The following is a 114425-nucleotide window of genomic DNA, read 5'->3' as shown; positions in this document are numbered from 1 at the left end:
TGCGCACCTGGCTGCGGCGCACGTCGGAGGCTTCCTGCTCGGCAGCTTCCTGGGCGGCGGCCAGCAGCCGCGACCGCAGGATGCGCATGGCCTGCTCCTTGTTCTGGAGCTGGCTCTTCTCGTTCTGGCAGGAGGCGACGACGCCGGTCGGCAGGTGCGTGATGCGCACGGCGGAGTCCGTGGTGTTGACGGACTGGCCACCGGGGCCCGAGGAGCGGTAGACGTCGATGCGCAGGTCGTTGGCGTGGATCTCGACGTCGACCTCCTCCGCCTCGGGCGTGACCAGCACACCGGCGGCCGAGGTGTGGATGCGGCCCTGCGACTCGGTGGAGGGCACGCGTTGCACGCGGTGCACACCGCCCTCGTACTTCATCCGCGCCCAGACGCCCTGGCCGGGCTCGGTGGCTCCGTTGCCGCCCTTGGTCTTCACGGCGACCTGGACGTCCTTGTAGCCGCCGAGCTCGGACTCGGTGGAGTCGATGATCTCCGTCTTCCAGCCGATGCGTTCGGCGTAGCGCAGGTACATGCGGAGCAGGTCGCCGGCGAACAGGGCGGACTCGTCGCCGCCCGCGCCCGCCTTGATCTCCAGGAGCACGTCCTTGTCGTCGCTGGGGTCGCGCGGGACCAGGAGGAGGCGGAGCCTCTCGGTGATCTCTTCGCGCTGCTTCTCCAGGACCTTGACCTCGGCGACGAAGTCCGGGTCGTCGGCGGCGAATTCGCGGGCCGTCTCGATGTCGTCGCCGGTCTGCTTCCAGGCCCGGTAGGTGGAGACGATCGGGGTCAGCTCGGCGTAGCGCTTGTTGAGCTTGCGCGCGTTCGCCTGGTCGGCGTGGACCGACGGGTCGGCGAGCTTCTTCTCGAGATCGGCCTGCTCGCCGATCAGTTCCTCGACCGCCTCGAACATCTTCGGGCTCCTGGTTTCTGCGTCATACGTCTGCGGGCCTGCTGGACGGTGTGCTGCCGACGCGCCGCACACGGGCGCGACCGGCCGCACAGCCGGAAAAAACGCCGGTCCCGGCGCCCCGCTGAGGGCGTCGGGAACCGGCGCAGTGGCTCGCTACTTGCTGGCGGAGCCGGCAGCCTTGCCGAAGCGGGCCTCGAAGCGGGCCACGCGGCCGCCGGTGTCGAGGATCTTCTGCTTGCCCGTGTAGAACGGGTGGCACTCGGAGCAGACGTCGGCGCGGATGGCGCCGCCCTCAAGGGTGCTCCGGGTGGTGAACGACGCACCGCAGGTGCAGCTGACCTGCGTCTCGACGTACTCGGGGTGGATGTCGCGCTTCAAGGTGTCTCCTAGATTCGGGAGGGTTCCGGGTCGTTCGCGCGGATTGCGCGTCCGTGAACCGGGACCGACGTACCAGTCTGCCAGGACCGGCCGTATCTCCCAAAACGAGGACTCCGCCGTGGGTATTCCCCCACCCGTACGGGGACGTTCCGCGACCGGGAGGTGACAGGGGGTGGGATCACCGCACGACGTCCCCGGCCCCGCCCTTGTCGCCGGCCGACTCCGCCGTGGCGGACGCCGGTACGGGCCTGTCCCGCTTGAGCGCGGCCCACACCTGCTGTCCGGCCTTCTCCTGGGGCAGCACGCGGTTCGGGTCCTCGGGGTCGTACTCCACGGGCAGCGTGACCATGTCGACGTTCTTCGAGCCGAGGCCCTTGAGCCCGTTCGCGAAGCCGGTGAGCTTCTTGACGGATGCCAGCCGGGAGTCGGTGGTGACGGCCTTGGTGGCCGTGTCGGCGAGGCCGAAGAGCGTCTTCGGGTCGGAGAAGACCCCGACGCTCTTCGCCTGGTCCATCAGCGCCTTGACGAACGCCTGCTGGAGCTGGATCCGGCCCAGGTCGCTGCCGTCGCCGACGGCGTGGCGGGTGCGGACGAGACCGAGCGACTGCTCGCCGGTCAGGGTGTGGGTGCCGGGCCTCAGCGCGAGGTGGCTGTCGGGGTCGTCGATCGCCTGCGAGGTGGTGATCCTCACGCCGCCGAGCTCGTCGATGAGCTCGGTGAAGCCGGTGAAGTCGACCTCGACGTAGTGGTCCATGCGGATGCCCGACATCGACTCCACCGTCTTCACGGCGCAGGCGGGACCGCCGACCTCGTAGGCGGAGTTGAACATCGCCTCGTGCGCGGCGCCGACCTGCTCGCCGGTCGTGTCGCTCGTGCAGGCGGGGCGGTCGACGAGGGTGTCCCTCGGGACCGAGACCACGCTCGCCGACGTGTGGCCCTCGTTGACGTGGACGATCATCGCGGTGTCCGCGCGCGCGGAGCCCTCGTCGGCGCCGTACTCGGAGTTGGCGCCGGAGCGGGAGTCGGATCCCAGCACCAGGATGTCCTGCGACCCGTTGTCCACGTCGTCCGGGCGCCCGGCTCCCAGCGCGGCGTCGATGTCGACGCCCTTCAGATTGCCGTCGAGCGTGAAGTAGGCGTATCCGAGCCCGGATCCCCCGACGACCACCAGGGCGGCGGCGCCCCAGAGGGCGGCCCGCTTCACCCGGCGGGCACGGGACGGCTTTCTCCGGCGGGTGCCGGTGCCGCGTATGCGGCCCGCACTCCTGCTCTGCTCGCTCATGCGGCTCCCTCCGTCGGCGGTGCTCCCTGGTCCCCTGCCAGGGATTCGGTACTGGCTGGCCGGCGCTGCGCCGGAGCCGAAGCAGGGAAAAGACTGGCACAGCGGCCGACGGGGCCGACGGAGGCGGCGGGAGCCGGGACCGACTCGCGCGCGCCCGTCCCTGCTCTGCCGATCGGGGCTCCCACCTGCACGTTCGCCGTTCTCCCCGGAGTCCGTGGACGCGGGTGCGCGGGACCGGCCGCTGTGGGCAAGGTCTCGCTCCGCCCCGTCCGCACACGCACAGCGGACCGGCTCCGGACCCCTTGGCGGGGTCCGGAGCCGGTCCGGTCGAGCGGGTGCGCGTCAGCCGAGCAGGCTGTACGACCCCCAGCCCACACCGAGCTTGATCCTCGCCGCGGTGGCGAAGGGCACCGTCTCGGAGCCCGTGCTCTTGTACGCCCACAGCGCGCCCGCGGTGTCGCGGACGATGAAGTCGGCGCGGCCGTCGCCCGTCACGTCACCGGTGGTGGCGTACGCGGTGAAGTTCCAGCCGCTGCCCACCTTGACCCGGCCGGAGAACGGCGCGGAGGCCGACCCGGTGCCCTTGTACATCCAGAGCACCGCGCTCCCGTCACGGGCGATCAGGTCCGGCTTGCCGTCCCCGCTGTAGTCACCCTTGCCGTACACCTGGTACGTGCTCCAGCCGACGCCGATCTGCGCCTTGGCCGCGAACGTGCCGTTGCCCCGGCCCGTCCACATCCACAGCTTCCCCGCCGAGTCGTTCGCCGTCAGGTCCACCAGGCCGTCACCCGTCACGTCACCGGTGAGGGTGATGTTGCGCAGGCTGCCCCACCCGGGCCCGATCCTGTGGTCCATGTACGTCTCGGCGGCGCTGTCGTAGCCCCACCAGTACAGCTCGCCGGCCGCGTTGCGGTAGACGTAGTCCTGGTAGTCGTCGCGGTTGACGTCGGCCTGGCGGACCAGGTCGATGCCCGACCAGTCGCCCACCGACTCGCGGTCGCCGAGCGAGGTGCCCCGCGAGTAGTAGTTGAAGCCCTCGCCCGTCGACGCGCGGGCGAAGAGGTCCGCCTTGTCGTCGAAGTTGAGGTTGGCGTCGTCGATGCGCGGGTTCACCGCACCCGCGAACGCGGCAATCTTGGCGTACACCCCGTACGCGCCCGACTCCACGCAGTCGGTGACACCCCAGGAGACGACACCGGCGATACGGCCGTTGACCACGAGGGGCCCGCCCGAGTCGCCGTTGCAGGGCGAGACCGTACCGGCGTCCTGCCCGCTGGCCGGCTGTCCGGCGCAGACCATCTGGCCCGGGACGAACTCGTCGCCGAAGTATCCCGAGCAGGACGAGTCGGCTCCTACCGGAACCGACGCCTTGAGCAGGACCGGCGAGATGTCGTCGCTGGTGGAGCTGGTGCGCCCCCAGCCGTAGACGGTCGCCGGCGTGCCGGTCTTGTAACGCGCCGTGTCACCGGACGCGGCGGGCTGCAGCGTCGCGTACGGGAGCGCCGAGCCGAGTGTCAGGACGGCGACGTCGTGGTCGAAGCCCGCGGCGTCGTAGTCGGGGTGGACCCACTGCCGCCAGACACCCGTCGCCGTGCCCCCGTGGAGGTCACCGGCCTCCGGGAGCTGGGTGGTGCCGCCGAGGACGGCTCCGTTCGTCTCCCAGTCGAGCCCGTCCACGCAGTGCGCGGCGGTCAGGACCTTCGCGGGGGCCACGAGCGTGCCGCCGCAGAAGTAACCCTCGTCGTCGTTCTCGTCGGCGGTGCCCTGGTCGTCGTAGTAGTGCAGCTGCACCATCCACGGGGCTTCCCCGAGCGTGGCCGCGGTGCCGCCGATGATCTTCGGGTCGACGGAGGGCCTGGCCGCGTCCGGTGCGGGCTCGGTGCCCGCTCCGGCGTCCGTGCCGGTGTCCGGCCGCTCGCCGGGTGCCGCGGCGTCACCGCTCAGCAGCTCGGCGGTGGAGCGCTGGACGGTGTCGAGGAGCTCGGCCTGCGAGGCCGTGGAACGCTGCTGAACGCTCTGCTTACCCGTCGGCTGAGGCGTGTCGGCCTGAGCGGGTACGACGGAGAGGGCCGCGGCCCCCAGAGCGAACGCGGCAACTGCCGCGGAGAAAGGGATGGAGCCCTTCCGTCTGCCGGATGTCACGCAAGAAATCCCTTCGATCGACACGGCGCAACACGAGTACGGCGCCGGGTAGTTGTAGTCGAAGGGAGAGAAACTCCCACTGGAATCGCAACACAGTGGGCGTATAGAAAATACGTTCCCCCCCACATACAGCCTGCTGATAGTACAACGCGAAACTGCCCTCGTCACGGGTGTGACGAGGGCAGTTCGTGTGACTCCTGATGCGACGTCAGTCGTTGCCGTTACCGTTGCCCGGCGTCGTCTTCTGGATCTGGAGCAGGAACTCCGCGTTGGACTGCGTCTTCTTCATGCGGTCCAGCAGCAGCTCGATGGCCTGCTGCTGGTCGAGGGCGTGGAGCACCCGGCGCAGCTTCCAGACGACGGCCAGTTCATCGGTGCCGAGGAGGATCTCTTCCTTGCGGGTGCTGGACGCGTCCACGTCCACCGCCGGGAAGATGCGCTTGTCCGAGAGCTTCCGGTCGAGCTTGAGCTCCATGTTGCCGGTGCCCTTGAACTCCTCGAAGATCACCTCGTCCATGCGCGAGCCGGTCTCCACGAGCGCGGTGGCCAGGATGGTCAGCGAGCCGCCGTCCTCGATGTTGCGCGCGGCACCGAAGAAGCGCTTCGGCGGGTAGAGCGCGGTCGAGTCGACACCACCGGACAGGATGCGGCCGGAAGCCGGCGCCGCCAGGTTGTAGGCGCGGCCCAGACGGGTGATCGAGTCCAGCAGGACCACCACGTCGTGGCCCAGCTCCACGAGGCGCTTCGCACGCTCGATGGCGAGCTCGGCGACCGTGGTGTGGTCCTCGGCGGGACGGTCGAAGGTCGAGGAGATGACCTCGCCCTTCACCGACCGCTGCATGTCGGTGACCTCTTCCGGACGCTCGTCGACCAGGACGACCATCAGGTGGCACTCGGGGCTGTTGACCGTGATCGCGTTGGCGATGGCCTGGAGGATCATGGTCTTACCGGTCTTCGGCGGGGCTACGATCAGGCCTCGCTGGCCCTTGCCGATCGGTGCGACCAGGTCGATGATCCGGGTGGTCAGGATGTTGGAGTCGGTCTCCAGACGGAGCCTGTCCTGCGGGTACAGCGGGGTCAGCTTCTGGAACTCGGGACGGCCGCGGCCGCTCTCCGGCGCCATGCCGTTGACCGAGTCGAGACGGACCAGCGCGTTGAACTTCTCGCGGCGCTCGCCGTCCTTGGGCTGGCGCACCGCACCCGTGACGTGGTCGCCCTTGCGCAGGCCGTTCTTGCGGACCTGGGCGAGCGAGACGTACACGTCGTTCGGGCCCGGCAGGTAGCCGGAGGTCCGGATGAACGCGTAGTTGTCGAGGATGTCGAGGATGCCCGCGACGGGGATCAGGACGTCGTCGTCGGCCACCTGGACGTCGGTCGCGAACTCGTCGCGTCCACGACGGCCACGGCGGTCGCGGTAGCGTCCACGACGGCCGCGCCGGCCGCCCTCGTCGTCGTAGCCGTCGTCCTGCTGGCCGCCGCCCTGCTGGCCCTGGCCCTGGCCCTGGCTCTGGCCCTGACCCCCGCCCTGCTGGCCCTGACGGCGTCCGCCGCCCTGCTGGCCCTGGTCGTCGCCCTTGCCGCGGCGGTCGCGCTGGCGGTCCCGGCGGTCGCCGCGATCGCCCCGGTCACGGTCCTGGCGGTCACCGCGGCGACCGTCCTGGCGGTCACCGCGACGGCCCTCGGCGGTGTCCGTGGCGGCCTCCGCCTTCGCGTCGGTCTTCGCCTCACCGCGCTCCTCGGCGCGGTCCTGGCGGCTTTCGGCCTTCGGCTCCGTCTTCGGCTCGGCGTCCGCCTTGGACTCGGTCTTCGGCTCGGCCTTGGTGTCGGGGCTGCCCGCCTGGGCGGTCGCCCGGCGACGACGGCGCTCGCCCGTGGGCTGGTCGTCGCTGGCGGGCTGTCCCGGGATGTCGATCTGCTGCTGGGCGGCGGCCTTGTCGGCGGCCGGCGCGGCAGCGGTCTCGTCACCGGTGCGCGTCTTGGAGGTGGCACGCCGCTTGGGCTTGCTTCCGGTGTCCGTACCGGCGGATGCGGCGGCCTTGGGGGCGGACGCGGAGGATGCTCCGGCCTGCGCCTCCTTGATGACCTCGATCAGCTGGCTCTTGCGCATCCGCGCAGTTCCCCTGATGCCGAGGCCGGACGCGACCTGCTGCAGCTCGGCCAGGACCATGCCCTCGAGGCCGGTGCCGGAGCGGCGGCGCCGTGCGGTGGTGCCAGTGGCAGCACCTTCGGCGGGCACGGAGCTGTCGACGCTCTTGTCGGCAGTCACGCCCATCAGATCGGTGGTGTCGCTCACGAAGGGTCCTTCCCTGGAGCGGACGTCGGCCTTCTGGCTCGGCGACCGGTTGTGCTGTCCGACTGCGGTCTTTTGATCGTGTCGATCGCGGACCTTGCCGGGGCGGTGGTCCGCCGGGTACGGCGGAGAGATGAATGTGCGGGGTTCCGGCGCGAGATCCCCCTGCTCGGCCCACTCCTGGACGAGCAAGAGGGTGTCGTGCCGGTTCCGGAGCGTGCTCGAAAGCTCAGGCAGGCTGCTCAGGCAGTCGGGGAGGCTCCCGGAAGAGTGGTGGTCCCGGAGGGGGACACGAAGCAACGCGCCACGAAGACGTCGATTGCTGACTTGAGGTTAACACTACCGGCTCCAACAAACATTCCCCCTCTCATGCACCGGCAATCACGTGGGACTACGCGGCCAGCGGCAGGACGGTCGCACCCGTGGCGTCCAGAGCGAGCCGGTTCGCGGCCCAGCCCTCACCCGCCAGCCGGGCGACCTTGTCGGCCGCCCCCTCCTCCGTCAGCGCGAGCACGGTGGGGCCGGCACCGGAGATGACGGCGGGGACGCCGTCGGCGCGCAGCCTGTGCACCAGTTCCACGCTCTGCGGCATCGCGGGCCCCCGGTACTCCTGGTGGATCCGGTCCTCCGTGGCGGCGAGGAGCAGCTCGGGGCGCCGCGCCAGGGCCTCGACGAGCAGGGCCGCACGGCCGGCGTTGGCCGCGGCGTCCACATGGGGGACGGTGCGCGGCAGCAGGCCGCGGGCGGTCTCGGTGAGCACCGGGGTGGCCGGGACGAAGACAACCGGGACCACGGAGGCCGCGGGATCCATCCGGATCGCCCTGGCGGAGCCGCCGTCCATCCACGCGAGGGTGAATCCGCCGAGGAGGCACGCGGCGACGTTGTCGGGGTGCCCCTCGATCTCGGTCGCCAGCTCCAGCAGCGCGGCGTCGTCGAGGCGGGCCTCGCCGCCCGTCGTCACGGCGCGGGCGGTGACGATCCCGGCGCAGATGGCGGCGGACGAGGAACCGAGGCCACGGCCGTGCGGGATGCGGTTGGCGCAGACGATCTCCAGGCCGCGGGGCTGTCCGCCGAGCAGGTCGAAGGCCGTGCGCAGGGAGCGGACGAGCAGGTGGTTCTCGTCACGGGGCAACGTCTCGGCGCCCTCACCCGCGATGTCGATGTGCAGGCCGGAATCGGCCACCCTGACGACGACGTCGTCGTAGAGCCCCAGCGAGAGACCGAGGGCGTCGAAGCCCGGGCCCAGGTTGGCACTGGTTGCGGGGACGCGCACCCGGACGGCGGCGGCTCGGAACGCGGGACCGGCCATCGGTTGGACGACTCTTCCTGTACGGCGGCGGGGATGGTGTGCAGAGTACTTCGACCTGCGCGGGGTGCCGTTGTGCGGGGGGACGAAGGGCCCGGCAGTCACGACGGCTGCTGCACCGCGGCGGATGCGGCGGGCGGGTCGGGTACAGCTTATCGAAGGAAGGTTCTGTGGCGACATAGGGCGCACGGGAGGCGCACGATGCGTGTCGCACACCTCCCATGCGCTCTCCGCCCGGGAAGGGCGGCTGAGCTGCGGCCGGGGCCGCTACGCGAGGCCCAGCTTCTCGGCCGCGGCCACCGCGTCGACCGGCACGGTGACCGGCTGCGGGGCGCCCGCGACGGCCCAGTCGGGATCCTTCAGCCCGTTGCCGGTGACGGTGCAGACGATCTTCTGGCCGGGGTCGACCTTGCCCTCGTCGGCAGCCTTGAGCAGACCGGCCACGGAGGCAGCCGACGCGGGCTCGACGAAGACGCCCTCCTGGGAGGCCAGCAGGCGGTAGGCGGACAGGATCTGACGGTCCGTCACATCGTCGATGAACCCGCCCGACTCGTCCCGCGCGTCCAGGGCGAACTGCCAGGACGCCGGGTTCCCGATGCGGATCGCGGTGGCGATGGTCGCGGGGTCCTTGACGATCTCGCCGCGCACGATGGGCGCGGAACCGGACGCCTGGAAGCCCCACATGCGCGGGGCGTGCGAGGAGACGCCGTCCGCCGCGTACTCCCTGTAGCCCCTCCAGTAAGCCGTGATGTTGCCCGCGTTGCCGACCGGCAGTACGTGGATGTCGGGGGCGTCACCGAGCGCGTCGACGATCTCGAACGCGGCGGTCTTCTGCCCCTCGATACGGACGGGGTTGACCGAATTGACCAGCGCCACCGGGTAGTTGTCCGAGAGGCTGCGGGCCAGGGTCAGGCAGTCGTCGAAGTTCCCGTCGACCTGGAGGATCTTCGCGCCGTGGACGAGCGCCTGCCCCATCTTGCCGAGCGCGATCTTGCCCTGCGGCACGAGGACGGCGCAGACCATCCCCGCGCGTACGGCGTACGCGGCGGCCGAGGCGGAGGTGTTGCCGGTGGAGGCGCAGATGACGGCCTGCGCGCCCTCCTCCTTCGCCCGGGTGATCGCCATGGTCATGCCGCGGTCCTTGAACGAACCGGTGGGGTTGGCGCCCTCGACCTTGAGGTGCACCTCGCAGCCCGTGCGCTCGGAGAGGACCTGCGCCGGGACGAGCGGCGTACCGCCCTCACGGAGTGTGACGACCGGCGTCGTGCTCGTGACCGGAAGCCGGTCCCGGTACTCCTCGATGATGCCGCGCCACTGGTGGGTGCCCTTGCTGGTCATGGGTCCTTACTCCCCTTCAACACGCATGATGCTGGCGACACCGCGTACGGTGTCCAGCTTGCGCAGCGCTTCGACGGTCCCCGAGAGGGCGGCGTCGGGCGCGCGGTGGGTGACGACGACGAGGGATGCCTCGCCGTCTCCGCCCGCCCGTCGCCCGCCGCCACCCTGCTCGACGGCAGCTCCGTCGCCGCTGCCCGATGGTCGGCTCTGCTGTCGGACCGTATCGATGGATACGCCCTGTTCGGCGAAGACCGTCGCGACCTGGGCGAGTACGCCAGGCTTGTCGGCCACGTCGAGACTGATGTGGTAGCGCGTGACGACGTCGCCCATGGGGCTGACCGGCAGACGCGTGTACGCGGACTCGCCGGGTCCGGTGGTCGCTCCGACGATGTTGCGGCACACGGCGACCAGGTCGCCGAGCACCGCGGACGCGGTCGGGGCACCGCCGGCGCCGGGCCCGTAGAACATCAGCTGTCCCGCCGCCTCCGCCTCGACGAAGACCGCGTTGTACGCCTCACGGACGGAGGCCAGCGGGTGGCTGAGCGGAATCATCGCGGGATGCACGCGGGCGGTGACGGACCTGCCGTCGGCGGCACGCTCGCAGATGGCGAGGAGCTTGACGGTGCAGCCCATGCGCCGGGCGGAGGCGATGTCGGCGGCGGTGACCTCGGTGATGCCCTCGCGGTGCACCTCGCCGATCCTCACCCGGGTGTGGAAGGCGATGCCGGCGAGGATGGCGGCCTTCGCGGCGGCGTCGAAGCCCTCCACGTCGGCGGTCGGGTCGGCCTCGGCGTACCCGAGGGCCGTGGCCTCGTCGAGCGCCTCGGAGTAGCCGGCGCCGCTCGTGTCCATCCGGTCGAGGATGAAGTTGGTCGTGCCGTTGACGATGCCGAGCACCCGGTTGACCTTGTCCCCGGCGAGGGACTCGCGCAGCGGCCGTACCAGCGGGATGGCGCCGGCCACGGCGGCCTCGTAGTAGAGGTCCCGGCCGTGTTTCTCGGCGGTGGCGTGGAGCGCGGAGCCGTCCTCGGCGAGCAGCGCCTTGTTCGCCGAGACGACGCCCGCTCCGTGCTCGAAGGCGGTCGTGATGAGCGTGCGGGCGGGCTCGATGCCGCCGATGACCTCGATGACGACGTCGATGTCGCCCCGTTCGACCAGGGCGGTCGCGTCGGTGGTGATCAGTGCGGGATCGATGCCCTCCCGCACCTTGGAGGGCCGGCGGACGGCGACACCGGCGAGCTCGACCGGGGCGCCGATGCGCGCGGCGAGGTCGTCGGCGTGCGTCGTCATGATGCGCGCCACCTCTGAGCCGACCACTCCACAGCCCAGCAGCGCCACCTTCAGCGGACGCGTACGCATCATCCGACCTCGTTTCTCATACTTCAGATGTGTTGACCAGTCTCACTCACCGGACGGGGGTTTCTGCCACCCGTCCGGATTTTGAGATGTGAATTTCATCAGCCGACATCGAGACGCAGAAGATCTTCCTCCGTCTCGCGCCGGACGATGACCCGCGCCTGTCCGTCGCGCACGGCGACGACGGGCGGGCGCAGGGCGTGGTTGTAGTTGCTCGCCATGGAGCGGCAGTACGCGCCGGTGGCGGGTACGGCGATCAGGTCGCCCGGGGCCAGGTCGGCGGGCAGGAACGCGTCCTTGACCACGATGTCACCGCTCTCGCAGTGCTTGCCGACCACGCGTACGAGCATCGGCTCCGCCTCGGAGGTGCGCGAGACGAGCGCGACGCTGTACTCGGCGTCGTACAGCGCGGTGCGGATGTTGTCCGACATGCCGCCGTCGACGCTCACGTACGTCCGCAGGCCTTCGAGGGGCTTGATCGTGCCCACCTCGTACAGCGTGAAGGCGGTGGGTCCGACGATCGCACGGCCCGGCTCGACCGAGATGCGCGGGGTCCGCAGGCCGGCCGACTCGCACTCCCGCGTCACGATGTCGGACAGCGCCTTGGCGATCTCGTGCGGCTCGCGGGGGTCGTCCTCGGAGGTGTACGCGATCCCGAGGCCGCCGCCGAGGTCGATCTCGGGGAGCTCGACACCGTGCTCGTCGCGGATCTCGGCGAGCAGCTGCACGACGCGCCGCGCGGAGACCTCGAAGCCGGCCATGTCGAAGATCTGCGACCCGATGTGGGAGTGGATCCCGACGAGCTCGAGACCGTCCAGGGTGAGGGCCCTGCGGACCGCCTCGGCCGCCTGGCCGTCCGCCAGGGCGATGCCGAACTTCTGGTCCTCGTGCGCGGTGGCGATGAACTCGTGGGTGTGGGCCTCGACACCGACCGTGACGCGGATCTGCACGCGCTGGCGTGTGCCGAGCCGCTGGGCGATGTGCGAGACCCGGGCGATCTCCTGGAAGGAGTCGAGGACGATCCGCCCGACACCCGTCTCGACGGCCCGCTCGATCTCGGCGACGGTCTTGTTGTTGCCGTGGAAGGCGATGCGCTCGGCGGGCATCCCGGCGTCCAGCGCGGTGGCCAGCTCGCCGCCGGAGCACACGTCCAGGTTCAGCCCTTCCTCCTGGAGCCAGCGCACCACGGCGCGCGACAGGAAGGCCTTCCCGGCGTAGAACACGTCGGCGTCCGCCCCGAAGGCGTCCGCCCAGGCACGGCAGCGCGCCCGGAAGTCGGACTCGTCCAGGAAGTACGCCGGCGTGCCGAACTCCTCGGCCAGGCGGGCGACTTCGATCCCGCCGACGGTCAGCGCACCGTCCGCGTCACGGGTGACGGTGCGGGACCAGACCTTCGGATCCAGCTCGTTGAGGTCGGTGGCCGGGGCGGTGTAGTGGCCCTCGGGGTAGACGTCTGCGTGACGGGGCCCGGCGGGGTGTGCGGATCGGCTCATCGTTCTGCTCTGCTCTCTTACGGTCTCAGAGGTGTTCGGGCGCGCTGATGCCGAGCAGGGACAGGCCGCCTGCGAGCACCGTCCCGGCGGCTTCGGCAAGGGCCAGCCGGGAACGGTGGGCGGCCGAGGGTTTCTCGTCGCCGACGGGGAGCGGCGGGCAGGCGTCGTGGAGGTCGAAGAAAGCGTGCGCCACCGTTTCGAGGTGCCGGGCGAGCCGGTCCGGTGCCTGGTGGCGGGCGGCGGAGGCGAGGACGCCGGGGTGATCGGCGAGTGCGGTGTGCAGCGCGGGCGCGTCGACGTCCTGCTCGTACGCGCCGGTGAAGCCGAGCCGCCCCGCCTCGCGGGTGAGGGCGCGGGTGCGGGCGTGGGCGTAGCGGACCAGGAACAGCGGGTTGGCCTCGCTCTGCACGAGGAGGTCGGCCCCGAGGTGGGCGCGGTCATGGCCGGCGGGCCTCAGCAGGCCCCAGCGGGTGGCGTCGGCACCCAGCCGCTCCAGCAGCTCGTCCGCCGTGGCCCCCGCGGGAACGGGCCGGGTCCACGCCGGCGGGACGGGAGGCCGGCCGTTCGCGTCGACGGTGACGCCGAGGCGCGCCCAGTCGGGGTCGGGCGCCTCGTCGCACGTGACACGCCCCAGGGCGCCCTGCGCGCGCAGCATCCTCATGACAGCGCCCGCCACGACCGCCGCCCGGACCTCGCGCCGGTGGTGGAGCTGATGGACCTGCCCGGCGCACCCGGTCCCCCACCCGTACCGGAGTCCCTGCTCCAGCACCTGGCGTACGCGTGCGGAACGCGCGGCGCCGTCGGAGTCCGCGTCGAGCGTGAAGTTCAGGAAGCCGGGGCCGGTGATCTCGACCCGCCCGATCCCGGGCGCGCCGGCGACCCGGTCCCGCAGCAGCGCGGCGACCTCCCGCGCCGGGAGCGCGGCGGGTCCGGCCAGCTGGAGGGCGACGGCGCAGGCGTAGTCGCCGCTGCCGCCGGGGCGTGTCCGCTCCACCCTCACGCGCGCGGGCACCGGCGCGCGCAGGGCGTCCTCGTCGACCGCGCGGCGCACAGCGTGCAGCACGGTCCGGGAGAGATCTGCGGGGGTCACGGGTCAAGCGTATGGGAGGAAGGGGGGCGCTTCGCCAACCGGTTTCGCCATGCGGGCAGTGACCCGGGCGACGGCACCCTCGGTCATGCGGTCAGCCTGCCGTGCTCCCGGCCGTCCCCGCACCACGCCGGCCCTGGAACGGCGCGGAATCCCCCCGGTGTGCAAGCCGTCGCACCATGCGTACCAGCTCACTCGGCTCGAAGGGCTTCGCCAGGAACGCGTCGACCCCGGCGGCCGCCCCGGAGCCCGCCTCGGGAGGTGTGCAGGCACTGATGACGGCGACCGGCAGATGCCCGGTCCGCGGGTCGGCGCGCAGCCGGGCCGCGGTCTGTATTCCGTCGAGCCTCGGCATCATCACGTCGAGAGTGATCACATCCGGGCAGACCTCGTGCACCAGGTCAAGACACTCGACGCCATCGGCCGCGGTCACGACCTCGAAGCCCTCCAGCTCGAGATTGACCCTGATCAGCTGCCGGATGACCTTGTTGTCGTCGACAACAAGCACGCGGCCGTACGCCCCTGACACCCTTCGAGGGTAGGTCGAGCGGAGTAGCTGCGTCCGGGTTTTGCCCACTTCCGCCCCCGGAGGGGTGGCGGCCGCCTCGCTCGCGCGGGTGCCACCGGCGCGCACATACCTGTTCCCGGACACCCCGTCGGAGCTGGTAGGGTTTCACTCGTCGCCGCCGAGAGCAGCGACATCGCCCCCGTAGCTCAGGGGATAGAGCATCGGCCTCCGGAGCCGGGTGCGCAGGTTCGAATCCTGCCGGGGGCACTTTCCGGAAAGACCTTCTGATCAGTGGAGACGCTGAACAGAGGGTCTTTTTCATGTTCCCTCCTGCGAGCAAGACCCGTAGATCCCTGGATTCCTGAGGAACGGGTCACGACTGCCGACGGTGACCGGTAGGTGAGCGTCGCCCACCGGCACCGGCCGTCCCCGGACTGCTTGCCGTAGCCGGTACCGGCCTCGCGGCAGGGGCGTGGGACTGCGGGGGCGGGCGAGGCGGAGCCAGTCTGCTGATGAACGGCACAGCTCGAATCCCGGAGCCCGACGCCCGCCCCCCGGAACCCGAAGCTCAAGCGTCGGTCCGGGGCCCCTCCCCTGGCACCCGGACGAGTGAGGGAGGGCACCGCGACGCTCGAACCCCGGGATTCGAGACCCGAGCGCCGGAACGGCGACCGCACCACCACGACGGCATGGCGGTGAAACCGACGAGTCCCGGCCACCCGTGCGCAGGGAACGAGCCGCGGCCTATCGACGCTTCAGGACGCGCCAGTCACGGCCCGGCTGCGGGATCTTCGCCTCGTCCGCGGTCGAAGGGTCCCCGTCCTGGATGACCTCACCGGGGATGACCTGACCCCCGACCGGCTTGGCGAGTTCCAGTCCGGCGAGATGCGTCTTGAGCCTTCTGGACATCGGGCGGAAGGTCGCGAAGGTGAGCCCGCCCGACACGGCGGCGCCGACGAGGGGAATGGCCTTCGAGACGGACTTGGCGAAGGTCTGCTTCGTCATCTCGACACCGAGATACCCGGCGACCTTCTTGACGACGGGGTAGACGACACCCTGGGTCAGTGCCTTCTGGGGCAGCTTCTTGGCGACCTGCTGGGCCATCGCCTCCGCCACCTTACCGACGGCAGCGTTCGCGGACTGCGTCCCGAACATCACTCCGAAGAAGAGCGTGAGCACTCCCTTGGTGGCGTCATCGAGGTCGTCGTTGTCGACGGAGAACAGATCGGGCCAGCTGTAGAGGTAGGCGAGCTTCTGTGCGACACGCAGCATGTGGCCGACGTACTGGGCCAGGTCGGCCGGCACCGTGGCCGGCATGGCGATGAATCCAGGTATGCCGGCGGCCGCGGAGAGCGCGCTCACCTTGGCGGTCTCATAGCGAATGGACTCGTTGGCCACCCTGTCCAGAACAGCGAGAGGGATACCCGCCGCCGCGGGGGTCTCCTCTGTCGCTCTGCGCACCTCGTCTTCCGAGCAATGACGGGCCAGCGCTGTCCGGAGGTACGCCTCCCTGTCGACTCGCACACCCGGCAGCCTTGCCGCGCCCGACAGAAGAGCCGAGAAGCGCGACTCCGGGTTCTCGCTCACATGTCCCGTGACCATGCCAGGAACGTACAGCAGACGGGTGGCCCCGAACCCTGGAATCGGTAAGTGGCGGACGTGACGGAGCCCGGGAGTCGTATCCAGCTCCCGGGCCCCTGGGGTTGCCACCCAATTGCGCTTGCCAGCGCCGTTTAAGAGTGCGGATCAGTCGTCATACCGTCGCGTTCTGCCTTTGAACTACCGCGCCGCGTGAGAGGCGCAGGCCGGATTCGAACCAGCATTCAACGGTGTTCGTCCGTACTCGGTCGGTCTGGCAATCGGCGGCGATACTGAAGCTGGAGCGAGAGTCTGAGATTGATCGCGGCTGCCTCTGCCATGTTGGGCCACCCCGGCGTGTGGTGCCGGGGGGAGGACTCGAACCTCCACCGTTACCGCGTCTTCAGGCTGAACGTCAGTTTCAGCTTGCGCTCGTCACACGGGGCGGACCTCAATTCCGCCTCGTGCAGGGTGCGCACCCCCACGACATGGCGCGGGGGCGTTCTGGGGGTGCCGCCTCACCCGTCCGGCACTAGCCGAACAGGTAGCCGAACACCGCGTCCCCGACCCGCTGGTCGGTGACCTCGGCGCTGTTGGCTTCCTCGCGGGCGAACTTCACCGCGTGCTGCAGCTTCTCGACCCGCTCCAGCAGCTCGTTCACCCTCCGCGCCGGCAGCGCTCCGGAGAACTTCACGGTCGTCCAGTAACCGATGGGCACGTCCTCGTAGTACACGTCGACCTGCGCCGGGTGCTTGTCGGTCGCCTCGGCCTTGACGTGGTTGCGCGGGACCTTCTTCGTCCGGATCGTGCGGACCGGGTCCGTCTTCCACCAGTCCGTCGAGGGGTCGAGCGACCAGGACTCGGAAGCGTCGAGGACCGGGAGCTTCTTCACGAAGGTGTGCAGGTCGGTGAGCTGCTTCTCCAGGAAGAGCAGGTAACTGACCGGGACTTCGCGGACGACCGTGCGCCCGTCGACGGTCACGTCCGCCCGGGCGGAGCAGTTCGCCCAGTCCTTCGTGGCGGTCACGTCGAACAGCCGGGTCAGCGACGCGGCCATCTCACGCAGCGTCTCCTCGGCCTTGACCTGCACCCGCGTGGACTCGGGGGGAAGCTGTTCGCCCTCTTCGTCCTTCGGCTGGTACGTGCGCGAGATGCCGGCCAGCAGTACCGGTTTCTGCACCTTGTGGTGCGCCGCGGTGATGTCCTGGAGCGACTTGCCCTTGACACCCTTCTCCACGGCGATGATCTGGTTGAGCTTGGTCACTTCGCCCCCTTCGAGTGACAGGAACGTACCGCACGGGACACCGATCACCCATACGGGTTTTTCGCGGGGCCGGCTACGGCGCCGGGTAGGTCACCCGGCCGTGCCCGTCGACCCGTGGCTCCGCGCCCCAGGCGCCCGGTTCGTGCACCCGTGGCTCGCCGGCACCCATGATGTGGCGGACCGTCCATCCGCGTGCGGCGAGGGTGTTCGCGATCAGCAGGCGGTGGCATCGCCAGGGCATCGGCTCACCGCACATGATGGCGGCGCGGGAGCGCTCCGCGAGGGCGGTCAGGCGGGTGATGCCCTCCTCGTACGCCGGGAGCAGCGTGTAGTCGGCGTAGTTCCTGAAGCTCGGGTTGTGCCAGCCCGCGTTGACTGCGGGGTCCACGTCCTGCTTGCGCCGCCTGCCGCCGAGCTGGTCCAGGTACACGTAGCCGATCCCCGCCCGCTCCAGCCACCCGCGCATCGTCTCCGCCGAGAACTGCGGGCTCCGGCGTGAGCCGGGCTGGGCCCGGACGTCGGCCAGCACGTCGATGCGCTGGGCCTCCAGGAAGCCGGTGAACGTCTCCTGCGGGCAGGTCCAGTGCCCGATCGTCCAGATCTCACCCACCCGGACATCCTGCACCGGCGGCGACCGGTGGCCCGGAGCGACATGCGGCGGGCGTCAGCCCACGTCGCGGGCCAGCCGGAGTCCGAGGTCGTCGATCGCGAACGTGGGGTGGCTGCGGCGGCGTACCGTGGCGCCGCAACCCCGCTCCGACTCGGCCCAGCCGCCGCCGCGGAACGTGCGGTAGGCGCCGTAGACCTCCTCGTCGTAGAGGTCCCAGCACCACTCCCAGACGTTGCCCAGCATGTCGTACAGTCCCCAGGCGTTCGGGGACCTGCCGCCGACGTCGTGGGCGCGGCCGCCGGAGTTGCCGTCGTACCAGGCGATGCGGTCGAGTTCGCCGTAGCGGTAGCCGGTGGTGCCCGCCTTGCAGGCGTACTGCCACTCCGCCTCGGTGGGCAGGCGGTAGCCGTCGGCGGCCGGGTCACGGACCACCTCGCCGGTCCGTGCGTCATGCGAGTAGGCCGGTGCCAGTCCGACGCGGGCGGAGAAGCGGTTGCACAGGTCGACGGCGTCGAGCCAGCTGACGTTCGTCACGGGCAGGGCATGGGACACGGCGGGATCGGGAGTCGCGCCCGTGAGGGCCCAGTACTGCCCGAGGGTGACGGGGAGCCTGGCGAGCAGGAACGGCTCCACGGCCTCCTGCCACTGTGCTTGACGGCGGTCGTCGCGGAGGTCGACGGTGCCGCCGGGAATCGGGATCATGCCGGCGGCCGTCTCGTCGTCGAGCGTGCTCACTCGGTGGGCCTCCCCTGTACCGGTGGGCCGAAGTGCCCCCGCGCCCAGCCTACTTCGGTGCGAGCGTGGCCGCCGGTGAACCGGACCGTGCGAGGGAGCGGGGATGCGGCACCACCTCAGCCCAGCCGCCGGACGGGTGCTCCGTCGAGGTACGCGCGGATGTCCTCCACCGCGTCGCCGTAGTACGCCGCGTAGTTGGCCTGTGACACGTAGCCCAGGTGCGGTGTGGCCAGGAGGCGCGGCGCGCTGCGCATCGCGTGGTCCGCCGGCAGCGGCTCGACGTCGAACACGTCGACACCGGCGCCCGCGATGGCTCCCCGGCGCAGGACGTCGAGCAACGCGTCCTGGTCGACGATCGCCGCCCGGGAGGTGTTGACCAGGTAACTGGTGGGGCGCATGAGTCCGAGTTCCCTTGCGCCCAGCAGCCCACGGGTGCGCTCGCTCAGCACCAGGTGCACCGAGACGAAGTCGCTGGTCTCCAGGAGCTCGTCCTTGGACACGGCGAGGGCCGCACCCGCCTCCTCGGCACGCTCCGGGGTCAGGTTCTCGCTCCAGGCCAGCACGTCCATGCCGAAGGCGCGACCGACCGCGGCGACCCTGGCGCCGATCTTCCCCAGCCCGAGGACGCCCAGCCTCCGCCCGTGCAGATCGGCTCCGACGGTGGACTGCCAGGGGCCGCCGTTCCGCAGGGCGTTGGCCTCGGTCACGATTCCGCGGGCCAGGCCGAGCAGCAGCGCCCAGGTGAGTTCCACGGGCGGGGTGGCCGAGCTGCGGGTGCCGCAGACGGTGACTCCGTGCCGTTCGGCGGCGGCGTGGTCGATGGACGTGTTGCGCATGCCGGAGGCGACGATCAGGCGGAGCCGGGGCAGCCGCCCGATCAGGCCGGCGGGAAACGGCACACGCTCCCGCAGAGTCACGACGATGTCGAACTCGGCCAGTCGTGCGGCGAGTTCGTCCTCGGTGGCGCAGTGCCCGGCGAAGCTGACCACGTCGACGTCGTCGGCGACGGGCGACCAGTCGGCGGCGGTGGCCGCGACGGACTGGTAGTCGTCGAGCACGGCGCAGCGGAGTCTCATGGTCTCTCCCGTTCGGTGGCACGGCAATGGCGCTGCAACGCACTTCGGCAGCGCCATGCAACCTACCGGCCGCGCCCCTGGCTCACGCGTCCAGCCAGGCCGCCCCGTTCCGCGCGACGTCGTAGACCCGCTCCACCTGGGTGGCGGTGAGCACTCCCGTCGTCGGCGCGAGGGCGGACACCTGGCGCTCCCGGTAGACGCGGACACCCGCCGGGGCGGTCACCACCTCCAGCTCGGTGACGCCGGTGAACACCAGCACGGTCTGCACGGGCACGTCGAAGGCGCAGTACGCCTCCAGGGCCGCCCGGGCGCACCGGGCGGCGCGCCCCCCGCCGAGGTCGTAGGGCTGCGGGGCGCCGTCGCCGATCCGCAGCGTGCCGTCCTCGATGCGTACCGCTGCCCCGGGCCGGTGATCGGTGCTCACGGTGAACACCCCGCCGGGGCCGATGAGCAGGTGACCGATCTCCGTGCCGTCGGGCAGGGGCACGGAGTGCAGGACCCTCCAGCCGTGCCGGGTCAGCCGCTTGAGCTCGGCCCCGACCCGCCGCTCCCCCGCGAGGGCGCCGCGGCGCGGGTCGACGTCCTTGTGCCGCCGCAGCGCCCCGGTGGCCGCCCGTACGAGCGCCCCGGCCCCGGTCTCGCCCAGTTGCTCCCGGAGTCCGGCCCCCGGGCGCCGTGACGCCAGGTCGTCGGCGGGTGTCAGCGCGGGCAGGACGGCCGGCCTCCGGCGCCCTCGCGCCCCGGGCTCCTCCGTCCGCGCCCCGGCCGGCTCCTCCTCGGGCACGGCCCGCCGGGAAGCGGCCCGCTCCGCACCGGCCTGCGCGGGACCGGCCGCCGGGCCGGGCGCCGTCACGGAGTCCGGCGCGGCGGCCGGCTGCTCCACGGTTGGGGCTGCCACCGGCTCGGACGGCTCGACCACGGGGGCCGGCACGGCGGCGGGCGCCATCGCGGGTGCCTGCTCCGGAGCGGACCCCGTCGCCTTCGGGGCACTCCGCTTCCGCATCCCCCTCATCGGCGGGATGCGGGGGACCGGCGGCGGGACGCGCGGTGCGGGCGGCCCGTTCGGAGCGTCCTCGCCGACGAGGGCCGGCAGGTCCGGGACCTGGCGGGCGAGCGCGTCGGTCACGGCGTCGCGGTAGCGCGGGTGCAGGACCGTGATCGTGCCGCTGCCCCGGTCCGCCCATCCGATCGCCGTCCCGTCCGGCAGATTCACGTAGAGCCGGTCGTGTCCGAAGAGCTGCCATGACGTGACCTTGAGATCCTGCATCGTGCCCCCTCTGTTCACCCCTCCGGCCATCCCCGTCCCCCCAGCCTGTACGGCGGTCCGGCCCCCGCACAGGGCGCAGAGCGGGCGCGCGGGATCGGGACCGCGGCGTTCCGGAGCAGTGCGGGCCCTCTGTGCCCCGCGCTGCTCCGGCGCCCCGGTCAGACCAGGGGGAGGCCCGGCGCCGGGTAGGCGTCCATCATGGTCCTCACTTCGTCCCTGACCTTGGAAACGGTCGTTTTGTCACCTGTACGAGCGGCGTCGACCACGAGGTCGATCCACTGCGCGACCGCCCCCATCTGGGAGGCGGGGATGCCCCGGGACGTCAGAGCGGGGGTGCCGACGCGGATGCCGGACGGATCGAAGACGAGCGTCTCCACCTGGTCGATGACCTGCTGGCCCTCGTAGTACCGCTTGCCGGGGTACCCCTCGGAGTACTTGTTCTGCAGGACGGTGCCGGGCGCCTCCAGCACGGCGGCGGAGACGTAGTTCTCGCTGGGGATCAGGCGCAGGGCGTCCGCCTGGAGCCGCTCCTCGGCGTTCACCAAGGCGGCGAACTCCGGATCGGCCGCTGCGAGGGCGGGACGGCGGATATCGGACGGCTGTACGGCCACGGGGTCCTCCCGGGTCGGTCGCACGTGGGCGACATGGACCCGGATGGCCCAGGCGGACGGCCCTCCGGCGATGACGCCCCGGAGCGTGCCCGAGGTGTGCCGCTCCCTCGTGGTCGGTTCCGCGGAAGCGCCCTGCCGGGCACGCGCCAGTCGCGGCACTCGGCACCCTACTGCGGGGAGGCACGTCGCGACAGCGTGCCGGAGGCCCCCGAAGCCCTCCTCCGGTGGCGCCCGGAAGCGCAGCCGTCCGGAGCACCGGCCCGGGTCCGGCGCGTCTCCCTGGGCGAAGGCCTCAGGGCGCCTCCTCCAGCCGGAGCGCGGGGTCCGTCACGAGGACGACCTGGGTGACCCGGAACCCGTCCCGGGTCCGCGCCTCCACCCGGTGCAGCCCGGGCGTGGCGACGGTCACCCGGACACCGACACCTCCATCCATCCACCCGGGCGGCAGTTCACGGGCGGTGCTCGGATCCCCTACTTCCTGGATGCGGCAGGTGAGGCCGGCCAACGAATCGACCCCGCTCAGGGACAGGGTCCACGTGCTGCCCGCCTCCGCCATGTCCGGGGCTGTGAGGCCGCAACCGAACTGCCCCTGCGGCGGACCCAGATGCGTGTCCTCGGAGAGGATCTCCTCGACCGCGTCGAGCGCCGTGTCCTCGACGGCGAGCGAGCCGTGCTGCACGGGCAGGGTCGTCGCGGCGGTGGTGATCTCCGCTGATTCCTTGTAGACGGTGCCGTCCCCCTGCACGGTGAAGTACCGCAACCTGTCGTACCGGTCCCGGATGAAGGTGCCGTCACTGTTCTGCCGGACGCCGTCGGGGAAGGCTTCGACCCGGCCGTCCCGGATGGTGAGGCTCTGCGAGGTGGGCTGGTTGATCCCGACCACGGACCGGTGGTCGGGCAGTTCCACCCGGCGCTGGTCCGCGTAAAAGTCAAGCGCCTGAGCGGCCAGTTCGGCGCTGCCTCCGATGTCGGCCACGTCCCCGGGCGTCAGGTGACGGACGTCGTCGTCCTCGCGGACGCTCCTGTACCGGGGCAGCAGGTCGTGCAGGCCTGGCATCGTGGCGCACAGCGAACGCAGCTTGCGCCGGGGTAGCGGCACGGGTGCCCCGCGCCCCGTGTTGAGGATGACTGCGGCCTCGACCGCGCCGCTGAAGGGCGTACCGAGAGTGATGACTCCCCGGGTATCGGCCGTCAGGTCGCTGTCGTGGCCGCCGTCCAGTGCGGCCCGGGTCACCAGTCCGCCCATGGAGTGGGCGACGAAGACCAGACGGCCGGGGCGCTCGTCCACACGGTGCCGGCGCGCGCGGTCGTGCGCCTCGTGGTCCCGCCAGGCGCTCAGGTGCCGGCGGGCCGCTTCGGCGAGGAACCGTGCGTTGGTTGCCACGGGCAGCCGCCAGTCGTAGGCGAAGGGCAGGATCGCCGCCTCGTGCGCCACGCACTTCCTGACGCGCTCGATCAAGGCGGTGTAGGGCTCGTGACCGCGGAGATAGGGCGTCCACGCCGTCGCGGCGAGCAGTCCGGTCGCCCTGATCCGGCCGGTCCTCCCTTCGAGCTCGTCCTCGGTCATGTGCAGATCCTGGAGCCCTCTGGGATGGGTCCACGCCTTGAGGTACCAGGAAGCCCCGCCCAGACCCCATAGGTGACGCCCCGTCACCGAGTCGATGAGCGTGCTGCCCATGATGCCCGGTACGACCACCACGGCGTCCTGAGTGACCCGCTCGGGAAGCGGCCGCTCGTACGCGGACTGCGGAATCGAGGTTCGGTGCTGCGGACGGTCCATGGTTGTGCAGAATAGGGACGATGCGGGGGGAGCGGGTGGAGATCGAGTTAACCGGCCGGCCTCGACAGTCGGCAGCCGCGCGGGGACAGGGATCGGCCCCGGCCGGCCTCCTGACCATGCTGGCCGTCAGGGACGGTACGCAGGCGTTCGACGCCGCGATCGACGAGCAGCTGCGGGCCGTGCGCGCCTGGTGGCAGGCCGGTCAGCCCCCCGGGGCGCGCTTCGACGTCGTGGAGACGCGCGAGCCGCAGCGGCGACACGACGTCGAACTCTTCCTCGAGGGCGCCGAGTTGCGCGACACGGAGCCGGACGTGCCGTTGGTCCTCTTCGTCACGGGGCACGGCCTGGCCGGTGCGGGATCACGGCACTATCTGCTCCTGCCGGAGACGGACCGCGGGCGTCTGCTGGCGACGGCCCTGCCCACGTGCGACATCGTCGTCGCCGCCCTGGACTCCTGCGCCCAGGACGTCCTGGTCATCGTCAACCTGTGCGAGGCGGCCGGCATCGGCAGCGAACTGCTTGCCTCCATGCGCGACCTGGCACCGGGCCGCGAGCAGAGGAACCGGCTCAACGTACTCGCCACCACCGGTGACCGTACGGCGGTGCTGGGCCTGGAGTTCGCCACGATCCTCCGGGAGGCCCACGCATGGTCGCGGAGGGCGGGCGGGATCACCCGCCCCCATCTGTCCATGGCCGAGTTCATGGAGGCGCTGAGGGCGGCCACCGACACCGTCAACATGAGGGACCACCGGAGGATCGAAGGCCCCCGTCCTCTCCTGACGGCGTGCCTCGACTCCCCGACCCCCGCGATCCCCAATCCCGCCTACCAGGTTCTGGCGTCGCCGCTGGAGGGCAGCGGGGAAGCGGGATGCCCAGGGCCCGGGGAGCCGGAACCCGGCCACTGGCTGGAGAAGGCCAGCGGCCGCCCCAGTCCGGAGGACACCGGCTGGTACTTCTCGGGCAGAGAGGACCTGAACCGGGAGGTCGCCGGGTTCCTCCAGGGGCCACCCGGCGTCCTGATCGTCACCGGCACCGCAGCGAGCGGAAAGTCGGCGGTGCTCGGCCGGGCGGTGACCCTGAGCGCGCCAGGCTTCCGGTTCTCGGAGAGCTACAGCGCGGCAGTACGTGATTCTCCGGCAGCGGCCGTGCCTCCCCCTGGTGCGATCACCGCAGCGGTCAGCGCACGGAACCGCAGCTCGTTCGACCTCCTGGAAGCCCTCTGCGCCGCCCTCGGGGCGCGGGAGCGACGCCTGGAGCAGGGCGACGTCCGCCAGGGGCAGGCGAATCTGCGCGCGCTCGTCATGGACTCCGCCGCCGTGGTCACCATCGTGGTGGACTCCGTCGACGAGGCACTGAGCCCGGCCCGTTGCGTGAGCGACGTTCTGGCCCCGTTGGCCGCCCTGATCGCACCGGAGCCGCCCCCGGCCCTCGTACCGGAACAGACCGGCCCGACGGTGCGGGGATCCGGTCGGCGCGGGGTGCGGCTCTTGCTCGGGGTGCGCAGTTCGAGTCCCGGCCCCCTCGCCCCTGCAGGGCTCCGGGGGACGAGTCTCACGTCGGCGCTGCATGCCGCCTTCCCCGCCGCCCGGGAGCTCCGGACCGACGGCGAGGGCACGGCTAACGACATTGAGCGGTACACGCGCGCTCTGCTGGCGAACGCGGAGGGCTGGAGCGAGCCGGAGCGTGCCGAGGCGGCGGGTCTCGTGGCCCGGCAGGTCCAGCCCTCGTTCTTGGACGCCCAGCGTGCCGCGGAGCAACTCCGCGTGGGTGGGCCGTCCTTGCTGCGCGACCGGCAATGGCTGGCCCAGCTGGCCGGTGGCACGGCCGGCCTCCTGCTGGCCGACCTACGCGCGGCCGCGGCCGACCTGCCCCCCTCGGAGGCGCTCGCGCTCCTGCGTGCGACGGCGTTCGCGCGGGGCCGGGGCCTGGCCTGGGGGGAGGTCTGGCCAGCCGCTGCCGGAGCGATTCTCGGCCACCCGCTGACCGGGGCCGACGGCAAGATCGACAGGCTTCTGCACAGCTCGCTGTCGGGATACCTGAGCCATGACGCCGAGGACGAGCGCATCGTGTACCGCCCCGCTCACGCGCGCCTGGCCGACGTCCTGCGACGGATGCCGCCGTGGACCTACGGGACCGACGGTGGCGACGACGGGGTGCGAGGCGAGCCGCACGCCGAGGCGCAGACGTCCGGCGCGGCGGACGAGCGGGCCATCCACGCCGCGATCAGCACCGCCCTGGCACGCACCTCGGAGCGGACACAGGGGGATCCGCCTCCCCCGTACATCCGGCGCCACCTCGCGGAGCACGCCCGGCTGGGCGGAGTCCTGGACGACGCACACGTGCCGGTGTGCGTACTGCCCTGGGAGACGAGTGGAAGCATTCGCGGGCTGCTCAGCTCCTCCACGGGCGGCGGACCACGCGGCTGGCTGGAGGCGTACGCCGTCATCGAGCCGTACGCGACGCGGGCGGACGCGACGTCACGGCTCGCCGGCCTGCACCTGGCGCACACCGCGCTGAACCACCCCGGCGTTCCCCGCTCCCGGCTGCCCGGAAGTTCGGCGCCACCGGGATCCTGCCTGGAGGTCGTATGGTCCCGGTGGACGCCGCCCGGCAACGTCCTCGCCGCTGTCGGGCACCGCGTGCAGGCCCTCGCACCCGTCGTCGACGCGGACGGCGAGACGCTCTTGGCCGCCGGGGACGACCGCGGTGGGATCGAGTTCATCGATCCCACCACCGGGGGTCGCGTCGGTGACCGGCTGCTCGCACATGACGGCGCGGTGCGCTCCCTGACGAGCGTCCGGCACCCCTCCGGCAGCATCCTCGTCTCGGGGAGCGGGGACGGGACCGTACGGATCCGAGAGATGCTCACCGGCACCCTCGTCAGACAGGTCGGCGCCCCGGGGACCGACTGGGCCGATGACGTGACGGGGTACTTGGACGGCGACGGGCTTCCCGTGGTGGTGTCCGGTAAAGGGGACGGCACCTTCACCCGCTGGAGCGAGGCGGACGGTGTCCGTACCCTCGCATCGGCCGGCCGGTCGAACAGAGCCTGCGTCACCACCGTCCGCCGCGAGGACGGCAGTCTGCTCCTGGTGACCGCCGGCGAGTCACTGACCGCGCGGGCGCCCTCCACGGGCGAGGTCCTCCACAGGTGGCCCCTACCCGAGTCTGCCGGCGAGGCGCTGCGGGTCCTCGCAGTCACCCGGCGCCCGGGTCAGGTCGCGACCGGGCACGCCGACGGCACCGTCATGGTGTGGGACGTCACCACGGGCGGGCGGACGGTCCTCGGCGGCACCGGCTGGCCCGTGACCGCTCTGTGCGCGCTGGGAGTCGGCGAGCGACATGTACTCGCGGTGGCCAACGGAGGCGTGATCGACCTGTGGGAGACCGGCGGCACCCGGCCGGCCGGCCGCCTGGCGGGGCACTCGGGCCCGGTCACGGCGCTGGCCGTCCTCCAGGTGTCGGGGGAGGACGTCCTGTCCTCGGCAGCCGAGGACAGGACGGTGCGGTTGTGGGACCAGGCTGCGCTGTCCCGTTCCCTGAACGGCGGCGGAACCGGCGCCCAGCCCCCCGCGGTCGCCGCTCTCAGCGCCGGCGGGGGAGGCACTCCCCTGCTCGCCGTGGCCACCGCGGAGTCGGTCACCGTGTGGGACCCGGACACGGGGGAGACAGAAGGCGGATTCACGACCGGGGGCGGAAGGGAACTGCCCGCCCTCACCTGGGCGGGACGCCCTTCGGCCCGGACCCTGCTCTGGGCGGCGCCCGACCACAGCGTCCGCCTGTGGGACGCGGTCGCGCGCAGGAGCCCTGCCGTGAGACTCAAGGGGCACACACAGCGAGTCACCTGTCTCGCGTCCTGCACCACCGCCGAGGGCCGTGAGGTCGTGCTCAGCGGTGGACGCGACCACCGGGTCGCCCTGTGGGATCTCGACGGACCGGCGCTGAGACGCATGTGGAATGCTCACGGGCTGCCCGTCCTGGCGGTGGCGGCGGCTTCCGGACCGAACAACGACTGGTTCGCCTCCGGCAGTTCGGACGGCACCGTGCGTCTCTGGAGCGTCGACGACAATGCTCCGACAGCCGTGATCGCCTGTGACCAGGGAATGGTCGAGTCCCTGGCGGTCAACGCGCACCCGCAGGCAGGTTTGCCGCCCTATGTGGTGAGCGGGGGAAGCGACGGATCGGTCAGGCTCTGGGACCTGCTGACGGCACAGCCGCTCTCTCCCCCTCTGCTGGGTCACACCGCTTCCGTAGACGCCTTGGCCACATGGTCCACCGAGGGCGCGGGTCCGTTCGTCGCCGGCGCGTCACAGGACGGGACGCTGCGGATCTGGGACGCGGCAACCGGCCGTGCCCTCCTGCGGCTCGCCATGACCGTGCCCGTTCGCACGATCGCGGCACACCCTTCCGAAGTGGAATCGGGGCACGTCACCCTCGCTGTGGCCGGACACGCCGGGGCTGTCGTCATGGACCTGGATGTCAGGGAGCTCAGACCTTGACCTGGTACCCGGGTGTGCGCCCCCCGGAAGCTTGTGTGCGCCCCTGTTCCTTCCCTCGCGTAGGCGACGGAGGAGCGAAGCGGGCATAAAAATGATCGTCCCGCGTATGAGCCTGTCGCTTTACGCGGAGCCGGCCCGACCGGCAGTTCCGCTCCTGGGACGATCCGTCGCCCGAGCCGGCCAGCAGCATGAAGTCCCGACGCCCCCGCGCGCCGTCCACCCGAGTGAGGAGCCGTTCATGACCGCACGAGGAGACCAGCCCGATGTCAGGCTGATCCCCGCACCCGAGCGGGGCGTATGGCGGCTCGGAAAGGTCCGTGAACCGCTCAGGTACGAGCAGATCAGCCGCGACGACGCGGACAGCTCCGCCGGGAACCAATGGAGCCTGGTGGGGTACGGGACTCTCTACTGCGCCTCCGAACAGGACGGCTGCCTGGCCGAAGCCCTCGCGCCGTTCCGCGTGCATCCCGACTGGCGCGACCTAGCGGCCGCAGACTGGGAGGACGCACCCGACCTGGTTCCCCCCGACTGGCCGACTCGACACACGCTGGAGCGCTTAGCACTGTCCAAGGACGCCAGGTTCTTGGACGTCGACGACGAGCGCACTCTGACGACCTTGTCCGACGAACTCAGGGACACGCTGACGCTCAACGGGGTGGACAAACTGGCCCGCAACCACATCGAGGGCTTCAACCGGAAAATCACCCGCGCCATCTCCGCATGGGCCATCAGCCAACGGGAACCCGAACAGGGCGGCCGCCTCATCCACGGGATCGCCTACCGGTCCCGGCTCGGCATGCACCAGTGCTGGGCGGTCTACAACGACGTGGCGTTCACCCGGATCGAGTCGAACCTGATCTTCCCGGAGGACCCGGCGCTGCGCAGAGTGGTGCGGGAGTACGACCTGCGCCTGCGATGACGTCCCGTTCCGATGGGCTCAGGTCGGAAAACCACCGGAAACCCACAGAGAAAGCACTAGGGAAGCGCCGGATGGCAAGTCACGCCCTAGCCCCAAAGAGGTGAACATCTCTGCGCGCCCATCTTGCCCGGACCATTCACCACAGGGCGGAATCAGCAGGTCATCGCTCCAACACACCGCGCCGGGGGTCAACTTGACACCGCTTTACGTGTCTGAAACAACAGTCAAACCGGTGGAGTTGAACAGACTTGATGGGTAGTCTAAATGCATCTTCTTCAGATGGGGGTTCGATCATGAGTGAGCAGAGGACCGGCTTAGGCGCGTCCCCAAGGCCGCCTTTCTGTGCGTTGCGGCCGCACCGAAGCGCAGGCCGTCGCATCGTCACGGCCGCGTGCCAGCCTCCATGCACCGGATCTCCGACGACCGGCAGGCATCGAGACTGAAGAGCTGGCGCACACCAGCTCATCCCACCCGTCGCGGTCACGCTTCCCCGCGGGTGCGTACCAAGAAGCGTTCCCCGTACCTGGCTCAGGTTCCCGCGTCCCCACCGGCATTCGGCACGCGGCGCCTGACGGTGCCTTCACACCGCCCATGCCCATCACCCGTCGTCCGGCACGCGACCGCCCTCCAAGGCGTGCAGCCATGACAACGAGGGAGACCCCTATGACCACCACCATGACGCAGACCGTCACGCATACGCCCAGGAGCACCGACCTCGCCGAGATCGCGCACGGCACGACCACGCGTATGCGCATCGCGGAGATCGCGCGTTTCCTGCAGGAGAATCTCGGGCCGCGCATCACCGCGCGCATCACCCGGGTCAGTGATCCTCGGCAAGTGAGCAAGTGGGCCGCCGGCGACACGCGGCCCCGCGATGAGGCCGAAGAGCGGCTCCGCGCGGCCCTCCAGACCTTTCACGTCATCCAGAGCGCCGAGGACAACCACACCGCTCGCGCCTGGATGATCGGCATGAACCCACAGCTCGAGGACGAGACGCCCGCCCAGTGCATCGCGGACGGCCGCTTCAAGGACGTCATGGTCGCCGCCCGGGCGTACGTCGACGGCTGCTGATCCCGCCGCAGGCCGCGGCACACTGTCCGCGGCCTGCGGCGGTCGAAGCGCCCGCGCCGCTCCCCAGCACACCCCGACGGATCACCCTCAGCCGCACCATCTCGCACCATTAGCACGCGGACATCCCAAGGGCGCGTGAACGCGCACGTACACGGGCAGAGTCCCGGGACCTGACGAGGTTCGGAGGCGGGGGGCCGTGATGGAATCACGCGATCAGTCGGAGACACCGGAGCCCAGACCAGGCACCGGGTGGGAGACCGTGCCGGAGCACTCCTGGGGTGCCGCTCAGCCGCCGCCCGCCCCGGCCCGGCCTCCGGCAGCGGGACCGCCGCCACCGGGGGCGATACCGCGGGCAGTCGCCGCCGGGCTGCTGAGCCTCTCCGGCCTGGGTCTCGGCCACGTCCTGGTGCGCCGCCGGGGCCGCGCCGCGGTGAGCTGGGCGGCCACCGCCCTTCTCCTGCTCGTCGCGCTGCCCGCCGATCCGGACGGGGTGCCCGCCGCCCTGGTGGCCGCCTATCTCCTGCTACTCGTCCTCGCGGGAGCCGACGCGGCCCGCATCGCCCTGCGCTCGGATGCCGGCCGGTGGCCCCGGCCGGTCCTGGCGGCGGTGCTCGGACTGCTCCTGCTGGCCGTCCCGGTGGGCGGCACGGTCGCCTACGGCTCCGCGCGGGACGAAGCCGTGGAGCAGGAGCTGCTCGGCCGGCTGGAGGAGGCCGACGACCTGGTGGCGAAGGCGGCGAAGAGCTCGTTCCTCCTGTCCGGGCCCGACTACCGGTACGCCCTGACCCTCTACCGGGAACTGGCGGTGGACCACCCCGGATCGCGTGCAGCGACCCTCGTGCCGGAGCGCCTGGAGGCCTTCTACGCCGCCGTCGCCACGCCGTACCGCGCGGAGAAGCACTGCGAGGCGGTCGAGCCCCTGACCTATCTGCGGACGGTACCCGGCACGGTGGACCGGAAGCTGCTCGGCGACCTCGCCGGCTGGCCCGACACCCCGCTGGCGGAGGCCCTGTACGACTGCGGTGTCTCCCGGCTAGGCGGCACGACGACGGACTCCGGCGGCAAGGAGCTGGGCACGCTCCTGCGTACGTTCCCCGAGTCCGCGCAGGCCGGGCAGGTGGGTCCGGCCGTCAGCGGGGAGATCCGGCGGCAGGCGGCGGGGCTGAAGGGCGCGGAGCCCTGCACGGTGGCCGATCAGCTGCGCCGGACGAGCACACTGGTCGCGGAACTGCCCGTGACCTCGCTGCCCTCGCTGGGGCGGCAGGCCCGTGACGCCGTGCGGGACGGCGTCTTCGCCTGCGGTGTGGACGAGTTCAAGGACAAGCGGTTCACCGAAGCCCGGCAGACCCTGACGGACTTCGCGGACACCTACAAGGAGGACGGGCGCGAGAAGCACGCCCGGGACATCGCCACAGCGGCGGAGATAGCCGAGGACCGTCCCTCCGCCGGCAAGCGGCTGCCCGGGAGCGGCAGGCCCGGTGGCGCCCGGATGGAACTCGTCATCAGCAACGGCGCCCCCAACGACGTCGAGGTGCTGTACACGGGGCCGGTCACCGGCACGGTGAAGCTGAAGCCCTGCGACGGCTGCGAGCGGTTCAGCAGCGAGGCCGCCGGTTCGGCCGGGGCCTGCCGGGCGAGCGGCACGTCGTTTCCGAAGGCGCGGCTGCGCCTCCCGGCGGGCGAGTACCACTTCCTGTACAAGCACGGCACAGGGGCGACGGCGGCCGTGGACAGCTACTCCTCCGGCTCCCGCGTCCAGTCCGGTTACACCTACACGAGTTGCACGTACGTCGTGGAGAGAGACAGGTACGGACTGGACCTGCCCACCGTGCCCGACCTGTCCGACCTGCTGAAACCGGCCTCCGCGCGCTGAGGGGCGAGCCTCGGCCTACGCGGGCGGTCCCGCGTCAGGCCGAGGTGCGCCTCCGGCCGCCCGGGGCCGTCTTCCTCCCCGTGGTCTTCTCCCCCGTGGTCTTCTTCCCCGTGGTCTTCCTGGCGGCCGTCTTCCCGTCGGGCTTCTCCTTCGCCGCCCCGTTCTTCGCGGGGGCCTTCTTCGCGGGGGCCTTCTTCGCGGGGGCCTTCGCAGCCGCCGCCTTCTTCGCGGGAGCCTTCTTCGGAGCGGTCTCCCGCGCGGCCTGCTTGCCCGCGCCCGTGCGCGCCGTCCTCTTCGGGGCGCCGCTCCGGCCTCCACCGGACCTGGGCCTGCGGCCTCCGATCTGATGGACGTCGGCGTCCTCGCCGTCGCCCTCGTCCCCCTTGTCCCCCTTCGACTCCTTCGCCGCCCGCACGCTGCTCTCCAGCGCCGCCATCAGGTCGATCACCTTGCCCTCGGGCTTCCCGGGTTCCTCCTCCGCGACGGGTTCACCGGCCGCCTTGGCCGCGACGAGCTCCTCCACGGCTTCGCGGTAGTCGTCGTGGAGGGTGTCCATGTCCGCGTCGCCCAGCGTGTTCATCAGCGCGTCCGCCAGGTCGAGCTCCGCGTCACGGACCTTGACGCCGGATTCCGGGGCGACGCCTTCCGGGGCGCGGATCTCGTCCGGCCACAGCAGGCCGTGCATCGCGATCACCTCGTCGACCACCCTCAGCATCCCGAGCCGCTCCCGCCCCCGCAGGGCGTACTTGGCGACGGCCACCTTGCCGCTGCGCCTCAGCGCCTCACGCAGCAGGGCGTACGGCTTGGCGGCCGGTACGCCGTTGGCCGAGAGGTAGTACGCGGAGTCCAGCTGGAGGGGGTCGATCGCCGAGGCCGGCACGAACCCCTCGATCTCGATCGTCTTGGCGGTGGGGAGCGGGAGTGAGGCGAGGTCCTCGTCGGTCACGGGAATGACCGTGCCGTCGGCGTCCTCGTACGCCTTGACGGTGTCGGACGCGGGCACCTCCTCCTCGTCCAGCTCGCAGACCTTGCGGTAGCGGATCCGGCCACCGTCGGATAGGTGGATCTGCCGGAAGGAGATCGCGTGGTTCTCCGTGGCGTTCATGAGCTTGACCGGGATGCTGACCAGACCGAACGAGATGGAGCCGTTCCAGATGGACCTCACCGTGCACCCCTTACGCCCGACACATCCTCATCAGCACGATTTCATGTGATTCTTATCGTATGACGCCGATCACAGAGGTGGAGGGGCGGCGCCTGGTCCTCAGCAATCTCGACAAGGTGCTGTACCCGGCCACCGGCACGACCAAGGGCGAGGTGCTGCACTACTACGCGGCCACGGCCGCGGAGGTGATGCTGCCGCACCTGCGCGACCGGCCGCTGTCCTTCCTGCGGTACCCGGACGGTCCGGAGGGGCTGCGCTTCTTCACCAAGAATCCGCCCCCCGGTACGCCCGACTGGGTGCGCACGGCCCCGGTCCCCCGCAGCGACGACCCTGACGCGCGGCAGGTGCTCGCCCAGGACCTGCCGTCCCTGATGTGGGCGGCGAACCTGGTGGTGGAGTTCCACACGCACCAGTGGCGGCAGGACTCCCCCGCCGTGGCCGACCGGATGGTGTTCGACCTGGACCCCGGGCCGCCCGCGAGCGTCGTCGAGTGCTGCGCGGTCGCCCTGTGGCTGAGGGAGCGGCTGGCGGAGGACGGGCTGCCCTCGTACGGGAAGACCTCGGGCTCCAAGGGGCTGCATCTGCTCGTCCCCCTGGAACCCACTCCTTCCGAGGAGGTGACGGCCTACGCGAAGAAGCTGGCGGTGGAGGCCCAGGGGGCGCTGCCCGATCTCGCCGTGCACCGGATGACGCGCGCGCTGCGACCGGGGAAGGTGTTCGTCGACTTCAGCCAGAACGCCGCGGCGAAGACCACCGCGGCTCCGTACACGCTGCGGGCGAAAGGCAGTCCGGCCGTCTCCGCGCCCGTCACCTGGGACGAGATCGAGGCCTGCGGAGCTCCGGGCGACCTCGGCTTCCTCGCCGGCGACATGGCCGCGCGGCTGGAGCGGCACGGGGACCTGCTCGGCCCGCTGACCGATCCCGCGCAGGCCAGACCCCTGCCCGGTGGCTGAGACGAGCGGGGCGACCGGGGCGCGCACAGCACCTTCACAGCGTCCCGCGCCGGTGCGGTGAGGAAAGGCCGCAAGTGGAGGGTGGAGCATCACGGCCGTGGTGCACACTCTGCGCAGACGCTGCTTCGCGGGCACGGTTCTCCGCCCCGTCCGTGACGCAGGGGGCAGACACGGGGAGGGTGTGGCGTGTTCACGGGGATCGACGAGGTCGACTGGGCCTCGATGGAGCATGCCTACGGACCGGCCGACGACGTGCCGGGGCTCCTGTACGGACTCGCCTCCGCCGATCCGGCGGAGCGGGAGAGCGCGCTCGACGGGATGTACGGCGCCGTGCACCACCAGGGTGACGTGTACGCGTGCACGCTCGCGTGCATCCCGTTCCTCTTCGAGCTGGCCGTGGATCCGGGCATACGGGACCGGGGCGGCATCGTGGAGCTGCTGACCAGCATCGGCGGCATCGATCTGGACGAGGACGACGAGGACGAGCTGGACGAGGACGAGATCGAGGGCGTGGCGAACTACGCGATGGCGGCGTCCGCCGTGTCCGCCGGTTCCGCGGTGTTCTTCGAGCTGGTCGCCGACGAGGACCCGGGAGTGCGGCTCGCCGCGCCGCTGGCCCTCGCCACGCTCCACGGCCGGCCGGGCAGGGTGCTCGCGCTGCTGCGGGAGCGGCTGCCGGTGGAGGCGGACGAAGAGGTGCGGCTCGCACTCGTGGAGGCCGCCGGCCGGATCGCCCTGCGCCACCGGTCGCTGGCGGGGCGGACGGCCGACTGGCTGAGCGGGCTGGCCGCGGGGGCCTGGCCGCCGGGGCTGCGGCTCGCCGCCCTCGCCCAGCTCGCCAGGTGCGCCCCGGACGCGCTGCCCGCCGACGTCGTGCGAGTGGTGTCGGGGCTGCTGCGGGAGCTGCGCTCCCGGCCGGGCCAGGAGGACGCGCTCACCGCGAACGGGCCGGGCGGCGACGGGCCCGCCGCTGACCTGGCCACGGCGCCGGTGCGGGCGGGGCAGCTGCGGGAGCTGTCCGCCGAGGAGTCCGCCGGGCGCAGGACCCCGTGGGCGGCCGACCTGCTGCGGACCCTGCACAGCGGCCTGGACGACCGCGTGGCGGACCGCACGGCGCTGCTGATGGATCAGTTGTGCAGCCCGGACCCCTGGCAGCGCGTCGACGCCGTACGGATGAGCGGCGGGCTGATCAGGGCCTGGCGCGGTTCGTACGAGGGACTGGTGCGGCTGGTCGGCGAGCAGCTGACTGATCCGGAGCCACGGCTCGCCGACGCCGCCTCCCATGTGCTGGAGGAACTGTTCGGCCTGGCCGCTCCGGCGGCCGGGGCCCTGGCGGCGCGGGTGGCGGCGGACCCGGGGGCGTGGGTGAGGAAGTGGGCGAGCGGGCCACCGGGCCTGGGCTCGGCGGTGAAGGCCCTGGCCCGGCTGGGCGACGCCCGGGTCCTGCCGGCGCTGGCGACGGCCCTGGAACGGCCGGTGGTCCCGCACGACGTGGGTTTCGCGATCCGGTGCCTCGGCCAGGCCGCCGCCCCGCTCGCCGGGGCGCTGCGCCGCAGGCTCGGTGAGGTCCGTCTGGACGAGGGCGCCTACGACCGGGCGAGTCCGCTGCTCGCCGGGCTGACGGCGCTGCGCGCGGGTGAGGCCGCCCCGGAGGTGCTGCGGGTGCTGCGGGGGGCGCCCGAGTACCGGGGCGAGTGGCTGCGTACGGCGGCCGTGCGGGCCCTGGGATCGTTCGGCCCTGCCGCGGACTGCGCCGTCCCGGAGCTGCGGCGGCTGCTCCGGACGCCCGGGACGGCGGCGGCGACGGAGGCCGCGCAGGCGTTGTGGGCGGTGACGGGTGACGCGGGCACGGTGCTTCCGGTGCTGGCCGAGGGCCTGCGGGCGGAACAGGTCCACGACTGCCGGGCGGCGGCGAGCGCGCTGGGCGGGCTGGGACGGCGGGCCGAGGCGGTGGCGCCGAGGCTGCGGGCCCTGCTGGCACACGAGGAGCCGTGGCTCCGGGTCGACGCCGCGACCGCCCTCTGGGAGGTCACCGGACGGACCGGTGAGGCCGTGCCGGTGCTCCTCTCCGCGTGGGAGAGGAACCGTCACGTCAGAGTCGGGGTCGCGGATTGTCTGGCGCGGATGGGTCTCGCTACGGCAGGGTCGGACGCGGCACGTGTGCTGCGTGCCGAGCTCCTTTCCGTACGCCGCCACAACGCGTTGGACGGCGGCTACGGCAGTCACGACACTTATGAGGACGAGAAGCTGCTGGCGCTCTGCCGGCGGGCACTTCTGGAAGAGACGGGGAAAGGAACCACATCATGATCATTTTCGGTACGCGAGGCTACCTGTACCAACTGGCGGTCCTGACGATGGTGTGCGGCTGGTGCGGCAATCCGGCGGCGCACACGCTGCGCAAGCGGGTCACCAAGTTCACGCTCTTCTTCGTTCCGCTGTTCCCGTTCTCCACGAAGTACGCGACGCAGTGCACCTTCTGCGGTGGCGAGCGGCAGATACCGAAGGAGCAGGCCGACCAGCTGCTGGCGCAGGCCCAGGGCGGACAGGACGGCAGTCCCCACGGCGCCGCCCAGCAGCAGCCGGGTTACGCCCCTCCGGGCGGGCAGAACCCCTACCAGCGCTGAGCCGCTCCGGGGAGCACCCGCCGGGGAATGTCACGAAGCTGACGTAAGGGAAATAACACCCGCCTCTTGCTACGTTGCGGGACATGACCGCAACGACGGCGGACGCGCGCCCGCCCGAGCTACGCCTGCCCAAGCGGCGCGGGGTCGAGCTCTCGCTCCTGATCGGGGCCGTGCTCATCTCCGTCTACGGCTACGCCGCCGTCGGCCTCGCCCGGAACGACGCCGTACCCCCCGACGTCGCCGGGTACGGCGCCGGTCTCGGTCTCCTCGCCCTGCTCGCGCACCTGGCTGTGCGCTTCTGCGCCCCGTTCGCCGATCCGCTGCTGCTCCCCATCGCCGTACTGCTCAACGGTTTGGGCCTGGTACTGATCTACCGGCTCGACCTGGAGACCCCGGGCGACCGGGCGGCGACGACGCAGCTGATCTGGTCCACGCTCGGGGTGGCCTTCTTCATCGCGGTCGTCGTCATGCTGCGCGATCACCGGGTGCTCCAGCGTTACGCGTACCTGTCGGTCGCCGCGGCGCTGGTGCTGATGATCGTGCCGATCTTCTTCCCCGCGGTGAACGGGGCCAAGATCTGGATCCGGGTCGGCGGGCTCTCCTTCCAGCCGGGCGAGTTCGCCAAGATCCTGCTCGCGGTCTTCTTCGCCGCCTACCTCGCCGCGAACCGCAACGCGCTCGCGTACACGGGCCGCAGGATCTGGAGGTTCCAGTTCCCCACCGGGAGGGTGCTGGGTCCCATCGTGGCGATCTGGCTGCTCAGCGTCGGTGTCCTCGTCCTCGAACGGGATCTCGGCACGTCGCTGCTCTTCTTCGGCCTCTTCGTGATCCTGCTGTACGTCGCCACCGGCAGGACCGGCTGGATCGCGGTCGGGCTGCTCCTCGCCGGCGCGGGCGCCTTCGTCGTCGGCTCGTTCGAACCCCATGTGCACAGCAGGGTCGAGGACTGGCTGGACCCGTACGCCACGATCAGGGCGGGCCAGGGGCCCGGCCAGCTCGCCCAGTCCCTCTTCGCGTTCGCGGCGGGCGGCATGCTCGGCACCGGGCTCGGGCTCGGTCACTCCGTCCTGATCGGCTTCGCCGCCAAGTCCGACTTCATCCTGGCCACCGCGGGCGAGGAGCTCGGCCTGGCCGGGCTCACCGCGGTCTTCCTGCTGTACGCCCTGCTGGTGGCACGCGGCTTCCGCGCGGGGCTGGCCCTGCGCGACCCGTTCGGGCGGCTGCTGTCGATCGGCCTCGCCTCGATCCTGGCACTCCAGGTCTTCGTGATCGCGGGCGGTGTGATGGGGCTCATCCCCCTGACCGGGATGGCGATGCCCTTCCTGGCCCAGGGCGGTTCGTCCGTGGTCACCAACTGGATCATCGTGGCGCTCCTCATCCGGGTCAGCGACGTGGCGCGCACCCCCGCGCCCGTCCCCGACACCGTGACCGCGCCGGCCGGGGAGGAGCAGTGACCCGCTACATCCGGCGCGCCGCCGGGTTCTGCCTGCTCCTGCTCCTCGCCCTGCTCGCGAACGCCGCCCGGGTCCAGCTCTTCGAGGCCGACGGGCTCAGCACCAACCCCGCCAACCGCCGCACCACCATCGACCGTTACGGCCAGCCACGCGGCGACATCCTGGTCGGGGACGAACCCGTCACGGGTTCGAAGGACACCGGCCAGCAGCTCGCCTACGAGCGCACCTACCGTCACGGCCCGCTCTACGCGCCGGTGACCGGCTACGCCTCGCAGACGTACGGCACCACGATGCTGGAGAACGCCGAGGACGCGATCCTCTCCGGCACCGACCCGCTCCTGGCCCCGCTGCCGCTGTGGGGTGACATCACGCGCGGCCGGCAGCCCGGCGGTGACGTCGTCACCACTCTTCGGGCCCCGGTGCAGCGCGCCGCCTACGAGGGCCTGGACGGCCGGAGGGGCGCGGTCGCCGCCCTCGACCCGGGAACGGGAAGGATCCTGGCGCTGGTCTCCTCACCGTCGTACGACCCCGGGCTCCTCTCCGGGACGGGCTCAGCGGTCACCGACGCGTGGGAGCGGCTGAACCGCGCGCGGAGCCGTCCGATGCTCAACCGGGCCATCCGGCAGACGTACCCGCCCGGTTCCGCCTTCAAGATCGTGACCGCGGCGGCGGCGCTGGACGCCGGCGTGGTCACCGATCCGGACGCGGCGACGGACACCCCGTCCCCGTACGTCCTGCCGGGCACCTCCACCACACTCCCCGACGAGGCCCGCGGCTGCGAGAAGGCGTCCCTGGCGGAGGCGATCCGGGTCTCCTGCAACACGGTGATGGCCCACCTCGGCGTCGAGGTGGGCCTGGAGGGGATGCTGGACGCCGTGGGCAGGTTCGGCTTCAACGACAACGACCTCAAGATTCCCTCCCGGGTGGCCCGCAGCAACTTCGACGCGGACATGAGTGACGACCAGCTGGCTCAGTCCTCGATCGGCCAGTTCGACACGACGGCGACCCCCCTGCAGATGGCGATGGTGGCCTCGGCGGTGGCGAACGACGGGGAGCTGAGGCACCCCCACCTGGTCGACCGGGTGACCACCGACGACGGCGCCCCGGTCCGGGAGCAGGACGCGGACTCGTACCGCGAGGTGATGGAGCCGGCCACGGCACGGCAGCTCCGGCGCATGATGACCGACGTCGTGGAGAGCGGCACGGGCGGGAACGCCGCGATCGACGGGGTGACGGTCGGCGGCAAGACGGGTACCGCCCAGCACGGTGTCGACAACTCCGGCACTCCGTACGCCTGGTTCATCGCCTGGGCGCAGGCACCGGACACCGGCCGGCCCGCGGTCGCCGTCGCGGTGGTCGTGGAGGACGCGTCGGCCGACCGGGCGGACGTCAGCGGGGGCGGCGACGCGGCCCCGATCGCCCGGGCGGTGATGGAGGCGGCCCTGGGGCGCTGACGCCGGCCGGGGCGACGGGCAGGGGGACGGCGGGCGGGGGGGCGAAGGGCAGCGGGCGGGGAGACTGGTGCGATGACAGCTGCTCTCGAAGCGACTCTCGCCAGGATCGGCCGGCTCGACCGGGAGCTGTGCGCGTTCACGGAGGTCTGGCCCGATGAGGCGCGGGCGCGCGCCGGTGCGGCGTCGCGTCTGCCGCTCGCCGGGCTGCCGTTCGCCGTGAAGGGCCGGACGGGCATCCGCTCGTACACCGCCCGCCGCCTGATCGCCGCGGGTGGCGTGCCGGTCGGAGCGACCGCCGTCCCGGGGCCCGGGACACCGTGGCAGACCTGGGGCCAGGGGGCGCACGGCCGTACGGTCAACCCCTGGCGTCCCGACCGGACTCCGGGCGGCTCGTCGGCGGGCTCGGCCGTGGCGGTCGCTGCGGGCATGGTGGATCTGGCGACGGGCAGCGACGGGGCGGGGTCCGTGCGGATCCCGGCGGCATGGTGCGGAGTGTTCGGTCTGAGGACGACGGCCGGCCTGCTCCCCTCCCCCGACCGCACGGGCCTCGCGTCCCCCGGCGTGCTGGCGCGTTCGGCGGCGCTGGCCGAGACCTGTCTGGGCCACGTACTCGACGGGTACGTGCCGCGGCCCGCACGGCTTCCCGTCCCCGCCGTCTACAGCCCTGACCTGGGGTACGCCTCGGTCGACCCGGAGATCGCGGACGTGACGCGGCGGGCGGTCGGGCGGCTGGTGGAGACGGGCACGGTGCGCCTCGTCCCCGCCTCCTGCGAGCTGCTCGACCCGGCGGACGCGTGGTCCGCCGTGCGTGCGGGAAGCCCGTCACCGGCCACGGAGCGTCTGCGTACCGCCAACGACGGCGTGCTCGACGCCCTCTTCGCCCGCGCGCCCCTGCTGCTCACCCCGGTGACACCCGGCCCGCCGCACGGGCACGAGGGCCCGGGCGACACCTACTCCACCGCCCTCACGTGGGCGTTCAACCTCAGCGGACACCCGGCGGCGAGCCTGCCGGCCGGCTTCACACCCGACGGCTGCCCGGCCGGCCTCCAGCTGGTGACGCGCCGGGGGGCGGACGCGGAGCTGCTCGGCATGGCGTGCGCGATGGAACGCGCCCTGCCGCCGGGCCGGCCGGGCTGACCGCCGGCCCACCTCGCAACGCCCGGGGCGGGCACGGCACTCACGCGTCGGCGCGGCCCTCGGCTATCGCCTCCTCCACCTCCGCGACCCTCTCCCGCTCCTCCACCGCGAATCGGTCCCTGTCCAGCTGCTCGGCGATCTCCTCGTCCTGGGCCATCAGCAGATCCAGGTTCGAGTCGCCCAGTTCGAACACGCCCATGTCGACGTAGGCCTTCTGGAGCCGCTCGCCCCAGAGGCCGATGTCCTTGACACAGGGGACGATGCGGCTGAACAGCAGTGTGCGGAAGAGCTGCAGGTACTCCGAATGCTCGGAGAGGTCCTTGGCCTCCTGTTTCCCTATGCCGAAGTTCTCCAGGACCTCGACGCCGCTGAGCCGGTCGCGCATCAGGTAGCAGCCCTCGATGACGAACTCCTCGCGCTCGCGCAGTTCGGCGTCGCTCAGCTGCTTGTAGTAGTCACGCAGCGCCATCCGTCCGAAGGCGACGTGCCGGGCCTCGTCCTGCATGACGTAGGCGAGGATCTGTTTGGGCAGTGGCTTCGTCGTCGTGTCCCGGATCATGCCGAACGCGGCCAGTGCCAGGCCTTCGATCAGGACCTGCATACCGAGGTAGGGCATGTCCCAGCGGGAGTCGCGCAGGGTGTCGCCCAGCAGCCCCTGGAGGCTGTCGTTGACCGGGTACAGCATCCCGATCTTCTCGTGCAGGAAGCGGCCGTAGATCTCCGCGTGCCGCGCCTCGTCCATGGTCTGGGTCGCGGAGTAGAACTTCGCGTCCAGGTCGGGGACGGACTCCACGATCCGGGCCGCGCAGACCATGGCGCCCTGCTCACCGTGCAGGAACTGGCTGAACTGCCACGAGGTGTAGTGCTTGCGCAGTTCGCCGCGGTCCCGCTCGGTCATCTTCGCCCAGTGCGGGGTGCCGTGAAGCGTGAGGGCCTCGTCAGGGGTGCCCAGCGGGTCGGCGGGGTCGACCTCCAGGCTCCAGTCGATGCGTTTGTTGCCGTCCCACTGCTTGTCCTTGCCCTTCTGGTAGAGGGCGAGGAGGCGTTCGCGGCCGTCGTCGTAGTCCCAGCTGAACCGGGCCGCGCCGCTGGCGGGTACCTGCCATGTCGGCGCGGGGGGTGCGGTGATGTAGAGGTCGTGTGTCGACACGGACAGCTCCTTCGCCCGGCGAGGATGGTGCATTCCGTGGTGCTGACGTCAGTTGGCAGGTTCACACGTTGGTAGACGTGCGGTCAACAAGTCGCGCACAGGGGATTGACTGCCTTGCTGACAGGCAGTCTCATAATCCGTGAGCGCAAACCGACCGCCGGTAACCCCTCTGCGAGGTGCCTTCAGCCATGACGACAGTGACCGACGAGAACATCCAGGCGCTGCGCGACGCGCTCGGCCCGCTCAAGGACCGCGAACAGGTCGCGGCGCGCCTGCTCGAAGCCTCGGCCAAGCACTCCTTCGACCCGGACACCGAGCTGGACTGGGATTCCGCCGTCGAGGACGGCAAGTGGTTCTGGCCGCCGGAGCTGGTCTCCCTCTACGACACACCGATGTGGCGGAGGATGTCCGAGGAGCAGCGCATGGACCTGGCGCGCCACGAGGCGGCGTCCCTGGCCTCGCTCGGCATCTGGTTCGAGATCATCCTGATGCAGCTGCTCGTCCGGCACATCTACGACAAGTCCGTGACGAGCAAGCACGTGCGCTACGCCCTCACCGAGATAGCGGACGAGTGCCGGCACTCCATGATGTTCGCCCGCATGATCGAGTGGGGCGGAGCGCCCAGTTACCCGGTCCCCCGGCGGTACCACAACCTGGCGCGGGTGCTGAAGACCATCTCCACCACCCCCGGCTCGTTCGCCGCGACCCTGCTCGGCGAGGAGATCCTGGACTGGATGCAGCGGCTCACCTTTCCCGACGAGCGCGTGCAGACGCTGGTGCGCGGAGTGACCCGCATCCACGTCGTGGAGGAGGCCCGGCACGTGCGCTACGCACGCGAGGAACTGCGCCGGCAGATGGTGACCGCGCCCCCGTGGGAACGCCGGCTGACCCGGCTCAACTGCGGGGAGGCGGCGCGGGTCTTCTCCGTCTGCTTCGTCAACCCGCAGGTGTACGAGAACGTCGGCCTGGACCGCCACGAAGCCGTCGCGCAGGTGAGGGCGAGCGGCCACCGGGCGGAGGTCATGCAGACGGGAGCGAAGCGCCTCACGGACTTCTTCGACGACATCGGCGTGCTCAACGGAGTGGGACGCAGGCTGTGGAAGAGCTCGGGCCTGCTGGCCTGAGGCCGGCCCCCCTGCCGGGGGCAGCGCTTAGGCTTCACCGTATGACCTCCGCCCCCGCAGCACCGCCGGCCCGCGCATACCGACGGCTCGGTGTCGAGGAACGCCGCGCCCAGCTCCTGGGCGCGGCGCTCACGCTCTTCGCCCACCGGGCGCCGGACGACGTGTCGATCGACGAGGTGGCGGCCGAGGCCGGTGTCTCCCGTCCGCTGGTCTACCGCTACTTCCCCGGCGGCAGGCAGCAGTTGTACGAGGCCGCCCTCGGGTCCGCCGCCGAGCAGTTGACGCTCTGCTTCGCGGAACCCGCCGTCGGCCCGCCCACCGAGCGGGTCGGCCGGGTCCTGGACCGCTACCTCGGCTTCGTCGACCAGCACGACGCCGGCTTCAGCGCGTTGCTGCGCGGCGGCAGTGTGGCCGAGACCTCGCGTACGTCCACGATCGTGGACGGTGTGCGCCGGTCGGCGGCCGAGCAGATCCTGCACCACCTGGGACGGGGCGACGGCCCGGGACAGAAGCCCGCCGGGCCACGCCTGCGGATGATGGTGCGCACCTGGATCGCGGCCGTCGAAGCGGCGTCCCTGATCTGGCTCGACGAGGGGAAGCAGCCGCCGGCGCCCGAGCTGCGAGGCTGGCTGGTCGACCACCTGATCGGTCTGATGGCGGTGTCGGCGGCCACGGACGAGGAGACCGCGGCGCTGGTGGCGGACCTCCTGGGCCAGGAGACCGCCGACGGCCCGGTCGGACGGCTGGCGGCACTGGTGGTTCCGGCCGGCGAGGCGGCGACGCACCTGCTGGCCCCCGGAGTCACGGCTTCCGGAGAGGGGCCGCAGGACCGCTCCCCCGGCGGCTCACCGCACACCGGCGGTCGCTGACCGTCTCGAGCACGAGCGTTGCCGACACGGGCCAGGTGGCCGGCCGCGCGGGCCGGGGAGCCGCCTGCGGGCCCCTGGGTCAGACTGTCAACGTGAAAAGCGAGAACACCCACTTCACCGGCGGCCCCCTGGACGGCCGGGTGCTGCCCGTCCTGCTGGGGCCGACCGGCCACCCTCCCAAGTGGTACGAGGTCCCCGTGCCGGACGCCGGAGGCGGTCCCGTCACCGTGTACGCGTACAGGCGCGCTCCGGCGGGCCATTCGAAGCGGCTGGGGCTGCAACGCGGCTGGGTGTACGAGTACGCGCCCGGGGGCCGCGAGCGCTTCACCCCCAAGTGGCCCTGGGGCAGGCCCCGCAGCGGGTCCTGAGCGTCGTCCCCGACCACGCCCGTAAGATCGGCGGTCAGGTGCCGAGGGCACGGTCACAAGGGGGGTGCGCCATGGAGGCGCTGCGTCAGGACGATCAACGCCGCTTCGGCCCGTACACCGCGCTGGCGCGCTTCCGTGAGAGCGCGAGCGCCGTGCACTACGTCGCCCGTGGCGTGGACGGCGACGAGCTCGCCGTCGTGTCGGCGGCCCGGCCGTCGCTCGCCGACGTGCCCGCCTTCCGGCGTCGCTTCCGGGCCGAGGCCCGCACCGCCGAGCGGCTGGCCGGCGGCTGGGTGCAGCCGCCGCTCGCCGCACCGGAGGACGACGGCCTCTGGACGGCCACGGCCTACGTGCCCGCGGTGACGCTCGCCGAGGCGATCGGTCTGGCCGGTCCGCTGCCCGAGCGGGCCGTGCGGATACTGGGCGCCGGGCTGGCCGAGACGCTTTCCCGGGTGCACGCCACGGGGGCCGTGCTCCAGGGGCTGGCACCGGAGACGGTGCTGCTGGCCGAGGACGGCCCGCGGCTGACCGCGTTCGGGCCTCTGGGGGCGGCGGCCTCCGCCGAGGCCCGGGAGGGCGGGCAGTTGTCCGTCCGGCTCGGCTACCTCACGCCCGAGCAGGTCGAGGGCAGGGAGGTGGGCCCCGCGTCCGACCTGTTCGTCCTGGGCCTCCTGCTGGCGTACGCGGCGACCGGGACGACTCCGCTGGCCGACGGGCCCGTGGAGGAGGCGGCGGAGCGCATCGCGCACGGGTCCGCCGAACTCGGTGGCGTACCGGACGAGTTGCGGACTCTGATCGCGAGCTGCCTGGCGAAGGACCCGGACGACCGGCCCGGGGCGGGAGCGGTCGCCGCGGAGCTGGCGCTGGAAGGCGCGGCCGGCCTCGCCAGGGGCGGCTGGCTTCCCGCGCCGCTGTCGGCCGCCGTGACGGAACAGGCGGCGCGGGTACGGGAGCTGGTGGCACCGGCGGAGCCGGGCAGGGACGAGGCGGCCACCGACGAGGTGGCCACGGGCAGCGGCGCACCCGCCGACCGGGTGCCCGGGGACACCGGGGACACCGGGGACACCGGGGACACCGGGGACATCGGCGAGGACAGCCGGACCACGCGCTTCCTGAACACCGGGGCGCGCGCCCCGCGGTCCGACCGGGTGACGACCCAGCTGGCGGTGCCTCGTGAGGTGACGGGCGCCCCGCCGCACGCCCCGGCAGCCGCCCTGCCGCCCGCGCCCGCACCCGCACCCGCACCCGCACAGCCGTATCCGTACGCGTACCAGCCCCCCGCCGCCCCTCCCGGCGTGCCGGCCGTGCCCGCCACGCTGCCCGTTCCCGCTCCGGCCACGGCTCCCGGGGCCGCGTCCGGTGCCTCGACCACGTCTGTCGCCGGCCGGCGGACGCTGCTCACCGCCGTCGCCGCCGGTGCGGCCGGCCTGCTCCTGGGCGGGGGCGCGGTGGCCGCCCTCGGGACCGACGGGTCCGACCCGGCCACCGACGGCAAGCCGGCCCCGGCTCCCCGCCCCGCCGCACCCGGCCGGGCGCCCGCCCCCCTGTGGATGTACTCCCACCCGGCCGCCGCACCGGCCCCGCTCACCGCCGGCCTCTGGCAGGACGAGCTGGTGGTGCTCACGGACACCGCGGGGGCCACCGCGGTCGACCTCCGTACGGGGCGGAAGGTCTGGGAGCAGGCCGACGCCGCCGGTGCCCAGACGGTCCTGGCGGCCGGTGACGGCCATTGCCTCCTGGCGAGCCCGACCGAGTTCCTCTGGCTGTCGCCGAAGGACGGACGGGTCGAGCACCGGGTGCGTTTCGTGGACCAGTTCGACGGTGTGCCGAACATGAAGGTGGCTCCGGTCACGGGTCTCTCCGGGACGGTCCTCTGGTTCACCGGCTCCCACACCGTCACCGTGAAGGCGCCGGCGCCGAAGAAGGGCAGGAAACCCGGCAAGGACACCCAGGTCGTCAAGGCCTACTTCTTCGCGTACGACGTCGTGCGGCGCCGGGAGCTCTGGCGCGTCGCCGTCCCCCCGGGCCGGGCACCCGGTACCCCGGCCTACCTGCTGACAGCCGTCAGGAAGGCCGACCTCGTCGTGCGCCAGGACGCCGGCACGCTCACCCCCGCCGATGTCGCGGCCGGCAAGGGCAAGGCGGTGTTCCGCTGCTTCGACCGCACCACGGGCAGGCTGCTGTGGACCAGGCAGTTCGGCGCGGTGGCCCCGGCCGGCGCGGCGGCCGGGGACGAGGAGGGGCGGCTGTACGCCGCGGTGGGCGACGACCTCCAGGCCTTCGAGACGAGCACGGCGAAGCCGGCCTGGACGCTGAACGGCACCGCGTCCTCCGTCTTCGGCACGCCTCTCCCCGCCGGGCCGCTGCTCCACACGACGAACCGCAACCAGGAGGTCGGCGCTGTCGAGCGGGCGACGGGAAAACCGCTCTGGCGGCGGTCGACCGAGGTCCCCCTCGGTGGCGACGCCCCCGCGCTCACGCTGAGCGGTGGCGGGGGGACCCTGCTCGCCGCGGACGCCTCGCAGGTGACCGCGTTCGCCGCGCGGGACGGGCGCCGGCTCTGGAAGTTCCAGGACATCGGCGTCCAGGACCCGAAGGGCGCCACGGTGAGCGCGCCCTACCGGGTGCTGGCCGCCGGTAGGACAGCGGTCGTACGCCGGGAACGGGCCTTCTACGCGTTCCCGGTGGAGTGACGCCCCGGGCGGCGCAGGCCCTCACCGTCCGCCGTTCGGGGCACGCCCCGGGCGGCACGCCGGGCGGTCCTTGCGCGATCCGGGACCGAGTGACCGGAATGAATCACATCCGTTCATTTGTGGGGTAGTCCGATTAATCGGAGTCACCCCCTGGCACCGGAGGTGATGTCGTGTCGGGCAGAGTCGCACGCGCCCTCTGCACGGCGGCGCTGGCCACCGTCCTCGCCGGCTCCCCCGCCGTGGCCGACCCGTCCGGACCTGACCCCGCCCCGGCGGCCGGACAGGATTCCGGGCCGGCGGCCGGAGCTGCGCCGCAGAGCGTGGCCGGGCTGCTGAGGCAGTTGCAGACGCTCTACCGGAAGGCCGAGGAGGCCGGCGAGCTCCACAACGGCACCGAGGAGGAACTGAGGAAGCGGACCGCCGAGGCCAGGAGACTCCGCGCCGAACTCGCCAGGGCCCGGAAGGCCCTGGACACCGGACGCCGTGACGCGGGACGTCTCGCGCGTGACCAGTACCAGGGTCGCACCGACTTCTCCGTGTACCTGCGCCTGCTGCTGGCCGAGGACCCGGCCCGCGCCCTGGAACAGAGCCATGTCATCGAGCGCGCCCAGGCCGGCCGGTCGGCCGTGGTCGACCGGCTGAGCGGCGCGGAGAAGCGCGCCGAGGCACTGGCGGCCAGGTCCCGGGCGGCACAGGACCGGCAGCGGGCGCTGGCCGCGCAGCGGAGGAAGCAGCACGACGCCGTGCGGTCGCGGCTGAGGAGCATCGAGGCGATGCTGGCCTCGCTGTCGGCCGAGCAGCTCGCCGCCCTCTCGGCGCTCGAGGAGAAGAACATCGACGAGGCCCAGGACGCGCTGGCCGCCTCGGGAGCGCTCAGCTCGGTGCGTCCGCCCACCGAGGAGGGCGGAGAAGCCGTCCGCTTCGCCGTCGAGCAGATCGGCAAGCCCTACGTGTGGGGCGCGGAGGGTCCGGAGTCGTACGACTGCTCGGGGCTGACGTCACAGGCGTGGTCGGCTGCGGGCCGGACCATCCCGCGTACCTCCCAGGAGCAGTGGCGCCAGCTGCCGAAGGTGCCGCTCGGCTCGCTGCGCCCGGGCGACATGGTGGTCTACTTCCCGGAGGCCACGCACGTCGCGCTCTACATCGGCGACGGGCTCGTGGTGCACGCGCCCAGGCCCGGCACCACGGTGAAGGTCTCGCCGCTGGCCTCGAACCCGCTGCTGGGGGCCGTCCGCCCCGACCCGGGCGGTCAGCCGCTGAGCGCGTACGCGCCGCCGGAGCTGCCCGAGGACGCCACCTCGGGAGCGGATACCGGGTACGACGCCCCGGAGGCCTGAGAACCGGGCCGCCGCATCCGTCCCCGCCGGACGGAGCGTGGCGGCCCGGCCCCCGTGAGCGCGGGTCTCAGCCCTGCGCGCCCGAGATCTCGGCGAGGTACGCGTTCGTCTTCTCCGGCTCGAAGAAGAAGTTGTCGAAGTCGGCCGGGTCGTTGAACCCGTTGGCGAACCGGTCCGCCGCCGGCTGGAGCTGACCGGCCGCGCCGATCAGGTTCAGCACGTGCTCCGGCGGCGGCGCGAGCATCGCGTTCGTCCACTTCACGACGTGCCGCGTGTTCTCCCAGTGCCGCTCGAACGTGGCGTTCATCCACTCCTCGTCGAACGGCCGGTCGCCGTGCTCGAGGATCGAGTGCAGGTAGGAGTGGGCGCACTTGGACGCGGTGTTGGAACCCTGGCCGGTGATCGGGTCGTTGGCGACGACCACGTCCCCGACACCGAGGACCAGGCCGCCGCCGGGCAGACGGCCGACGGGCTTGCGCACGGTCGGGGCGTAACGGCCCGCCAGCGTCGCGTTGGCGTCCGTCAGTTCGACCTTGGTGGCGCGTGCGTATTCCCACGGGGTGTACGTCTCCATGAGCTCCAGCGTCCTGGTCAGGTGCTCCGAGGGGTCCTTGAGGCCCTGGAAGGCGTCGAGCGGACCGCCGGGGATGCCTTCCCAGAACAGGATGTCCGCGCGGCCCGACGTCGTCAGGGTCGGCATGATGAAGAGCTCACCGACGCCCGGGACCAGGTTGCACCGCACCGCGTCGAACTCCGGGTGCTCCGGACGCGGGCCCATACCGTGGACGTAGGCGACCGCCAGGGCGCGCTGCGGGGCGTCGTACGGCGAACGGGAGGCGTCACGGCCGAACATGGAGACGAGCTCGCCCTTGCCGGCCGAGACCATCACCAGGTCGTACGTGCGGGAGAAGTAGTCCAGGTCGGAGACCGCGGCACCGTGGATGACGAGCTGTCCGCCCCGCTGGGCGAAGGTCTCCATCCAGCCGGCCATCTTCACGCGCTGGTCGACGGACTGGGCGATACCGTCCAGCTTGCCCACCCAGTCGATGACACGCGAGGAGTCGGGCCCGGCGACCGAGACCCCGAGACCCTCGATCCTCGGGGCCTGCGACTCCCAGAAGTTGAGCTGGAGGTCACGCTCGTGCTGGAGAGCCGTGTGGAACATGCACTGCGTCGACATGACCCGGCCCGAGCGGATCTCGTCGGCGGTGCGGTTGGACATCAGGGTGACTTCGTACCCGTTGGACTGGAGTCCGAGGGCCAGCTGGAGACCGGACTGGCCGGCTCCGACTATGAGTATCTTCCGCATCGCGGTTCTCCGTTACGTGTACTGGGTGCGTCTGTCGTTACTCGGGGGCGGCGTCGAGTGCGTGGCCCACCAGGGCGAGCAGCGACTCGACGACGCTGATCCTCTTACGCGCATCCATGATCACAACAGGCACGTGCGGAGGTACGGTCAGGGCCTCCCTGACATCGCTCTCCTCGTAACCGGGCGTTCCCTCGAAGTGGTTGACGGCGACGATGTACGGCAGCCCGCAGCTCTCGAAGTAGTCGAGGGCAGCGAAGCAGTCGGCGAGGCGGCGCGTGTCCGCCAGGACGACCGCGCCGATCGCGCCGCGCACCAGGTCGTCCCACATGAACCAGAAGCGCTGCTGGCCGGGGGTCCCGAAGACGTACAGGACGAGGTCGTCGTCCAGGGTGAGGCGCCCGAAGTCCATCGCGACGGTCGTGGTGACCTTGTCGGGTGTGGCCGAGAGGTCGTCGGTCTCCTCGCTGGCCTGCGTCATCAGCGCTTCGGTCTGCAGCGGGGTTATCTCGGACACCGAGCCGACGAAGGTCGTCTTGCCCACGCCGAACCCGCCGGCCACCACGATCTTGGTGGCTGTCGGCGCGCGGGTGTGGTCGAGCTGCCAGGACTGTACGGGCTCCTCGGGCCGGTCCTGCGGCCCCCGCTGACGCGGAGTGAAGAGCGGAGCCTCAGAGACGGCGGAGTCCATTGAGCACCCTTTCGAGCAGTGCGCGGTCGGGCTGTCCGGTGCCGTGACCGGTTCCGTAGACGCGGATCTTTCCCTGGTCGGCCAAGTCGCTGAGCAGCACCCGGACCACCCCGAGCGGCATCTTCAGCAGGGCCGAGATCTCAGCGACCGTACGCATGCGGCGGCAGAGCTCGACGATGGCGTGGAGCTCCGGCACCACCCGCGAGGCGAGGTTGCCGTTCGTGAGCTCGCGGCGCTCCTCGGGAGCGTCCAGCGCGGCGACGAACGTCTCCACGAGCAGGACGTGGCCGAAGCGGGTACGTCCGCCGGTGAGGGAGTACGGGCGGACCCGTGCGGCCTTGCGGTCGGATCCCCGGACGGGGAGTTTTCGTACGGGTTCAGCAGCTGACGTCACTGGGTGCTCTCCATCGATTTGCGCAGCTCGCTGCGGAGTTCGGGGGTGAGTACATGTCCGGCACGGCCGACGAAGAGCGCCATGTGGTAGGCGACGACACTCATGTCGCAGTCAGGGGTGGCGTGCACACCGAGCAGGGAGCCGTCGCTGATCGACATGACGAAGACGCTGCCCTCGTCCATGGCGACCATCGTCTGCTTGACGCCACCGCCGTCCATCAGCTTGGCGGCGCCGATCGTGAGGGACCCGATGCCGGAGACGATGGTGGCGAGGTCGGCGCTGGAACCCCTGGGGCCCGTCCGCCGTCCTGTCGCCTTGGCTGTCGCGAGACCGGGGTCCGAGGAGAGCAGCATCAGCCCGTCGGACGAGACGACGGTGACCGAGTGGACCCCTGGCACCTCCTCCACGAGATTGCTCAGCAACCAGTGAAGGTTCCGGGCCTCGGTGCTCAGCCCGAATGTGCTGGGCGCAGTCAACTGCGTGCCTCCTCGACTGTGTCCCCCGTCTCATCGGTCCGACCGTCGGTACGGTCACGGTCGGTCTGTGTACCGCCCTCGCCGATCTCCGCCTCGACGTCGCGGCGGCCGTCCTTCGCGCCCTGGTGGAAGCCGCCCAGCCGGCGGCGCAGCGCTTCCTTGTCCAGGCTGCCCTTGCGCTCGGTGGCCGGGGCCGCCGGCGGAGCGGTGATCCTCGGGGTGCGCTTGGGCAGTCCCTTGTCCGTGAGGCGCTCGGGCGAGGGCGCCGGGTCGGGCACCTCCTCACCCAGTCCGGTCAGCGGCTGCCTGGGGCCCGGAAGCGCGTCGGCGGCCGGAGCGGGAGCCGGAGCCGGCGCCGTCGCGGGGCTCGTGTCGGCGGCATGCTCGTGGCGGTCGGGCCCGACGGTGTACGGGCCGGGTGCGTCCTGCTGCGGGGGCAGCCGGACCTGCATCGTGGTCTCCGCACCGGTCTCCGCCTCCTCGCCGCCCCGGTGCTCCTCCGGGACTCCGGGCCCGGGGGCGGGGGCGGCGGCGGGCTCCGGGACGGGCCCGGCGGGGTCGGGCGCCGCGGTGTCCGGCGCCGGGGGGCCGGACACCGTCGGCTGCGGGTTCTCCGCCTGGAGGGTGCGCTCGGCGGCAGCGATCAGCGGGTCGCCCACCGGAAGCGCCGAGCGGGGCGGCAGCGCGTTGGAGTTGGCCTCGGCGACCGAGCCCGGCAGGTTCAGCGCGGGCGCGTCCCCGGGACGCGGCAGGGAGGGCGGGGAGGCCGCCGGCGGCGCCTTGGGCAGCAGGGCCTGCGGAAGGACGACGACCGCGGTCACCCCGCTCCCCTTCTGCTCGCGCAGCTGCACCCGTACACCGTGGCGGGCCGCCAGCAGCGAGGTCACCTGAAGACCCAGTCCGGCTCCGTCCGCGGCCTGTTCGCCCGCTTCGAAGGACGCCGGGTCGGCCAGCCTGGCATTGAGTTCGCTCATACGGACCGCCGACATGCCGATGCCCTCGTCCTGCACGGAGAGCATCACCTCCCCGGTCTCCAGCAGCCAGCCGGAGAGCTCGACATGGGAGTCGGGCGGGGAGAAGGCGGTCGCGTTCTCCAGGAGTTCGGCGACGAGGTGGCTCAGGTCGTCGGCGGCGAAGCCCGCGACCTGGGCGTGCGGCGGGAGGGACTGGATGGTGACCCGCTCGTACCGCTCGATCTCGCTGACCGCGGCGCGCAGCACGTCGACGAGGGCGATCGGGCCCGCGTGCCCGTGGTTGTGGTCGGTGCCCGCGAGCACCAGCATGTTCTCGCTGTGGCGCCTCATCACGGTGGCCATGTGGTCCAGCTTGAAGAGGGTCGCGAGGCGCTCCGGGTCCTGCTCCCGCTCCTCCAGCCCCTCGATGACGCCGAGCTGACGCTCGACGAGGCCCAGCGTGCGCAGTGAGAGGTTGACGAAGGTGTGGTGGACCGTGTTCCGCAGCCGCTCGAGCTGTCCGGTGAGTTCCGCCACCCGGACCTGGAGTTCCGCGCGCTGGAGCGTGAGGGCCTCACGGCCCGCGATCAGCTCACCGCGCTCGGTCTGCATGCTCTCGAGCCTGCCGGTCACCTCGTGGTGCAGCCCGTGCAGCTTGCCGTGCAGGGCGTTGATGGACCGTACGACCTGGGCGAACTCGTCGTTGCGCCCCGTGTAGCGGACCGGTTCGGCGGTCTCGGGCTCGGCGGCGATGCGCCCGGCCCCGATCCGCAGGACCGCGAGCGGCTGGGTGAGGGTGCGCGCGACCGCGGTGGAGACCCCGATGGCGACGAGCAGGCAGCCGCCGAGCAGGGCGAGGCGGAGCTCCAGGGCGGTGACGTCGTCGTCGCGCAGCCCTTCGAGCCGCTTGACCTGCGCCGTGCCCAGGGCGGACTCGACTCCGCGCATGCGGTCGATCCGGGCGGACAGCGCCGCCCCGACCTTCTTCGCGTCGGCTTCCCGGTCGGTGTCCGACAGCTCGGGTCGGTCGGTGAACCGGGTGAGGTACTTCTCCGCGCTGGTGACCTCGGGGCCGGTCACCGTGGACGCGAGCCTGTCCCTCGCGGAGGGCCCGGCGGCCTGGTCGAACTCGGCGAGGGAGGCGAGTTCACGCACCCTCGACTGCTGGGCGGCGGCGCTCAGCTCGTCGCGGTTCCGGTCGTTCTCCCTGTCGCCCCCGTCCTGGTCCTGGACGGGCAGACCCGTGAACGGGTCGGTCTGCTGCCGGGGCTTCGTGCCGGGCACGGCGAGGGCGGCCAGGAGGAGCCCCCGGGTGGCGGAGGCCTGCTCCACGGCGCTGCCGAGGGCGAGCGGCGCGCGGGTGGCGTCGGCGGCACGCGGCGGGGTCTTCTCGGCCAGCTCGTCGGCGAGGTCGTGCAGTTTGGCGATGACCTCGGAGTAGGCCTGGTGGGCCTCCATCGCGGAGCCCTTGCCGGCGAGGGCGGTCCGCCGCAGCGAGGGGATCTCGGCGAGGTCCCTGCGCAGTGCGGCCGGGGCCGCCTCCCGGATCTCGTCCACCTGCTGGTCGACGCGGGCGGCGGGAGTCGTGGTGCCTTTGCCTTCCCCGCCGTCCTCTTCCGCACGGCCGCCCGCGATGTGGGTGGTGACCTCGTCCCGCTCGTCCGCCAGGGAGTGCGCGAGGGTGATCGCCTGCTGGTTCAGCTCGGCGAGCGTGACCAGCCGCTGGGACTCGTTGAGATCCGAGGACGCGCCGAGAGCCGCCGGGGCACCGGCAGCGATCACGGTGATCCCCACGACGGCGACGCCGGCGACGAGCCGGCTGCGTACCCGCACGGTCCGCTTGGACGCACCCGCCGCCTGGGGCATCGCCCCGGACTCCTCGCGCGTGCTGTCCTTGCTCCGAGGCCGCTTCTTCTGCACCGGTGCTCGCAATCTTGACTCGTCCGCCCATGAAGCAGAGGTGACGCACGGTCACGTGTACCGGGCTCCCCGCCCTGATGTGCGCCGTACGGCTTCCGACCATTCCAGCGCTTTTGAGAGGGGGCCGCGCATCAACCGCTCCGCCACACGAACGAGTGAACATCACTCCGGAGTTGGCGAACAAGTCTCCCCACGGGCGCCGCAGGGCATGCACGGGCCACCGGGTGGAACTTCGGGCCGGGCTTTGGCAGTATGCCCGCCCGCATATGCGCGGAGCACCTGATCGCACCGCCGAGTCCTGTCTGACCTGCTGCTACGGCCCAACCACGCGCTCGTGCAGGCGTCGTGAAGACATCGTGCAGACTGGCCGGATGCGCATCGAACTCGCCACCGGGCCCGGCAGCCCCGAACGCCCCAACGAGGACTGGGTGTCGGCCGCCGCCCCCGCAGCCGGCCAGGGCGGTGTCGTCGTCCTGCTCGACGGCGTGACGCCTCCCGGGGACGGCGGGGGCTGTGTGCACGCGGTTCCGTGGTTCACCGCGCGGCTCGGCGGCGCCCTGGCCGAACTGTCCGCTTCGCGGCGTGATCTGACGCTGTCCGACATCCTCGCGATGTCCATCCGGCGCACCGCCGACACGCACCGTTCCCTGTGTGACCTTTCTCACCCTCGCACGCCTCAGGCGACGGTCGTCCTGGCGCGTTGGGACGACGAGCGAATCGAGCACCTCGTGCTCTCCGACTCGGTCCTCCTCCTCGAGGCACCCGACGGCACGGTCCGGCCGCTGCTGGACGACCGGCTCGACCGGCTGCCTCCCGGCTCACTCGCGTCGGTGCTCGTCACGGACACGCGCTTCCGGAACAAGGAGGGCGGCTTCTTCACCGCCGCCGCGGATCCTTCGGTCTCGTCCCGTGCGGTGACGGGCGAGACCCCCCGGACGGAGGTCCGGGCGCTGGCGGCGCTGACCGACGGGGCGAGCCGCTGGACGGAGAAGTTCCGGGAAGGCGACTGGACGGACACCCTGGGTGTGCTGCGCAAGGAGGGGCCGCAGGGGCTGATCGACCGGGTCAGGGCGCTGGAACTGGCCGACACCGGGCGGGTGTACCTGCGCCGCGGCAAGACGCACGACGACGCGACCGCTGTACTCGTCGAACTGTGACGGCGGCCAGGGCCCGCGCGGGCGACCGGCTCCGGGGCCGCCTCGCCGCCCCGTAGGGCGCGCCCCCTCGGGCCCGCGCCTCCGGCCCGGCGGTCCGCCCGCGCGCAGGATCGCGCGAGCCCCGCCCTGGGCGGTCTCAGCCCTCCGCGCGTTCGTTCAAGTGGTGGAGCAGCCGCGCCAGTTCCGCGACCTCGGCCCTGTCCCAGCCCGCGAGTTTGCTGGCGTAGCGTCCGCGACGGGCGTCCCGCACACTGCGGAACCGCGCGAGGCCCTCGTCGGTGAGGTGGACGAGTGAGGCGCGGCCGTCCGCCGGGTCGGTCTCCCGTGCCACCAGGCCGAGGCCCTCCAGCGCGCGCAGCTGACGGCTCATGGTCGCCTTGCCCACGCCGAAGTACGCGGCGAGGTCCGTGGCGCGCTGGCGCCCGGCGGACTCCAGCCGCACGAGAAGCCCGTAGGCCGCCGCCTCCAGGTCCGGGTGGACCTCGCGCGCCATCTCACCCGAGTTGGCCCGAGCCCGGCGCAGGAAGACCGCCAACTCGCGTTCCAGGGCGAGGAACTCGTGGTCCACGCCATTGCCGGCCATCGCGCCGGGTTCACCGCCGCTTCCGCTCCCGTGCACGTCAGCACCCCTCATACGCATTCCCGCCGATGAAGTCGTCTTCCGACTCCGGCCATCTCCGCAGCTGGGCCAGTATTTCGCAGGCGTGGACCTCCGGCAGCGGCCGGACCCCCTACCAGGGCGCGGATTCGGGTGCGGGCTCTCCGCGTGCCGTGGGCGGCAGGCCCGCACCAGGAGCGCGTATCGCCGAGCGTCCGCGCCCGGGTCTGTGCCACCGCCTGCGCGAACCCGGTCGAACGACCCGTGCCACCGGGGCTCGGCACTGCCGTCGGCCCACTATCCACTCAGCGTATACACGCTATGTATAGTCGGTTCGTGCCGCGCCGCCGACGTGCGGCCGAGCCAGGGGGAAGTGACCTGCTGTGTCTGTTGTGCCCGGAAAGATGACGCCGTTCGGTTCGGGGTTGGCCGCCGTGCTGGTGACGGTCCTCACACTGACGCTCGGTGGATGCTCGATGCGGACCACGGCTCCCGGGTCCGCCCGCGCGGACGCCGCCTCGGACGCCAAGGGCGCGTTCGGCCCGGTGGACTGCCGCAAGGCGAAGTGCATCGCGCTGACGTTCGACGCGGGGCCGGGGGAGGACACCCCGCACCTCCTCGACGTCCTCAAGGAGAAGAAGGTGTCCGCGACGTTCTTCCTGCTCGGCAGGAACCACGTCCTGAAGCATCCGGAGACGGTGCGGCGCATCGGGGCGGAGGGGCACGAGGTCGCCAACCACACCTGGACCCACGAGATCCTGACGGGGAAGGACCCCGACGAGATACGGGACGAGCTGGAGAGGACCCAGCTCGCCATCGAGGACATCACGGGGAAGAGACCCCGGCTGATGCGCCCCCCGCAGGGCCGCACCGACGACACCGTCGCGGCCGTCTGCGAGGAACTCGGGCTCTCGCAGGTCCTGTGGAGCGCGACCGCGAAGGACTACTCCACGAACGACTCCGCCCTGATCAGGAAGCGGATACTCGACCAGGCCGGCAAGGACGGGATCATCCTGCTGCACGACATCTACGAGGGCACGGTCCCCGCGGTGCCGGGCATCATCGACACCTTGAAGGACAGGGGCTACACCTTCGTGACCGTCCCTCAGCTGATGGCGCCCGCCGAGCCTCGGCCCGGCACGGTCTACCGTCCCTGAGAACCCGCGCCGCACACGGAGCGGCCCGCCCTCCCGCAGGAGGACGGGCCGTCCGTACCGGCCGTCGGCGTGATGCCACGCCCGTCACGACATGGCGCCTACGCGGCAGCCGGGATCCTTTCCCGCGCCCCGGCCGAGGCCGGGGTGAGCGCGATCTCCAGCACCTGGCGGACATCGGTCACCGGGTGGACCTCCAGCGTGTCGAGGACCTCGGCCGGGACGTCGTCCAGGTCGGCCTCGTTGCGCTTGGGGATCACCACGGTGGTGATGCCGGCCCGGTGAGCGGCCAGCAGCTTCTGCTTCAGGCCTCCGATCGGGAGCACCCGTCCGGTCAGCGACACCTCACCGGTCATCGCCACGTCCGTCCGCACGAGCCGCCCCGAGAGCAGGGAGGCCAGCGCCGTGGTCATGGTGATACCGGCACTCGGGCCGTCCTTCGGGACCGCGCCCGCCGGGAAGTGGATGTGTGCGCCCCGGTCCTTGAGGTCCGCGACCGGAAGCTCCAGCTCCGCCCCGTGCGAGCGCAGGAAGCTCAGGGCGATCTGCGCGGACTCCTTCATCACGTCGCCCAGCTGACCGGTCAGTGTGAGGCCGGACGCCCCCGTCTCCGGATCGGCGAGCGACGCCTCCACGAACAGGACGTCGCCTCCCGCTCCGGTCACCGCGAGGCCGGTGGCCACGCCCGGTACCGCGGTGCGGCGCTCGGCCGGGTCCTGGGCGGACTCCGGCACGTGGTGCGGCCGGCCGATCAGGCCCCGCAGGTCCTGGTCGGACACCGTGAACGGCAGGTCGCGTTCGCCCAGTTCGTGCTGGGCCGCGACCTTGCGGAGCAACCGCGCGACGGCCCGCTCCAGGTTCCGCACCCCGGCCTCCCGGGTGTACTCGCCGGCCAGCTTGCGCAGCGCCGACTCGTCGAGGCCGACCTCCCCCTTCTCCAGTCCGGCGCGTTCCAGCTGGCGCGGGAGCAGGTGGTCGCGGGCGATGACGACCTTCTCGTCCTCGGTGTAGCCGTCCAGCGTGACCAGCTCCATGCGGTCGAGCAGGGCCTCCGGGATGGCTTCGAGCACGTTGGCCGTCGCCAGGAACACGACGTCGCTGAGGTCGAGCTCGACCTCCAGGTAGTGGTCGCGGAAGGTGTGGTTCTGCGCCGGGTCGAGCACTTCGAGCAGGGCCGCCGCCGGATCACCGCGGAAGTCCGAACCGACCTTGTCGATCTCGTCGAGCAGGACGACCGGGTTCATCGAACCGGCCTCCTTGATCGCCCGTACGATCCGGCCGGGGAGCGCGCCGACGTACGTGCGGCGGTGACCCCGGATCTCCGCCTCGTCCCGGACACCGCCGAGCGCGACCCGGACGAACTTGCGCCCCATGGCGTGCGCGACGGATTCCCCGAGTGACGTCTTCCCCACGCCGGGCGGGCCGACCAGCGCCAGCACGGCGCCGCCGCGCCGGCCGCCGACCACGCCGAGGCCCCGGTCGGCGCGCCTCTTGCGCACCGCGAGGTACTCGGTGATGCGCTCCTTCACGTCCTGCAGGCCCGCGTGTTCGGCGTCGAGGACCTCCTGCGCGCCGCGGATGTCGTACGCGTCCTCGGTCCGCTCCGTCCACGGGAGCTCCAGGACGGTGTCCAGCCAGGTCCGGATCCAGGACCCCTCGGGGCTCTGGTCGGAGGCGCGCTCCAGCTTCTCGACCTCCTTGAGGGCGGCTTCGCGGACGTGACCGGGGAGGTCGGCGGCCTCGACGCGCGCCCGGTAGTCGTCGGACTCGTCCTCCGGGTCACCGTTGAGCTCGGAGAGTTCCTTTCGTACGGCGTCGAGCTGGCGCCTCAGCAGGAACTCGCGCTGCTGCTTGTCCACGCCCTCCTGCACGTCCTTGGCGATCGCCTCGGCGACGTCCTGTTCGGCGAGGTGCTCGCCGAGCCACTGGACGGCCAGCTTCAGCCGGGCGACCGCGTCGGCGGTCTCCAGCAGCTGCACCTTCTGGGCGGTGGTGAGGAAGGGCGAGTAACCGGAGTTGTCGGCGAGTGCGGAGATGTCCTCGATCTGCTGGACCCGGTCCACCACCTGCCAGGCACCGCGCTTCTTGAGCCAGCTGGTGGCCAGGGCCTTGTACTCCTTGGCCAGCTCGGCTGCCGCGCCGGGGACGGGATCGGGCAGGGATACGTCGATCCGCGTGCCCTCCACCCACAGGGCGTTGCCGGGCCCGCTGGTCCCCGCGCCGATCCGGATCCGGTCCCGGGCGCGGATGAGGGCGCCGGGATCGCCGTCCGACAGCCGTCCGACCTGCTCCACGGTGCCCAGGACGCCGGTCCCTGTGTAGTTCCCGTCGATGCGCGGCACCAGCAGCACCTCGGGCTTGCCGCCACCGGTCCGCGCGACGGACTGGGCGGCCTCCACGGCGGCGCGCACCTCCGCGTCCGACAGGTCGAGCGGTACCACCATGCCGGGCAGCACGACCTCGTCGTCGAGCGGCAGCACAGGCAGGTCGACCGGCGTGAACGCCTGGGACGCCTTGGACTCAGCAGTCATGATCTCCCCTTCGGCAGGCAAGTTGAGTTATGTGGACTCAATGCTTGTGAGCCGCAGAATGTTCCCCGGCCCGTGTTCGCTCTGAGCGATCAAGGCGGGGCGGGCACCCGCCTGCGAGACTCCGCCCATGCGCGAGGACACCGGCACGGAGGACAGAGGGCTCGCGGCGGACGGGACCATCCGGCGCGAGGGTGCGGCCCGTGACGTACAGGCGGCTTTCGCGCCGGTCGTCGCGGCGGCCCGCGCGCGCGTCGCCGCGTCGTTCGGCCCCGGGCGGCTGCACAGCGCCTACCTCTACGGCAGCGTCCCGAGGGGCACGGCCATTCCCGGCCGGTCCGATCTGGATCTGCTGGTGGTCCTGCACGACCGGCCCACCGACGCGGACAGGGCGGCGGCCGAGGAGACCCGCACGGCCCTGGACGCCGCGTTCACCGTGATCGACGGAGTGGGCCTGCTCCTCTTCTCCTCAGCGACGTGCTCAGCGAGGCCGAGCTCCATGATTCCGGCTTCTTCGTCGCCTGCCTCTGCACCCCCTTGCTGGGTGAGGATCTCGCCACGCTCCTGCCGCGCTACCGCCCCACCTCGCTGCTCGCCCGCGAGACGAACGGAGACCTGGCGGCCGTGCTCCCCCGGTGGCGCGCGCAGGCCGCCGCGGCCGCCGGTGACGAGGCGCGGGTGCGGCTGAACCGGCGCGTGGCGCGCCGCCTGGTCCGGACGGCCTTCACGCTGGTGATGCCGCGCTGGGGCGGCTGGACGAGCGACCTGCACCGGTCCGCCGAACTCTTCGCACTCCACTACCCGGACCACCCGGAACGCGCCGCGCAGATCCGGGCGGCCGCGAGGACGGCACGGACGCCGTCCCCGGATCGGGCCGTGACCGCCGCGCTCATCGATGACCTGGGGCCCTGGCTGGCCGCCGAGTACGCGGCGGCCCACGGGACGAAGGAACCCCGCGCAGGAGGGTGAGAACGCGGGAAACCACTGGCAGCGGGCCGGGTGGCGAGGAAAAATGAGCGGCTCCTGGAGAGAGCCGCCCCGCCGCGGGAGAACGGAGACCGCACCCATGCCCGTCACGGACGCCCACCGCCCCGTCGTCCTCGACCGGCGCGAGGGCCCGTTCGGCGAGGTCGTCCTGCGCGAGCGCGGTGACGACCTCGAGATCATCGCCAACGGCTGCTTCCTGATGGACACCTCCGACGGGCGTTCCGAGCGGTTGCTGGTCGACGCCGCACTCGCCGCCCTGCCCGTCGGGCGCCCGGGGCCCTCGGTGCTGATCGGGGGGCTGGGCGTCGGCTTCTCGCTGGTACGGGCCGCCGCCGAGCCGCGATGGGGCCGCATCGTGGTCGTCGAGCGCGAGCAGGCCGTCATCGACTGGCACCTCGGCGGACCGCTCGCCCGGGTCTCCGGTACCGCGCTCACCGACGCGCGGACCGAGATCCTCCCCGCCGACCTCGTCGCCCACCTCCGAACGACTACCGAGTGTTACGACGCGCTGTGCCTCGACATCGACAACGGGCCCGAGTGGACCGTCACCGAGGACAACGGAAGCCTCTATTCGCCCGCCGGTCTGGCCACCTGCCGAGACCGGCTGACCCCCGGCGGCGTCCTCGCCGTCTGGTCCGCGCAGCCGTCCGCGGCCTTCGCGCGGGCGTTGCGGAATGCCGGATTCCGCGCAGTAAGAACCGAAGAAGTAGCGGTTGCCCGAGGTGTGCCGGACGTGGTCCATCTCGCACTCCGGGGCCACTGAACCCCCACCCCGTATGCACATCCCTGCCCCACCATGGAACAGGTGACACAAGTCCGCCGGTCCGTCTCCTTCCCGCGGGTAACACCTTCACGACGGACAACACCCTGCGTAGCCGAGAGGCGTCCTCTGCCTTTACGCTGCTGACCGGCACTAGGGATCACCGACGACATTCACAAGCGATAACCGTGCCTCCGGGGGAATGGCCTCCGCGAGAACGGGCAGGGGCGGGGCGATGGAACAGACACACACCACCCACAACGGCGTCGCGGCCACCCCCGGGGCTCAGCGCCGGGTGCTGGTGGTCGAGGACGACGCGACGATCGTCGACGCCATTTCCGCCCGGCTGCGGGCGGAGGGCTTCCTGGTGCAGACCGCACTGGACGGGCCCGCGGCCGTGGACGCGGCCGAGGCCTGGCAGCCCGACCTGATGGTGCTCGACATCATGCTCCCCGGCTTCGACGGCCTGGAGGTCTGCCGCCGGGTGCAGGCCCAGCGCCCCGTGCCGGTGCTGATGCTCACCGCACGCGACGACGAGACCGACATGCTGGTCGGGCTCGGGGTCGGTGCCGACGACTACATGACCAAGCCGTTCTCCATGCGGGAGCTGGCAGCACGGGTGCACGTCCTGCTGCGCCGGGTCGAGCGGGCCGCCCTGGCCGCGGTGACGCCGCGCAGCGGCATCCTGCGCCTCGGCGAGCTGGAGATCGACCACGCGCAGCGCCGCGTCCGGGTGCGCGCCGACGACGTCCACCTCACCCCGACCGAGTTCGACCTGCTGGTGTGCCTGGCCAACACCCCGCGCGCGGTGCTCTCCCGCGAGCAGCTGCTGGCCGAGGTCTGGGACTGGGCGGACGCCTCCGGCACCCGCACGGTCGACAGCCACATCAAGGCCCTGCGCCGGAAGATCGGCGCCGAGCGGATCCGTACGGTGCACGGTGTCGGCTACGCCCTGGAGACACCCGCGCCATGACGCGGCCCGGCTCCGGACTGCGGCCCTTCTCCATCAAGGCCAAGCTGGGCGCACTCGTGGTGATCTCCGTCTTCATCACGACGGGACTGCTGATCGTCGCCCTCAGGACGAGGACCGAGTTCCGGTTCATCACGGTCTTCTCGGTGATCGCCACGCTGCTGATCACCCAGTTCGTGGCGCACGGTCTGACCGCCCCGCTCGACGAGATGCGCGCCGTCGCGCGGTCCATCTCGCACGGCGACTACACGAGGCGGGTGAGCGGCGCCGGGCGCCGGGACGAGCTCGGCGACCTGGCTCAGACGATCAACCGCATGGCGGACGACCTGGAGGCCGAGGACCGGCACCGCAAGGAGCTGGTGGCCAACGTCTCCCACGAGCTGCGCACGCCGATCGCGGCGCTCAGAGCAGTCCTGGAGAACGTGGTCGACGGGGTGTCCGCCGCGGATCCCGAGACGATGCGTACGGCGCTGAAGCAGACCGAACGCCTGGGCCGGCTGGTGGAGACCCTGCTGGACCTCTCCCGGCTGGACAACGGCGTGGTGGCGATCAAGGCGCGCCGCTTCGAGGTCTGGCCGTACCTCTCGGGGGTGCTGAAGGAAGCGAACCTCGCCGCCTCGCAGCGCCGGCTCTCCTCCGGTTCGGGCAACCACTCCCGCACCGACGTCCATCTGCACCTCGACGTGTCGCCACCCGAGCTGACGGCGCACGCGGACGCGGAACGCCTGCACCAGGTGGTCGCCAACCTGATCGACAACGCCGTCAAGCACAGCCCGCCGCACGGCCGGGTCACGGTGCTGGCGCGGCGCGGGGAGTACCCCGAGTCGCTGGAGCTGGAAGTCATCGACGAGGGACCCGGCATCCCGGAGGCCGAGCGCCACCGGGTCTTCGAGCGCTTCAACCGCGGCCAGGCGCCGTCCCCGCACGGTCCGGGCAGCGACGGCGGCACGGGGCTCGGCCTCGCGATCGCCCGCTGGGCCGTGGATCTGCACGGCGGCCGCATCGGCGTGGCCGAATCCGCCCGCGGATGCCGAATCCAGGTCACCCTTCCGGGGATCGCGCCGACGCACGGTTGACCCTCTGTTCGAAGCGGAGGGCCCCGTTCTCCCTCACGCCCGGGAAAGAGATACGGTCGAAGGGGCTGCAGCACTGGCCTCGCGTACCCGAAGGGCAGTGGAACTCTGCTTGTTTCCCGCCATTTCATGCGCCGAAACCCGGCTTCCGATGTGATGTGCACGACGAAGACCGGCCCGGCCTGCACGTAACGGCTGGGGAGGCGTAGCCTTGATTTCCGCTGTCCATCACCTTGTGAAGCGGAAGAGGGCGGTTGCCGCCGTGTCGTCTCAGTCCCCCAGTAACTCGAGCATCTCGACCGATCAAGAAGCGGGCTCCGGGTCCAACCCGGCCGCCGCTTTCGGCCCCAATGAGTGGCTCGTCGACGAGATCTACCAGCAGTACCTCCAGGATCCCAATTCGGTCGACCGTGCCTGGTGGGACTTCTTCGCCGACTACAAGCCGGGCACGTCCGGCACGGCGGACAAGCCCGTCCCCGCACCCGCGGGAGCGGTGACCCCGGCTCCGGCCGCCGCCGCGAACAACACCGCTCCGGCGCAGGCTCCGGCCTCGCCCCCCGCGGCCCCGGCGAAGCCGGCTGCCGCCGCCCCGGCGGCACCGGCCGCACCCGCGAAGGCCGCCCCCGCCAAGGCCGCGCCCGCGAAGGCCGAGGCTCCGGCACCCGCGAAGGCCGAGGCTCCGGCCGAGGCCCCCGGTGGCCCCGAGTTCGTGACGCTGCGCGGCCCGTCGGCCGCCGTCGCGAAGAACATGAACGCCTCGCTGGAGCTGCCGACGGCCACGTCGGTCCGCGCCGTGCCGGTGAAGCTGCTCTTCGACAACCGCATCGTCATCAACAACCACCTCAAGCGCGCCCGCGGCGGGAAGATCTCCTTCACGCACCTCATCGGGTACGCGATGGTGCAGGCCCTCAAGGCCATGCCGTCGATGAACTACTCCTTCGCGGTGAAGGACGGCAAGCCGACCCTGGTCAAGCCGGAGCACGTCAACCTCGGCCTGGCCATCGACCTGGTGAAGCCGAACGGCGACCGCCAGCTCGTCGTCGCGGCCATCAAGAAGGCCGAGACGCTCAACTTCTTCGAGTTCTGGCAGGCCTACGAGGACATCGTCCGCCGTGCCCGCGTCGGCAAGCTCGGTATGGACGACTTCTCCGGTGTCACCGCCTCGCTGACCAACCCCGGCGGTATCGGCACCGTCCACTCGGTGCCCCGCCTGATGCCCGGACAGGGCCTCATCATGGGCGTCGGCGCGATGGACTACCCGGCCGAGTTCCAGGGCACCTCGCAGGACACCCTGAACAAGCTGGGCATCTCGAAGGTCATGACCCTGACCTCGACCTACGACCACCGGGTCATCCAGGGTGCCGCCTCCGGCGAGTTCCTGCGCGTCCTGTCCCAGCTGCTGCTCGGCGAGAACGACTTCTACGACGAGATCTTCAAGGCGCTGCGCATCCCCTACGAGCCGGTCCGCTGGCTCAAGGACATCGACGCCTCGCACGACGACGACGTCACCAAGGCCGCGCGGGTCTTCGAACTCATCCACTCCTACCGGGTCCGCGGCCACGTGATGGCCGACACCGACCCGCTGGAGTACCGCCAGCGCAAGCACCCCGACCTGGACATCACCGAGCACGGGCTCACCCTGTGGGACCTGGAGCGGGACTTCGCGGTCGGCGGCTTCGCCGGCAAGACGATGATGAAGCTCCGCGACATCCTCGGCGTCCTGCGTGAGTCGTACTGCCGCACCACCGGCATCGAGTTCATGCACATCCAGGAGCCGAAGGAGCGCAAGTGGCTCCAGGACCGGGTGGAGCGTCCGCGCCCGGCTCCGGAGCGCGAGGAGCAGCTGCGGATCCTGCGCCGCCTCAACGCCGCCGAGGCCTTCGAGACGTTCCTGCAGACCAAGTACGTCGGTCAGAAGCGCTTCTCGCTGGAGGGCGGCGAGTCCGTCATCCCGCTGCTCGACGCGGTCATCGACTCCGCCGCCGAGGCCCGTCTCGACGAGGTCGTCATCGGCATGGCCCACCGTGGCCGGCTGAACGTCCTGGCGAACATCGTCGGCAAGTCGTACGCCCAGATCTTCCGGGAGTTCGAGGGCAACCTCGACCCGCGGTCGATGCACGGCTCCGGTGACGTCAAGTACCACCTGGGCGCCGAGGGCACCTTCACCGGGCTGGACGGCGAGCAGATCAAGGTCTCGCTGGCCGCCAACCCCTCGCACCTGGAGGCGGTCGACCCGGTGCTGGAGGGCATCGCCCGCGCCAAGCAGGACATCATCAACAAGGGCGGCACGGACTTCACGGTCCTGCCCGTCGCGCTCCACGGCGACGCGGCCTTCGCCGGCCAGGGCGTCGTCGCCGAGACGCTCAACATGTCGCAGCTGCGCGGATACCGCACCGGCGGCACCGTGCACGTGGTGATCAACAACCAGGTCGGCTTCACCGCCGCCCCGGAGTCCTCGCGCTCCTCGATGTACGCCACCGACGTGGCGCGCATGATCGAGGCGCCGATCATCCACGTCAACGGCGACGACCCGGAGGCCGTGGTCCGCGTCGCGCGGCTCGCCTTCGAGTACCGGCAGACGTTCAACAAGGACGTCGTGATCGACCTCATCTGCTACCGCCGCCGCGGTCACAACGAGGGCGACAACCCGGAGTTCACCAACCCGCAGATGTACACCCTGATCGACAAGAAGCGCTCGGTGCGCAAGCTCTACACCGAGTCCCTCATCGGTCGTGGCGACATCACGCTGGAGGAGGCCGAGCAGGCCCTCCAGGACTTCCAGGGGCAACTGGAGAAGGTGTTCGCGGAGGTCCGCGAGGCCACCTCGGCACCGTCCCAGCCGCATGTCCCGGACGTGCAGGCCGAGTTCCCGGTCGCCGTGACCACCGCGGTCTCCTCCGAGGTCGTGAAGCTGGTCGCCGAGTCGCAGGTGAACATCCCCGACGGGATCACCGTCCACCCGCGCCTCCTGCCGCAGATGCAGCGCCGTGCCGCCTCCGTGGAGAACGGCACGATCGACTGGGGCATGGGCGAGACCCTGGCCATCGGCTCCCTGCTCATGGAGGGCACCCCGGTCCGGCTCGCCGGACAGGACACCCGCCGCGGCACGTTCGGACAGCGGCACGCCGTTCTCGTCGACCAGAAGACCGGCGAGGACTACACCCCGCTGCTCTACCTCTCCGAGGACCAGGCCCGTTACAACGTCTACGACTCGCTGCTCAGCGAGTACGCGGCGATGGGCTTCGAGTACGGCTACTCCCTGGCCCGCCCGGAGTCCCTGGTCATCTGGGAGGCCCAGTTCGGCGACTTCGTCAACGGCGCCCAGACCGTCGTGGACGAGTTCATCTCCTCGGCCGAGCAGAAGTGGGGCCAGACGTCCGGCGTCACCCTGCTCCTCCCGCACGGTTACGAGGGCCAGGGTCCTGACCACTCGTCCGCCCGTCCGGAGCGTTTCCTGCAGATGTGCGCGCAGGACAACATGACGGTCGCGATGCCGACCCTCCCGTCGAACTACTTCCACCTCCTGCGGTGGCAGGTGCACAACCCGCACCACAAGCCGCTGATCGTCTTCACCCCGAAGTCGATGCTCCGCCTCAAGGCGGCCGCGTCGAAGGTCGAGGAGTTCACCACCGGCGGCTTCCGCCCGGTGATCGGCGACGAGACGGTCAAGGCCGACGCGGTCCGCAAGGTCGTCTTCGTGTCCGGCAAGCTCTACTACGACCTGGACGCCGAGCGCGAGAAGCGTGGCGACACGGAGACGGCGATCATCCGTCTGGAGCGTCTGTACCCGCTGCCGGGTGCGGAGATCCAGGCGGAGATCGCCAAGTACCCGAACGCCGAGAAGTACCTCTGGGCCCAGGAGGAGCCGGCGAACCAGGGTGCGTGGCCGTTCATCGCGCTCAACCTGATCGACCACCTGGACCTGGCCGTCGGCGCCGACGTCCCGCACGGTGAGCGCCTGCGCCGCATCTCGCGTCCGCACGGCTCGTCCCCCGCGGTCGGCTCGGCCAAGCGTCACCAGGCCGAGCAGGCCCAGCTGGTCGCCGAGGTCTTCGAGGCCTGATCAGCGGCTGTACGTCACCGGGAGGGCCCGGCCCCACGAGCGTCTCGTGGGGCCGGGCCCTCCCGCTTTCCGCCGTCGTTATTCTGGTCGTATGTACTTCACGGACCGTGGCATCGAGGAACTGGAGAAGCGGCGCGGCGAGGAGGAGGTCACCTTCGAGTGGCTGGCCGAGCAGCTCCGTACGTTCGTCGACCTCAACCCCGACTTCGAGGTCCCCGTCGAGCGTCTCGCGACCTGGCTCGCCCGGCTCGACGACGAGGACGAAGACGAGTAGTCGGGGTGGTCACCGTCCGGCGCTCGCCCTCCCCGTGTCCCTGAAGCGGTTGTACGCGAGCCCCAGCAGTCCCTGCGCCAGGAGCAGCAGGCCGGCGGTGAACCATCCGCCGCTGCGCCGTCGTGCACCCCACAGGGCCAGTGGCAGGCCTGCGGTGACCTGCGCCGCGGCCACCGCCCGGGCCCTGGGCCCGAGCACCCAGGGGCCGAGTCGGCCGCTCTCGACGGCGTCCAGTTCGGCCCGTACGGCATCACGCAGGCCCGCCCATTCGATCTGTTCGGCCTCCGGATGGATCCCGGCGGCCGAGCGGAGCCTGTCGGCGGGCTCGCCGGGCGAGAGACCGGGCGGCAGGCGCACCCCGGCCCGGGTGAGCACGGCCAGCAGTCCGCGCAGCCGCGCGTCGGCGTCCGCGCCGGGATCGGCGCGGGTGAGGGCCTCCAGCGCCTGTACGTCCAGGACCGGATCGAGGCCCAGCCGGACGGCTGACGTCCGGATGGCCTCCTCCTCCGCCGCCGGAGTGCCGTCGGCCAGCCAGATGTAGCCGACCGGGCGGCGGAAGCCCGAAGCGAGGGTGTAACCGGACCGGTCGCCGTCCCACCACAGGGCGAGCACCGGCCAGGCGGAGCCCACCGCGAGGGCGGTGGCCCAGCCGCCGACGACGCGGTCGACGGGCTCGGGACCCCGGTCGCCCGACGCGCCGCCGTGGCCCCCGTGGCCGTCCTTACGCCAGGGCTTCCCCTCGGGGACGAGCACGCTCCAGCCGTCCCCCGCGGGCACCAGCAGCATGCGCTCCCGGAGCAGACGGGCCACGGGCCGTACGGTCTCGGGGCCTGCCCGGCAGAGGAGCAGAGCACCCACAGATGTCGCGGTCATGCCTCACACGCTAGGGCAAATCGCTCAGGAGTGAATGAATGGGACTGATCGCTCCACCCTTTCGCGTACACCCGCTCGTGGGCGCCCGCCCGCGAGCACCCTTTCGATTCCTCCTTGACTTCCCCCATCCGCGATATATCGTGTTCTCAAGAAGACGCGATATGTTGCGTCGCTCCACCCAGTGGGAGGTCAACTCCATGCCTGAGTCGACGTGGACCGTCACCGAGCCCGAGAAGCTCACCTTCGACGGCCCTGTGACAGCACTCAACGTGCGCATCGTCGACGGCGCGGTCAACGTCGTCGGCACCGACGAGCCGGCCGCCCGACTGGAGGTGTCCGCCCTGGAGGGTCCACCGCTGATCGTGACCCTGGAGGACGGCACCCTCACCGTCGCCTACGAGGATCTGCCCTGGCAGGGCCTTCTCACCTGGCTCGACCGCCGGAGTCCTCGCCGGAGCGCCGCGGTCTCCCTCGCCGTACCGGCCGGCGCGACGGTGGAAGTCGGCGTGATCGGCGCCGAGGCGGTCGTCTCCGGGATCCGTGGACGCACGGAGCTGCGGGGCATCTCCGGCGACAGCACCCTGGTGGGGCTGTCCGGCGTCGTCCGTGCCGAGACCGTGTCCGGCAGTCTGGAGGCCCAGACCGTCACCGGAGACCTCCGCTTCCAGTCCGTGTCGGGTGATCTGACGGTCGTCGAGGGCGCCGGCACCTCGGTCCGCGCGGAGTCCGTGACGGGCCACATGGTGCTGGACCTCGACACCTCGCCGAAGCCGACGGACATCAGGCTGGCCTCGGTGTCCGGCGAGATCGCCATCCGGCTGCCCCACCCGGCGGACGCGAAGGTCGAGGCGAACACCGCGAGCGGTACCGTCTCCAACGCCTTCGAGGACCTGCGTGTGGGCGGTCAGTGGGGCGCGAAGAAGATCACCGGCACGCTGGGCGCGGGCACGGGGAAGCTGAGGGCCACCACCGTCTCGGGTTCGATCGCCCTGTTGCGCCGCCCACCCGCCCAGGACACCACGCATGCCGCCGAGCCGACCGGAAAGGTGCTCTGACATGGCTCCCGTATTCGCCCACGGCCGTCTGCGCCTGTATCTCCTCAAGCTGCTGGATGAAGCTCCCCGCCATGGGTACGAGGTGATCCGGCTCCTGGAGGAACGCTTCCAGGGCCTGTACGCCCCCTCGGCGGGCACCGTGTATCCGCGGCTCGCCAAGCTGGAGGCCGAGGGCCTGGTCACCCATGCCACCGACGGCGGCCGCAAGGTCTACTCCCTCACCGAAGCAGGGCGGGCCGAGCTGGCGGACCGTGGTGGCGAGCTGGCCGACCTGGAGCTGGAGATCCGCGACTCCGTCTCCGAGCTGGCAGCCGAGATCCGCGAGGACGTGCGGGGCGCGGCAGGTCAGCTCCGCAGCGAGATGCGCGCGGCGGCATCCGAGTCCCGGCACACCTCCGGCGGCAGCCGGAACGGATGGGATCCGGGATTCGGGGACAAGGAGGCCTGGCGCACGGCGAAGGAGGAGCTGCGCAAGGCACAGCAACAGTGGAAGGAACAGGCCCGCAGGGCGAAGGACGAGTCCCGCAAGGCCCGCGAGGACGCGGAACAGGCCCGCCGCCAGGCGCAGGAGGCGCACGAGAAGGCGCGCGAGCAGATGCAGAACGCGGCGCGCCAGGTCCAGGAGCACTTCGCGAGGGGGGACTGGCCGGCAGGTGTGCGGGACGGGCTGGCCGAGATCACCGGCCAGCTCGGCAGCTTCGCGAGGACCGGCACCTGGCCCTCGTACAGCCGTCCGGAGCCCGCGGAGCCGGACATCGAGTGGGCCCCCGATGCCACCACCACGGGCGATCCGGCCCGCGACCTGGACCGGCTGCTGGACCGCTTCCGCGACGACATCCGTGACACGGCCCGCGACCACGGCGTCACCGAGGCGCAGCTCTCGCAGGCCCGCCGTCACCTCGCCACTGCTGCGATAGGCATCGACTCGGCCCTGCGCGGCACGGCGGACGACGCGAGGGGCGGCTCCGGCGGCTCCTGACGAAGGCCATGGCCCGGCCGGTCATCCCGGCCGGGCGGTGACCGGTCAGCTCGCCTGTGCCCGTCCCTGCCCTCCGTCGCCGTACAGCGCCCGTTCCACGGCCGTGTAGGTGGCGCCGTGCTCGGCGAGGACGTCGGCCACGACGCCGGGGCCCGCGGTCAGGGCGAGCAGCAGGTGTTCCTCGCCGATGAAGCGGTCCCGTCTGCCGAGGGCGACACGCAGGGACTTCTCGAGGATGCCCTTGGCACCGGCCGTGAAGGGACGCTGCGCGGACCACCACCGGCGGTTCGTGCGGTCGCCCGCGAGCACGCCTTCGCCATGGGCCCCCTCGACCCGGGCCACGATCTCGGTGACGTCGATGCCCAGACCGGCGAGTGCCTCGGTGTCGGCCTTGGTGAGCCCACCGCGGCGGCGGGCCTCACCGAGCGCCGCCTCCACCGATGCGCGGCGGTCGGTGAGCCCCAGGGCGGTGACGGCGAAGGAGGCCCGGCTGCCCTCCTGGTCCAGCAGGGACAGCAGCAGGTGCTCCTCGGTGACCGAGTCCGCTCCGGCCCGCTCGGCGTGGGTCACCGCGCCGGTCACGGTGGCCCGGGCCCCCTTGGTGAATCGCTCGAACATCAATGCCTCCCGTACTTCTTGTGCACGGCCTGCCTGCTGACACCCAGCTCGGCGGCGATCTCCTGCCACGACCATCCCTGGACGCGTGCGCTCCTCACCTGGACGGCTTCGAGCTGCTCGAGCAGCCGCCGCAGCGCGGCCACGGCACGCAGCCCGACGCGCGGGTCATGGTCACCGGCGCGTGCGGCGAGATCCGTTGCTTCGGTCATGGTGTCAACTTACGTTGACATCAGGGGCGCTGTCAATCGTGGTTGACACCGGCGCCGTCGGCAGCCACGCCGGCGACATCGGCACCGTTGGCACCGTTGGCACCGTTGGCACCGGCACCATTGGCATCGGCACCGTCGGCATCGTCATCGGTGGCGAGGCGAGCGTGGCGCTCCACGTCGTACCGGGCGCTCCCGTAGCGGAGCTTCTGACGCTCGATGCCTTCTGCGGCGAAGCCGGCCCGCAGCGCCACGGCGCAGGAGGCGGGATTGTTCGTCCTGTGTCCGAGCTCCAGGCGGTGGAGCCCCAGACCATCGAAGGCCCAGCGCGCCAGGGCCCGCACACCGGCGGCGGCGATGCCGGTGCCGCGTGCCGTTTCGGTGGTCCAGTAGGAGACCCAGCCGGTGTCGTGGACACGGTTCACCGCTGTCACGGCCACGGATCCGAGCGCCGCGCCTTCGCGGACGACGGCCCAGGTGTATCCCATGCCGGCAGCCCGTTCGTCCTGCCGGCCCGCTATCCACGCCAGCGCCTCAGCGGTGGTCGTGACCGGCCGGCCCGCCTGCCGCGCCATCTCCGGCGGCGCGAAGGCGCGGAGCACCGCCGGGGCGTCGTCGGGCCGCCAGGGCCGCAACAGCAGCCCTTCGGGGGTCAGCAGCTCCGTGGCGGCGGCTCCCCGCCGCGCGTGCACGGTCACGAGGCGGTGAGCACGATCTTCCCGAACAGGTCTCCCGCGGCGAGCCGCTCGAAGCCCTCGCGGGCCCGGTCCAGCGGGAGCGTCCCGTCGATGACGGGCCGTACGCCGGTGGCCGCGCAGAACGACAACAGGTCTTCCAGTTCGTCCTTGGAGCCCATCGTGGAACCGACGATCTTCAGCTCGAGGAAGAAGACCCGGGTCAGCTCGGCGTGCGAGGGCCGGTCACCGCTGGTGGCGCCCGAGATGACCAGGGTGCCGCCGGGGCGCAGCGACTTGACCGAGTGGGACCAGGTCGCCGCCCCGACGGTCTCGATGACGGCGTCGACCCGCCTGGGCAGCCGGGCGCCGGGCTCGTAGGCCTCGACGGCTCCCAGTTCGACGGCCCGCTTGCGCTTGGCCTCGTCGCGGCTGGTGGCGAACATCCGGAGCCCGGCGGCCTTCCCGAGCACGATCGCGGCAGTGGCCACGCCGCCGCCCGCTCCCTGGACGAGGACGGAGTCGCCGGGCCGCACGCCCGCGTTGGTGAACAGCATCCGGTAGGCCGTCAGCCAGGCGGTCGGCAGGCAGGCGGCCTGCTCGAAGGTGAGTTCCTTCGGCTTGGGCAGCACGTTCCAGCTCGGGACGGTGACCTGCTCGGCGAAGGTGCCCTGATAGCGCTCCGTGAGGATGGAACGCGGCTCGTCCGGGCCCACGCCGTGTCCGGTCTGGCCGATGACGGAGTGCAGGACGACTTCGTTGCCGTCCTGGTCGACCCCCGCGGCGTCACAGCCGAGGATCATGGGCAGCTTGTCCTCGGCCAGACCCACACCGCGCAGGGACCAGAGGTCGTGGTGGTTGAGCGATGCGGCCCGGACCTGGACGGTGGTCCACCCGGGTCGCGCCTCGGGCGCCGGGCGTTCGCCCAGCTCCAGTCCGTCGAGGGGCCGGTCACGGTCGATACGGGCTGCGTAGGCGGCGAACATGGCCACGACGATAGGCCGTGACGCGCCGTGACGTAACTGTTCGATGGTGTGACACGCACCCCACAGCCCATGCTCCCGGGAAGCGGCGGGCACGGCGCCCGGCGCGGGGCCTTCCCGGCACGGGGCCTTCCCGGCACGGGGCCTTTCCCCGCGGAAGGGGGCGGACGCGGTGCAGGGAACGCAAAAGGGGCGGCCGGGGCCCGGGTCCCGTTCGACCCCGGCACCGCCCGCCCCTGCCCGGCGTCAGCGTCGCGCGACGCCCTCCGCGCGGGCGGCCGCCGCCACCGCGGCGGTGACGGCGGGAGCGACCCGCTCGTCGAACGGCGACGGGATCACGTAGTCCGCGGCCAGTTCGTCACCGACGACGTCCGCCAGCGCGTTCGCGGCGGCGATCTTCATGCCTTCGGTGATCCGCGAGGCCCTCACCTGCAGCGCGCCCGCGAAGATGCCGGGGAAGGCGAGCACGTTGTTGATCTGGTTCGGGTAGTCCGACCGCCCGGTCGCCACCACGGCCGCGTACTTGTGCGCGACGTCGGGGTGCACCTCGGGGTTCGGGTTGGCCATGGCGAACACGAAGGCACCGGGCGCCATGGAGGCCACCGCCGGCTCGGGGACCGTACCGCCGGAGACCCCGATGAAGACGTCGGCGCCGGCCAGCGCCGTCTCCAGCGAGCCGGTGATGCCCGCCCGGTTCGTGAGTTCCGCCAGCTCGCGCTTCACGTCCGTGAGGTCCGTGCGGTCGCCGCTGACGATGCCCTTGCGGTCGGCCACGGCGACGTCGCCGATGCCCGCCTCCAGCAGGAACTTCGCGATGGCCACACCCGCGGCACCCGCGCCGGAGATGACGGCGCGGAGGTCACCGAGTGTCCGGCCGGAGAGCTTCGCCGCGTTGCGCAGCGCCGCGAGCGTCACCACGGCGGTGCCGTGCTGGTCGTCGTGGAAGACGGGGATGTCGAGGCGTTCCTGGAGCTTGCGCTCGATCTCGAAGCACCGGGGCGCCGAGATGTCCTCGAGGTTCACCCCGCCGAAGGACGGCGCGAGGCGCACGACGGTGTCGATGATCTCGTCCGTGTCGGTCGTGGCGAGCGCGATCGGCACCGCGTCGACACCGCCGAACTGCTTGAAGAGAATGGCCTTGCCCTCCATCACGGGGAGGGAGGCCTCAGGGCCGATGTCCCCGAGGCCGAGGACGGCGGTGCCGTCCGTCACGACGGCCACGACCTGCGACTTCCAGGTGTAGTCGTGGACGAGCTCGGGATTCTCGGCGATGGCGCTGCACACCTTTGCCACGCCGGGCGTGTACGCGAGGGACAGGTCGTCCTTGTCGCGGATCGGGACGGTGGCCTGCACGGCCATCTTCCCGCCGCGGTGGAGCGCGAAGGCCGGGTCGAAGGGCTCGTCCGCACTGCTGAGTCCCGCCGCATCGGCCGTGCCGTGCGTATTGCTGTCGCTGCGAGGATTGACGATCTCCGCTGCCATTGTGTTGACCCCTTAAGTCTTCATCAGTTGAGGGTGGCCACTCCTGGTTGAGGAGGGGTGGGCGGGCACCGCGTACGTTCCCGGCGCTGAGCGGTTGGACCACTCCGGCTGGGGAGGCACATACGCGCGGGCGCGCCGCACACGCGCCCTGGGCCCCGGATGAGGGGTGTAAAGGTCTTTCTTACCGGACGGACCGGGCCTCTTACGAGTCGGTATCGACTCGGTGACATGACTCATAGCCGAATATCTGGACAAGTCCACTAAGGGCTACAAAGGCCGTCCGTAGGTCGAGACGCACCGGAGATTCTCCGGGGCAGCACGCACTTTCCAACAGATGGTCCGGCCCTGCGGTACCGGCCCGTTGAGGTTCGGGGGTCGCCCGTTACCCGATTTTGACATGACGGGCCCCCTGTTTGGGTGAGTCCGAATGGCAAGATGCCCTAATCACACAAGGTGGCGACACTCGAAGGTGCGTGCGTGCCCACCTGACCAGCACTCCCTCACCGCCGGAGGATTCCGATCATGACCGCAAGCACCCTCTGTCGTACGACCGCGAAGTCCCGGATTGCCGCGGTCTGCGCAGTCGCGGTCGCCGGCACGCTGCTGCTGACCGCCTGTGGCGACCAGACCGAGAGCGGCTCGACGAAGCCCGGTGACGGCACGTCCGAGAACAGTGCCCCGCTCTTCGACAAGCTTCCGGAGAAGTACCAGAAGTCCGGTGTCATCAAGGTCGGCACGAATGCCGAGTACGCCCCGATGGAGTCCGTCGAGAACGGGAAGATCGTCGGCGTCGACCCGGATCTCGCCGAGGCCCTCGGCAAGCAGCTGGGCGTGAAGTTCGAATTCACCTCGGGCTCCTTCGACGGTCTGATCACCGCTCTCAACACGGGCCGCCACGACATCGCCATGTCGTCGATCACGGACAACAAGCAGCGCCAGGAGGGCCTGGACGACAGCGGCAAGAAGCTCGGCAAGGGTGTCGACTTCGTCGACTACTTCCTGGCCGGCACCGCCGTCTACACGAAGAAGGGCAACCCCGAGGGCATCAAGTCCATCGAGGACCTGTGCGGCAAGGTCGCGGCTGTCCAGCGCGGCACCACGTACGAGGAAGCCCTGAAGAAGCAGTCCAAGGCCTGCACGGACGCCGGTGAGAAGGCCGTCAAGATCGAGTCCTTCGAGAACGACACCGAGGCCCAGACCCGCGTGAAGTCGGGCGGCGCCGTCGCCGGTGTCAACGACTACCCAGTCGCGGTCGACCTGGCCCGCAAGGCCGGCGGCGGCAAGGACTTCGAGGTCGTCGGTGAGCAGGTCGACGCCGGCCCGTTCGGCATCGCCGTGAACAAGGACAACACCGAGCTGCGCGACGTGCTCAAGGAGGCCGTGGACGCGATCATCGCCGACGGCTCCTACAAGAAGGTGCTCGACAAGTGGGGTGCCGGTACCGGCGCGATCGACAAGGCCGCCATCAACGGCGGCAAGTGACCGGCGCACCACCGAAGGGCAGTCACCGTGACTGACAAGTTCGACAAGGTGCCCGGCGGCCCATCCGTCGCCGCCGCACCCGTCTCCAAGGCCACCACCGTCGCACCGGAGACCATCAAGGCCATTCCCGTCCGGCACTACGGCCGCTGGATCAGCGGCGTGGTCGTCCTCGCTCTGCTCGCCGCCCTGGCGTACGCCTTCTCGCAGGGCGACATCCAGTGGCAGGCGGTCCAGGACAAGCTGTTCGACGACACCGTCCTGGCCGGGGCCGGCCGCACGCTGATGATCAGCGTGCTCGCCATGGTCCTCGGCGTGGTCCTGGGTGTGGTGCTCGCCGTCATGCGGCTCTCCAGGAACCCGGTGACCAGCTGGGTGGCGTGGCTGTACATCTGGTTCTTCCGCGGCACCCCCGTCTACGTACAGCTGCTGCTCTGGTTCAACCTGGCCCTGATCTTCCCGGTCCTCAACATCCCGTTCGTCTACAAGGACGAGATGACCGACGTGATGACGCCGTTCATGTGCGCACTGCTGGGGCTCGCCCTCAACGAGGCCGCGTACATGGCGGAGATCGTCCGGGCCGGTATCCAGTCGGTGGACGAGGGCCAGACCGAGGCCTCGCACGCGCTCGGCATGACCCAGGCGAAGACCATGCGCCGCGTCGTCCTTCCGCAGGCCCTGCGCGTGATCATCCCGCCGACCGGCAACGAGTTCATCAACATGCTGAAGACCTCGTCGCTGGTGTACGCGGTCACCTACAACGAGCTGCTGCGCTCCACCTCGCAGATCGGCTCGACCAGTTACGCGGTGATGGAGATGCTCTTCGTCGCCTCCATCTGGTACATCGTGATGACCAGCGTGTTCAGCGTGGGCCAGTACTACCTGGAGCGCCGTTACGCCCGGGGCAGCCTGCGCAGCCTGCCGCTCACACCGTTCCAGCGGGCCAAGGTCGCCCTCACCTCCTTCAGCAACCGCCCCTCCGGAGGTGTTTCCGCATGACCGCCATGGTGAAGGCCGAGGGCGTACACAAGTCCTTCGGACCCGCGCACATCCTCAAGGGCATCGACCTGGAGGTCGCCCCGCGTGAGGTCTTCTGCCTGATCGGCCCGTCGGGCTCCGGCAAGTCGACGTTCCTGCGGTGCATCAACCACCTGGAGCAGATCAACGCCGGGCGTCTGTACGTCGACGGCGACCTGGTCGGCTACCGGCAGAAGGGCGACCGGCTCCACGAGCTCAAGGACAGCGAGGTCGCGCTGCAGCGCCGGGACATCGGCATGGTCTTCCAGCGTTTCAACCTGTTCCCTCACATGACGGCTCTCGAGAACGTCATGGAGGCGCCGATCCAGGTCAAGGGCGAGGCCAAGGCCGTCGCCCGGGCACGGGCGGAGCGCCTCCTGGACCGGGTCGGCCTGTCCGACAAGGCGAAGAACTACCCGTCCCAGCTCTCCGGCGGGCAGCAGCAGCGCGTGGCCATCGCACGTGCCCTGGCCATGGAGCCGAAGCTGATGCTCTTCGACGAGCCGACGTCGGCGCTCGACCCGGAGCTGGTCGGCGACGTCCTCGACGTCATGCGCGGCCTGGCCGAGGAGGGCATGACGATGATCGTCGTCACGCACGAGATGGGCTTCGCCCGCGAGGTGGGTGACGCTCTCGTCTTCATGGACGACGGCGTCGTGGTCGAGTCCGGCCACCCGCGCGACGTCCTGACGAACCCGCAGCACGACCGGACGAAGTCCTTCCTGTCGAAGGTGCTGTAGCGGCGGCCGGGAGTACCGCGGCAGCGTCGCGGAAACGAGGAGGGCGGTACGGATCCGGTCCGTACCGCCCTCCTCGTTTCCGCCGCCCGCTTCGTCAGCAGCCGCGGCGGGCCCGGTCCGCCCCTACTTCACCGCGAGCACCAGGCTGTCCGACGGCGAGGCCCAGACCGCGCGCGCCTCGCCGAAGCCGGCCTCGCGGAGGGTGTGCGCGTGCCAGTGGACGGACGGCATGTCGCCGTCCGCGTGCTCGCCGTAGATCGCGAAACGCTCGGCGGTGGGCGCCGCGAGCACGGGGTCCTTCGCGGCGAGGGCCCACCACTCGGCCCAGTTCAGGGCCCCCTCGGCCCGCGCCCGGTCCATGGCCGCGTGCCGGTGGGCCCGTTCGGCGGCGTTGATGCGCGGGGTGTCCCCGTCGATCATGTGGTCCGCGTTCATGAAGACCCCGCCGTCCCTGACCAGCCCGCCGATCTGCCCGTACAGGGCGGCGAGCGGCTCGCGGTGCAGCCAGTGCAGGGCCGTGGCGGTGAGGACGGCGTCGTACGACCGATGCGGGAGGCGTTCCGTCCAGGTGGCGTCCTTCAGGTCGGCGGTCACGAGGGTGACGCGACCGTCCCCCTCGAAGGTGCCGCGCGCGATGGCGAGCAGCGCGGGGTCGAGGTCGACCCCGGTACTCGTGGCGTTCGGGAACCGCTTGAGGAGCCGGTCGGTGATACTGCCCGTACCGCACGCCAGGTCCAGCACTCTCGGTTCGGGCCCCACGACGGCCTCGACCATGTCCAGCATCACCCGGAACCGCTCCTCGCGGTCCGGCATGTACCACTCCTGCTGCCTGTCCCAGCTCTCCTGCCAGGACTGCCAGTCGGTGCCCGTCGCCGTCACTCGAACCTCCACCTGTACCCGCGATCGTAATACCCATTGCATGCGACCACCCATTACACTGGTCGGCACATCGACCATAGACCCGCGCCGTAAGGACTACAAGTGGAATTGGCCTATTACTCGGACTACGCCGTGCGTCTGGTCAACACCGAGGAGCCGGCCCGCGGCAAGGACTCCCTCACCACGGTCGAGTCCATCCGTGACCTCTTCGGCGCCAACGCGCAGGCGGCCCGCCGCGCGACCGATGCGGACGTGACCCGCTTCCGGTCCGTCCGGGCCCGGCTGCGCGCGGTGTTCGAGGCGGCCGACAGCGGGGAGGAGACCCTCGCGGTCGACCTGCTCAACTCACTGCTGCTGGAGTTCCCGGTGAGCCCCCAGATCTCCGGCCACGACGCACGGGACGAGGACGGGAAACCGGACTGGCACATGCACCTCGCCGACCATCCGTCGAACGCGACGGCGGGCTTCGCCGCGATCGCGGCGATGGGCCTCGCCTTCCACCTCACCTCGCACGGTGTGGACCGTCTGGGCATGTGCGAGGCGGCGCCCTGCCGCAACGCCTACCTCGACACCTCGACCAACCGCTCGCGGCGCTACTGCTCGGACCGCTGCGCGACCCGGGCCAACGTCGCGGCCTACCGGGCCCGCAAGCGCCTGGAGACGGAACGCTCCGGCGAGACGCGGCGCACCGCGGCCACCGCCCAGCCCAGCAGCCCGAGCACCGAGCGCTGATCCTTTCGCAGCGGCCTGTACCGGGCCCGTACCCGGGCCAGCACGAGCTCTTCGGGCACCGTCCCGTAGTCCGTGCTGTCCCCGCCCGCGTACGCGTTGTCCCCCAGCACCCACCAGCCCCCACCGCGCCGCTCGACGGCCCGCTTGACGACCAGCAGGTCCTGCTGGAACGGGTGCCGCAGGATCACCACGTCCCCCGGACGCACGGGCGCTCCGCGCTGCACGAGCAGCCAGTCCCCGTGGTAGAGCGTGGGCACCATCGACGGCCCCGTCACCTCCACCACCTGGAACGGCCTGCGCGCCGCCCGCCCGCTCCACGGCTCCTGTGCCGGTTCCGGCATCTGTGGCACCTCCCGGTCCATCCTCCAGCACGCGGCGTGCGCACCGCTCCGCATTTCGGCCACGGTCCCGTCCTCATCCCGGACTTTTGGCCTAAGCCCTAGGGGGCAGCCGCAAAAAGCGGCTTCCTACGGAGTAATGTCCCACCTGAGAAGACGATCACGAGGAAGGACAGCTCCATGCTTTCCCGCCTGTTTGCCCCCAAGGTGAAGGTCAGCGCCCACTGCGACCTGCCCTGCGGTGTGTACGACCCGGCCCAGGCCCGCATCGAGGCGGAGTCCGTCAAGGCCGTCCAGGAGAAGTACCAGGCCAATGAGGACGCGGACTTCCGCACGCGCGCCGTTCTGATCAAGGAACAGCGTGCCGAGCTCGCGAAGCACCACGTCTCGGTGCTCTGGAGCGACTACTTCAAGCCCCCGCACTTCGAGAAGTACCCGGAGCTGCACCAGCTGGTCAACGACACCCTGAAGGCGCTCTCCGCGGCCAAGGCCTCGAACGACCCGGCCACGGGCCAGAAGGCCCTGGACCTGATCGCCCAGATCGACAAGATCTTCTGGGAGACCAAGAAGGCCTGATCCCGGGCCGGGCCGTCCGGCCCCGTGATGTAGCGGGTCGCTTCGGCCGTCCGTCCGCACCCGGCCCGTCGGCCGCCGTTCTCGGTGGTCGACGGGCCGGGTGCGGTCTTTCCCGACCGTCCGCCGGGTCAGGAACGCGGCAGGAGATGGCTGTAACTGTCGGGGTTCTCCTGGAGATAGGTGGCCAGGTCCTGGGCCGGGCGGCCCGTGAGGGCGGGGACGGCGCCGGAGACGGTGTCCAGCTCACCGGCCGCGATCGCCTCGTACGACGTGACCCATCCGGCCAGCTCCCAGTCCTCGGCACCGTAGTGGGCGCGGGAGGCGTAGGCCTCCTCCCTGGTCTCCGGCACGTACCTGATCTCGCGGCCGGTGCGCCGGCTCAGCTCCCCTGCCGCCTCGGCCAGGGTGAACGCCTCGGGGCCCGTGAGGTCGTACGTCGCACCGTCGTGGCCGGTTCCCTCGTCCAGCAGCACGGCTGACGCCGAGTCGGCGATGTCCTGGTGGGAGACCGCCGAGACCCGTCCCTCCCCGCCGGGACCGCGCAGGACGCCGTCGGCCCCCGTCATGGCGGGGATACCCGCGAGATACCAGCTGTCCCGGAGGAAGGTGTGGCGCACGCCGGTCATACGGATGTGCGCCTCGGTGTGCCAGTGGTCGCGCGCGAACGTGAACGTCGCGTCCGGTGCCGCGCCGAGGAACGACACGTACACGATGCGCTCCACACCCGCGGCGAGGGCCGCGTCCACCGCCGTGGTGTGTTCCAGCACCCGGTCCGGGCTCTCGTGCGCCGAGACGAGGAAGAGGGTGTGCGCGCCGTCGAGGGCACGGCGCATGGCCTCGCCGTCGCCGTACGCCGCGGGAGGCGCGGTGGCCGTGCCGGGCAGCCGGGGCAGCCGGGCGGGGTCGCGGCCGAGGAGACGTACGGGGACGCCGGTGCGGGCCAGCCGCGCGGCGACCCGCCCGCCGACCGCCCCGCTCGCGCCGGTCACCGCGACGAGGGCGCTGATCATCCCGCCTCACCCTCCCGCCGCGCCAGGGGCTCGGCCCAGGGACGCACATCCACGACCGCGCTCGCCGGCAGCGGTCCGTAGATGTGCGGGAACTCCTCGCCGCCCGGCTCCAGGGCCTCGTACCGGACGGGCGCCGCGAGCCGGCCGGGGTCGATGACGAGGACCACCAGGCCTTCGCTCTCGGCCCCGTACACGGCGCGTGCCACCGCGGGGAGCTGGTGGGGCAGCGAGCAGTGGATGAACCCCTCCTCCCGCAGGGTCCGGCCCCGGGTCGACATCTCGTACGTCCCCGCTGTGCGGGCGGCCTCCCACAGGGGCCGTTCCGTGAGGTGCAGCAGCTGTTCGGTCATCGGGCCACGCTAAGGGCTGCCGGGCGCCGCCAGGAGTTGCACCTCGGTCCGCGCGTCGAGACCGACGGCAGGGCGGTCGGGCCGCTGCGGGGCTGCGCCTCCCCGCTCGCACAGCCAGGCCCACGTGTCGGCGACGGTTTCCCCGACGGGCCTGCAACGCAGACCGGCGGCGTGCGCCTTGGCGGCGTCTCCCTGGTGCAAAGTGTCGTGGAGTTCTCCGGCCGGCAGCCAGAGCGGCAGGTCCGTCCACGGCTCGACGCCCGCCGCGAGGAGCACCTCGGGATCGGTCCAGCGCAGTCGGGCGCGGGAGCCGGTGACACGGACGCAGCTTTCCAGGAGTTCGCCCATGGTGGTGTGCCCCGGGTGGCTCACGGTGTTGTAGGCCCCCGACAGACCGTTGACCGCGGCGTCCAGGAGCCAGTCCGCGAGGTCCCGGGCGTCGATGTACTGGAGGCCGGCATCCGGCGGGCCCGGGGCGACGACCGGCCCGCCCCTGGCCGTCCGGCCCAGCCACCACGGCAGGCGGCCGACGTTCTCCCCGGGGCCGAGGATCAGTCCGGCCCGGGCCAGCAGCGCCCGTTCGCCGAATGCGTCGAGTGCCGCGAGCTCTCCACCGCGCTTGGCCAGGGCGTAGGAGACGTCGTGGCCGGCGTCGGGCGAGGCGCCCGTCACCAGGGGGCCGTCCTCCGCGAGCCCCGCCGGGGCGGGGTAGGCGTACACGGACCTGCTGGAGACGTAGCTGAAGTGGCCGGCGCTGCCGGACAGGAGCCGTGCGGCGTCCCGCACGGCCGAGGGGGCACCGCTCCACGTGTCGACCACCAGGTCCCAGGTGCCGCCGGCCAGTGCCCTGAGGCCCGCCTCGCCCGTGGTCCGGTCACCGGTAAGCGTCCGGACCCCGGCCGGTGGCGCGTGCAGGCCCCGGTGGAAGGCGGTGACCTCCCAGCCGCGTCCGAGCGCCGCGTCGGTGACCGCGCGTCCGACGAATTCCGTTCCGCCCAGCATCAAGAGCCTCATGCGGTGATCGTGCCCGTCGGGACGCGTGGAGGGAACGGGACCTCGCTCCTGGCAGAACTCCCGGCAGAACGGGGAACCGTGCTCACGGTGTGCGCGCGAGCGGACTGCGGTGGCGCAGCAGCCACCGGTGGTACTCCTCGGCCCGCCGTGCCGCGTCACGGTAGGCCGCCTCCAGTTCCTCGTACACGGCGTCCGTGTCCGCGCCGGGCCGCGAGACCAGCAGCAGCCGCACCGCCAGGGGGTCGCCGCGCAGGGGGCGGATCGCCATGTCCTCCCGGGGGCCGGAGGTCGGCTGGCAGGGGGCGACCGCCTCGCCGAGGACCACCAGGGACGCCGCCGTGAGGTAGTCGCCGTGCAGGACAGGCGGATCGAGGCCCGCCGCGCCGAGGACCCGGCGCACCCCGTCCCATTCACCGTCCACCGAGGGATCGACCATCCACCGGTCGTCCGCCAGGTCGTCGAGGTCGACCACCGGCCGTCCGGCCGCCGGGTGGTCCCGGGCCAGCGAGATGAACTGCGGTTCGCGCTCCAGCAGTACACGCTGTGCCAGGCCGTCAGGAACCGTCAGCGGGCAGCCCTCCACCTCGTGCACGAAGGCGACGTCGAGCCGGCCCGCCGCGACCGCTCCCAGCAGCGCACGGGCCGACACGTCCACCCGGAGCGAGATGTCGGTGCCGGGCAGTCTCACCCGGAGCCGGCGCAGCCAGCCGCCGATCACCCTGCTCGCGGTGGACCCGATCCGCAGGCCGGGCGCACCGGCCCGGGCCGCCTCCGCCTCCGCCAGCGCGGCACCGACCAGGGCCGACATGCCGTCCACCAGGGGGCGGGCCCGGCTGAGGACGGCACGCCCCAGGAGGGTCGGCCGGCAGCCCGTCCTCCCGCGGCGGAACAGCTCCGCGCCCATGCTCTTCTCGATTCGCTGGAGCTGGGTGGTCAAGGAGGGCTGACTCACGCCCAGCCGTCGTGCCGCCTGGTGCAGGCTTCCCGTGTCGGCGATGGCGCAGAGCGCCTTGAGGTGTCTCACCTCCAGCTCCATGACGGCGAGGGTATGACTGTTCGCGCTTCGAGCACCAGAGGCTTCAACCCCCTCTAAACGGGCCGATCCGGGGGGTGTCGGGGCGACCGGAACGTGCTGATTCTGTGTGGTTCCTGTCCGGGGCGATAGGGCGGCGCTATCGCCGGTTGACATCATCCGCCGTGGGCCCGGCTGCCCCGACACTCTCTCCGTACCCCCCACCCGTTCCCCGCCCGGCCTCCGGGCGGGGTTCATCGGACAGGCAGGAGACACCCCCCATGAGACACCCCAGGACAGCCGTCATGTCAGCCGTGGCCGGTCTCGGACTCGGCCTCGCCGCCGCGCTCGGCACCACCCCCGCGGTCGCCGCCGCCCCGTCCTCCGGATCCGCGGCCACCGTGGGCGCGGCGCAGGCCGGTTACGACGCGTACGCGGGGTCGAGCGAGAACGCCGCGTCGAACAAGGCCTTCTTCGACGCCGTCATGAAGTCGGTCGCCGAGAAGCGAGCCGCGAACCCGGGTGCGGCGGCGGTCACCGTGGTCTACAGCGCCGCCGGCGCCCCCAGCTTCCGGAGCCAGATAGCGAGCAGCACCAGCATCTGGAACAGCTCGGTCAGCAACGTGAAGCTGCAGGAGGGCTCGAACGCCGACTTCGACTACCGCGAGGGCAACGACTCCCGGGGCTCGTACGCGAGCACGGACGGGCACGGAAGCGGCTACATCTTCCTCGACTACGCCCAGAACCAGCAGTACGACTCCACCCGGGTCACCACCCATGAGACCGGGCACGTGCTGGGGCTTCCCGACCACTACACGGGGCCTTGCAGCGAGCTCATGTCGGGTGGCGGCCCCGGCCCGTCCTGCACGAACGCCTATCCCGACCCGGCCGAGCGCTCACGGGTGAACAGCCTGTGGCAGAACGGACTGGTGGCCGCCCTGGCCCGCACGGCGTCCTGACACCCGCAGCACAACGGGTAGCACCACAGCACAACGGGTACCACCAGCACCAATGGTGGCCACCGGTGCCGACGGTGGTCACCGGCACGATCGGTGACACCGTCGAGCACCCGGTGGGCGGGGCCGTTCCGTCGGAGCGGAGCGGCCCTCTGCGGCGCCCCCGGCCCTCCCCCGCCGCTCGGGCCGGTCGGGGCCGCCCCGGCCGGTCCGAGCGGGACACGGTGCGCCCGGCAGCCGGCTCAGCGCGTCGGACGCCGCCCTCAGGCCAGTTCGAGCGGGAAGGCACCCCGGTGCCCCGTGCCGGCCCCGTGCGCCGGACGCGGTTCGAACTCCCGGCAGCTCCATATCTCCTGGACGAAGCCGGTGCGCCGGTCCCAGAGGCCGGCGACGTCGTCCCCGTCGGCCACGTCGCGGTAGGCGTCCTTCGCACCGCGGAAGCAGGCGAGCCCGCCGGACAGACCGCGTACCGGGGCCGGGAAGTAGTCGGAGAAGGCGCAGGCTATGCAGGTCTGCAGGTGCATGTCCGGCGGCAGGGTCCGCTGGACCGTGGCCAGCGCGGCGGCGAAGTCGCCCTCGGCACGGTTCGACTCGTACACCGCGCCGTCCAGGTGAAGGGCGAGATACAGATCGGGATCCGCCCTTCGCAGGGACAGCAGGCAGCTGAGCGTGGCCTGGCGGACGGCCCCCGACACCGATACCGGCAACGGGAGGTCCCACTCCAGGACACAGTCGTCGAGCACCCCGTCCACCAGGTCGAACAGCCCCTCCGGGACCGGGGCGCCGGCCACGGGGCCCAGACCGTCGAAGCTCTCGCCCTCGAAGTCCGTACCCCGGACGCGGATACGGAGCTGCTGTCCGTCCGTGGTGAGAATGACGGCCTCGGAACCATGACGGTCCCGGTACCAGCCTGCCCACGACTCATCTGTCATGAGCAGGGACTGTAGCCCCTGCCCGCCGGCCCGCCCCGTGGCACCCTCCCCTTCGATGCGTGCGACGCCTCAACGGCGCTCATCAGCCGTGGGGTTCCCGCCACATGGGCCACATGGAGGGGCCGTGGGGCAGGTCGACGGTCTGCCCGGTGAAGACGAATCCGAGCCGCTCGTAGAGGCCGCGGCTGCGTGCGCTGCTCGCTTCCAGATAGGCGGGAAGGCCCTCCAGGTCACAACGGTCCAGGACCCCCCGCATCAGCGCCTCGCCGATGCCCTCCCCCTGGCGCTCCGGCGAGACCCCGATCATCAAGAGGTACTCATGCGCACGGTCGTGGGGGTGGACGGCCCCGGTCAGCCTCCCCACCAGCTCGGCCCGTTCGTTGTCGGGATCCGCGGTCGCCCTCATGAGCGCGGGGGTGTCGTCCTTCTCCGGCACACCCGCCGGCACGGAGAGCCAGAGGGCCGTCGCCGTGCCGTCCTCCAGAAGGTCGATCCGGCCTCCTTCCAGCGTGATGTCGGCGAAGACGCCGAGGAACGTCCCGTGCACCGCTCGCCGGTGCTCCTCGTCCGGGAAGACCCAGCCGCTCACCGGATCGTCGTGGAACGCCTCCTCCAGGATCCGTACGACCTGATCCCTGTCCCGCTGGTCCGCCTGCCGCACGCGTACGCCCATGAACGGCCCCGCCCCCTCATCCCGTCGTGACTCCGACCGACGCGGGGAATCCTAGGGTCGGGCGTGGGCCACGGTCACGGTCGGCCCGGATCAGTGGGTTCTGCGGGTGACGAATTCGGCCAGGGCCAGCAGGTCCCCGGTTCCGGCCGGCTCGGGCACCGCGCGGGACAGGTGGTGGACGGCCCGGGCCATCCGGTCCGCCGCTGCGGTCTGGGCCCAGTCCCTGCCGCCGGCCCGGTCCACCGCGTCGGCGGCGCCCCTCACCTCTGCCGGTGTGTTCATGGCGCCGTGGTACAGCGCGGCGAGCTCGGCGGCTGCCGGGGTGCCCGAGGTGAGAGCCGCCACCACCGGCAGGGACTTCTTGTGGGCCGTCAGGTCCGCCCCGACCGGTTTGCCGGTGCGGGCCGTGTCCCCCCAGATGCCGATCAGGTCGTCGATCAGCTGGAACGCCAGACCGGCTTCGCGGCCGAAGCCGTCCATGGCGCGGACGGCCCGCTCGTCCGCTCCGGCGTAGAGCGCGCCCAGTGCGCAGGCACAGCCGAGCAGGGCACCCGTCTTGGCCGTGGCCATGGCGAGGCACTCGTCCAGCGTGACGTCGTCCGGCCCGCGTCCCTCCAGGGCGCAGTCGGCCTGCTGCCCCGCGCAGAGCTCGATGACGCAGGTGGTGAGCCGCACGGCTGCCTGTGTGGAAGCCGGGTGGGGATCGTCCGCGAGCAGCCGCAGGGCGAGGGAGAGCATCGCGTCGCCGGTGATGACGGCGTCCGGCACACCGAACACCGCCCAGGCCGTGGGCCGGTGCCGCCGGGTGGTGTCCTCGTCGATGACGTCGTCGTGCAGCAAGGTGAAGTTGTGCGCGAGTTCGACGGCGACGGCCGCCCGCATCGCTGTCTCCGTGTCCCCTCCCAGCGCCCGCGCGGCGGCCAGGACGAGCGCCGGCCTGATGGCCTTGCCCGCCTGCCCGGAGGCGGGCGACCCGTCGGCGTTCTGCCAGCCGAAGTGGTACATGGCGACGCGGCGTATCGCCCCCGGCAGCGTCTCGACGGCTGCTCGCAGATGCGGGTCGACCGCGTCGCGGGTGTGCTCCAGGAGCGCGGCGGCCTTGTGCCCCTCCATCGCGGCATCCGTACTGGTCATGGTCACGGTCACTCCTTCCGGGCGCCACGGGGCACCTTGGACGCGGCCTCGGCTGCCGGGGCCCGGGCGGTCACCGCCCGAACCCCGGGGAGCGTCACCGCCAGCGGCTCACCTCGACGTTCTCCAGGACGCCGAGGGCGTCCGGCACCAGGACGGCCGCGGAGTAGTAGGCCGTGACGAGGTAGGAGATGATCGCCTGCTCGTCGATGCCCATGAAACGGACCGAGAGGCTCGGCTCGATCTCGTCCGGGATGCCGCTCTGCTGGAGCCCGATGACGCCCTGGTCCGCCTCGCCGGTCCTCATACAGATGATCGACGTCGTGCGGGCGTCGGTGACCGGGATCTTGTTGCACGGGAAGATCGGCACGCCCCGCCATGCGGGCACGTGGTGTCCGCCGACCTCGACGCTCTCCGGCACCAGGCCGCGCCTGTTGCACTCGCGGCCGAACGCGGCGATGGCCCGTGGATGGGCGAGGAACAGCTTCGACCCGCGCCGCCGCGACAGGAGCTCGTCCATGTCGTCGGGGCTCGGCGCCCCGTCGTGGGGCTGCAGCCGCTGCCCGTAGTCGCAGTTGTTGAGCAGGCCGAACTCCCTGTTGTTGATGAGCTCGTGCTCCTGACGCTCGCGCAGCGCCTCCACCGTGAGCCGCAACTGCTGCTCGGTCTGGTTCATCGGCTGGTTGTAGAGGTCGGCCACCCTGCTGTGGACCTTCAGCACGGTCTGGGCGACGCTCAGTTCGTACTCCCGGGGCGCCGACTCGTAGTCGACGAAGGTGTGCGGGACGACGCTCTCCCCCACGTGTCCCGCCGACAGGTCGATCTCCGCCTCGCCGTAGCGGTTGGTCCGCTGGTGGGGAATGGCGAGCAGCCGGGCGAGATGGTCACGGAGCGAGTCCGCACGCGCCGCGAGGTTGAGCACGTCCGACCGGCGGAGGGTCAGCAGCGTGCAGGCGGTCACCGCTCGGGCCGTGTACTCCCAGGTCGCGTCACCGTCGACCAGCACGTGGTCGCCGAAGTAGGCGCCGTCGGCCAGGACTCCGAGCACCGTCTCGTCGCCGTACGGCCCGGTCCCGAGCTTCTCGACCTTGCCGTGGGCCAGCAGGTGGACGCGGTCCGCCGCCTCCCCCGAGGCGGCGAGCACCTCGCCGGCCGCGACGTCGCGCTGTTCACACCTGCGCGCCAGCTCGGCCAGCACCTCCTCGTCACCGAAGTCACGCAGGGCGGGAAGTTCACCCAGCTCGGCGGGGATGACGGTGACACGGTCCCCCGTCTGGACGAACGTCACCCTGCCGTCCCCGACCGAGTGGCTCAGCCGGCGGTTCACCCTGTACGTGCCGCCCTGCACCTGCACCCACGGCAGCATGCGAAGCAGCCACCGCGAGCTGATCTCCTGCATCTGCGGGGCGGACTTGGTCGTCGTCGCGAGGTTCCGCGCAGCCGCTGTGCCGAGACTCTGCTGCGGCGGCTGCGTGTCGCGAACCTCTTCACCAACGGACATCCGACATCCTCTCGATCATGAACTGACCTGCGAGAGGAAGACTTGCAGTCGCAGCATGTGATGCGCTATTACACAAAAGAGTGTGACTATTCGGGCCCGGGTCGGGGCACATCGCCCGCATCCGGGGACGGCGCACCGGCCCCGGGGACAGCCGGAGGGATGTCATGAGGCGCCGAACCGGGCCCCAGGTCCTAGGACTTGCGCCCGCCCGGTGCCACGACCTCCGCCCGTTACGACGCCGTGGACGCCCGCCTAGCGTTCGTTTCATGGACACGACAGGCACGCTCGACGAGGCGCTCCAGCGGCTGCACACCTCGGGCCCCGAGCGGATCGGGCGGCTCACCAACCACGCGCCGATGGCCGTCGAGGCACTGACGGCCAACGGTCAGGCGGCGGCCGTGCACCGCTGGCTCGACCTGTACGCGTCCAGGCTCGAGGAGTTCCCCTCCGGTGTCGAGCCCGTGACGGACGCCGACTGGCCGTCGGCACTGGGCGACCCGCGCCGTGCCGCCGACTGGATCGGCTACTTCGGCCGGGAGCTCGCCGAGCGGCCGTGGCGCGACGTGCTCACCCGGTGGTGGCCCCGTCTCCTGCCCGGGATGTACGGCGGGTCGACGCATCCGGTGATCCGCGTGGGCCACGCCGTGCGCACACTGCTGGCGGGCGGGGACACCGGGCCGCGTCTGACCGAACTCGCGCACGGCCTCGGTTACTGGGCTGCCCGCCACCACCCGGTCAGGGGACTCGTCCCCGTGCCAGGTGCCGACAGTGCCGCGGCGGCCCTCGACGCGGTGCCGGCCGTCACGGCGAGGGCAGGCGGCTTCCCCGACCGGCTGCACCGCGTCAGGAACCTGCCGGTGTGGGCGGCCGCGGTCACGGACCCGGACGAGGCGCACCGGCGGCTGGTGGAGCTGGTGCGGGCGGCCACCCATCGGTATGCCACCCACGGTCACGGTGATGCCACGATGCTGGTCCACGCGGCCACCGCCCCGAACGCCGTCCTGCGGGCACTCCCCGCCCTCCCGCGGGTCCTGTGGGTGCCGAGCGTGCAGGCCGCCTGGACGGCCTCGGCCGCGGTGACCGCCATGTACGCGCCGGACGCCCCGGTGGCCTACGTCCCTCCGGGCCCGGTCACGCCCGGAGAGGTCTTCGAACAGGCCGTGGCCCACGGCGACGAACACGTCATCAAGCTGGCCGACACCGCTCTGGACCTCGGTGACGAGCGGGCGCTCGCGGCGGCGGTGCGTGCCGTCCGGCTCAGTGAGCCGCTGCGGTAGGCAGCCCGCTCACGCGCGTCCCGAGCGAGGGGCGGCCGGTGCACCGGGACACGCCCGCCCGGCCAGGCCACGGGCCGCCTGGAGGCCCCTCGGCCACCCTTCGGCCACAGGCTGCGCGGCGGGAGGCCGGCGGGCGCTCGACGGCCCGGAGCAGGGCGTCCGCCACCTGCGCGGAGACCGCCCGTCCGCCTTCCACCTGCGATCCGCGCACCGTCCGCCGTGCGGCGCGGACGGCCTCGTCGACGGTGGACCGCGGCGGCGTGCGGCGCTTACCGGGTCGCGGCGACGGAGACGGGTCCGGCGAGCCGGCGGGTGCCGTCCACGGGACGCCTTCCGGCAGTGTCACCTTTCCGACGACAGTGCAGTTGTCATCGTTTGGATGACATGCTACAACGGTGTCAGACACAGCGCATTGGCAGTTTCTGCCTGACCGATGGAGGTGTTTTCGCGATGTTGATGCGCACCGACCCGTTCCGCGAACTCGACCGTCTCGCCCAGCAGCTCACCGGTGTCTCCGGGACCTGGTCCAGGCCGTCGGCGATGCCGATGGACGCCTATCGCGAGGGCGAGGAGTACGTGATCGCCCTCGACCTGCCCGGTGTCACCAAGGACGCGATCGACATCGACGTGGAGCGGAACATGCTCACCGTCAAGGCGGAGCGCCGTCCCGTCGCGACCGGCGACGAGGTGCAGATGGAGCTCGCCGAGCGCCCGCTGGGCGCCTTCTCCCGGCAGCTCGTCCTGGCCGACACCCTGGACACCGAGCGCATCAGGGCCGACTACGACGCGGGGGTGCTGACCCTGCGGATCCCGATCGCCGAGCGCGCCAAGCCGCGCAAGATCGCCATCGGCGGAGAGTCCACCCCCAAGCAGCTCGGCACCTGAGGGAGCCGTTGCCCACCCGCGCGGGCCCTGCCCCCGGCGCTCCACTCAGCACCCCGTCCGCCGCGCAGCGGTGAGCTGTCCCGCCACACCGGCCGTCCGGCCCCCGGGCCCGGCCGGCGTCCGCTGACCCAGCGACGCCGGACCGTCCTCCTGAGCGGTCGGCGTCGCGGAGGCGGGCCAGCGGCCACGGCGCGGACACGCCCCCCGGGCACGGGCGCCCTCATGGGCACCCACCCCGCACATCCGACGTGACGAGTCACTCCGAGATCAGCCCCGCGGCTGCCGTATCGCCCGGCCGAACGGCAGCCGCCCCGTCGAGAAAGGCATTCCACCGATGCGTTCCCTGCGTGAACGGAACACCGCTGCCACGGGCATGACGTTCGACCAGATGCTGGAGAGGATCAGGTACGAGGGCGCCTACCCCACACGCGAACGAGCGGAGGCAGTCACGCACGCGGTGCTGGAGGGCCTCGGCCGTCAGCTCGCCGGGGACGAACGCGTCGCACTCGCCGCCTGCCTCCCCGTGGAGGCCGCCCTCACCTTCACCGCCCAGGCGCCCGACACCGGCCAGCTGACCGGGTGGGGGTTCGTCAAGGACCTCGCCGCCCGCACCGGTGGCACCCCCGCCACCGCGCGCTGGGACGCCGGCGCCGTCCTGGCGACCGTGGCCCGCCTCACGGACCCCGGCCTCCTGGACCGCGTCCTCGGCCGGCTTCCTTCCGGTTACGCCCTGCTGTTCGGGCGCGCGGAGCTCATCCAGGCGGCCTGAACGGTCCGGACCACCGCGGGCGCCGGGGCCGGGGCGCGGTGGTCCCTCACGTCAGCGGTGCCCCCGACACGACGACCTTGCCCGGGTTCAGGATGCCGTGCGGGTCCAGGGCCGCCTTGACCGCTCGCTGCATGGCGAGGTTGACGGGGCCCACCTCGCGGTCCATGCCCCCCATCTTCAGCAGGCCGACACCGTGTTCGCCGGTGACCGTGCCGCCGAAGGAGATGGCCGCGTCGAGGATGTCCTCGAAGGCGAGCTGGGCGCGGGCCCTGGCCGCGTCGTCGCCCGGTTCGGTGATGATCAGCGGGTGGAGGTTGCCGTCGCCGGCATGCGCGATGTTGGCGATCAGGACGTCGTGCTCGCGTGCGATCTCCTCGATGCGCGCGAGCATCAGCGGCACCCGGGACCTCGGCACGACCACGTCCTCGGTGAGCACCGGTCCCAGCCGCTCCAGCGCCGGGTAGGCGAGGCGGCGCGCCTGGAAGAGGGCGTCCGCCTCGGCCTGGTCGGTGGACACCTCGGCCCAGGCCGCGCCGGCCTCCGCGAAGCAGGCACGTACGGCTTCGGCCTCGGCGTCGCCCGCCGCCCCCGGGGTGTCCACGCGGCCGAGCAGGATGGCGTCCGCGTCGGCCGAAAGACCCATGTTCTTCCACTCGTCGACGGCCTTCAGGCAGTGCCGGTCGAGGAGTTCGAGCGCCGAGGGCACGATGCCCGCCGCCGTCACCCGGCTCACCGCGTCGCCTGCCGCGACGAGGGAGTCGAAGAAACCCGCCACCGTGCGCTCCGGGGGGCGGGCTCCACGCAGCTTCACGGTGATCTCGGTGATCACACCCAGAGTGCCCTCGGAACCGACGAGCAGGCCGCACAGGTCGTACCCGGCCACCCCCTTGGCGGTGCGCCGCCCGACCCGCACGACCTCGCCCAGGCCGTTGACCGCTTCGAGGCCGAGCACGTAGTCGCGGGTCACCCCGTACTTGACGCAGCACATGCCCCCCGCGTCGGTGGCCGTGTTGCCGCCGATGGTGGACCAGGGCGAGCTCGCCGGGTCCGGCGGGTACCAGAGGCCCTGTTCCGCGCAGGCGGCGCGCAGGTCGTCGTTGACCACGCCCGGCTGCACGACGGCGAGGCGCTCCACGGGGTCGATCCGGAGGATCCGGTTCATGTCCTCGAAGGAGAGGACCACGGCGCCGTCGACCGCGTTGGCGCCGCCCGAGAGGCCCGTACCGGCTCCGCGCGGGACCACCGGGATCCGGTGCCGGACGCAGTGCGCGACCACGGCCCGCACCTCGTCCGTGTCCTGTGGGCGTACGACGGCGAGGGGCAGCCCCGCCGGGGCCCACTCCGCCTCGTCGTGCGCGTAGCGGCCCAGGCTGTCCGGGTCGGTGATGACCTTGCTCGCCGGTATCCCGTCGGCTGCGTTCGGTTTCGGCACGGCCGCTGACCACCCTTCTTGCCCACGCGCGCCCCGCATCCGTCACGGGGCCGCACCCACCATGATGACGCGGCCCCTCGCCCGGAGGACGGGCACCCTAAGTTGCATCTCAGATGCAACTTACCTACGCTGCCGCCATGCGGCTGACGCGATTCACAGACGTGGCGCTCCGGGTGCTGATGCGCCTGACCGTCACGGCGGAGGACGACGACCCTCCGACCACCCGCGAGGTCGCGGCCACCATGCAGGTGCCCTACACCCACGCGGCGAAGGTCGTCGCCCGCCTCCAGCATCTCGGACTGGTGGACGCGCGGCGGGGCCGGGGAGGGGGCCTCTCCCTCACGGCCGCCGGGTGGTCGGCATCGATCGGCACCCTGGTCAGACAGCTGGAGGGCCCGGGCGAGGTCGTCGAGTGCGAGGGCGGGACCCCGTGCCCCCTGCGTTCGGCCTGCCGCCTCCGCTCCGCGCTGCGCCAGGCCGAAGAGGCGTTCTACGCCTCGCTCGACCCGCTGACGGTCGGCGATCTCGTCTCCTCCCCCACCGGACCACTGCTGCTCGGCATCAGCCGAGGCCGTCCGGCTCCCGGCTGAGCCACCCGCGCCGCGCCCCCGCACGCACGCCGTGCGAAGGCGGGCCACCCCCGCCCAAAAATACGCATCAAATATACCAATTAACTGGCCCTCAGTGGCCCGTCACCGCACCCCGAGGAGTCAACCGATGCTCTCCGAGACGTCGACCGCCACCGTCCGCGCCACGCTCCCCGCCGTGGGAGCAGCCATCGGGGACATCACGGACCTCTTCTACCGGAACCTGTTCGAGGCCCACCCGGAGCTGCTCCGGGACCTGTTCAACCGGAGCAACCAGGCCTCCGGCGCACAGCGTCAGGCGCTCGCCGGGTCCATCGCCGCCTTCGCCACCCAGCTCGTCGAAAACCCGGGAACACGACCTGACGTGATGCTGGGCCGCATCGCCAACAAGCACGCCTCGCTGGGGATCACGGCACCGCAGTACACGATCGTGCACACCCACCTCTTCGGCGCCATCGCCGAGGTGCTCGGCGACGCCGTCACCCCCGAGGTCGCCGCGGCCTGGGACGAGGTCTACTGGCTCATGGCCAACGCCCTGATCGCCCTCGAGGAACGGCTCTACGCACAGCGGGGCGTCACCGCGGGCGACGTGTGGCGCGAGTGGACGGTGGCCTCCCGCATCGAGGAGACCTCCGATGTGGCGACCTTCCGGATCACCCCTGCCGACGGCGCGTCCGCCCCCGCCTTCCGGCCGGGCCAGTACGTCTCCGTCCAGGTGGAACTTCCCGACGGCGCGCGCCAGATACGCCAGTACAGCCTCACGGGCGCGCCCGGCCCCGAGTGCCGCTCCTTCTCCGTCAAGCGGGTACGGGGTGCGGGCACCCCGGAGGGCGAGGTCTCCGCACACCTGCACGCGCGGCTGCGCCCGGGGGACCGGCTGCGCGTCTCCGCGCCGTACGGCGACCTGGTGCTCGACGGTTCCGGCGCCCCGCTGCTCCTCGCCTCCGCAGGCATCGGATGCACCCCGATCCTCTCGATGCTGGAGCACCTCTCGAAGGAGGGGCACCCTTCACCCGTCACCGTGGTGCACGGTGACAGGTCGCCGGCCGACCACGCGCTGCGCACGGATCACGCGGCACTCACCGGCAAGCTCCCCGACGCCTCCGCCCACTTCTGGTACGAGGACCCGGAGCCCGGACACCCGGCGGAGCGCACCGGCACGGTCGACCTGAGCGGCCTTCCGCTCGCTCCCGGCACCCAGGCCTACCTCTGCGGCCCGCTGCCCTTCATGCGCGCGGTCCGTTCACAGCTCCTCGAGAAGGGGGTCGCGGCGGCCGACATCCACTACGAGGTGTTCGGACCCGATCTGTGGCTCGCCCAGGACTGAGCACGGCCCGTCCGGGCACTCGCGGACTGTCCGGATCAAATCGCACACGGCGCGAACGGCGCTCGAACAGGTTTGCCGGAGCATCGCGTTCCGGTACAAGCGCTGTACGGGGACCGCGCTCCCCGCGAGCAAAGGAGTCGGCCATGTCCTCACCGATGTCCGCCAGCAACTTCCTCAAGGCCCTGAAGAACGAGGGGCTCACCGTCGTGCAGGTCGGCGAGTGGCGCACGCACAACCGCAACCACAAGGGCCCCTGGGGGCCGGTGCACGGCGTGATGCTCCACCACACCGTCACGAAGGGCACCGCCCGCACCGTCGAGATCTGCCGCGACGGCTATGCGGGGCTGCCGGGCCCGCTCTGCCACGGGGTGATCGCCAAGGACGGCCGGGTCCACCTGGTCGGATACGGCCGCGCCAACCACGCGGGGCTCGGCGACGACGACGTCCTGCGCGCCGTCGTCGCCGAGAAGCGCCTGCCGTCGGACAACGAGTCCAACACCGACGGGAACCGCCACTTCTACGGATTCGAGTGCGAGAACCTCGGCGACGGGAAGGACCCCTGGCCCGCCGTCCAGCTCGAAGCCGTGGAGAAGGCCGCCGCGGCGGTCTGCCGCTTCCACGGCTGGGACGCCCCCTCGGTCATCGGCCACCGGGAGTGGCAGCCGGGGAAGGTCGACCCACGCGGCTTCTCGATGACCGGTATGCGCAACCGTATCCACGACCGGCTGAAGTAGGGCATCACGGGGCGGCACACAATGAAGGCATGGACGAAGAAGCGCCCGGCCCCTCCCGGCTGCAGCCGGTACTCCCGTCACCCCTGCAGCCGGCCGGGGACGAGCGCTTCGCGCGGCACGGTGTGACCCTGCTGCTCAAACGCGACGATCTGATCCACCCGGACCTGCCGGGCAACAAGTGGCGCAAACTCGCCCCCAATCTCCGGGCCGCCGCAGGCCGCACCGTGCTGACCTTCGGCGGCGCCTACTCGAACCACCTCCGCGCCACCGCCGCAGCCGGACGCCTGCTGGGCTTCCCGACCGTCGGGGTCGTACGGGGCGACGAGCTGGCCCACCGGCCGCTGAACCCCTCCCTCGCCCAGTGCGCCGCCGACGGCATGCGTCTGCACTTCCTGGACCGCGCGGCCTACCGCGCGAAGACCGCTCCCCGGGTCCTGGAGGACCTGCTGAGCCGCTTCGGGGAGTGCCTGGTCATCCCGGAGGGCGGCAGCAACGCGCTCGCCGCACAGGGCTGCGCGGAGCTCGGCCGCGAACTGCGCGACCGGGCCGGCACGGTCGCGGTCGCCTGCGGCACCGGCGGCACCCTGGCGGGGCTCGCCGCCGGGCTCGGCCCCGGGCAGCGCGCCCTGGGCATCCCGGTCCTCCGCGGCGGCTTCCTCGGAGAAACGGTGCGCGGGCTGCAACGGGAGGCGTTCGGCGCGCCCGCCGGGCGGTGGTCCCTGGACGAGCGCTTCCACTTCGGCGGATACGCCCGGACCACTCCGGAGCTGCACGCCTTCGCGGACGACTTCGAGGACCGGCACGGCCTGGCCGTCGAACGGCTCTATGTGGCCAAACTCCTGTACGGGCTGACCGTGCTGGCCGGGGAGGGCGCCTTCGCCCCGGGGACCACGCTCACCGCGGTCGTCACCGGCCGGCCCCGGGGCGGCCGGGACGCCGGTCACACGCCGTCCGACTCGCGGTAGGCGGCGGCCTCCTCCAGGTCCAGCCGCCGCAGCAGGGCCCGCAGCATCTCGTCGTCGATCCGCCGCTCGTCCCGGAGCCGTACGAACACCTCACGCTCGGCGGCGATCATGTCCCTGGCCAGCCGCCGGTAGGTGTCGTCCGCCGACTCCCCGGTGACGGGGTTGGCCGCGCCGAGCCGTTCCCACACGGCGTTGCGGCGCCGCTCCATGACGGCGCGCAGCCGCTGGGCCAGAGGTCCGGGCAGCGCGTTGCGCGGGTCGGCCAGCAAAACCTCGAGGCGCGCGTCCGCAGCGGCGGACGCCTCGCTCTGCGCCTGCGCCTCGGCCAGCGTCTCGGCGCGCTCACTGCGTCCGGGCAGCTTCAGCACGCGCACCAGGAGGGGCAGGCTGAGTCCCTGGACGACCAGCGTCCCGATGACGGTGGTGAAGGTCAGGAACAGGACGAGGTTGCGCGCGGGGAAGTCCGCCCCGTCATGCGTGACCATCGGGATGGAGAAGGCGATGGCCAGCGAGACCACGCCCCTCATCCCGGCCCACCCGACGATCAGGGACGAGGTCCAGGGCGGCACCCCCTCGCGCTCCCTGACGCGCCGGGACAGCAGGGGCGGCAGGTAGCTCGCCGGGTACACCCAGACGAACCGCACCACGACCACGGCCAGGAAGACGAGGACCGCGTATCCGAAGGCCTCCGCCACGCCGTAGGAGCCCAGCCCCCGGAGCACGAAGGGCAGCTGCAGCCCGATGAGCGCGAAGACCGCGGACTCCAGGACGAACGCCACCATCTTCCAGACGGCCGCCTCCTGGAGCCGTGTCGCGAAGTCGACCTGCCAGGAGCGGTGCCCCAGGTAGAGGGCGACGACGACCACGGCCAGCACACCGGAGGCGTGCACCCGCTCCGCCGCCGCGTAGGCGACGAAGGGGATCAGCAGCGAGAGGGTGTTCTGGAGCAGCGCCTCCTTGAGATGCGTACGCAGCCAGTGCAGCGGCACCATCAGCAGCAGGCCGACACCGATGCCGCCGACGGACGCCAGCACGAACTCCCCGGCCCCGGCGCCCCAGCTGACGCCCTCGCCGACGGCCGCCGCGAGGGCCACCTTGAACGCGGTGATCGCGGTGGCGTCGTTCACCAGGGACTCGCCCTGAAGAATGGTGGTGACCCGGGCGGGCAGGCCCACCCTGCGGGCGATCGCCGCGGCCGTGACGGCGTCCGGCGGGGCGACCACCGCGCCGAGCACCAGCGCGGCGGTGAGGGGCAGGCCAGGCACCAGGAGGTAGGCCAGCCATCCCACGGCGACCGTCGCGAAGAGCACGTACCCCACGGAGAGCAGGGCGACCGGCCGCAGGTTGGCCCGCAGATCGAGGTACGAGCTGTCGACCGCCGCCGTGTACAGCAACGGCGGGAGCAGCAGGGGCAGCACGATGTGCGCGTCCAGGGTGTAGCTCGGCACCCCGGGCAGGTACGAGGCCAGCAGTCCGGCGGCGACCAGCAGCAGCGGTGCCGGCACCGGTGTGCGCCGGGCGGCCCCCGCGACCGCCGCGCTTGCCGCGACGAGCGCCACCAGCGGCAATGCGTCCATCTCACTGTCCTCACATCCGACGTAACGTTGCCATCATGAGTGAGTGCCTCCACGTATCCGAACTGCCGCGCCCCGAGCCCGCCCCGCTCGGCGACACCTGTCCGGAATGCCTTGCCGCCGGTACCCATCCCGTCCAGCTGCGGCTCTGCCTGCTCTGCGGACACGTCGGCTGCTGCGATTCCTCGCCCCTGAAGCACGCGACGGCGCACTTCGAGGCGACCGGTCATGCGGTGATGCGCAGCTTCGAGTGCACGGAGAGCTGGCGCTGGTGCTTCGTGGACGGTTCGATCGTCTGACGTCTGGGTACGTCAAACCGGCGCCGGTTCTTCGCAATTGACCGCCGCAGACCCCTAGCCACTGTGCGTACTCATGTGCCTACCATGAGTAATCGCGGGGCTGCGGTCTCGGCGACACGGCATCATGGGTCGCGACAGCGTCGCCGAACCACAGGACCGACGACCGACCGCACGGCCCCGGGCACTCGTCCCGGAGCCCCGAACGACTTTGTGCCACCTTGGAGGTGAGGGTGTCCCAGATCGCAGGCGAGCCCGGGAACCAGGACTTCGTAGAGGTCCGGCTTCCCGCTGCGGGTGCCTATCTGTCGGTGCTGCGTACGGCCACGGCCGGCCTCGCAGCGCGCTTGGACTTCACTCTCGACGAGATCGAGGATCTTCGCATCGCGGTCGACGAGGCCTGCGCGATCCTGCTCCAGCAGGCCGTGCCGGGTTCCGTCCTCAGCTGCGTCTTCCGGCTGGTCGGCGATTCCCTCGAGGTGACCGTCTCGGCTCCCACGACGGACGGCCGCGCCCCCGAGCGCGACACCTTCGCCTGGACGGTGCTCTCCGCGCTGGCCGGCAAGGTCGACTCCACGGTCGCCGACGACCGTACGGTCAGCATCAGCCTCTACAAACAGCGCGGCGCGGGACCCGGGCCGGCGTGAGCGACGGGAACGGGGACGGTCCTGTGCGGGACGAGACGATCCGGTCCGGGGCGATGCGCCCGGCAGCCCTCCCGGAGCAGCAGGCCCGGCCGCATCCGGAAGGCGGGGCGGGCGGCGGCGCGGACGACGTGCGGACCCCTCCCGCCACGGCGGAGCAGGCGCGGGCGGAGCGGGCGGGCCAGATGAGCGAGCACGGTCACCACGACCCACGCGACCGCAGCGGGGCGCGGGCGCTCTTCATCGAGCTCCGGGGACTTCCCGACGGCTCGGCGGAGAAGGCGGAGCTGCGCAACCGGCTGGTGCGGATGCATCTGCCGCTCGTGGAGCACCTGGCCCGCAGGTTCCGCAACCGCGGTGAGCCGCTGGACGACCTCACGCAGGTCGCCACGATCGGGCTGATCAAGTCGGTGGACCGGTTCGACCCGGACCGCGGGGTCGAGTTCTCGACGTACGCGACCCCCACGGTCGTCGGTGAGATCAAGCGGCACTTCCGGGACAAGGGCTGGGCCGTGCGTGTCCCGCGGCGCCTCCAGGAGCTGCGGCTGTCGCTGACCACGGCCACCGCGGAGCTCTCCCAGCAGCACGGCCGCTCCCCCACCGTGCACGAGCTGGCGGAGCGCCTGGGCATCTCCGAGGAGGAGGTCCTGGAGGGGCTCGAATCGGCCAATGCCTACAGCACGCTCTCACTGGACGTCCCGGACACGGACGACGAGTCACCGGCTGTCGCGGACACGCTGGGCTCCGAGGACGAGGCGCTGGAGGGTGTCGAGTACCGCGAGTCGCTCAAGCCGCTGCTGGAGGACCTCCCGCCACGGGAGAAGCGGATCCTGCTGCTGCGCTTCTTCGGCAACATGACCCAGTCGCAGATCGCGCAGGAGGTCGGCATCTCCCAGATGCACGTCTCCCGCCTCCTGGCCCGCACGCTGGCCCAGCTGCGCGAGCGGCTGCTCGTCGAGGAGTAGCCGGACGGGAGCGGTGCGCGGGGGCGGTCAGGCGTCGGGGGTCGTCCGCGGCCCCCGGATACCCAGCGCCTGTGTGGTCGCCGGGTTGAGCAGGAGCACGAGGGCCGTCACGGCGACCGCGGCGAGCACGATGCCCGCGGGGATCAGGGCGCCCTGTGCCCGCAGCAGCGTCCAGGCCACCGGCAGCGCCATGAGCTGTGTGATCAGCGCGGGTCCCCGGCTCCAGCTCCGTCGCCGCAGCAGCCCACGGGCGGCGAACAAGGGGATGAGGCCGAGCGCCACCAGGGTGAGCCCGCCCATCTCGGCCTGCTGGAGGCTGTCGGGCCGGCCGAACAGCCCTACGGCCAGCATGTAGATCCCGCCGAGGGCGAGTGCCGCGCCTTCGAGCGCGTTGAGTGCGGCCAGGGCAGCGATCCGGCCCGGCTTCTCCGAGCCGGCCCCGGGCGACGGGGAGGGCGCGTTCTGCTGAGTGCTCACATCCTTCAGGTTCGCATCCCGGACCGCCGGACGCGAAGCCGGGGCGGCGAGCCGTCCGGGAAGGCCGCACCGGAAGGCCGGTCACGCTGAGTGATCACCCGAGGACCCGGGGGATCGGGGATGCGGGGCGGTACCGCGCGGTAGGTACCCTGGCGGGCATGCGCGCACTTCTCGTGGTCAATCCAGCTGCCACCACTACCAGTGCGCGGACCCGCGACGTACTGATCCACGCCCTGGCGAGCGAGATGAAGCTCGAGGCCGTGACCACGGAGTACCGCGGGCACGCCCGGGACCTGGGGCGCCGGGCCGCCGACACCGACGACATAGACCTGGTGGTCGCCCTCGGGGGCGACGGCACGGTGAACGAAGTGGTCAACGGGCTGCTGCACAGGGGCCCCGACCCCGAGGGCCTGCCGAGCCTGGCCGTGGTCCCCGGCGGTTCCACCAACGTCTTCGCCCGGGCGCTCGGCATCCCCAACGACGCCGTGGAGGCGACGGGCGCCATCCTGGACGCCCTCGCGGACCGCAGCGAACGCACCGTGGGCCTCGGCCTCGCGGCCGGCACCCCCGGTACGGCCGACGAGGCCGTACCCGAACGCTGGTTCACGTTCTGCGCCGGGCTCGGTTTCGACGCGAGCGTCCTCGGCCGGGTCGAACAGCAGCGTGAACGCGGCAAACGGTCGACCCACCCGCTGTACGTACGCCAGGTGGTCCGGCAGTTCATGGAGGACCCGCACCGGCGCAACGGCCTGATCACCCTGGACGTCCCCGGGCAGGACCCCGTCACGGGCCTCGCGCTGTCCATCATCTGCAACACCGCACCCTGGACCTACCTGGGGAATCGTCCGATGTACGCCGCTCCCAGAGCTTCGTTCGACACCGGCCTGGACATCCTCGGACTGAAGCGCCTCACCACCGCCGCGGTGACCCGGTACGCCACTCAGCTGCTCACTTCGAGCCCGGAGAGAGGCCCGCACGGCAAGCACGCGGTGTCCCTGCACGACCTCACGGACTTCACCTTGCATTCAAAGGCGCCACTGCCCTTCCAGATGGACGGTGACCACCTGGGGCTGCGTACGAGCGTGACGTTCACAGGCGTACGCCGTGCACTGCGTGTGATTGTGTGAGTCGAAGGGGCGAAAGTCCTTTAACTCGAACGTTTGGGCTGGCCCCCACCCCTTAGAAGTACGGCTGTGACCTAGTCGACACCGAGGAATCAAAAAAAACTTTCCAGAAGGGGTTGTATCCGCTGCCGAGGTTTGGGAATCTCTACATGGCGATCGGGACGGCCCGCAGCATCGGCCTCCACTGAGAGCCAGAACCCCTCCTCACCACAACAGGACCACATCCAGCTCATCTGGGCGTCGGACCTTCGTCTGCGGGGGGATTCGTGAAAGCGTTCACATTCACAAGCACCAGCATGTAATACCAAGGAGAGGTAGCAGCCATGGACTGGCGTCACAACGCCGTTTGTCGTGAGGAAGACCCCGAGCTGTTCTTCCCCATCGGCAACACCGGTCCTGCGCTGCTGCAGATCGAGGAAGCCAAGGCCGTCTGCCGTCGCTGCCCCGTCATGGAGCAGTGCCTGCAGTGGGCGCTCGAGTCCGGCCAGGACTCCGGCGTCTGGGGTGGCCTCAGCGAGGACGAGCGCCGCGCAATGAAGCGCCGCGCCGCTCGCAACCGGGCGCGTAACGCCAGCGCCTGACCGACGCCCCCCACCAGCCTCAGCCCGGCGGCGCGTACAGAGCGTACGCACAGCCCCGCCTTCGAGTCGCAGCGCGCAGTACCCCCGAAGCGCATCGCACCGTGAGCACCACGCAGTGGGCCCGGACCGTCACCACGGTCCGGGCCCACTGCTGTGCGGTGACGGCGGAGCCGTCGTACCGTTCCGTCCGCTACTTGTCGCTCCGCACCGGGAGGTCGAGCACCACCTGGGTGCCGCGCACCGGGGCCGGGACCATGCCGAACGTGCCTCCCAGCTCACCCTCCACGAGCGTCCGCACGATCTGGAGTCCCAGATTTCCGGCCCGCTGGGGATCGAACCCCTCGGGCAGCCCGCGCCCGTCGTCCGTCACGGTGATCAGCAGCCGGCCGTCGGCGGGGGAGCCGCCGCGCACCGCGGACACCTCCACCGTGCCGTGCTCCGCCACGGTGAACGCGTGTTCCAGTGCGTTCTGCAACACCTCGGTGAGCACCATCGAGAGCGGGGTCGCCACCTCCGCGTCCAGAATCCCGAAGCGCCCCGTGCGCCGGCAGGTGACCTTGCCGGGCGAGATCTCGGCGACCATCGCGATCACCCGGTCGGCGATCTCGTCGAACTCGACCCGCTCGTCCAGGTTCTGGGACAGCGTCTCATGGACGATGGCGATCGAACCGACGCGCCGCACAGCCTCGTTGAGCGCCTCACGGCCCCGCTCCGAGTCCATCCGGCGGGCCTGGAGGCGCAACAGGGCGGCCACCGTCTGGAGGTTGTTCTTCACCCGGTGGTGGATCTCCCGGATGGTGGCGTCCTTCGTGATCAGTTCACGTTCGCGGCGCCGCAGTTCCGTCACGTCGCGGAGGAGCACCAGCGAACCGATCCGCACCCCCTTGGGCTTGAGCGGGATCGCGCGCAGCTGGATGACCCCGCCGGCGCCCTCGACCTCGAACTCCCGGGGTGCGTAGCCGCTCGCCACCTTGACCAGGGCCTCGTCCACCGGGCCGCGCGAGGGCGCGAGTTCCGCCGTCGTCGCACCGAGGTTGTGGCCGACCAGGTCGGAGGCGAGACCGAGCCGGTGGTAGGCGGAGAGGCCGTTGGGGCTGGCGTACTGCACCACACCGTCGGCGTCGAGCCTGATCAGCCCGTCGCCGACGCGCGGCGACGCGTCCATGTCGACCTGCTGGCCGGGGAAGGGGAAGGACCCCGCGGCGATCATCTGGGCCAGGTCGGAGGCGGACTGGAGGTAGGTGAGCTCCAGCCGGGAAGGCGTGCGGACGGTGAGGAGGTTGGTGTTGCGGGCGATGACCCCGAGGACCCGGCCCTCCCTCCGCACGGGGATCGACTCGACCCGGACGGGGACCTCCTCCCGCCACTCCGGGTCCCCCTCACGCACGATGCGCCCCTCGTCCAGGGCGGCGTCGAGCAACGGCCGGCGGCCTCGCGGCACGAGATGGCCGACCATGTCGTCCTGGTACGAGGTGGGGCCGGTGTTGGGCCGCATCTGCGCGACGGACACGTAGCGGGTCCCGTCGCGGGTCGGTACCCACAGGACGAGGTCGGCGAAGGAGAGGTCGGAGAGCAGTTGCCACTCCGAGACCAGCAGATGAAGCCACTCGAGGTCGGTGTCACTCAGGGCTGTGTGCTGGCGGACGAGGTCGTTCATGGAGGGCACAGATGCGAGCGTACCTGTGGAGGAGAGGTGGATCCGAACCGATCGGCCCGCGGATACGTGACACTGTGAGGGGACGGGCCCGGACGGAAGAATGTCGGCGCCCATGGATGGACAGGGCCTATTGGTCTAGTCCACAATGCACCACGCAGGGATACGACAGGCTGGACGAGTCCCCTGCGCGAAGAAGACCTCCGCTCTCCCCGCACAGGAGAGCGGACCGAGGTACCCGGCGCTCTCTGCCCTGACCGCGCCGGTACCTCCAGTGGCCGGAGGCACCGCACACCGCCGGCCAGGTAGCTCCGGGCTGCGGTGCCGGACGGGCTGAGGGTCCCGTCCCGGCGCCGCGGCCCGCGGGTGTTTCCGGGGCCACGGCCCTGCGGACCGGGGGTCACCCCCTCGCCGGCCGACCGCGTTCGCCTCGCGCACGGGTGCGCCTCCCCCTTCACCGACAGACCCGTCCGCCGACAGGGCGACAAGCCATGACGCACACGCGACCGGTTCACCTCCGGGCCGCGTCATTCTGCTAGATTGGGGCACACAATTGGTCTATACCACATGACGCCACTCTCCAGATCGGCAGGCACAGCGTGGAAGTTGTCATCGTCCCGGACGCCACGGCAGGCGGCGAACTCATCGCGGAGGCCATCGCGGCACTGCTGAGCCGCAAGCCCGACGCCCTGCTCGGCGTTGCCACCGGCTCCACCCCGCTGCCCGTCTACCGGGCGCTGACCGCCAAGGTCCGCTCCGGCGCCGTCGACGCCTCGCGCGCCCGCATCTGCCAGCTCGACGAGTACGTCGGGCTGCCCGCCGGCCACCCCGAGTCGTACCGCTCGGTCGTGCTGCGTGAGGTCGTCGAGCCGCTCGGTCTGTCCGAGGAGTCCTTCATGGGCCCGGACGGCACCGCCGAGGACGTGCAGGCGGCCTGCGAGGCGTACGACAGGGCGCTCACCGAGGCGGGCGGCGTGGACCTCCAGTTGCTCGGCATCGGCACCGACGGACACATCGGCTTCAACGAACCGTGTTCCTCACTCGCCTCCCGCACCCGCATCAAGACGCTGACCGAGCAGACGCGGATCGACAACGCGCGCTTCTTCGAGGACGACATCGAGCAGGTGCCCCGCCATGTCATCACGCAGGGTATCGGCACGATCCTGGAGGCCCGCCACCCGATCCTGCTGGCCACCGGCGAGGGCAAGGCCGACGCGGTGGCCCTGACGGTCGAGGGGCCGGTCGCCTCGGTCGTGCCCGCGTCGGCGCTGCAGCTGCACCAGCACGCCACGGTGGTGGTCGACGAGGCGGCGGCCTCCAAGCTGAAGCTGGCGGACTACTTCCGCGCCACCTATGCGGCGAAGCCGCGGTGGCAGGGCCTGTAGGGCTCCACGCGCGTGAGGGCCGGGCCACCCGTCACGGTGGCCCGGCCCTCACGTGTGACCCGTCCGGGGCTCAGCCACGCGTGCCCGTGATCGCCTCCGCGGCAGCCACGCCGCACACCCGCGCCGCGCCGTGCGTGGCGATGTGCAGCGCTCCCCGGGGCGGCGCCTCGGGCAGGCCCATCTCGACCACGATCGTGTCGGGCCGCGCCGCCAGCACCGTGTCCAGCGCGTCGCTCATCCACGCGTGCCGGTGGGCGTCACGGACGACGGCGACGATGCGCCGCTCCCCCGCCGCCTCGAGCACCCCGTCGGCCGGCGACGTGCTCCCGCCGCTGTAGGTGCCCGTCTCCGTGCCGGGCAGGATCCGGGCCAGCTCGGCCGCGACTCCCCACGGGGTCTCGTCACCGACCGCGATGTTGGCGACCGGGGTGAGCGCGGCGACGTACGCCGGCGTACGCAGCGGTTCGGCGGTGCCCGTGACCCTGACGGCCCTGCGGGCCGCCACCAGTCCGACGCCGGCTCCGGCGCCGGGCGCGGTCCCCTCCTGCATGTCCGCGCCCGGCTCCGGGGCTGCCCCCCTCGCCCTCTGCGTCCAGGACGCGAGGGCCCGTACACGTGCGGCCGCGTCGGCCAGCCGCTCCTCGGGCAGTTCTCCGGCCCGCACCGCCGCCACCAGCGCGTCGCGCAGCCGCAGCACGGTCTCCTCGTCGGCCAGCCCGCCGCCGACGCAGATGGCGTCGGCGCCCGCGGCGATCGCGAGGACGGATCCGCGCTCGATGCCGTACGTGCCGGCGATGGCGTCCATCTCCATGCCGTCGGTGACGATCAGCCCGTCGTAGCCCATCTCCTGGCGCAGCAGTCCGGTGAGGATCAGCGGGCTCAGGGTCGCGGGCCGGGTCGGGTCGAGTGCGGGAAGCAGGATATGTGCACTCATCACTGATTTGGAACCCGCTGCGATGGCCGCCCGGAAAGGCACCAGCTCACGGGCGTGCAGGGTGTCCAGATCCACATCGATGCGGGGCATCGAGTGGTGCGAGTCGACTGCCGTGTCACCGTGGCCCGGGAAGTGCTTGGTGCAGGCGGCGACGCCCGCGGCCTGCATGCCCTCCACGTACGCGGCCGTGTGGCGGGCGACGAGGGCGGTGTCGGCGCCGAAGGACCGTACGCCGATGACCGGGTTGCCCGGGTTGGAGTTGACGTCCGCGGACGGCGCCCAGTTGAGGTTGACCCCGCACTCGGCCAGCCGGCGGCCGAGCTCCCGGGCGACGGCCCTGGTCAGGTCCACGTCGTCGACGGAGCCGAGAGCGAGGTTTCCGGGGAAGGACGAGCCGCTGCGGACCTCCAGCCGGGTGACGTCGCCGCCCTCCTCGTCGATGGCGACCAGTACGTCGTCGCGCTCGGCCCGCAGCCGGGCGGTGAGCGCCGCGAGCTGCTCGGGCGAGTGGATGTTCCGGCCGAACAGTCCGACGGAGGTGAGGCCTTCGCCGACCCTGCGCAGAAGCCAGTCCGGGGCGCTCGTGCCGGTGAAGCCGGGTTGGAGGACGGCGAGCGCGTCACGGGTGACGGTGTCCGTGGTGGATACGAGAGTGGTCATGGAAGCCGCACTATCCCTTCACGGCGCCGGAGGTGAGCCCCGTGGCCATCTTCCCCTGGATGATCATGAAGAAGATGACGACCGGGATGGAGATGAGCGTGGAGGCCGCCATCAGCGCGCCGTAGTCCGTGCCGCGTTCCGTGGTGAACGTCATCAGCCACACGTTGAGCGTGTACTTGGAGTTGTCGTTGATCAGGATGTACGCGAAGAGGTACTCGTTCCACGCGTTGACCAGGGCGAAGATGGACGCAGCCGCGAGCCCCGGCGCCAGCAGCGGGAAGATGACCCGGCGGAACGCCCCCATGCGGGTACAGCCGTCCACCATCGCGGACTCCTCGAGCTCCACGGGGATGTTGATCACGAACCCGCGGATCATGATGGTCGCGAAGGGCAGCGTGGAGACCAGGTAGACGACGATGAGTCCCCAGTACTCGTCGATGCCTCCCATCGCGTTGAGCTGGAGGTAGATCGGGATGAGCATCGCGGTCGGCGGAAGCATCTGCACGAGGATCATGACCATCATCAGCGCCTTCCGCCCGAAGAAGCGGAAGCGCCCGATGGCGAGCGCCGCAAGGGTGGCGATGATCATTCCGCCGAGGACGGCCGTGACCGAGACGATGAGGCTCGACTGGATCGCCGTCGCGAAGTTGTCCTGCTTCACGGCGCGCGCGAAGTTGTCGAAGGTCAGGGAGGACGGCCACAGGGTCTGGTCGTAGGACCTGATCTCGTGGTTGGGGCGCAGCGAGCTGACGATCAGCCAGTAGACGGGGAAGGCCATGAGCGCGGCCGTGACCAGCGCCAGGATGTTGTAGCCGAGGCGGTTCCTCCTGCGGTCGGGCCGCAGGACCTGGGCCGGTGCGTTCGTGGGTGCGGAGGCGCTCATTCGACCTCTCCCGTCTTGATCAGCTGGCGCAGGTAGTACACGGCGACGCCGGAGAGCATCAGCACGGTGATCAGTGCGATCGCGCTGCCCTGGCTGAACGAGGTGGACTCGAACGCCTTGGAGAAGGAGTAGAGGCCGAGGGTCTCGTACTCGGGCTCGGGCTTGTTGCCGCGCAGCAGCCAGATCTGGCCGAACACGTTGAAGTCCCAGATGACCGAGAGCGTGGCGACCATGGTGAACACCGGCTTGATGACGGGCCAGGTGACGAAGCGGTAGACGCCGAACGCGCTGGCTCCGTCGAGGGCCGCCGCCTCCTCCAGCTCCTTCGGGACCTGGGTGAGAGCCGCGTACATCGTGATCACGACGAACGGGATGGCGCCCCAGACCACCAGGAGCGTGATGATGCCGAAGCCCTGCCAGGGGTCGAGGAACCAGTTGTGGCCGAGCCACCGGTCCTCGTCGCCGGTGAGGTCGGCGAGCAGTGTGTTGATCAGGCCGTAGTCGGAGTCGGAGAGCCAGCGGAAGACCGACGCGGCGACCATGAGCGGCATCGACCAGGCGGCGATCAGCGCCACCGTGAGGACGATCCGCACCCAGGTGGAGACCCTCAGCATCATCAGGGCGATCAGCAGGCCGATGCCCATGGTCAGCACGACGCATATGGTCATGAAGACGACGGTCCGGCCGACGACCGACCAGAACTCCGGGTCGCCGAGGATGTTGGTGAACTGCTCGAAACCGACCCACGGGGTCTCGCCGTTGCCCCAGAGGGCCGCCCGCCCCAGGTCCTGGAAGGACATGATCACGGTCTTGATCAGCGGGTAGACGTAGACGGCGGCGATCGCCAGGATCGCCGGCAGGATCAGGAGGTAGGGGAGGAGTTCCCCCTTCTTCCGCCGCTTCTTCGGGCGTGGCCCGGCGGCTTCCTGCGCGGAGGGCGAGGTCCCGGTCTTCTCCGGGGCACGCGGTACGGGGACCGGTGGACCGGCGGCCTTGGTGTCGGCAGCAGTCACGTGACTGACCTTCCATCGGGATTCCGGGGGTCTGCACCCGGGAATCACGGCGTTTCTACCTGAGAAAAGGGAGGCGGGGGCCCGGTGTTCGCCGGACCCCCGCCTGGAGAGCCGAAGGCCCGGGGACTACTTGTTGATCAGCTCGTTGATCTTGCCGTCGGCCTTCTTGGCGGCGTCGGCCACCGAGGTGCCCTTGAGGATCTCCAGGAGCATGTTCTCCAGAACCTCCTCCTTCTCGATGGAGGTCCAGCCCGGTGCGATCGGCGTGAACCAGGCGTCCGGCACGGCGTTGGCGACGGCGGCCGTCTCCGGCTTGGACTTCAGCGGCTCGAGCTGCTTCTCGTTGTTCGGGAGGATGTTCTTGGAGGTGAGGACCTCCTGCGACTTCTCACTGGTGAAGAGGGAGACCCACTCCTCGCCCAGGTCGGTGACCTTGGACTTGGCGGTCACCGCGAGGTCCGAACCGCCGATGAAGGACGGGAGGGCCTTGCCTTCCGGGCCGGGCATACCGGCCGTGCCGATCTTGCCCTCGAGCTTCGGGTTGCCGTTGTTGGCGCCGTCGACGACGGAGCCGGCCTCCCAGCCGTTGCCGTAGATCAGGGCCGCCTTCTCGTTGGCCATGACGTTGGCGTGGTCCTGCTCGTCCTTGGTCTGGTCGGCCTTGTTGTACTTCTTGACCAGGTTGACGAAGTGCTCGATGCCCTTCTGGGACTCGGCGGAGGAGAGGTTGCCCTTCCACTCCTTCGCGCCCTCGTCGTACTCGGCGATGGATCCGCCGTAGGCCGCGACGTAGGACATGGCCGCGTACCAGTAACGGCCCGGCAGGTAGAGGGACGAGAAGCGCTTGTCCTTCTTGGTGTACTCGGCCGAGACCTTGTCGAGTGCGGCGAGCATCTCGTCCTCGGTCTGCGGGAGGGCGTCGCTGCCGGTGCCCTTCTTGAGCATGTCCTTGTTGTAGACCGCGACACGGGCGCCCGCGTAGTAGGGCACGCAGAACTGCTTGCCCTCGAAGGTGCAGGTGTCCTTGAGGCCCTTGATCCAGGTGTCCGAGTTGTCGTACTTATTCGGGTCGATCTCGGCCAGGGCGCCGTTGAGGATGTACTGCATCGTCTCGGTGTTGCCGAGCTCGACGACGTCCGGGAACTTGTCGCCACCGAGGGCCGTGTCGAGCTTCTTGGCCTTGTCCGCCCACTGCTGGTACTGGACGTTGACCTTGACCTTCGGGTATTTCTTGTTGAACTGCGCGTTGACGTCCTTGACCAGTTCCGGCCAGGTGCTCTGCGCGTCGACCATGAGCCAGACCGTCAGGCTCTCGGTACGGTCCTTCGGGTCCTTCGCGGCGTTGTCATTACTGTCCCCACCACACGCCGCGATTCCGGTCATCATCGCTGCGACGCCTACTGCCGCAATGAGCTTGCGCTTCATGCCACACCCTCCTCAGGGATACCAGCAACCCCCCGCCCACCGCGAAGACGTACGCCTGGCGCTACCTGTGGGGCTGGGACCTGGTCTTTAATGGTTTAGACCAGTACCGGGAGCTTGGCCTAGACCTTTAGGGGTGTCAAGGGTGTATAAGAAGTGCACTCGCGTCCGTTATCGGACCGACACCTGAGGGAGGGCGACGACCCGTGACCGGACCGTGCCACCATGTGAGCCGCGACAGACGGAGGAGCCGGTGACGGCAGCAACGCAGCAGGCGGGAAGGCGGGCCATGGGTGCCGACGGGGGCAGCAGTACGAGCGAGAACGGTGCCGGCGCGCGTACCGCCCGTATCCCGAAGTACTACCGGCTCAAGCGCCATCTCCTCGAAATGACGGACACCATGCCGCCCGGCACGCCGGTGCCACCCGAGCGGACCCTGGCCGCGGAGTTCGACACCTCGCGCACCACGGTGCGCCAGGCCCTCCAGGAGCTGGTGGTCGAGGGCCGGCTGGAGCGCATCCAGGGCAAGGGCACCTTCGTGGCCAAGCCGAAGGTCTCCCAGGCCCTGCAACTCACCTCGTACACCGAGGACATGCGGGCCCAGGGGCTGGAACCCACCTCCCAGCTGCTGGACATCGGCTACGTCACGGCGGACGACACGCTCGCCGGGCTGCTGGACATCACGGCGGGCGGCCGGGTGCTGCGCATCGAGCGGCTCCGGCTCGCCAGCGGCGAGCCGATGGCCATCGAGACCACTCACCTCTCGGCCAAGCGCTTCCCCGCGCTCCGCCGTTCACTGGTGAAGTACACCTCGCTCTACACCGCGTTGGCCGAGGTGTACGACGTGCGGCTCGCCGAGGCCGAGGAGACCATCGAGACCTCGCTCGCCACCCCGCGCGAGGCGGGGCTGCTCGGCACGGACGTCGGCCTTCCGATGCTCATGCTGTCCCGGCACTCGATCGACGGGGACGGCGAGCCGGTCGAGTGGGTGCGCTCGGTGTACCGGGGTGACCGGTACAAGTTCGTGGCCCGCCTGAAGCGTCCCGCCGACTGAGGTCTTTCCGCACCCACGGCACCTCTGATCCCCCCGCGCCCGCGGGGGGATCAGTCATTTCGGGCGACACCGGACCGTTGCAGGACCGCAATGCGGACGGGGGGTGACGGTGGCCGGACCTCTCGCTTAGATTTCCTGCGCATTACACCAGGTGATCAGCGAGGGGACGGAGTCGCCACATGCCAGCAGATACCGATGCGAACCCACCGACAGCACCGACCGTGACACCCATGAGGGTGGTCATCGCCCTGTGCCTGATCGCCCCGTTCGTGGCGATGCTCTGGGTCGGCTCGTACGCCAGGATCGAACCGTCCTTCATCGGCATCCCGTTCTTCTACTGGTACCAGATGCTCTGGGTGGTCGTCTCGACCGCGCTCACCATGATCGCGTACAAGCTGTGGCAGCGTGACCAGCGCGCCCGCAAGGGGGGTGCGTCCGCATGAAGGACGGCGTGAACGGCGTCGCACTCGCCGTGTTCATCTTCTTCTTCCTGGCCGTCACGGTCATCGGATTCATGGCCGCGCGCTGGCGCAAGGCGGAGAACGAGGCCAGCCTCGACGAATGGGGCCTGGGAGGACGGTCGTTCGGCACCTGGGTCACCTGGTTCCTGCTCGGCGGCGACCTCTACACGGCGTACACCTTCGTCGCGGTGCCCGCGGCGGTCTACGCGGCCGGCGCGGCCGGCTTCTTCGCCGTCCCGTACACGATCCTCGTCTACCCGCTGATCTTCACCTTCCTGCCGCGCCTGTGGTCCGTCTCGCACAAGCACGGCTACGTCACCACCTCGGACTTCGTCCGTGGCCGCTTCGGCTCCAAGGGGCTCTCGCTGGCGGTCGCCCTCACCGGCATCCTCGCCACGATGCCGTACATCGCACTCCAGCTGGTCGGTATCCAGGCCGTGCTGGACGTGATGGGCGTGGGTGGCGGCGAGACCACGCACTGGTTCATCAAGGACCTGCCGCTGCTGATCGCGTTCGCCGTCCTCGCCGCGTACACCTACTCCTCGGGACTGCGCGCGCCCGCGCTGATCGCGTTCGTCAAGGACGGCCTGATCTACCTCGTCATCGCCGTCGCGATCATCTACATCCCGATCAAACTCGGCGGTTTCGACAACATCTTCGCCGCGGCCGGCGAGAAGTTCTCCGCCGCGAACGAGGCGGCCGGCAAACCGGTGGCAGGGCTCGCGCCCGGCGCCTCCGGCCAGTGGGTGTACGCCACCCTGGCGCTGGGCTCGGCGCTGGCCCTCTTCATGTACCCGCACTCGATCACGGCGACGCTCTCCAGCCGCAGCCGTGACGTGATCCGGCGCAACACCACGATCCTGCCGCTGTACTCGCTGATGCTGGGACTGCTGGCCCTGCTCGGGTTCATGGCGATCGCCGCCGGGATCAAGGTGGACAACGGCCAGCTCGCGATCCCCCAGCTCTTCGAGAACATGTTCCCCGACTGGTTCGCGGGTGTGGCCTTCGCCGCGATCGGAATCGGCGCCCTGGTGCCGGCCGCGATCATGTCGATCGCCGCGGCGAACCTCTTCACCCGCAACATCTACAAGGACTTCATCAAGCCCGACGCGACCCCGGCGCAGGAGACCAAGGTCTCCAAGCTGGTCTCGCTGCTGGTCAAGGTCGGCGCGCTCGCCTTCGTCCTCACCATGGACAAGACGGTCGCGATCAACTTCCAGCTGCTGGGCGGCATCTGGATCCTCCAGACGATGCCGGCCCTGGTGGGCGGACTGTTCACCCGGTGGTTCCACCGCTGGGCCCTGATAGCGGGCTGGGCGGTCGGCATGATCTACGGCACGGTGGCCGCCTACGGCGTCGCCAGCCCGACCCAGAAGCACTTCGGCGGGTCCTCCAAGGAGATCCCGGGAATCGGCGAGATCGGCTACATCGGTCTCACCGCGTTCGTGCTGAACCTCGTCGTCGTGATCGTGCTGACCTTCGTCCTCAACGCGCTGAAGGCTCCTGCCGGCGTGGACGAGACCTCCCCGTCCGACTACACGGCTGACATCGGCGACCCGGGCGTCAAGGCCGAGCTCCCGCCGGCCACGGCGGGCGCCCCCGGGGGTCACTGACCTCCCCCGCGCCCTCGCGCGTCGACATCCTCCGTCCCGGCAGGGCCCGCCCTGCCGGGACGGCGTCGTCCCCGGCGGCGGCCCGGTGCCGCCGGGCGTCCGGAACCGGGGCGCGCCCCGCCGGTCGTCTGCGGCAGACTGCCGTGCATGGACGTATCGATCAGGCCGGTCCGGCCCGCTCAGTTCGAGGCTCTGGGCGAGATCACCGCCCAGGCCTACCTCGGCGACGGGCTCCTGGACCTCGGCGCCGGGGACCCCTATCTGGATCAGCTTCGCGCCGTGGAGCGGCGGGCGGCCGAGGCCGAGGTGCTGGTCGCGCTGGACGCCGACGGCCGCTTGCTGGGCGGCGTCACCTACGTGGCTCCCGGCAGCCCGTGGGCGGACGTCGCCAGTCAGGACGAGGCGGAGTTCCGGATGCTCGCCGTCTCGCCCGAGGCCCGCGGACGGGGCGCGGGCGAGGCGCTCGTACGGGCCTGCGTCGACCGGGCGCGGGCCGCCGGAGGACTCTCCGGGCTGGTCCTCTCGACGCAGCCGGCCATGCTGGGCGCCCACAGGATCTACCGGCGCCTCGGCTTCGTACGGACCCCGGAGCGGGACTGGTGCCCGCTCCCGGACCTCCCACTCCTGACATACCGGCTGGAGCTCTGACCTACCCCGACACAACATGTGGGGGCTTCTTCAATCAGGAGCCCCCACATGTATGCTCGACCTCGCTGTCGCCGCAGGGGAATCCGGTGCGAATCCGGAACTGTCCCGCAACGGTGTGATGGGTGTGCTTCTGCGCACCCCGAAGTCCGAAGACCTGTCGACAGTGCGTCCGGCTCGACCGAACCGGACGCCGAGACGTCCGGGCCCCGCGGAGGGCCGGTGGACGCCGTGCGCCGTGCGCCCTTTCCCGGACGCCGCCGTGTCCGGCTGCCCCGCTCCCGCAGGCCCCGAGCCGAGCGAGGGATAGCCCCAGTGACCATCGCGCCAGCCGACCCGGTGTCAGCCGCGGAATCCGAAGGCCGCACGAACGACGCGCCCGGGACCGCCCTGCTGCGGACCCTGACCGGCCTCACCGCCGACCTGCCCGGCACCGACCCCGGACGTGTCGCGGCGGCCGCGCTGCGCGGCCGCAACGCCGGTTCGGACGAGGCCGAGTTGCGCTCGCTGGCCACCGAGGCCGCCGCCGGTCTGATCTCCGAGGACCCGGCCTACTCCCGGCTCGCCGCCCGGCTGCTCACCCGGGCCGTCGCGGACGAGGCCGCCGGCCAGGGCGCCGTCTCCTTCTCGTCGTCGGTCGCCGTCGGGCACCGCGAGGGCCTCATCGCGGACCGTACGGCGGAGTTCGTCGCGCTGCACTCCGCCGCCCTCGACGCACTGGTCGGCCAGGCACTCGCCGACGGTGCCGACGACCGCTTCGGCTACTTCGGGCTGCGGACCCTGTACAGCCGCTACCTGCTGCGCCACCCCCTCACCCGCCAGGTCGTCGAGACCCCGCAGCACTTCATGCTGCGC

98 protein-coding genes, 1 tRNA gene, 3 pseudogenes and 1 riboswitch (2 of these 103 cut by a window edge) are annotated in these 114425 nt (G+C 71.4%); of the genes and pseudogenes, 50 read left to right on the top strand and 52 right to left on the bottom strand.

From position 1 onward, the window contains the following. The 11 genes from prfA to ACHFIV_RS04950 all read right to left on the bottom strand — a co-directional run. On the bottom strand, window positions 1-904 hold the 5' portion of the coding sequence (gene prfA, locus ACHFIV_RS05000) for a peptide chain release factor 1 (RefSeq protein ID WP_398963955.1). Its footprint begins 173 nt before the window's first position; 904 of the gene's 1077 nt are visible here — the first part of the coding sequence; the start codon lies at window positions 902-904; the stop codon falls past the left edge of the window. A 153-nt stretch (window positions 905-1057) separates the two neighbouring features. Continuing rightward, complete coding sequence (rpmE, locus tag ACHFIV_RS04995; protein ID WP_099174467.1) at window positions 1058-1282, bottom strand: 50S ribosomal protein L31; 225 nt, start codon at window positions 1280-1282, stop codon at window positions 1058-1060. 178 nt (window positions 1283-1460) lie between these two features. Then, window positions 1461-2564 carry an LCP family protein gene (locus ACHFIV_RS04990; RefSeq protein WP_398963952.1) on the bottom strand — a complete coding sequence of 368 codons (1104 nt, stop codon included), beginning with the start codon at window positions 2562-2564 and terminating at the stop codon, window positions 1461-1463. A gap of 342 nt (window positions 2565-2906) precedes the next feature. Then, window positions 2907-4706: a trypsin-like serine protease gene (locus ACHFIV_RS04985; protein ID WP_398963950.1), complete on the bottom strand. Its 1800-nt coding sequence runs from the start codon at window positions 4704-4706 to the stop codon at window positions 2907-2909. A 208-nt stretch (window positions 4707-4914) separates the two neighbouring features. Beyond that, complete coding sequence (gene rho, locus ACHFIV_RS04980) at window positions 4915-6999, bottom strand: transcription termination factor Rho (protein WP_398963947.1); 2085 nt, start codon at window positions 6997-6999, stop codon at window positions 4915-4917. Between the two features lie 388 nt (window positions 7000-7387). Continuing rightward, window positions 7388-8305, bottom strand: a complete 918-nt coding sequence (gene thrB, locus ACHFIV_RS04975) for a homoserine kinase (RefSeq protein WP_398963944.1) — start codon at window positions 8303-8305, stop codon at window positions 7388-7390. A gap of 264 nt (window positions 8306-8569) precedes the next feature. Continuing rightward, window positions 8570-9640: a threonine synthase gene (thrC, locus tag ACHFIV_RS04970; protein ID WP_398963942.1), complete on the bottom strand. Its 1071-nt coding sequence runs from the start codon at window positions 9638-9640 to the stop codon at window positions 8570-8572. A gap of 6 nt (window positions 9641-9646) precedes the next feature. Then, window positions 9647-11002 carry a homoserine dehydrogenase gene (locus ACHFIV_RS04965; RefSeq protein ID WP_398963940.1) on the bottom strand — a complete coding sequence of 452 codons (1356 nt, stop codon included), beginning with the start codon at window positions 11000-11002 and terminating at the stop codon, window positions 9647-9649. A 95-nt stretch (window positions 11003-11097) separates the two neighbouring features. Further along, on the bottom strand, window positions 11098-12489 hold the full coding sequence (lysA, locus tag ACHFIV_RS04960) for a diaminopimelate decarboxylase (RefSeq protein WP_398963936.1): 1392 nt from the start codon (window positions 12487-12489) through the stop codon (window positions 11098-11100). A gap of 25 nt (window positions 12490-12514) precedes the next feature. Next, window positions 12515-13579, bottom strand: a complete 1065-nt coding sequence (gene nrtL, locus ACHFIV_RS04955) for an ArgS-related anticodon-binding protein NrtL (RefSeq protein WP_398963933.1) — start codon at window positions 13577-13579, stop codon at window positions 12515-12517. Window positions 13580-13670: 91 nt separating this feature from the next. Beyond that, window positions 13671-14153: a response regulator transcription factor gene (locus tag ACHFIV_RS04950; protein WP_398963930.1), complete on the bottom strand. Its 483-nt coding sequence runs from the start codon at window positions 14151-14153 to the stop codon at window positions 13671-13673. A 126-nt stretch (window positions 14154-14279) separates the two neighbouring features. Here ACHFIV_RS04950 and ACHFIV_RS04945 point away from each other — a divergent pair. Next, window positions 14280-14351: transfer RNA gene (locus ACHFIV_RS04945), tRNA-Arg, on the top strand. Between the two features lie 477 nt (window positions 14352-14828). On the opposite strand, the gene ACHFIV_RS04940 is transcribed toward ACHFIV_RS04945, so the two are convergent. From ACHFIV_RS04940 to ACHFIV_RS04905, 8 genes and pseudogenes are all read right to left on the bottom strand, one after another. Beyond that, entirely contained in the window at window positions 14829-15686 is an 858-nt protein-coding gene (locus tag ACHFIV_RS04940) for a hypothetical protein (RefSeq protein ID WP_398963927.1), read from the bottom strand. A gap of 508 nt (window positions 15687-16194) precedes the next feature. Next, on the bottom strand, window positions 16195-16926 hold the full coding sequence (locus ACHFIV_RS04935) for a DUF7873 family protein (protein WP_398963924.1): 732 nt from the start codon (window positions 16924-16926) through the stop codon (window positions 16195-16197). A 73-nt stretch (window positions 16927-16999) separates the two neighbouring features. Continuing rightward, entirely contained in the window at window positions 17000-17536 is a 537-nt protein-coding gene (locus ACHFIV_RS04930; protein WP_398963921.1) for a DUF488 family protein, read from the bottom strand. A gap of 54 nt (window positions 17537-17590) precedes the next feature. Continuing rightward, complete coding sequence (locus ACHFIV_RS04925; RefSeq protein ID WP_398963919.1) at window positions 17591-18271, bottom strand: formylglycine-generating enzyme family protein; 681 nt, start codon at window positions 18269-18271, stop codon at window positions 17591-17593. Between the two features lie 116 nt (window positions 18272-18387). Continuing rightward, entirely contained in the window at window positions 18388-19347 is a 960-nt protein-coding gene (locus ACHFIV_RS04920) for a D-2-hydroxyacid dehydrogenase family protein (RefSeq protein ID WP_398963916.1), read from the bottom strand. An 82-nt stretch (window positions 19348-19429) separates the two neighbouring features. Next, on the bottom strand, window positions 19430-20614 hold the full coding sequence (locus ACHFIV_RS04915) for a nuclease-related domain-containing protein (protein ID WP_398963913.1): 1185 nt from the start codon (window positions 20612-20614) through the stop codon (window positions 19430-19432). A gap of 365 nt (window positions 20615-20979) precedes the next feature. After that, window positions 20980-21249 (bottom strand): annotated as a pseudogene (glyA, locus tag ACHFIV_RS04910) (serine hydroxymethyltransferase); the annotation flags it as partial. Window positions 21250-21517: 268 nt separating this feature from the next. Then, a complete protein-coding gene (locus ACHFIV_RS04905) occupies window positions 21518-23005 on the bottom strand; it encodes a lipase/acyltransferase domain-containing protein (RefSeq protein WP_398963910.1) in 1488 nt (495 codons plus the stop codon). Between the two features lie 116 nt (window positions 23006-23121). Between ACHFIV_RS04905 and ACHFIV_RS04900 the strand changes: the two genes are divergently transcribed. The 4 genes from ACHFIV_RS04900 (at window position 23122) to ACHFIV_RS04885 (ending at window position 31367) form a co-directional block, all read left to right on the top strand. Further along, complete coding sequence (locus ACHFIV_RS04900) at window positions 23122-27504, top strand: hypothetical protein (protein WP_398963907.1); 4383 nt, start codon at window positions 23122-23124, stop codon at window positions 27502-27504. Window positions 27505-27742: 238 nt separating this feature from the next. Further along, a complete protein-coding gene (locus tag ACHFIV_RS04895) occupies window positions 27743-28423 on the top strand; it encodes an RES domain-containing protein (protein WP_398963904.1) in 681 nt (226 codons plus the stop codon). 663 nt (window positions 28424-29086) lie between these two features. Then, entirely contained in the window at window positions 29087-29494 is a 408-nt protein-coding gene (locus ACHFIV_RS04890; protein ID WP_398963901.1) for an XRE family transcriptional regulator, read from the top strand. Window positions 29495-29693: 199 nt separating this feature from the next. Then, window positions 29694-31367, top strand: a complete 1674-nt coding sequence (locus ACHFIV_RS04885) for a hypothetical protein (RefSeq protein WP_398963898.1) — start codon at window positions 29694-29696, stop codon at window positions 31365-31367. Between the two features lie 34 nt (window positions 31368-31401). On the opposite strand, the gene ku is transcribed toward ACHFIV_RS04885, so the two are convergent. Further along, window positions 31402-32532 carry a non-homologous end joining protein Ku gene (gene ku / locus ACHFIV_RS04880; RefSeq protein ID WP_398963895.1) on the bottom strand — a complete coding sequence of 377 codons (1131 nt, stop codon included), beginning with the start codon at window positions 32530-32532 and terminating at the stop codon, window positions 31402-31404. A 59-nt stretch (window positions 32533-32591) separates the two neighbouring features. On the opposite strand from ku, the gene ligD reads away from it, so the two are divergent. The 6 genes from ligD to ACHFIV_RS04850 all read left to right on the top strand — a co-directional run bounded on the left by ligD (window position 32592) and on the right by ACHFIV_RS04850 (window position 40154). Further along, window positions 32592-33485 (top strand): non-homologous end-joining DNA ligase, encoded by an 894-nt coding sequence (gene ligD / locus ACHFIV_RS04875; RefSeq protein ID WP_398963891.1) that lies wholly within the window; start codon window positions 32592-32594, stop codon window positions 33483-33485. A 186-nt stretch (window positions 33486-33671) separates the two neighbouring features. Then, complete coding sequence (locus ACHFIV_RS04870; RefSeq protein WP_398963888.1) at window positions 33672-35792, top strand: PBS lyase; 2121 nt, start codon at window positions 33672-33674, stop codon at window positions 35790-35792. Then, window positions 35789-36109 (top strand): zinc-ribbon domain-containing protein, encoded by a 321-nt coding sequence (locus tag ACHFIV_RS04865; protein WP_398963885.1) that lies wholly within the window; start codon window positions 35789-35791, stop codon window positions 36107-36109. Before ACHFIV_RS04870 ends, ACHFIV_RS04865 begins: the two co-directional genes overlap by 4 nt. A gap of 83 nt (window positions 36110-36192) precedes the next feature. After that, window positions 36193-37563, top strand: a complete 1371-nt coding sequence (locus tag ACHFIV_RS04860; RefSeq protein ID WP_398963883.1) for an FtsW/RodA/SpoVE family cell cycle protein — start codon at window positions 36193-36195, stop codon at window positions 37561-37563. Further along, window positions 37560-39017: a peptidoglycan D,D-transpeptidase FtsI family protein gene (locus tag ACHFIV_RS04855; RefSeq protein WP_398963880.1), complete on the top strand. Its 1458-nt coding sequence runs from the start codon at window positions 37560-37562 to the stop codon at window positions 39015-39017. Before ACHFIV_RS04860 ends, ACHFIV_RS04855 begins: the two co-directional genes overlap by 4 nt. Window positions 39018-39089: 72 nt before the next feature. After that, window positions 39090-40154 carry an amidase family protein gene (locus tag ACHFIV_RS04850; protein WP_398963877.1) on the top strand — a complete coding sequence of 355 codons (1065 nt, stop codon included), beginning with the start codon at window positions 39090-39092 and terminating at the stop codon, window positions 40152-40154. Between the two features lie 40 nt (window positions 40155-40194). On the opposite strand, the gene ACHFIV_RS04845 is transcribed toward ACHFIV_RS04850, so the two are convergent. After that, entirely contained in the window at window positions 40195-41304 is a 1110-nt protein-coding gene (locus ACHFIV_RS04845; protein WP_398963874.1) for a ferritin-like domain-containing protein, read from the bottom strand. Window positions 41305-41492: 188 nt separating this feature from the next. On the opposite strand from ACHFIV_RS04845, the gene ACHFIV_RS04840 reads away from it, so the two are divergent. The 5 genes from ACHFIV_RS04840 to ACHFIV_RS04820 all read left to right on the top strand — a co-directional run bounded on the left by ACHFIV_RS04840 (window position 41493) and on the right by ACHFIV_RS04820 (window position 47695). Continuing rightward, a complete protein-coding gene (locus tag ACHFIV_RS04840; RefSeq protein WP_398963871.1) occupies window positions 41493-42428 on the top strand; it encodes a diiron oxygenase in 936 nt (311 codons plus the stop codon). Between the two features lie 41 nt (window positions 42429-42469). Beyond that, complete coding sequence (locus ACHFIV_RS04835) at window positions 42470-43297, top strand: TetR/AcrR family transcriptional regulator (RefSeq protein WP_398963868.1); 828 nt, start codon at window positions 42470-42472, stop codon at window positions 43295-43297. Between the two features lie 92 nt (window positions 43298-43389). After that, window positions 43390-43665 (top strand): hypothetical protein, encoded by a 276-nt coding sequence (locus tag ACHFIV_RS04830; RefSeq protein WP_398963865.1) that lies wholly within the window; start codon window positions 43390-43392, stop codon window positions 43663-43665. A 71-nt stretch (window positions 43666-43736) separates the two neighbouring features. Beyond that, window positions 43737-46358 (top strand): outer membrane protein assembly factor BamB family protein, encoded by a 2622-nt coding sequence (locus ACHFIV_RS04825; RefSeq protein WP_398963863.1) that lies wholly within the window; start codon window positions 43737-43739, stop codon window positions 46356-46358. Window positions 46359-46528: 170 nt separating this feature from the next. Further along, window positions 46529-47695, top strand: coding sequence for a C40 family peptidase (locus tag ACHFIV_RS04820; RefSeq protein ID WP_398963860.1), 1167 nt, complete (start codon window positions 46529-46531; stop codon window positions 47693-47695). A gap of 67 nt (window positions 47696-47762) precedes the next feature. On the opposite strand, the gene ACHFIV_RS04815 is transcribed toward ACHFIV_RS04820, so the two are convergent. Genes ACHFIV_RS04815 through ACHFIV_RS04795 form a run of 5 tightly spaced genes read right to left on the bottom strand, consistent with a single transcriptional unit; the run spans window position 47763 to window position 53435 of the window. Next, entirely contained in the window at window positions 47763-49004 is a 1242-nt protein-coding gene (locus tag ACHFIV_RS04815; protein ID WP_398963857.1) for a styrene monooxygenase/indole monooxygenase family protein, read from the bottom strand. A 37-nt stretch (window positions 49005-49041) separates the two neighbouring features. Next, window positions 49042-49692 (bottom strand): GTP-binding protein, encoded by a 651-nt coding sequence (locus tag ACHFIV_RS04810; protein WP_398963854.1) that lies wholly within the window; start codon window positions 49690-49692, stop codon window positions 49042-49044. After that, window positions 49673-50086: a DUF742 domain-containing protein gene (locus tag ACHFIV_RS04805; RefSeq protein ID WP_398963852.1), complete on the bottom strand. Its 414-nt coding sequence runs from the start codon at window positions 50084-50086 to the stop codon at window positions 49673-49675. Before ACHFIV_RS04805 ends, ACHFIV_RS04810 begins: the two co-directional genes overlap by 20 nt. After that, entirely contained in the window at window positions 50083-50562 is a 480-nt protein-coding gene (locus ACHFIV_RS04800; RefSeq protein ID WP_398963849.1) for a roadblock/LC7 domain-containing protein, read from the bottom strand. The genes ACHFIV_RS04805 and ACHFIV_RS04800 overlap by 4 nt, the downstream gene beginning before the upstream one ends. Then, window positions 50559-53435, bottom strand: coding sequence for a sensor histidine kinase (locus ACHFIV_RS04795; RefSeq protein WP_398963846.1), 2877 nt, complete (start codon window positions 53433-53435; stop codon window positions 50559-50561). Before ACHFIV_RS04795 ends, ACHFIV_RS04800 begins: the two co-directional genes overlap by 4 nt. 371 nt (window positions 53436-53806) lie before the next feature. Between ACHFIV_RS04795 and ACHFIV_RS04790 the strand changes: the two genes are divergently transcribed. After that, entirely contained in the window at window positions 53807-54592 is a 786-nt protein-coding gene (locus ACHFIV_RS04790; protein ID WP_398963844.1) for a hypothetical protein, read from the top strand. Window positions 54593-54728: 136 nt separating this feature from the next. Here the strand turns inward: ACHFIV_RS04790 and ACHFIV_RS04785 are convergent, their stop codons facing one another. Next, a complete protein-coding gene (locus ACHFIV_RS04785) occupies window positions 54729-55175 on the bottom strand; it encodes a MarR family winged helix-turn-helix transcriptional regulator (RefSeq protein WP_398964229.1) in 447 nt (148 codons plus the stop codon). A 419-nt stretch (window positions 55176-55594) separates the two neighbouring features. On the opposite strand from ACHFIV_RS04785, the gene ACHFIV_RS04780 reads away from it, so the two are divergent. Continuing rightward, a complete protein-coding gene (locus ACHFIV_RS04780) occupies window positions 55595-56347 on the top strand; it encodes a polysaccharide deacetylase family protein (RefSeq protein ID WP_398964226.1) in 753 nt (250 codons plus the stop codon). 98 nt (window positions 56348-56445) lie between these two features. Here the strand turns inward: ACHFIV_RS04780 and lon are convergent, their stop codons facing one another. Continuing rightward, complete coding sequence (gene lon, locus ACHFIV_RS04775; RefSeq protein ID WP_398963841.1) at window positions 56446-58875, bottom strand: endopeptidase La; 2430 nt, start codon at window positions 58873-58875, stop codon at window positions 56446-56448. 127 nt (window positions 58876-59002) lie between these two features. Between lon and ACHFIV_RS04770 the strand changes: the two are divergent. The 6 genes and pseudogenes from ACHFIV_RS04770 to ACHFIV_RS04745 all read left to right on the top strand — a co-directional run bounded on the left by ACHFIV_RS04770 (window position 59003) and on the right by ACHFIV_RS04745 (window position 66999). Then, window positions 59003-59841 (top strand): annotated as a pseudogene (locus ACHFIV_RS04770) (nucleotidyltransferase domain-containing protein). Window positions 59842-59938: 97 nt separating this feature from the next. After that, on the top strand, window positions 59939-60622 hold the full coding sequence (locus ACHFIV_RS04765; protein WP_398963838.1) for a spermidine synthase: 684 nt from the start codon (window positions 59939-59941) through the stop codon (window positions 60620-60622). A gap of 232 nt (window positions 60623-60854) precedes the next feature. After that, the gene (locus ACHFIV_RS04760) at window positions 60855-61592 is read left to right on the top strand and encodes a response regulator transcription factor (RefSeq protein ID WP_014154105.1); all 738 of its coding nucleotides are present in this window, start codon (window positions 60855-60857) and stop codon (window positions 61590-61592) included. Continuing rightward, window positions 61589-62665, top strand: coding sequence for a HAMP domain-containing sensor histidine kinase (locus ACHFIV_RS04755; RefSeq protein ID WP_398963835.1), 1077 nt, complete (start codon window positions 61589-61591; stop codon window positions 62663-62665). Before ACHFIV_RS04760 ends, ACHFIV_RS04755 begins: the two co-directional genes overlap by 4 nt. Before the next feature lie 259 nt (window positions 62666-62924). Beyond that, entirely contained in the window at window positions 62925-66725 is a 3801-nt protein-coding gene (locus ACHFIV_RS04750; protein ID WP_398963832.1) for a multifunctional oxoglutarate decarboxylase/oxoglutarate dehydrogenase thiamine pyrophosphate-binding subunit/dihydrolipoyllysine-residue succinyltransferase subunit, read from the top strand. A 91-nt stretch (window positions 66726-66816) separates the two neighbouring features. After that, the gene (locus tag ACHFIV_RS04745; RefSeq protein WP_003961784.1) at window positions 66817-66999 is read left to right on the top strand and encodes a DUF6104 family protein; all 183 of its coding nucleotides are present in this window, start codon (window positions 66817-66819) and stop codon (window positions 66997-66999) included. Between the two features lie 9 nt (window positions 67000-67008). Here ACHFIV_RS04745 and ACHFIV_RS04740 read toward each other — a convergent pair whose 3' ends face one another. Beyond that, on the bottom strand, window positions 67009-67872 hold the full coding sequence (locus ACHFIV_RS04740) for a hypothetical protein (protein WP_398963829.1): 864 nt from the start codon (window positions 67870-67872) through the stop codon (window positions 67009-67011). 197 nt (window positions 67873-68069) lie between these two features. Here ACHFIV_RS04740 and ACHFIV_RS04735 point away from each other — a divergent pair, with 197 nt between their 5' ends. Next, window positions 68070-68927, top strand: coding sequence for a hypothetical protein (locus ACHFIV_RS04735; RefSeq protein WP_398963826.1), 858 nt, complete (start codon window positions 68070-68072; stop codon window positions 68925-68927). A 1-nt stretch (window position 68928) separates the two neighbouring features. Further along, entirely contained in the window at window positions 68929-69906 is a 978-nt protein-coding gene (locus ACHFIV_RS04730) for a PadR family transcriptional regulator (RefSeq protein ID WP_398963824.1), read from the top strand. A gap of 45 nt (window positions 69907-69951) precedes the next feature. Here ACHFIV_RS04730 and ACHFIV_RS04725 read toward each other — a convergent pair whose 3' ends face one another. The 5 genes and pseudogenes from ACHFIV_RS04725 to ACHFIV_RS04705 all read right to left on the bottom strand — a co-directional run bounded on the left by ACHFIV_RS04725 (window position 69952) and on the right by ACHFIV_RS04705 (window position 73869). Next, the gene (locus tag ACHFIV_RS04725) at window positions 69952-70524 is read right to left on the bottom strand and encodes a Clp protease N-terminal domain-containing protein (protein WP_398963821.1); all 573 of its coding nucleotides are present in this window, start codon (window positions 70522-70524) and stop codon (window positions 69952-69954) included. Beyond that, window positions 70524-70733, bottom strand: a complete 210-nt coding sequence (locus ACHFIV_RS04720; RefSeq protein WP_033298277.1) for a sigma factor-like helix-turn-helix DNA-binding protein — start codon at window positions 70731-70733, stop codon at window positions 70524-70526. Before ACHFIV_RS04720 ends, ACHFIV_RS04725 begins: the two co-directional genes overlap by 1 nt. 146 nt (window positions 70734-70879) lie before the next feature. Continuing rightward, window positions 70880-71389: pseudogene (locus ACHFIV_RS04715) on the bottom strand (GNAT family N-acetyltransferase); the annotation flags it as partial. 35 nt (window positions 71390-71424) lie between these two features. Next, window positions 71425-72390 carry a zinc-binding dehydrogenase gene (locus ACHFIV_RS04710; protein ID WP_398963817.1) on the bottom strand — a complete coding sequence of 322 codons (966 nt, stop codon included), beginning with the start codon at window positions 72388-72390 and terminating at the stop codon, window positions 71425-71427. A gap of 243 nt (window positions 72391-72633) precedes the next feature. After that, window positions 72634-73869: an NADP-dependent malic enzyme gene (locus tag ACHFIV_RS04705; RefSeq protein WP_398963815.1), complete on the bottom strand. Its 1236-nt coding sequence runs from the start codon at window positions 73867-73869 to the stop codon at window positions 72634-72636. A 522-nt stretch (window positions 73870-74391) separates the two neighbouring features. Here ACHFIV_RS04705 and ACHFIV_RS04700 point away from each other — a divergent pair. Genes ACHFIV_RS04700 through ACHFIV_RS04690 form a run of 3 tightly spaced genes read left to right on the top strand, consistent with a single transcriptional unit; the run spans window position 74392 to window position 77105 of the window. Then, complete coding sequence (locus ACHFIV_RS04700; protein ID WP_398963812.1) at window positions 74392-75351, top strand: ABC transporter substrate-binding protein; 960 nt, start codon at window positions 74392-74394, stop codon at window positions 75349-75351. Window positions 75352-75378: 27 nt separating this feature from the next. Further along, window positions 75379-76347, top strand: a complete 969-nt coding sequence (locus tag ACHFIV_RS04695; protein ID WP_398963810.1) for an amino acid ABC transporter permease — start codon at window positions 75379-75381, stop codon at window positions 76345-76347. Beyond that, entirely contained in the window at window positions 76344-77105 is a 762-nt protein-coding gene (locus tag ACHFIV_RS04690) for an amino acid ABC transporter ATP-binding protein (protein ID WP_398963807.1), read from the top strand. The genes ACHFIV_RS04695 and ACHFIV_RS04690 overlap by 4 nt, the downstream gene beginning before the upstream one ends. A 123-nt stretch (window positions 77106-77228) precedes the next feature. Here the strand turns inward: ACHFIV_RS04690 and ACHFIV_RS04685 are convergent, their stop codons facing one another. Further along, complete coding sequence (locus tag ACHFIV_RS04685; RefSeq protein WP_398963805.1) at window positions 77229-78026, bottom strand: class I SAM-dependent methyltransferase; 798 nt, start codon at window positions 78024-78026, stop codon at window positions 77229-77231. Window positions 78027-78086: 60 nt separating this feature from the next. On the opposite strand from ACHFIV_RS04685, the gene ACHFIV_RS04680 reads away from it, so the two are divergent. Next, a complete protein-coding gene (locus ACHFIV_RS04680) occupies window positions 78087-78716 on the top strand; it encodes a CGNR zinc finger domain-containing protein (protein ID WP_398963803.1) in 630 nt (209 codons plus the stop codon). Here ACHFIV_RS04680 and sodX read toward each other — a convergent pair. After that, window positions 78620-79057 carry a nickel-type superoxide dismutase maturation protease gene (gene sodX / locus ACHFIV_RS04675; protein ID WP_398963801.1) on the bottom strand — a complete coding sequence of 146 codons (438 nt, stop codon included), beginning with the start codon at window positions 79055-79057 and terminating at the stop codon, window positions 78620-78622. The genes ACHFIV_RS04680 and sodX overlap by 97 nt on opposite strands. Window positions 79058-79234: 177 nt before the next feature. Between sodX and sodN the strand changes: the two genes are divergently transcribed. After that, window positions 79235-79630 carry a superoxide dismutase, Ni gene (gene sodN / locus ACHFIV_RS04670; protein ID WP_398963798.1) on the top strand — a complete coding sequence of 132 codons (396 nt, stop codon included), beginning with the start codon at window positions 79235-79237 and terminating at the stop codon, window positions 79628-79630. 128 nt (window positions 79631-79758) lie between these two features. On the opposite strand, the gene ACHFIV_RS04665 is transcribed toward sodN, so the two are convergent. The 4 genes from ACHFIV_RS04665 to ACHFIV_RS04650 form a co-directional block, all read right to left on the bottom strand. Then, entirely contained in the window at window positions 79759-80640 is an 882-nt protein-coding gene (locus tag ACHFIV_RS04665; RefSeq protein WP_398963796.1) for an SDR family oxidoreductase, read from the bottom strand. Further along, window positions 80637-80990 carry a DUF952 domain-containing protein gene (locus ACHFIV_RS04660; RefSeq protein WP_398963793.1) on the bottom strand — a complete coding sequence of 118 codons (354 nt, stop codon included), beginning with the start codon at window positions 80988-80990 and terminating at the stop codon, window positions 80637-80639. Before ACHFIV_RS04660 ends, ACHFIV_RS04665 begins: the two co-directional genes overlap by 4 nt. A 9-nt stretch (window positions 80991-80999) precedes the next feature. After that, complete coding sequence (locus ACHFIV_RS04655) at window positions 81000-82004, bottom strand: NAD-dependent epimerase/dehydratase family protein (protein WP_398963790.1); 1005 nt, start codon at window positions 82002-82004, stop codon at window positions 81000-81002. Window positions 82005-82086: 82 nt separating this feature from the next. Next, entirely contained in the window at window positions 82087-83040 is a 954-nt protein-coding gene (locus tag ACHFIV_RS04650; protein WP_398963787.1) for a LysR family transcriptional regulator, read from the bottom strand. 257 nt (window positions 83041-83297) lie between these two features. On the opposite strand from ACHFIV_RS04650, the gene snpA reads away from it, so the two are divergent. Further along, complete coding sequence (snpA, locus tag ACHFIV_RS04645; RefSeq protein ID WP_398963783.1) at window positions 83298-83975, top strand: snapalysin; 678 nt, start codon at window positions 83298-83300, stop codon at window positions 83973-83975. Window positions 83976-84235: 260 nt separating this feature from the next. Here snpA and ACHFIV_RS04640 read toward each other — a convergent pair whose 3' ends face one another. The 4 genes from ACHFIV_RS04640 to ACHFIV_RS04625 form a co-directional block, all read right to left on the bottom strand. Next, window positions 84236-84904 (bottom strand): DUF6304 family protein, encoded by a 669-nt coding sequence (locus ACHFIV_RS04640; protein ID WP_398963782.1) that lies wholly within the window; start codon window positions 84902-84904, stop codon window positions 84236-84238. Between the two features lie 82 nt (window positions 84905-84986). After that, window positions 84987-85577, bottom strand: a complete 591-nt coding sequence (locus tag ACHFIV_RS04635; protein WP_398963780.1) for a GNAT family N-acetyltransferase — start codon at window positions 85575-85577, stop codon at window positions 84987-84989. A 90-nt stretch (window positions 85578-85667) separates the two neighbouring features. Then, window positions 85668-86711 (bottom strand): family 2 encapsulin nanocompartment cargo protein polyprenyl transferase, encoded by a 1044-nt coding sequence (locus ACHFIV_RS04630; RefSeq protein WP_398963777.1) that lies wholly within the window; start codon window positions 86709-86711, stop codon window positions 85668-85670. Window positions 86712-86805: 94 nt separating this feature from the next. Continuing rightward, window positions 86806-88209, bottom strand: coding sequence for a family 2B encapsulin nanocompartment shell protein (locus tag ACHFIV_RS04625; protein WP_398963773.1), 1404 nt, complete (start codon window positions 88207-88209; stop codon window positions 86806-86808). Between the two features lie 266 nt (window positions 88210-88475). Here ACHFIV_RS04625 and ACHFIV_RS04620 point away from each other — a divergent pair, with 266 nt between their 5' ends. The 3 genes from ACHFIV_RS04620 (at window position 88476) to ACHFIV_RS04610 (ending at window position 91140) form a co-directional block, all read left to right on the top strand. Then, the gene (locus ACHFIV_RS04620) at window positions 88476-89486 is read left to right on the top strand and encodes a questin oxidase family protein (protein WP_398963770.1); all 1011 of its coding nucleotides are present in this window, start codon (window positions 88476-88478) and stop codon (window positions 89484-89486) included. Window positions 89487-89936: 450 nt separating this feature from the next. Further along, a complete protein-coding gene (locus ACHFIV_RS04615; protein WP_398963767.1) occupies window positions 89937-90371 on the top strand; it encodes an Hsp20/alpha crystallin family protein in 435 nt (144 codons plus the stop codon). A gap of 334 nt (window positions 90372-90705) precedes the next feature. Then, the gene (locus tag ACHFIV_RS04610) at window positions 90706-91140 is read left to right on the top strand and encodes a DUF2267 domain-containing protein (protein WP_398963766.1); all 435 of its coding nucleotides are present in this window, start codon (window positions 90706-90708) and stop codon (window positions 91138-91140) included. 46 nt (window positions 91141-91186) lie between these two features. Here ACHFIV_RS04610 and ACHFIV_RS04605 read toward each other — a convergent pair whose 3' ends face one another. Further along, a complete protein-coding gene (locus tag ACHFIV_RS04605) occupies window positions 91187-92611 on the bottom strand; it encodes an FAD-binding oxidoreductase (protein WP_398963763.1) in 1425 nt (474 codons plus the stop codon). 98 nt (window positions 92612-92709) lie between these two features. Between ACHFIV_RS04605 and ACHFIV_RS04600 the strand changes: the two genes are divergently transcribed. The 4 genes from ACHFIV_RS04600 to ACHFIV_RS04585 all read left to right on the top strand — a co-directional run bounded on the left by ACHFIV_RS04600 (window position 92710) and on the right by ACHFIV_RS04585 (window position 96185). Beyond that, window positions 92710-93162, top strand: coding sequence for an RrF2 family transcriptional regulator (locus ACHFIV_RS04600; protein ID WP_398963760.1), 453 nt, complete (start codon window positions 92710-92712; stop codon window positions 93160-93162). Window positions 93163-93289: 127 nt separating this feature from the next. Beyond that, entirely contained in the window at window positions 93290-94486 is a 1197-nt protein-coding gene (locus ACHFIV_RS04595; protein WP_398963758.1) for a globin domain-containing protein, read from the top strand. Between the two features lie 143 nt (window positions 94487-94629). Next, window positions 94630-95220, top strand: a complete 591-nt coding sequence (locus ACHFIV_RS04590; RefSeq protein WP_398963755.1) for an N-acetylmuramoyl-L-alanine amidase — start codon at window positions 94630-94632, stop codon at window positions 95218-95220. A gap of 29 nt (window positions 95221-95249) precedes the next feature. Beyond that, complete coding sequence (locus tag ACHFIV_RS04585; RefSeq protein WP_398963752.1) at window positions 95250-96185, top strand: 1-aminocyclopropane-1-carboxylate deaminase/D-cysteine desulfhydrase; 936 nt, start codon at window positions 95250-95252, stop codon at window positions 96183-96185. On the opposite strand, the gene ACHFIV_RS04580 is transcribed toward ACHFIV_RS04585, so the two are convergent. Further along, window positions 96161-97762 (bottom strand): Na+/H+ antiporter, encoded by a 1602-nt coding sequence (locus tag ACHFIV_RS04580; protein WP_398963750.1) that lies wholly within the window; start codon window positions 97760-97762, stop codon window positions 96161-96163. The two genes, ACHFIV_RS04585 and ACHFIV_RS04580, sit on opposite strands and share 25 nt — an antisense overlap. 35 nt (window positions 97763-97797) lie before the next feature. Here ACHFIV_RS04580 and ACHFIV_RS04575 point away from each other — a divergent pair, with 35 nt between their 5' ends. The 3 genes from ACHFIV_RS04575 (at window position 97798) to ACHFIV_RS04565 (ending at window position 99664) form a co-directional block, all read left to right on the top strand. Continuing rightward, window positions 97798-98058, top strand: a complete 261-nt coding sequence (locus ACHFIV_RS04575; RefSeq protein WP_398963749.1) for a UBP-type zinc finger domain-containing protein — start codon at window positions 97798-97800, stop codon at window positions 98056-98058. Window positions 98059-98288: 230 nt separating this feature from the next. After that, the gene (locus ACHFIV_RS04570) at window positions 98289-98702 is read left to right on the top strand and encodes an ATP-binding protein (RefSeq protein WP_014154139.1); all 414 of its coding nucleotides are present in this window, start codon (window positions 98289-98291) and stop codon (window positions 98700-98702) included. Between the two features lie 23 nt (window positions 98703-98725). Further along, on the top strand, window positions 98726-99664 hold the full coding sequence (locus tag ACHFIV_RS04565; RefSeq protein WP_398964225.1) for an RNA polymerase sigma factor SigF: 939 nt from the start codon (window positions 98726-98728) through the stop codon (window positions 99662-99664). A 27-nt stretch (window positions 99665-99691) separates the two neighbouring features. On the opposite strand, the gene ACHFIV_RS04560 is transcribed toward ACHFIV_RS04565, so the two are convergent. Beyond that, entirely contained in the window at window positions 99692-100141 is a 450-nt protein-coding gene (locus ACHFIV_RS04560) for a hypothetical protein (RefSeq protein ID WP_398963745.1), read from the bottom strand. 158 nt (window positions 100142-100299) lie between these two features. On the opposite strand from ACHFIV_RS04560, the gene ACHFIV_RS04555 reads away from it, so the two are divergent. Both ACHFIV_RS04555 and ACHFIV_RS04550 read left to right on the top strand, forming a co-directional pair. After that, on the top strand, window positions 100300-101268 hold the full coding sequence (locus ACHFIV_RS04555; RefSeq protein WP_398963743.1) for a diacylglycerol/lipid kinase family protein: 969 nt from the start codon (window positions 100300-100302) through the stop codon (window positions 101266-101268). A 320-nt stretch (window positions 101269-101588) separates the two neighbouring features. Next, window positions 101589-101846, top strand: coding sequence for a WhiB family transcriptional regulator (locus ACHFIV_RS04550; protein WP_003953983.1), 258 nt, complete (start codon window positions 101589-101591; stop codon window positions 101844-101846). 190 nt (window positions 101847-102036) lie between these two features. On the opposite strand, the gene ACHFIV_RS04545 is transcribed toward ACHFIV_RS04550, so the two are convergent. Continuing rightward, complete coding sequence (locus tag ACHFIV_RS04545) at window positions 102037-103503, bottom strand: sensor histidine kinase (protein ID WP_398964222.1); 1467 nt, start codon at window positions 103501-103503, stop codon at window positions 102037-102039. A gap of 596 nt (window positions 103504-104099) precedes the next feature. Here ACHFIV_RS04545 and nagB point away from each other — a divergent pair. Further along, window positions 104100-104885: a glucosamine-6-phosphate deaminase gene (nagB, locus tag ACHFIV_RS04540; protein WP_398963741.1), complete on the top strand. Its 786-nt coding sequence runs from the start codon at window positions 104100-104102 to the stop codon at window positions 104883-104885. Between the two features lie 70 nt (window positions 104886-104955). On the opposite strand, the gene ACHFIV_RS04535 is transcribed toward nagB, so the two are convergent. The 4 genes from ACHFIV_RS04535 to ACHFIV_RS04520 form a co-directional block, all read right to left on the bottom strand. Beyond that, entirely contained in the window at window positions 104956-106479 is a 1524-nt protein-coding gene (locus ACHFIV_RS04535) for a glycoside hydrolase family 3 protein (protein ID WP_398963738.1), read from the bottom strand. A 10-nt stretch (window positions 106480-106489) separates the two neighbouring features. After that, entirely contained in the window at window positions 106490-107362 is an 873-nt protein-coding gene (locus ACHFIV_RS04530; RefSeq protein WP_398963735.1) for a carbohydrate ABC transporter permease, read from the bottom strand. After that, the gene (locus ACHFIV_RS04525) at window positions 107359-108375 is read right to left on the bottom strand and encodes a carbohydrate ABC transporter permease (RefSeq protein ID WP_398963732.1); all 1017 of its coding nucleotides are present in this window, start codon (window positions 108373-108375) and stop codon (window positions 107359-107361) included. The genes ACHFIV_RS04530 and ACHFIV_RS04525 overlap by 4 nt, the downstream gene beginning before the upstream one ends. A gap of 126 nt (window positions 108376-108501) precedes the next feature. Next, the gene (locus ACHFIV_RS04520) at window positions 108502-109800 is read right to left on the bottom strand and encodes a sugar ABC transporter substrate-binding protein (RefSeq protein WP_398963730.1); all 1299 of its coding nucleotides are present in this window, start codon (window positions 109798-109800) and stop codon (window positions 108502-108504) included. 286 nt (window positions 109801-110086) lie between these two features. Between ACHFIV_RS04520 and ACHFIV_RS04515 the strand changes: the two genes are divergently transcribed. The 5 genes from ACHFIV_RS04515 to ACHFIV_RS04495 all read left to right on the top strand — a co-directional run. Continuing rightward, on the top strand, window positions 110087-110851 hold the full coding sequence (locus tag ACHFIV_RS04515) for a GntR family transcriptional regulator (RefSeq protein WP_398964220.1): 765 nt from the start codon (window positions 110087-110089) through the stop codon (window positions 110849-110851). 230 nt (window positions 110852-111081) lie between these two features. Beyond that, window positions 111082-111294: a DUF3311 domain-containing protein gene (locus ACHFIV_RS04510; RefSeq protein WP_398963727.1), complete on the top strand. Its 213-nt coding sequence runs from the start codon at window positions 111082-111084 to the stop codon at window positions 111292-111294. Continuing rightward, window positions 111291-112925 (top strand): monocarboxylate uptake permease MctP, encoded by a 1635-nt coding sequence (gene mctP / locus ACHFIV_RS04505; protein WP_398963724.1) that lies wholly within the window; start codon window positions 111291-111293, stop codon window positions 112923-112925. The genes ACHFIV_RS04510 and mctP overlap by 4 nt, the downstream gene beginning before the upstream one ends. 147 nt (window positions 112926-113072) lie before the next feature. Continuing rightward, a complete protein-coding gene (locus tag ACHFIV_RS04500) occupies window positions 113073-113573 on the top strand; it encodes a GNAT family N-acetyltransferase (protein ID WP_398963721.1) in 501 nt (166 codons plus the stop codon). A 52-nt stretch (window positions 113574-113625) separates the two neighbouring features. After that, window positions 113626-113749: riboswitch (cobalamin riboswitch) on the top strand. A 136-nt stretch (window positions 113750-113885) separates the two neighbouring features. Beyond that, window positions 113886-114425, top strand: partial view of a ribonucleoside-diphosphate reductase subunit alpha gene (locus tag ACHFIV_RS04495; protein ID WP_398963718.1) — the start only. The gene runs 1857 nt beyond the window's last position; the window shows 540 of its 2397 coding nt (coding positions 1-540); it begins with the start codon at window positions 113886-113888; its stop codon lies off the right edge, out of view.

It is taken from the genome of Streptomyces sp. ALB3, from assembly GCF_044385685.1.
GTDB lineage: Bacteria > Actinomycetota > Actinomycetes > Streptomycetales > Streptomycetaceae > Streptomyces.
The sequence above is the reverse complement of the archived record's forward strand: the minus strand, read 5'-3'. Positions and strand labels throughout refer to the sequence as shown.

Excerpts from the sequence above, each read along its gene's own strand:
- ACHFIV_RS04730 (WP_398963824.1), top strand. The coding sequence starts at position 68,929 with ATGGCTCCCGTATTCGCCCACGGCCGTCTGCGCCTGTATCTCCTCAAG.
- ACHFIV_RS04575 (WP_398963749.1), top strand. The coding sequence starts at position 97,798 with ATGAGTGAGTGCCTCCACGTATCCGAACTGCCGCGCCCCGAGCCCGCC.
- ACHFIV_RS04550 (WP_003953983.1), top strand. The coding sequence starts at position 101,589 with ATGGACTGGCGTCACAACGCCGTTTGTCGTGAGGAAGACCCCGAGCTG.
- lon (WP_398963841.1), bottom strand. The coding sequence starts at position 58,875 with ATGACTGCTGAGTCCAAGGCGTCCCAGGCGTTCACGCCGGTCGACCTG.
- ACHFIV_RS04885 (WP_398963898.1), top strand. The coding sequence starts at position 29,694 with ATGGAATCACGCGATCAGTCGGAGACACCGGAGCCCAGACCAGGCACC.
- ACHFIV_RS04500 (WP_398963721.1), top strand. The coding sequence starts at position 113,073 with ATGGACGTATCGATCAGGCCGGTCCGGCCCGCTCAGTTCGAGGCTCTG.
- ACHFIV_RS04895 (WP_398963904.1), top strand. The coding sequence starts at position 27,743 with ATGACCGCACGAGGAGACCAGCCCGATGTCAGGCTGATCCCCGCACCC.
- ACHFIV_RS04865 (WP_398963885.1), top strand. The coding sequence starts at position 35,789 with ATGATCATTTTCGGTACGCGAGGCTACCTGTACCAACTGGCGGTCCTG.
- ACHFIV_RS04990 (WP_398963952.1), bottom strand. The coding sequence starts at position 2,564 with ATGAGCGAGCAGAGCAGGAGTGCGGGCCGCATACGCGGCACCGGCACC.
- ACHFIV_RS04545 (WP_398964222.1), bottom strand. The coding sequence starts at position 103,503 with ATGAACGACCTCGTCCGCCAGCACACAGCCCTGAGTGACACCGACCTC.
- lysA (WP_398963936.1), bottom strand. The coding sequence starts at position 12,489 with ATGAGCCGATCCGCACACCCCGCCGGGCCCCGTCACGCAGACGTCTAC.
- ACHFIV_RS04915 (WP_398963913.1), bottom strand. The coding sequence starts at position 20,614 with ATGCAGGATCTCAAGGTCACGTCATGGCAGCTCTTCGGACACGACCGG.
- thrB (WP_398963944.1), bottom strand. The coding sequence starts at position 8,305 with ATGGCCGGTCCCGCGTTCCGAGCCGCCGCCGTCCGGGTGCGCGTCCCC.
- ACHFIV_RS04605 (WP_398963763.1), bottom strand. The coding sequence starts at position 92,611 with ATGCGGGGCGCGCGTGGGCAAGAAGGGTGGTCAGCGGCCGTGCCGAAA.
- ACHFIV_RS04705 (WP_398963815.1), bottom strand. The coding sequence starts at position 73,869 with ATGGCAGCGGAGATCGTCAATCCTCGCAGCGACAGCAATACGCACGGC.
- sodX (WP_398963801.1), bottom strand. The coding sequence starts at position 79,057 with ATGCCGGAACCGGCACAGGAGCCGTGGAGCGGGCGGGCGGCGCGCAGG.
- snpA (WP_398963783.1), top strand. The coding sequence starts at position 83,298 with ATGAGACACCCCAGGACAGCCGTCATGTCAGCCGTGGCCGGTCTCGGA.
- ACHFIV_RS04780 (WP_398964226.1), top strand. The coding sequence starts at position 55,595 with ATGACGCCGTTCGGTTCGGGGTTGGCCGCCGTGCTGGTGACGGTCCTC.
- ACHFIV_RS04850 (WP_398963877.1), top strand. The coding sequence starts at position 39,090 with ATGACAGCTGCTCTCGAAGCGACTCTCGCCAGGATCGGCCGGCTCGAC.
- ACHFIV_RS04905 (WP_398963910.1), bottom strand. The coding sequence starts at position 23,005 with ATGGACCGTCCGCAGCACCGAACCTCGATTCCGCAGTCCGCGTACGAG.
- ACHFIV_RS04825 (WP_398963863.1), top strand. The coding sequence starts at position 43,737 with ATGGAGGCGCTGCGTCAGGACGATCAACGCCGCTTCGGCCCGTACACC.
- ACHFIV_RS04710 (WP_398963817.1), bottom strand. The coding sequence starts at position 72,390 with ATGTTCGCCGCCTACGCAGCCCGTATCGACCGTGACCGGCCCCTCGAC.
- ACHFIV_RS04900 (WP_398963907.1), top strand. The coding sequence starts at position 23,122 with ATGCTGGCCGTCAGGGACGGTACGCAGGCGTTCGACGCCGCGATCGAC.
- ACHFIV_RS04965 (WP_398963940.1), bottom strand. The coding sequence starts at position 11,002 with ATGATGCGTACGCGTCCGCTGAAGGTGGCGCTGCTGGGCTGTGGAGTG.
- ACHFIV_RS04860 (WP_398963883.1), top strand. The coding sequence starts at position 36,193 with ATGACCGCAACGACGGCGGACGCGCGCCCGCCCGAGCTACGCCTGCCC.
- ACHFIV_RS04555 (WP_398963743.1), top strand. The coding sequence starts at position 100,300 with ATGCGCGCACTTCTCGTGGTCAATCCAGCTGCCACCACTACCAGTGCG.
- ACHFIV_RS04920 (WP_398963916.1), bottom strand. The coding sequence starts at position 19,347 with ATGAGACTCCGCTGCGCCGTGCTCGACGACTACCAGTCCGTCGCGGCC.
- ACHFIV_RS04735 (WP_398963826.1), top strand. The coding sequence starts at position 68,070 with ATGCCTGAGTCGACGTGGACCGTCACCGAGCCCGAGAAGCTCACCTTC.
- ACHFIV_RS04685 (WP_398963805.1), bottom strand. The coding sequence starts at position 78,026 with ATGCAATGGGTATTACGATCGCGGGTACAGGTGGAGGTTCGAGTGACG.
- ACHFIV_RS04660 (WP_398963793.1), bottom strand. The coding sequence starts at position 80,990 with ATGACCGAACAGCTGCTGCACCTCACGGAACGGCCCCTGTGGGAGGCC.
- ACHFIV_RS04810 (WP_398963854.1), bottom strand. The coding sequence starts at position 49,692 with ATGGACTCCGCCGTCTCTGAGGCTCCGCTCTTCACTCCGCGTCAGCGG.
- mctP (WP_398963724.1), top strand. The coding sequence starts at position 111,291 with ATGAAGGACGGCGTGAACGGCGTCGCACTCGCCGTGTTCATCTTCTTC.
- ACHFIV_RS04530 (WP_398963735.1), bottom strand. The coding sequence starts at position 107,362 with ATGAGCGCCTCCGCACCCACGAACGCACCGGCCCAGGTCCTGCGGCCC.
- ACHFIV_RS04510 (WP_398963727.1), top strand. The coding sequence starts at position 111,082 with ATGAGGGTGGTCATCGCCCTGTGCCTGATCGCCCCGTTCGTGGCGATG.
- ACHFIV_RS04520 (WP_398963730.1), bottom strand. The coding sequence starts at position 109,800 with ATGAAGCGCAAGCTCATTGCGGCAGTAGGCGTCGCAGCGATGATGACC.
- thrC (WP_398963942.1), bottom strand. The coding sequence starts at position 9,640 with ATGACCAGCAAGGGCACCCACCAGTGGCGCGGCATCATCGAGGAGTAC.
- ACHFIV_RS04635 (WP_398963780.1), bottom strand. The coding sequence starts at position 85,577 with ATGGGCGTACGCGTGCGGCAGGCGGACCAGCGGGACAGGGATCAGGTC.
- ACHFIV_RS04595 (WP_398963758.1), top strand. The coding sequence starts at position 93,290 with ATGCTCTCCGAGACGTCGACCGCCACCGTCCGCGCCACGCTCCCCGCC.
- ACHFIV_RS04740 (WP_398963829.1), bottom strand. The coding sequence starts at position 67,872 with ATGACCGCGACATCTGTGGGTGCTCTGCTCCTCTGCCGGGCAGGCCCC.
- ACHFIV_RS04700 (WP_398963812.1), top strand. The coding sequence starts at position 74,392 with ATGACCGCAAGCACCCTCTGTCGTACGACCGCGAAGTCCCGGATTGCC.
- ACHFIV_RS04585 (WP_398963752.1), top strand. The coding sequence starts at position 95,250 with ATGGACGAAGAAGCGCCCGGCCCCTCCCGGCTGCAGCCGGTACTCCCG.
- ACHFIV_RS04580 (WP_398963750.1), bottom strand. The coding sequence starts at position 97,762 with ATGGACGCATTGCCGCTGGTGGCGCTCGTCGCGGCAAGCGCGGCGGTC.
- ACHFIV_RS04745 (WP_003961784.1), top strand. The coding sequence starts at position 66,817 with ATGTACTTCACGGACCGTGGCATCGAGGAACTGGAGAAGCGGCGCGGC.
- ACHFIV_RS04650 (WP_398963787.1), bottom strand. The coding sequence starts at position 83,040 with ATGGAGCTGGAGGTGAGACACCTCAAGGCGCTCTGCGCCATCGCCGAC.
- sodN (WP_398963798.1), top strand. The coding sequence starts at position 79,235 with ATGCTTTCCCGCCTGTTTGCCCCCAAGGTGAAGGTCAGCGCCCACTGC.
- ACHFIV_RS04785 (WP_398964229.1), bottom strand. The coding sequence starts at position 55,175 with ATGGCCGGCAATGGCGTGGACCACGAGTTCCTCGCCCTGGAACGCGAG.
- ACHFIV_RS04630 (WP_398963777.1), bottom strand. The coding sequence starts at position 86,711 with ATGACCAGTACGGATGCCGCGATGGAGGGGCACAAGGCCGCCGCGCTC.
- ACHFIV_RS04625 (WP_398963773.1), bottom strand. The coding sequence starts at position 88,209 with ATGTCCGTTGGTGAAGAGGTTCGCGACACGCAGCCGCCGCAGCAGAGT.
- ACHFIV_RS04760 (WP_014154105.1), top strand. The coding sequence starts at position 60,855 with ATGGAACAGACACACACCACCCACAACGGCGTCGCGGCCACCCCCGGG.
- ACHFIV_RS04765 (WP_398963838.1), top strand. The coding sequence starts at position 59,939 with ATGCCCGTCACGGACGCCCACCGCCCCGTCGTCCTCGACCGGCGCGAG.
- ACHFIV_RS04600 (WP_398963760.1), top strand. The coding sequence starts at position 92,710 with ATGCGGCTGACGCGATTCACAGACGTGGCGCTCCGGGTGCTGATGCGC.
- ACHFIV_RS04610 (WP_398963766.1), top strand. The coding sequence starts at position 90,706 with ATGCGTTCCCTGCGTGAACGGAACACCGCTGCCACGGGCATGACGTTC.
- ACHFIV_RS04940 (WP_398963927.1), bottom strand. The coding sequence starts at position 15,686 with ATGGTCACGGGACATGTGAGCGAGAACCCGGAGTCGCGCTTCTCGGCT.
- ACHFIV_RS04890 (WP_398963901.1), top strand. The coding sequence starts at position 29,087 with ATGACCACCACCATGACGCAGACCGTCACGCATACGCCCAGGAGCACC.
- ACHFIV_RS04590 (WP_398963755.1), top strand. The coding sequence starts at position 94,630 with ATGTCCTCACCGATGTCCGCCAGCAACTTCCTCAAGGCCCTGAAGAAC.
- ACHFIV_RS04720 (WP_033298277.1), bottom strand. The coding sequence starts at position 70,733 with ATGACCGAAGCAACGGATCTCGCCGCACGCGCCGGTGACCATGACCCG.
- ACHFIV_RS04655 (WP_398963790.1), bottom strand. The coding sequence starts at position 82,004 with ATGAGGCTCTTGATGCTGGGCGGAACGGAATTCGTCGGACGCGCGGTC.
- ACHFIV_RS04725 (WP_398963821.1), bottom strand. The coding sequence starts at position 70,524 with ATGTTCGAGCGATTCACCAAGGGGGCCCGGGCCACCGTGACCGGCGCG.
- ligD (WP_398963891.1), top strand. The coding sequence starts at position 32,592 with ATGACGCCGATCACAGAGGTGGAGGGGCGGCGCCTGGTCCTCAGCAAT.
- ACHFIV_RS04620 (WP_398963770.1), top strand. The coding sequence starts at position 88,476 with ATGGACACGACAGGCACGCTCGACGAGGCGCTCCAGCGGCTGCACACC.
- ACHFIV_RS04815 (WP_398963857.1), bottom strand. The coding sequence starts at position 49,004 with ATGCGGAAGATACTCATAGTCGGAGCCGGCCAGTCCGGTCTCCAGCTG.
- ACHFIV_RS04755 (WP_398963835.1), top strand. The coding sequence starts at position 61,589 with ATGACGCGGCCCGGCTCCGGACTGCGGCCCTTCTCCATCAAGGCCAAG.
- ACHFIV_RS04790 (WP_398963844.1), top strand. The coding sequence starts at position 53,807 with ATGCGCATCGAACTCGCCACCGGGCCCGGCAGCCCCGAACGCCCCAAC.
- ACHFIV_RS04690 (WP_398963807.1), top strand. The coding sequence starts at position 76,344 with ATGACCGCCATGGTGAAGGCCGAGGGCGTACACAAGTCCTTCGGACCC.
- ACHFIV_RS04640 (WP_398963782.1), bottom strand. The coding sequence starts at position 84,904 with ATGACAGATGAGTCGTGGGCAGGCTGGTACCGGGACCGTCATGGTTCC.
- ACHFIV_RS04665 (WP_398963796.1), bottom strand. The coding sequence starts at position 80,640 with ATGATCAGCGCCCTCGTCGCGGTGACCGGCGCGAGCGGGGCGGTCGGC.
- ACHFIV_RS04535 (WP_398963738.1), bottom strand. The coding sequence starts at position 106,479 with ATGACCACTCTCGTATCCACCACGGACACCGTCACCCGTGACGCGCTC.
- ACHFIV_RS04835 (WP_398963868.1), top strand. The coding sequence starts at position 42,470 with ATGACCTCCGCCCCCGCAGCACCGCCGGCCCGCGCATACCGACGGCTC.
- ACHFIV_RS04515 (WP_398964220.1), top strand. The coding sequence starts at position 110,087 with ATGGGTGCCGACGGGGGCAGCAGTACGAGCGAGAACGGTGCCGGCGCG.
- ACHFIV_RS04840 (WP_398963871.1), top strand. The coding sequence starts at position 41,493 with ATGACGACAGTGACCGACGAGAACATCCAGGCGCTGCGCGACGCGCTC.
- ACHFIV_RS04615 (WP_398963767.1), top strand. The coding sequence starts at position 89,937 with ATGTTGATGCGCACCGACCCGTTCCGCGAACTCGACCGTCTCGCCCAG.